General features: G+C 54.2%; 100 protein-coding genes and 3 pseudogenes (1 of these 103 running past the window's edge). 56 read left to right on the forward strand and 47 right to left on the reverse strand.

The window, feature by feature from the left end:
• A partial coding sequence (locus FD737_RS06110) for an IS3 family transposase (RefSeq protein WP_160832988.1) occupies window positions 1–109 on the forward strand: 109 nt, incomplete at its 5' end.
• Between the two features lie 107 nt (window positions 110–216).
• On the opposite strand, the pseudogene FD737_RS06115 reads toward FD737_RS06110, so the two are convergent.
• Both FD737_RS06115 and FD737_RS24110 read right to left on the reverse strand, forming a co-directional pair.
• Window positions 217–699, reverse strand: a pseudogene (locus FD737_RS06115) (Hcp family type VI secretion system effector); the annotation flags it as partial.
• A 250-nt stretch (window positions 700–949) separates the two neighbouring features.
• Window positions 950–1051, reverse strand: a pseudogene (locus tag FD737_RS24110) (DUF2778 domain-containing protein); the annotation flags it as partial.
• 554 nt (window positions 1052–1605) lie between these two features.
• Here FD737_RS24110 and FD737_RS06120 point away from each other — a divergent pair.
• The 3 genes from FD737_RS06120 to FD737_RS23820 all read left to right on the forward strand — a co-directional run bounded on the left by FD737_RS06120 (window position 1606) and on the right by FD737_RS23820 (window position 2500).
• On the forward strand, window positions 1606–1773 hold the full coding sequence (locus tag FD737_RS06120; protein WP_064511320.1) for a YhfL family protein: 168 nt from the start codon (window positions 1606–1608) through the stop codon (window positions 1771–1773).
• Between the two features lie 360 nt (window positions 1774–2133).
• Window positions 2134–2346: a cold shock domain-containing protein gene (locus FD737_RS06125; RefSeq protein ID WP_160832989.1), complete on the forward strand. Its 213-nt coding sequence runs from the start codon at window positions 2134–2136 to the stop codon at window positions 2344–2346.
• A 22-nt stretch (window positions 2347–2368) separates the two neighbouring features.
• Window positions 2369–2500 (forward strand): hypothetical protein, encoded by a 132-nt coding sequence (locus FD737_RS23820; protein WP_370523022.1) that lies wholly within the window; start codon window positions 2369–2371, stop codon window positions 2498–2500.
• Window positions 2501–2562: 62 nt separating this feature from the next.
• On the opposite strand, the gene FD737_RS06130 is transcribed toward FD737_RS23820, so the two are convergent.
• The 6 genes from FD737_RS06130 to FD737_RS06155 all read right to left on the reverse strand — a co-directional run bounded on the left by FD737_RS06130 (window position 2563) and on the right by FD737_RS06155 (window position 9020).
• A complete protein-coding gene (locus tag FD737_RS06130) occupies window positions 2563–4605 on the reverse strand; it encodes a pyridoxamine 5'-phosphate oxidase family protein (RefSeq protein ID WP_160832990.1) in 2043 nt (680 codons plus the stop codon).
• A 10-nt stretch (window positions 4606–4615) separates the two neighbouring features.
• Window positions 4616–5233: a glutathione S-transferase family protein gene (locus FD737_RS06135; protein WP_160833122.1), complete on the reverse strand. Its 618-nt coding sequence runs from the start codon at window positions 5231–5233 to the stop codon at window positions 4616–4618.
• 223 nt (window positions 5234–5456) lie between these two features.
• Window positions 5457–6809, reverse strand: a complete 1353-nt coding sequence (celB, locus tag FD737_RS06140; RefSeq protein WP_160832991.1) for a PTS cellobiose transporter subunit IIC — start codon at window positions 6807–6809, stop codon at window positions 5457–5459.
• Between the two features lie 193 nt (window positions 6810–7002).
• Complete coding sequence (locus FD737_RS06145) at window positions 7003–8319, reverse strand: 6-phospho-beta-glucosidase (protein ID WP_160832992.1); 1317 nt, start codon at window positions 8317–8319, stop codon at window positions 7003–7005.
• Window positions 8312–8653, reverse strand: a complete 342-nt coding sequence (locus FD737_RS06150; RefSeq protein WP_034823342.1) for a PTS lactose/cellobiose transporter subunit IIA — start codon at window positions 8651–8653, stop codon at window positions 8312–8314. The genes FD737_RS06145 and FD737_RS06150 overlap by 8 nt, the downstream gene beginning before the upstream one ends.
• A gap of 61 nt (window positions 8654–8714) precedes the next feature.
• Entirely contained in the window at window positions 8715–9020 is a 306-nt protein-coding gene (locus tag FD737_RS06155; protein WP_160832993.1) for a PTS sugar transporter subunit IIB, read from the reverse strand.
• Window positions 9021–9312: 292 nt separating this feature from the next.
• On the opposite strand from FD737_RS06155, the gene FD737_RS06160 reads away from it, so the two are divergent.
• Complete coding sequence (locus FD737_RS06160) at window positions 9313–10266, forward strand: MurR/RpiR family transcriptional regulator (RefSeq protein WP_160832994.1); 954 nt, start codon at window positions 9313–9315, stop codon at window positions 10264–10266.
• On the opposite strand, the gene FD737_RS06165 is transcribed toward FD737_RS06160, so the two are convergent.
• The 13 genes from FD737_RS06165 to FD737_RS06225 all read right to left on the reverse strand — a co-directional run bounded on the left by FD737_RS06165 (window position 10258) and on the right by FD737_RS06225 (window position 22997).
• Window positions 10258–10581: a gamma-glutamylcyclotransferase family protein gene (locus FD737_RS06165; RefSeq protein WP_160832995.1), complete on the reverse strand. Its 324-nt coding sequence runs from the start codon at window positions 10579–10581 to the stop codon at window positions 10258–10260. The genes FD737_RS06160 and FD737_RS06165 overlap by 9 nt on opposite strands.
• 118 nt (window positions 10582–10699) lie before the next feature.
• Window positions 10700–11239, reverse strand: a complete 540-nt coding sequence (locus FD737_RS06170; RefSeq protein ID WP_237448750.1) for a fimbrial protein — start codon at window positions 11237–11239, stop codon at window positions 10700–10702.
• Window positions 11240–11247: 8 nt separating this feature from the next.
• The gene (locus FD737_RS06175; protein ID WP_160832996.1) at window positions 11248–11733 is read right to left on the reverse strand and encodes a fimbrial protein; all 486 of its coding nucleotides are present in this window, start codon (window positions 11731–11733) and stop codon (window positions 11248–11250) included.
• 9 nt (window positions 11734–11742) lie between these two features.
• A complete protein-coding gene (locus FD737_RS06180; protein ID WP_160832997.1) occupies window positions 11743–12261 on the reverse strand; it encodes a fimbrial protein in 519 nt (172 codons plus the stop codon).
• On the reverse strand, window positions 12254–12874 hold the full coding sequence (locus FD737_RS06185) for a fimbrial protein (protein ID WP_160832998.1): 621 nt from the start codon (window positions 12872–12874) through the stop codon (window positions 12254–12256). The genes FD737_RS06180 and FD737_RS06185 overlap by 8 nt, the downstream gene beginning before the upstream one ends.
• Before the next feature lie 15 nt (window positions 12875–12889).
• Complete coding sequence (locus tag FD737_RS06190) at window positions 12890–13666, reverse strand: fimbria/pilus periplasmic chaperone (RefSeq protein ID WP_160832999.1); 777 nt, start codon at window positions 13664–13666, stop codon at window positions 12890–12892.
• 36 nt (window positions 13667–13702) lie between these two features.
• Window positions 13703–16225 carry an outer membrane usher protein gene (locus FD737_RS06195; protein WP_160833000.1) on the reverse strand — a complete coding sequence of 841 codons (2523 nt, stop codon included), beginning with the start codon at window positions 16223–16225 and terminating at the stop codon, window positions 13703–13705.
• 14 nt (window positions 16226–16239) lie between these two features.
• Window positions 16240–16791: a fimbrial protein gene (locus FD737_RS06200; protein WP_160833001.1), complete on the reverse strand. Its 552-nt coding sequence runs from the start codon at window positions 16789–16791 to the stop codon at window positions 16240–16242.
• Window positions 16792–16863: 72 nt separating this feature from the next.
• Window positions 16864–17403, reverse strand: coding sequence for a fimbrial protein (locus FD737_RS06205; protein ID WP_160833002.1), 540 nt, complete (start codon window positions 17401–17403; stop codon window positions 16864–16866).
• 538 nt (window positions 17404–17941) lie between these two features.
• On the reverse strand, window positions 17942–19336 hold the full coding sequence (locus tag FD737_RS06210) for an MFS transporter (RefSeq protein WP_160833003.1): 1395 nt from the start codon (window positions 19334–19336) through the stop codon (window positions 17942–17944).
• A 150-nt stretch (window positions 19337–19486) separates the two neighbouring features.
• Window positions 19487–20248: a spore coat protein U domain-containing protein gene (locus FD737_RS06215; protein WP_160833004.1), complete on the reverse strand. Its 762-nt coding sequence runs from the start codon at window positions 20246–20248 to the stop codon at window positions 19487–19489.
• A gap of 335 nt (window positions 20249–20583) precedes the next feature.
• Window positions 20584–21672 (reverse strand): tartrate dehydrogenase, encoded by a 1089-nt coding sequence (locus FD737_RS06220; protein WP_160833005.1) that lies wholly within the window; start codon window positions 21670–21672, stop codon window positions 20584–20586.
• A gap of 14 nt (window positions 21673–21686) precedes the next feature.
• The gene (locus FD737_RS06225; protein WP_160833006.1) at window positions 21687–22997 is read right to left on the reverse strand and encodes an MFS transporter; all 1311 of its coding nucleotides are present in this window, start codon (window positions 22995–22997) and stop codon (window positions 21687–21689) included.
• Between the two features lie 130 nt (window positions 22998–23127).
• On the opposite strand from FD737_RS06225, the gene FD737_RS06230 reads away from it, so the two are divergent.
• The gene (locus FD737_RS06230; RefSeq protein WP_160833007.1) at window positions 23128–24036 is read left to right on the forward strand and encodes a LysR family transcriptional regulator; all 909 of its coding nucleotides are present in this window, start codon (window positions 23128–23130) and stop codon (window positions 24034–24036) included.
• A gap of 7 nt (window positions 24037–24043) precedes the next feature.
• On the opposite strand, the gene FD737_RS06235 is transcribed toward FD737_RS06230, so the two are convergent.
• Window positions 24044–25087: a LacI family DNA-binding transcriptional regulator gene (locus FD737_RS06235; protein ID WP_160833008.1), complete on the reverse strand. Its 1044-nt coding sequence runs from the start codon at window positions 25085–25087 to the stop codon at window positions 24044–24046.
• Between the two features lie 240 nt (window positions 25088–25327).
• Between FD737_RS06235 and iolG the strand changes: the two genes are divergently transcribed.
• From iolG to fabF, 15 genes are all read left to right on the forward strand, one after another.
• Window positions 25328–26359, forward strand: coding sequence for an inositol 2-dehydrogenase (gene iolG, locus FD737_RS06240; protein ID WP_160833009.1), 1032 nt, complete (start codon window positions 25328–25330; stop codon window positions 26357–26359).
• Complete coding sequence (locus tag FD737_RS06245; protein ID WP_160833010.1) at window positions 26352–27146, forward strand: SDR family oxidoreductase; 795 nt, start codon at window positions 26352–26354, stop codon at window positions 27144–27146. Before iolG ends, FD737_RS06245 begins: the two co-directional genes overlap by 8 nt.
• 48 nt (window positions 27147–27194) lie before the next feature.
• The gene (locus FD737_RS06250) at window positions 27195–28124 is read left to right on the forward strand and encodes a sugar ABC transporter substrate-binding protein (RefSeq protein WP_160833011.1); all 930 of its coding nucleotides are present in this window, start codon (window positions 27195–27197) and stop codon (window positions 28122–28124) included.
• 300 nt (window positions 28125–28424) lie between these two features.
• Window positions 28425–29387, forward strand: a complete 963-nt coding sequence (locus tag FD737_RS06255; RefSeq protein WP_097118095.1) for a LysR family transcriptional regulator — start codon at window positions 28425–28427, stop codon at window positions 29385–29387.
• Between the two features lie 412 nt (window positions 29388–29799).
• Entirely contained in the window at window positions 29800–31254 is a 1455-nt protein-coding gene (locus FD737_RS06260; RefSeq protein WP_160833012.1) for an NAD(P)-binding domain-containing protein, read from the forward strand.
• Window positions 31251–31733 (forward strand): hypothetical protein, encoded by a 483-nt coding sequence (locus tag FD737_RS06265; RefSeq protein WP_160833013.1) that lies wholly within the window; start codon window positions 31251–31253, stop codon window positions 31731–31733. The genes FD737_RS06260 and FD737_RS06265 overlap by 4 nt, the downstream gene beginning before the upstream one ends.
• A complete protein-coding gene (locus FD737_RS06270; RefSeq protein WP_045814738.1) occupies window positions 31730–32296 on the forward strand; it encodes a peroxidase-related enzyme in 567 nt (188 codons plus the stop codon). The genes FD737_RS06265 and FD737_RS06270 overlap by 4 nt, the downstream gene beginning before the upstream one ends.
• A gap of 12 nt (window positions 32297–32308) precedes the next feature.
• Window positions 32309–33046, forward strand: coding sequence for an amino acid ABC transporter ATP-binding protein (locus FD737_RS06275; protein WP_160833014.1), 738 nt, complete (start codon window positions 32309–32311; stop codon window positions 33044–33046).
• 20 nt (window positions 33047–33066) lie between these two features.
• Window positions 33067–33882, forward strand: coding sequence for a transporter substrate-binding domain-containing protein (locus FD737_RS06280; protein ID WP_160833015.1), 816 nt, complete (start codon window positions 33067–33069; stop codon window positions 33880–33882).
• Window positions 33883–33961: 79 nt separating this feature from the next.
• Window positions 33962–34651, forward strand: a complete 690-nt coding sequence (locus FD737_RS06285; RefSeq protein WP_197080186.1) for an amino acid ABC transporter permease — start codon at window positions 33962–33964, stop codon at window positions 34649–34651.
• Between the two features lie 16 nt (window positions 34652–34667).
• Window positions 34668–35360, forward strand: a complete 693-nt coding sequence (locus FD737_RS06290; RefSeq protein ID WP_160833016.1) for an amino acid ABC transporter permease — start codon at window positions 34668–34670, stop codon at window positions 35358–35360.
• A 223-nt stretch (window positions 35361–35583) separates the two neighbouring features.
• Window positions 35584–36126, forward strand: coding sequence for a helix-turn-helix domain-containing protein (locus tag FD737_RS06295; protein WP_160833017.1), 543 nt, complete (start codon window positions 35584–35586; stop codon window positions 36124–36126).
• The gene (locus FD737_RS06300; protein ID WP_160833018.1) at window positions 36123–37163 is read left to right on the forward strand and encodes an HlyD family secretion protein; all 1041 of its coding nucleotides are present in this window, start codon (window positions 36123–36125) and stop codon (window positions 37161–37163) included. Before FD737_RS06295 ends, FD737_RS06300 begins: the two co-directional genes overlap by 4 nt.
• Window positions 37160–38716 (forward strand): DHA2 family efflux MFS transporter permease subunit, encoded by a 1557-nt coding sequence (locus tag FD737_RS06305; protein WP_237448751.1) that lies wholly within the window; start codon window positions 37160–37162, stop codon window positions 38714–38716. Before FD737_RS06300 ends, FD737_RS06305 begins: the two co-directional genes overlap by 4 nt.
• Window positions 38717–38726: 10 nt before the next feature.
• Entirely contained in the window at window positions 38727–40001 is a 1275-nt protein-coding gene (gene fabF / locus FD737_RS06310; protein ID WP_160833019.1) for a beta-ketoacyl-ACP synthase II, read from the forward strand.
• Window positions 40002–40067: 66 nt separating this feature from the next.
• Here fabF and uxuA read toward each other — a convergent pair whose 3' ends face one another.
• On the reverse strand, window positions 40068–41132 hold the full coding sequence (gene uxuA / locus FD737_RS06315; protein WP_160833020.1) for a mannonate dehydratase: 1065 nt from the start codon (window positions 41130–41132) through the stop codon (window positions 40068–40070).
• Window positions 41133–41526: 394 nt separating this feature from the next.
• Between uxuA and FD737_RS06320 the strand changes: the two genes are divergently transcribed.
• Window positions 41527–42474 carry a sensor domain-containing diguanylate cyclase gene (locus FD737_RS06320; RefSeq protein WP_097118088.1) on the forward strand — a complete coding sequence of 316 codons (948 nt, stop codon included), beginning with the start codon at window positions 41527–41529 and terminating at the stop codon, window positions 42472–42474.
• 102 nt (window positions 42475–42576) lie between these two features.
• Here FD737_RS06320 and FD737_RS06325 read toward each other — a convergent pair whose 3' ends face one another.
• Together FD737_RS06325 and FD737_RS06330 are read right to left on the reverse strand one after the other, a co-directional pair.
• Entirely contained in the window at window positions 42577–44445 is a 1869-nt protein-coding gene (locus FD737_RS06325) for an amidohydrolase (protein WP_370523023.1), read from the reverse strand.
• 19 nt (window positions 44446–44464) lie between these two features.
• Entirely contained in the window at window positions 44465–45025 is a 561-nt protein-coding gene (locus FD737_RS06330; protein ID WP_097118086.1) for an antibiotic biosynthesis monooxygenase, read from the reverse strand.
• A gap of 129 nt (window positions 45026–45154) precedes the next feature.
• On the opposite strand from FD737_RS06330, the gene FD737_RS06335 reads away from it, so the two are divergent.
• Window positions 45155–46063: a LysR family transcriptional regulator gene (locus tag FD737_RS06335; protein ID WP_160833022.1), complete on the forward strand. Its 909-nt coding sequence runs from the start codon at window positions 45155–45157 to the stop codon at window positions 46061–46063.
• A 6-nt stretch (window positions 46064–46069) separates the two neighbouring features.
• On the opposite strand, the pseudogene FD737_RS06340 reads toward FD737_RS06335, so the two are convergent.
• Window positions 46070–47659 (reverse strand): annotated as a pseudogene (locus FD737_RS06340) (MFS transporter).
• A 217-nt stretch (window positions 47660–47876) separates the two neighbouring features.
• On the opposite strand from FD737_RS06340, the gene FD737_RS06345 reads away from it, so the two are divergent.
• Entirely contained in the window at window positions 47877–48701 is an 825-nt protein-coding gene (locus FD737_RS06345; protein WP_160833023.1) for an alpha/beta fold hydrolase, read from the forward strand.
• A 127-nt stretch (window positions 48702–48828) separates the two neighbouring features.
• On the opposite strand, the gene treF is transcribed toward FD737_RS06345, so the two are convergent.
• Both treF and FD737_RS06355 read right to left on the reverse strand, forming a co-directional pair.
• The gene (gene treF, locus FD737_RS06350; protein ID WP_160833125.1) at window positions 48829–50484 is read right to left on the reverse strand and encodes an alpha,alpha-trehalase TreF; all 1656 of its coding nucleotides are present in this window, start codon (window positions 50482–50484) and stop codon (window positions 48829–48831) included.
• Between the two features lie 317 nt (window positions 50485–50801).
• Window positions 50802–51656 carry an SDR family oxidoreductase gene (locus FD737_RS06355; RefSeq protein ID WP_160833024.1) on the reverse strand — a complete coding sequence of 285 codons (855 nt, stop codon included), beginning with the start codon at window positions 51654–51656 and terminating at the stop codon, window positions 50802–50804.
• Window positions 51657–51757: 101 nt separating this feature from the next.
• Between FD737_RS06355 and FD737_RS06360 the strand changes: the two genes are divergently transcribed.
• The 5 genes from FD737_RS06360 to FD737_RS06380 all read left to right on the forward strand — a co-directional run bounded on the left by FD737_RS06360 (window position 51758) and on the right by FD737_RS06380 (window position 57349).
• Window positions 51758–52129: a helix-turn-helix domain-containing protein gene (locus FD737_RS06360; RefSeq protein ID WP_034823303.1), complete on the forward strand. Its 372-nt coding sequence runs from the start codon at window positions 51758–51760 to the stop codon at window positions 52127–52129.
• A gap of 258 nt (window positions 52130–52387) precedes the next feature.
• The gene (locus FD737_RS06365; RefSeq protein WP_160833025.1) at window positions 52388–53740 is read left to right on the forward strand and encodes an MFS transporter; all 1353 of its coding nucleotides are present in this window, start codon (window positions 52388–52390) and stop codon (window positions 53738–53740) included.
• Window positions 53740–54435 carry a GntR family transcriptional regulator gene (locus FD737_RS06370; RefSeq protein WP_058959309.1) on the forward strand — a complete coding sequence of 232 codons (696 nt, stop codon included), beginning with the start codon at window positions 53740–53742 and terminating at the stop codon, window positions 54433–54435. The genes FD737_RS06365 and FD737_RS06370 overlap by 1 nt, the downstream gene beginning before the upstream one ends.
• Before the next feature lie 11 nt (window positions 54436–54446).
• Complete coding sequence (locus tag FD737_RS06375) at window positions 54447–56222, forward strand: alkaline phosphatase family protein (RefSeq protein WP_160833026.1); 1776 nt, start codon at window positions 54447–54449, stop codon at window positions 56220–56222.
• Window positions 56219–57349, forward strand: a complete 1131-nt coding sequence (locus FD737_RS06380; protein ID WP_160833027.1) for a mandelate racemase/muconate lactonizing enzyme family protein — start codon at window positions 56219–56221, stop codon at window positions 57347–57349. The genes FD737_RS06375 and FD737_RS06380 overlap by 4 nt, the downstream gene beginning before the upstream one ends.
• A 62-nt stretch (window positions 57350–57411) precedes the next feature.
• On the opposite strand, the gene yghX is transcribed toward FD737_RS06380, so the two are convergent.
• Window positions 57412–58302 carry a YghX family hydrolase gene (gene yghX / locus FD737_RS06385; protein ID WP_160833028.1) on the reverse strand — a complete coding sequence of 297 codons (891 nt, stop codon included), beginning with the start codon at window positions 58300–58302 and terminating at the stop codon, window positions 57412–57414.
• Between the two features lie 568 nt (window positions 58303–58870).
• Between yghX and FD737_RS06390 the strand changes: the two genes are divergently transcribed.
• The 12 genes from FD737_RS06390 (at window position 58871) to FD737_RS06445 (ending at window position 69169) form a co-directional block, all read left to right on the forward strand.
• Window positions 58871–60286 (forward strand): cytochrome ubiquinol oxidase subunit I, encoded by a 1416-nt coding sequence (locus FD737_RS06390; RefSeq protein ID WP_160833029.1) that lies wholly within the window; start codon window positions 58871–58873, stop codon window positions 60284–60286.
• Window positions 60287–60288: 2 nt separating this feature from the next.
• Window positions 60289–61293: a cytochrome d ubiquinol oxidase subunit II gene (gene cydB / locus FD737_RS06395; protein ID WP_160833030.1), complete on the forward strand. Its 1005-nt coding sequence runs from the start codon at window positions 60289–60291 to the stop codon at window positions 61291–61293.
• A gap of 1 nt (window position 61294) precedes the next feature.
• Complete coding sequence (locus FD737_RS06400) at window positions 61295–61459, forward strand: DUF2474 domain-containing protein (RefSeq protein WP_064511324.1); 165 nt, start codon at window positions 61295–61297, stop codon at window positions 61457–61459.
• A 256-nt stretch (window positions 61460–61715) separates the two neighbouring features.
• Window positions 61716–62582, forward strand: a complete 867-nt coding sequence (locus FD737_RS06405) for a helix-turn-helix domain-containing protein (RefSeq protein WP_097118076.1) — start codon at window positions 61716–61718, stop codon at window positions 62580–62582.
• Window positions 62583–62766: 184 nt separating this feature from the next.
• On the forward strand, window positions 62767–62976 hold the full coding sequence (locus FD737_RS06410) for a hypothetical protein (protein ID WP_034823294.1): 210 nt from the start codon (window positions 62767–62769) through the stop codon (window positions 62974–62976).
• Between the two features lie 324 nt (window positions 62977–63300).
• Window positions 63301–63744, forward strand: a complete 444-nt coding sequence (locus FD737_RS06415) for a heme-binding protein (protein WP_160833031.1) — start codon at window positions 63301–63303, stop codon at window positions 63742–63744.
• A 52-nt stretch (window positions 63745–63796) separates the two neighbouring features.
• A complete protein-coding gene (locus FD737_RS06420) occupies window positions 63797–64579 on the forward strand; it encodes a siderophore-interacting protein (RefSeq protein ID WP_160833032.1) in 783 nt (260 codons plus the stop codon).
• Between the two features lie 90 nt (window positions 64580–64669).
• Complete coding sequence (locus FD737_RS06425; RefSeq protein ID WP_160833033.1) at window positions 64670–65209, forward strand: PadR family transcriptional regulator; 540 nt, start codon at window positions 64670–64672, stop codon at window positions 65207–65209.
• Window positions 65210–65417: 208 nt separating this feature from the next.
• A complete protein-coding gene (locus tag FD737_RS06430; protein WP_160833034.1) occupies window positions 65418–66899 on the forward strand; it encodes a UbiD family decarboxylase in 1482 nt (493 codons plus the stop codon).
• An 11-nt stretch (window positions 66900–66910) separates the two neighbouring features.
• Complete coding sequence (locus FD737_RS06435) at window positions 66911–67495, forward strand: UbiX family flavin prenyltransferase (RefSeq protein ID WP_034823290.1); 585 nt, start codon at window positions 66911–66913, stop codon at window positions 67493–67495.
• A gap of 3 nt (window positions 67496–67498) precedes the next feature.
• On the forward strand, window positions 67499–68221 hold the full coding sequence (locus tag FD737_RS06440; RefSeq protein WP_160833035.1) for a DUF554 domain-containing protein: 723 nt from the start codon (window positions 67499–67501) through the stop codon (window positions 68219–68221).
• Window positions 68222–68290: 69 nt separating this feature from the next.
• Window positions 68291–69169, forward strand: coding sequence for a LysR family transcriptional regulator (locus tag FD737_RS06445; RefSeq protein ID WP_160833036.1), 879 nt, complete (start codon window positions 68291–68293; stop codon window positions 69167–69169).
• Window positions 69170–69245: 76 nt separating this feature from the next.
• Here the strand turns inward: FD737_RS06445 and FD737_RS06450 are convergent, their stop codons facing one another.
• Window positions 69246–69536 (reverse strand): SelT/SelW/SelH family protein, encoded by a 291-nt coding sequence (locus FD737_RS06450; RefSeq protein WP_100703483.1) that lies wholly within the window; start codon window positions 69534–69536, stop codon window positions 69246–69248.
• A gap of 230 nt (window positions 69537–69766) precedes the next feature.
• On the opposite strand from FD737_RS06450, the gene FD737_RS06455 reads away from it, so the two are divergent.
• From FD737_RS06455 to FD737_RS06475, 5 genes are read left to right on the forward strand one after another with little or no spacing between them, the layout of a single operon-like run.
• Window positions 69767–72130, forward strand: a complete 2364-nt coding sequence (locus FD737_RS06455) for a TonB-dependent receptor domain-containing protein (RefSeq protein ID WP_034823286.1) — start codon at window positions 69767–69769, stop codon at window positions 72128–72130.
• A gap of 50 nt (window positions 72131–72180) precedes the next feature.
• Window positions 72181–73203, forward strand: a complete 1023-nt coding sequence (locus tag FD737_RS06460; protein WP_160833037.1) for a hemin-degrading factor — start codon at window positions 72181–72183, stop codon at window positions 73201–73203.
• Window positions 73200–74024: a hemin ABC transporter substrate-binding protein gene (locus FD737_RS06465; protein WP_160833038.1), complete on the forward strand. Its 825-nt coding sequence runs from the start codon at window positions 73200–73202 to the stop codon at window positions 74022–74024. The genes FD737_RS06460 and FD737_RS06465 overlap by 4 nt, the downstream gene beginning before the upstream one ends.
• On the forward strand, window positions 74017–75018 hold the full coding sequence (locus tag FD737_RS06470; RefSeq protein WP_160833039.1) for an iron ABC transporter permease: 1002 nt from the start codon (window positions 74017–74019) through the stop codon (window positions 75016–75018). The genes FD737_RS06465 and FD737_RS06470 overlap by 8 nt, the downstream gene beginning before the upstream one ends.
• The gene (locus FD737_RS06475; RefSeq protein ID WP_160833040.1) at window positions 75011–75790 is read left to right on the forward strand and encodes a heme ABC transporter ATP-binding protein; all 780 of its coding nucleotides are present in this window, start codon (window positions 75011–75013) and stop codon (window positions 75788–75790) included. Before FD737_RS06470 ends, FD737_RS06475 begins: the two co-directional genes overlap by 8 nt.
• 31 nt (window positions 75791–75821) lie before the next feature.
• On the opposite strand, the gene FD737_RS06480 is transcribed toward FD737_RS06475, so the two are convergent.
• Window positions 75822–76805, reverse strand: coding sequence for an MDR family oxidoreductase (locus FD737_RS06480; RefSeq protein ID WP_160833041.1), 984 nt, complete (start codon window positions 76803–76805; stop codon window positions 75822–75824).
• 548 nt (window positions 76806–77353) lie between these two features.
• Between FD737_RS06480 and FD737_RS06485 the strand changes: the two genes are divergently transcribed.
• Complete coding sequence (locus FD737_RS06485) at window positions 77354–79504, forward strand: ornithine decarboxylase (RefSeq protein WP_034823280.1); 2151 nt, start codon at window positions 77354–77356, stop codon at window positions 79502–79504.
• Between the two features lie 48 nt (window positions 79505–79552).
• Here FD737_RS06485 and FD737_RS06490 read toward each other — a convergent pair whose 3' ends face one another.
• The 4 genes from FD737_RS06490 to mutY form a co-directional block, all read right to left on the reverse strand.
• Entirely contained in the window at window positions 79553–80977 is a 1425-nt protein-coding gene (locus FD737_RS06490; protein ID WP_160833042.1) for an amino acid permease, read from the reverse strand.
• Between the two features lie 503 nt (window positions 80978–81480).
• A complete protein-coding gene (mltC, locus tag FD737_RS06495) occupies window positions 81481–82560 on the reverse strand; it encodes a membrane-bound lytic murein transglycosylase MltC (protein WP_034823279.1) in 1080 nt (359 codons plus the stop codon).
• A 53-nt stretch (window positions 82561–82613) separates the two neighbouring features.
• Window positions 82614–82886, reverse strand: coding sequence for an oxidative damage protection protein (locus FD737_RS06500; protein ID WP_034823278.1), 273 nt, complete (start codon window positions 82884–82886; stop codon window positions 82614–82616).
• Window positions 82886–83971, reverse strand: a complete 1086-nt coding sequence (gene mutY, locus FD737_RS06505) for an A/G-specific adenine glycosylase (protein ID WP_160833043.1) — start codon at window positions 83969–83971, stop codon at window positions 82886–82888. The genes FD737_RS06500 and mutY overlap by 1 nt, the downstream gene beginning before the upstream one ends.
• Window positions 83972–84123: 152 nt before the next feature.
• Here mutY and trmB point away from each other — a divergent pair, with 152 nt between their 5' ends.
• From trmB to FD737_RS06520, 3 genes are all read left to right on the forward strand, one after another.
• Window positions 84124–84843: a tRNA (guanosine(46)-N7)-methyltransferase TrmB gene (gene trmB / locus FD737_RS06510; RefSeq protein WP_058959332.1), complete on the forward strand. Its 720-nt coding sequence runs from the start codon at window positions 84124–84126 to the stop codon at window positions 84841–84843.
• The gene (locus FD737_RS06515; protein WP_034823275.1) at window positions 84843–85169 is read left to right on the forward strand and encodes a YggL family protein; all 327 of its coding nucleotides are present in this window, start codon (window positions 84843–84845) and stop codon (window positions 85167–85169) included. Before trmB ends, FD737_RS06515 begins: the two co-directional genes overlap by 1 nt.
• A gap of 257 nt (window positions 85170–85426) precedes the next feature.
• Complete coding sequence (locus FD737_RS06520) at window positions 85427–86146, forward strand: DUF2884 domain-containing protein (RefSeq protein WP_160833044.1); 720 nt, start codon at window positions 85427–85429, stop codon at window positions 86144–86146.
• Window positions 86147–86197: 51 nt separating this feature from the next.
• On the opposite strand, the gene hemW is transcribed toward FD737_RS06520, so the two are convergent.
• The 4 genes from hemW to FD737_RS06540 are packed head-to-tail and all read right to left on the reverse strand — an operon-like array spanning window position 86198 to window position 89209.
• Window positions 86198–87328, reverse strand: coding sequence for a radical SAM family heme chaperone HemW (gene hemW, locus FD737_RS06525; protein WP_034823273.1), 1131 nt, complete (start codon window positions 87326–87328; stop codon window positions 86198–86200).
• Complete coding sequence (locus tag FD737_RS06530; protein WP_160833045.1) at window positions 87321–87914, reverse strand: XTP/dITP diphosphatase; 594 nt, start codon at window positions 87912–87914, stop codon at window positions 87321–87323. Before FD737_RS06530 ends, hemW begins: the two co-directional genes overlap by 8 nt.
• A 20-nt stretch (window positions 87915–87934) precedes the next feature.
• Window positions 87935–88489, reverse strand: coding sequence for a YggT family protein (locus FD737_RS06535; protein WP_034823271.1), 555 nt, complete (start codon window positions 88487–88489; stop codon window positions 87935–87937).
• 12 nt (window positions 88490–88501) lie between these two features.
• Window positions 88502–89209 carry a YggS family pyridoxal phosphate-dependent enzyme gene (locus FD737_RS06540; RefSeq protein WP_160833046.1) on the reverse strand — a complete coding sequence of 236 codons (708 nt, stop codon included), beginning with the start codon at window positions 89207–89209 and terminating at the stop codon, window positions 88502–88504.
• Between the two features lie 16 nt (window positions 89210–89225).
• On the opposite strand from FD737_RS06540, the gene FD737_RS06545 reads away from it, so the two are divergent.
• Window positions 89226–90218: a type IV pilus twitching motility protein PilT gene (locus FD737_RS06545; RefSeq protein WP_160833047.1), complete on the forward strand. Its 993-nt coding sequence runs from the start codon at window positions 89226–89228 to the stop codon at window positions 90216–90218.
• Window positions 90219–90560: 342 nt separating this feature from the next.
• Here the strand turns inward: FD737_RS06545 and ruvX are convergent, their stop codons facing one another.
• The 8 genes from ruvX to metK form a co-directional block, all read right to left on the reverse strand.
• On the reverse strand, window positions 90561–90977 hold the full coding sequence (gene ruvX, locus FD737_RS06550; protein ID WP_160833048.1) for a Holliday junction resolvase RuvX: 417 nt from the start codon (window positions 90975–90977) through the stop codon (window positions 90561–90563).
• Window positions 90977–91540: a YqgE/AlgH family protein gene (locus tag FD737_RS06555; protein WP_160833049.1), complete on the reverse strand. Its 564-nt coding sequence runs from the start codon at window positions 91538–91540 to the stop codon at window positions 90977–90979. The genes ruvX and FD737_RS06555 overlap by 1 nt, the downstream gene beginning before the upstream one ends.
• A gap of 82 nt (window positions 91541–91622) precedes the next feature.
• Window positions 91623–92567, reverse strand: a complete 945-nt coding sequence (gene gshB, locus FD737_RS06560) for a glutathione synthase (RefSeq protein ID WP_034823266.1) — start codon at window positions 92565–92567, stop codon at window positions 91623–91625.
• A 92-nt stretch (window positions 92568–92659) separates the two neighbouring features.
• Window positions 92660–93391 carry a 16S rRNA (uracil(1498)-N(3))-methyltransferase gene (gene rsmE / locus FD737_RS06565; protein ID WP_038644914.1) on the reverse strand — a complete coding sequence of 244 codons (732 nt, stop codon included), beginning with the start codon at window positions 93389–93391 and terminating at the stop codon, window positions 92660–92662.
• Between the two features lie 74 nt (window positions 93392–93465).
• Window positions 93466–94173 (reverse strand): deoxyribonuclease I, encoded by a 708-nt coding sequence (gene endA, locus FD737_RS06570; protein WP_034823262.1) that lies wholly within the window; start codon window positions 94171–94173, stop codon window positions 93466–93468.
• A gap of 76 nt (window positions 94174–94249) precedes the next feature.
• Window positions 94250–94762, reverse strand: coding sequence for a SprT family zinc-dependent metalloprotease (locus FD737_RS06575; protein ID WP_160833050.1), 513 nt, complete (start codon window positions 94760–94762; stop codon window positions 94250–94252).
• 96 nt (window positions 94763–94858) lie between these two features.
• Window positions 94859–96253: a sugar porter family MFS transporter gene (locus tag FD737_RS06580; protein ID WP_045814697.1), complete on the reverse strand. Its 1395-nt coding sequence runs from the start codon at window positions 96251–96253 to the stop codon at window positions 94859–94861.
• Window positions 96254–96666: 413 nt separating this feature from the next.
• Complete coding sequence (metK, locus tag FD737_RS06585) at window positions 96667–97818, reverse strand: methionine adenosyltransferase (protein ID WP_058959339.1); 1152 nt, start codon at window positions 97816–97818, stop codon at window positions 96667–96669.
• A gap of 804 nt (window positions 97819–98622) precedes the next feature.
• Here metK and speA point away from each other — a divergent pair.
• The 5 genes from speA to FD737_RS06605 form a co-directional block, all read left to right on the forward strand.
• On the forward strand, window positions 98623–100602 hold the full coding sequence (speA, locus tag FD737_RS06590) for a biosynthetic arginine decarboxylase (protein ID WP_072016983.1): 1980 nt from the start codon (window positions 98623–98625) through the stop codon (window positions 100600–100602).
• Window positions 100603–101320: 718 nt separating this feature from the next.
• Window positions 101321–102016, forward strand: a complete 696-nt coding sequence (locus tag FD737_RS06595) for an EAL domain-containing protein (protein ID WP_160833051.1) — start codon at window positions 101321–101323, stop codon at window positions 102014–102016.
• 310 nt (window positions 102017–102326) lie between these two features.
• Complete coding sequence (locus FD737_RS06600) at window positions 102327–114275, forward strand: Ig-like domain-containing protein (protein ID WP_255491996.1); 11949 nt, start codon at window positions 102327–102329, stop codon at window positions 114273–114275.
• Between the two features lie 9 nt (window positions 114276–114284).
• A complete protein-coding gene (locus tag FD737_RS23830) occupies window positions 114285–114455 on the forward strand; it encodes a type I secretion C-terminal target domain-containing protein (protein WP_370523024.1) in 171 nt (56 codons plus the stop codon).
• 76 nt (window positions 114456–114531) lie between these two features.
• Window positions 114532–115343, forward strand: the 5' portion of a protein-coding gene (locus tag FD737_RS06605) for a TolC family outer membrane protein (RefSeq protein WP_160833052.1). Its footprint extends 643 nt past the window's final position; the window shows 812 of its 1455 coding nt (coding positions 1–812); the start codon lies at window positions 114532–114534; its stop codon lies beyond the right edge, outside the window.

Consider the following 115343-nt stretch of genomic DNA (forward strand, 5'->3'; position numbering starts at 1 on the left):
TGATTACATCGAAATGTTTTATAACAGTAAGCGTCGGCATGGTTCTAGCGATCAGATGTCACCGACAGAATATGAAACCCAGTATTATCAACGGCTCGGAAGTGTCTAGATTATCCGTGGCGATTCATTGCCTGCTGACAACGACGTACAAAATCGAAATTTTTACGTCGTTATCCTGCCTGTTTATAAACATGCAGCAAGCGGCAACAGTTAGTACTATGCTGTAGGACGTTCATTCCACGCATCGGCATATTGAATGTTGCCATCAACAATGCGCCAGATGATTTTCTCATACTGCAGACTTACGCTTTCCGTATGATTTAGTTTGTCATTACCCGCTAGTTTCACCTTGGCCACGCCGCAGTTAACACCTGTGACTTTTACATTTTCCATCAGTACCGTGTAATAACATACCTCTTGGCCCGCATCGCTAATATTATAGAAGCGAAGTTCAGCGCTTTTTAGCGTCTGTCCGGTTGCTGCAGCTTTATACAAATAAGGCGTGGAGCTATCCACTTCTTTCTCAATCATCATTGATGAATGCTGACGTGTGCCGGTGATTCTACCGTTTGATCCATCTACCGGCAGGTTAATGCCGTGGCTCATGCCGATAATTTCAATGCTGCCTTCACGATCCTGAACATCGACAGACCCTTTTATATCTGCTCCACCATCGTCTTTTAGCCATATATACGGAGGGTTAGCATTTTACTTGCTCCTTGTTTTTTTAATTAACTTCGCGATTGTTAAGTAAACAGCTGTAGTGATGGACATCACGATTGAAAAATCAATGTAGAAATAGGCGTCGTAGAGGGTTTCAATATTGGAATCACCGCTGATAAATACGGCGACCTTTTGGGCGAAATCTTGAGAGATATACGTTTCAGCGCTACCTATCGATCTGCCGACAACAAGCGATAATAGTATAAAGAAAACGCATTTTGCGATTCTACGGGCAAGTATTTGAGCCATTGGCCACGACCTCAATTAATCCTCGGGCCATAAGCGAAGGCTTGCTTGGTACGGATACCATTGCAGTGTTCATAAACGCTGGCGGGTACGTGCATAATCTGCACTGTTAAGAATCAACTTTCCCTGAAGTGCCATTACCTGTCCCGAATTAAAAATCATGTAATAACTGAGGGTTATGTTACATAGGGTGAATTTTTAGGGCCAGTAATAATAATGGTGTGTTTTCAATTTTGCGTAGTCGCCCACACTATATCTTCTTCTGAGGGCCAGATTCGATATGGATACCGATTAATCCTTAATAATGAAAAAAATCGATTAAAAATTTTCGTAGTCGTTTACCTAAAGTGGTAATTAATTCTTCAACTGATAACTCAGGTTGTCAATCTAAAGGGGAATCCTTACATTAACAAATTCCGTCAGGCTTTCCCTACAAGACTTTAATCTAAAAATGATAATAAACAGATAATTCGTAATGTTGTCTTTAGTTATGTGTTTAATTAATAATTTATCGCGTAAGCGCTGTAAGGTACTTATGTTCTGTTGCTTGCTATTCTCAGTAATTTCTTGATTTTCAAATGCATGAGAACAGTAATTCAATTTCTTAAAAACACTTTTAACAATGGACGCGTTATTATGAATAAGCTCATTAAGTTTTCAATTGCCGCTGCGGTAGTGGCTCTGCTGTCTGGATGTACTGGAAGCGTGTACAACAAAGAAAAGAACTGTGATTACGATTATCTGCTTCATCCGGCTGTTTCTATCTCGAAAATTATTGGCGGTTGTGGACCAGTAGATAAATAGTCTGCATTGATGATTAGCGGCCAGTCACGCAGTTAACTGGCCGCAACACCTCTAAAATCCCTGAAGAATCTGAAAGATTAAATTACATCGTGTTGTTTTAAATGGTTTTTATTTAATGTTGAGAGTGTTAATCATAAGGATGGAAAGTTTATTGTTCTTTTATCTTGCAATGTTGCATTAGACATGCGTAAATGAACTTCAGTCTGATATGCAGACAGTTTCAAAGTTAGTTCACAGTTTATCTCTCATCTACGTCAGTGCCGAAAACAAGCCCTTTCTCTTTGAGTTTTATCTCAGTCCTGATTTTTCTCTGCGATTCAGTTTACTCAGCCTCACGGCAAAAAAGAAAAGGTATTAATTATGTTTAATAAAATTCTCGGTACTGTAAAGTGGTTTAATTCTGAAAAAGGTTTCGGTTTTATTACCCCTGAAAATGGCAGCAAAGATGTCTTCGTACATTTCTCTGCTATCACCGGTAGTGATTTCCGCTCCCTTGAAGAGGGTCAGCATGTTGAATTCTCCGTACAAGATGGACCGAAAGGCCCTTCAGCAATCAATGTTACAGGTCTCTAATATTAATTTGTTCACCTATTTTATGAGATGTCCTCAGTGTCAGGGCTCTCAATACCGTAAGTCAGTATTTGATGTCAGCCCCAAAAATCCTCACGGTGCGACCTGCATTTTCTGCAAGTCCTCGATGATTGAGCTTAAAAATATTGCTGCATAAACGCAGGTTTGCACTCCTTTTCGTGTAACGTCCTCACGCTGTATCTGAACGACAACCCCGCGTTATAACTCGAGCTGAATCGGCTCGATATCGCCATTCTGCTGTGCCGGCTGCGCGCAGCAGATTAATACTTCCCCCTCTGCCACACTGGCACTCGGCGCCGTCGGGTAGGTTACCGATCCCTTTAGAATCCGCGTTTTACACGATCCGCAATGTCCTTCACGACAGCTGTATTCCGGGCTAAGACCGCGTGCTTCGGCCAGTTCCAGCAGCGATCCGCTATTTGGTGTCCAGCGCGCCTCTTTGGCTGAATTCATGAACATCACGGGTATGGATTGAGTCGAAATCGGAAGTAAGGTTTTTTCTGTTTGCTGCACATCCATGCGACGCTGCAGCGAGGACGGGCCAAAGGCTTCGGCGTGAATGCGTTTATCGGCGATATTGTAGCTGCGCAGCCCGTCATATAACGCCTGAGTAAATTGCGGCGGGCCACACAGATAAAAGTCGTAGTCGTTAAAGGGCAGCACCTGTGAAAGCAGCGCCATATCGATGCGTCCGGCGACATCGTAATCGAATCCCGGTTCTGCATCTTCTGGCAGGCTTAACACGCGCACCAGTTTGAATGCGCCCTGTGAGACCGCCAGCAACGCATCTAGTTCACGGACAAAAGGGCGTTCCGCTTTGTTGCGCGCGGACTGGAAAAAGTAGGTCGGGCGCATGCGCTGTTTGCGGCGTCCTTCATAAACCAGATGGCGCAGCATCGCCAGCATCGGGGTGATGCCGACGCCCGCCGCCATCAACACCGCTGGGCGTGTCTCTTGCGCATCGATAGTGAAATCACCGGCTGGCGCACGGGTATCAATTCGATCACCAACCCGAAGATGTTCGTGCAGATAGCACGAGACCACGCCATCGCGTTTGACGCTGATGCGATAAAAACCGTCCGACGGCGCAACCGACAGGGTGTAGTGACGAATCAGCGGTTTGTCTGTACCAGGCAACTGCACGCGAATCGGCAAGTGCTGCCCGGCCTGATGCGCCAGCAAACTGGCACCATCATCAGGCATCAGATGAAACGAGCGAATCGATGCGCTCTCATCGACAATCTTCGTCACCCTAAAAGGCCGCCAGCGTCGCGCCAGTTCGCTGGCACGCAGGCGTTCGGCAGCCGATTGCCAGTCACCCGTCATTTCTGATGCCGGTGAGATACCTTCCAGTTCCGTTTCCCAGCGCAAGGCGAGAGCGGCATGACGTCGCATGATGCGGCGCGGGCGGAATGTCCACAACCGTTCGGCGCCCTGGAATGCAGCGATCTCCGGCGAGTCGAGGATTACGCTGGCATCGCCGGTCATTTGCAGCGTATCGCCGCTGTGGTAATCGACAAACAGCAGACCGGCTTTCCCGTTCTGGTGGATGTTGCCGAGCGTGGAGAAGAAGAGGTTGCCGTTAAAATCGGGAATGGTCAGCAGGCCATCTTCATCGACTCTAACAAAGCCGGGTTTGCCGCCGCGATGCGAGGCATCAACCTGATGCTCGGCATAAGTCGCAACGTAAAACGTATCGGCGGTGGCGATGGTGGTGCGGGCTGCCTCATCGAGCTTGCTCAGCTCCTCAACCTCACCGGTAGCCGGCTCATTGGGCGAACGAGCAAAGCGGAAATCGCGCAGCTGAATATAGCGCGGACAGTTGCCGAAACTCTGCTCCACCTGTACCCGAAAGCCACCGCCAATCGCACTCAACATGCCATTCATGCGGTTACGGCGACGGGTGTGCAACTCAATGCCGAGCAGGCCAACCGGATCGCCATCGGTGAACCCGGCTGCAGCCGGATCGCGGGCATCCGGCTGGGCGGCAATATCCAGCGTGGTGGCATTGGGCGAGAAAATAAAACCGGGCTGGCCTTCCAGCAGCGTAACCCAGGCATCGCCTTGCGTATCCACGCTGCCCACCACAATAAACGGCAATTGCGCGTAGAAGTCGCGGTGCTGGTCGGGCATAAAATCGCGAATCACACGCTGACCGACCTCCGCCATGCGTTCGGCCACGCCCGCTTGCTGCTGCAGGGCTATTTCACCTGCATGCCATACCGGAAGTTTCTCGCCCATGATAGTTAACTCACGCGATGCTGCGCAGACCGGCAGCGGTTTGCGGGAAGGGAACAAAGCCCGGCAACGCTTCAATACGGCGTAACAGCGCATTGACCGCCGGATAGCCAGAGAGATCCACATTGCCTTCCGGCGCGCCGATCAGGTAGCTGTACTGAGCGATGTCCGCGATGGTTGGGCGATCGCCGACCAGCCATTCACGTCCTGTCAGATGTTGATCCATCAGCGCCAAAATGGTGTGCGCACGGGCGATCACTTCGTCAGGGTTGAACGGGCGGCCAAAAACGGTAATCAAGCGTGCCGCACAAGGGCCATAAGCCAGTTCGCCTGCCGCCACCGATAACCAGCGCTGTACCTGCGCCGCGCCCAGCGCATCTTCGGGCAGCCACTCACTGCGGCCTGATTTTTTCGCCAGATAAACCAGAATGGCGTTGGAGTCGGAGATATACACGCCGTCATCTTCCAGCACCGGCACCTGGCCGAATGGGTTGATGGCGAGAAACGCCGGGGATTTGTGTTCACCGTTAGCGAGATCAACATCAATCACCTCGTGTGGCAGGTCGAGCAGGGACAGGAACAGACGTGCACGGTGCGCATGACCAGAAAGCGGGAAGTGGTAGAGTTTCATCATCAGTGTCCTTTAGTGGTGGCCGGGATGATCCCGAACCCTGTCTAAAGGTTGGCACAGCCTGTGGCGCGGCAGAATAGCCGGGTTTGCGAAGTCATTATTGCGAAAAATGGAAGAATGGCGGGCAATGCGACTACATGGCGACCCTGCAGAATCGTTAAACCTATTTTGCAGGGCGCGCAGTCATGTGTATCGCTATTGCCGCGCAGGGGTTGGCCGGAAATTATGAAACTACCGCACTCCCTGCTACAGCCTGAGCCTGCTGTTCGCTTTGCTGTTCTTCGCGCTGTTTCAAACGATCCCATACGCGGAAGAACGGATAGTAGATCACCATCGAGATCGCCAGATTAATCACCTGTAACACGGTGCCTGAAATGTGCCCGCCGGTAGCCAGATAACCGCTGACAAATATCGGCGTGGTAAACGGCAGGGCGATGCCAGCTGGCGGGGCAACCAGTCCGGTGGTCATGGCAGCCCATGAGACAATCACCAGCACCACCGGGGTGAGAATAAACGGCAGGAACAGGTACGGGTTCATCACCAGCGGAATGCCAAATACCAATGGCTCGCTGATGTTGAACAGCGCGGCGGGTCCGGCAATCTTACCCAGCTGTTTCATCTGGCGGCTGCGAGAGCGGATCAGCATAAAGATCACCAGACTCAGCAACGCGCCAGTGCCGCCGGGCGCAATCCACAGATCATAAAACTGCTGCGTGAAGATGTGCGGAATCGGCTGGTTATGCTGGAACGCTTCGAGGTTTTCACTCATGTTGGAGAGCCAGACCGGCTGAATAAACACCAGCACAATGGCATCGCCGTGCAATCCCAGCGTCCAGAGAATACCGATCAGCAGCACCGAGAAGATCATGCCCGGCAGAGTGCCGCCAACGTGGTGCATCGGCAATCCAATCACGGTGGCGATCAGGTTGTTGATGTCGCCAAACGGCGAGGCTTCCACTGCCAGACGGATGATCAGCACCACCGCCAGCACGCAGAACCCCGGTACCAGCGCGAGGAAGGATTTTGCCACCGCAGGCGGCACGCCTTCCGGCATCTTAATCACCAGATTGCGGCTGTGGACGAAGCGATAAATCTCCGTCGACATCAGCGCAATCACAATGGCCACGAACAAGCCCTGGCTGCCAATCATCGAGATCGGCAGGACGCCGGTCACCAGCTGTGCGGGCGCATTTTCCACCGGGGCAAATAGCGTCTGCTGCGGAATGGTCATCACAAAAGCCACTAATGCCATGGCGCCGCTGGTGAGCGGATCCAGCGTGCGGTACTTCTCCGCCAGACGATAGGCGATGCCGAAGCTGGAAATCAGCGCCATGATGTCGTAGGTAGCACGAACCGGATAGAGCAGTTTGTTGCGCCAGGTATCGCCAAACAGATCCGCCATCAAATGGCCCCAGGCCGGAATCGGCAGGTAGGCGAAGATCAGAAAGAAACTGCCAATCAGCATAAACGGCATGTTGAGAATGATGCCGTCACGCACCGAGAGCACATGCTTTTGTCCGGCGACTTTCAGCGCTGCAGGCAACACATAACGTTCAATAAGAGTACGGTTGGACACAGGGCCTCCTCAGGCTCAATGGCACAACAAAATGATAATAAGCGGTCCATTTGCACCAACGCCAGCGGCGGATAATTCGCGCCACGAGCGTTGGTGCAGGTGACCTGACATTGCCAGATGCCCTCAATTGCGCAGCGGCACGTTTTATCGGGCATATCTGGAGCCGCATTCTCGCGATTGCACCGCTACGGCGCTATTGAGCCGATGAGAACTGCGGCAACCACGGCTTGTTCAGGGTTAACACTTCGTCCAGCAGGGCTTCTGCTGTCGCGACATCACCCACCAGTGGGCTGCCCAACAGTGCCAGCAAAGCCTGATTACGATCGCCATGTACCGCCGCTTCGATGGTTAAGCGTTCGAAAGCTTTAATCTGCTGTGTCAGGCCGTTCATCAACGGTGGCAACTCGCCAAACATTAACGGGTGCGCGCCCTGAGCATCTACCAGGCAGTTCACTTCCACCACCGCGTCATCGGGCAGGCCTTGAATCGCGCCGTTATTGCGGCAGTTCACCACCAGATTCTTGCCACTGTTGTTGTGAATCGCGCTGATGAGTTCAACCGCCACTTCAGAGTAATAAGCACCGCCGCGGAAACTCAGTTGCTCCGGTTTGTGCGCCAGATGCGGATCGGCATACAGCGCGAACAGCTCCGCTTCAACCTTCATCACTTGCTCAGCGCGGGTGCCTTCATGACCGTTTTTAGCTTTCTCCTGTTCTTCAGCCAGCATCTGCGGCGTCTGCCAGTAATAGCGATGATACGGGCAGGGAATGGCATTCAGCGCCCGCAGAAACTGCGGTGACCACGGCATATCTTTAATATTGTTCATGGTCAGCGACTGGCCATCACACAGTTGGTCAATCACCTGTTTGGTGACATCTTCGCCACGGCAAGTGACCTGATGCACCCACACCAGATGATTGAGCCCGGCAAAGCGCAACTGCACATCATCCCATGGCGCGTCGAGCATACCGGCAATCATATGATGCATATTCACCGGTACGTTACACAGGCCGATGATTTTGGCGTTGCTGTAACGCGATACCGCTTCAGTGACGATCCCGGCGGGATTGGTGAAGTTAATGATAAAGGCATCGGGCGCCAGCTCTTCCACTTTCCGCGCCACGTTCAGCATCACCGGAATGGTGCGCAGGGCTTTGGCAAAACCGCCCACGCCCGTGGTTTCCTGGCCGAGACGACCGTATTTCAGGCCAAGGCGTTCATCAGTTGCGCGCGCCGCCAGCTGGCCGACACGCAGCTGGGTTAGCACGAAACTGGCACCACGGATGGCATCATCCAGCTCAAAGTGCACGCTGACGTTGACCTGCTCTAATCCCTTCTTCTGCAGCATGCGGCGGGTGAGGTCGGCAATAATATTCACTTTCTCCCGACCCGATTCCACATCCACCAGCGCCAGTTCAGTCACCGGCAACTGCGCGTAACGGTTGATGATTCCTTCGACCAGTTCCGGTGAGTAGCTGCTGCCACCACCAATAATTGCCATCTTAAGCATCGGTTCCTCCTGCCGCAGTGCGGCGGTAGAGTTCAATGATTTCGCCCGCCAGATCCTGCACTAGCATGGCGTTCATCAGGTGATCCTGGGCATGTACCAAAATCAGGGTGACGGGCAGTTTGCCGCTGCCTTCATCGAGACTGATCAATGCCGTCTGCTGCTGATGCGCGCCATTGACGCTCTCTTTCGCCGCCATGAGCTGTTGCTCGGCAGCAGCAAACTGGCCCTCGCGCGCCAATCGCAGGGCGCTCAGTGCTGCACTGCGAGCGGCACCGGCCTGTACCAGCAGCAGCATGATCTGTTCTTCAAACTCGATAACCACTTCTTCGGACATGCAGAATCCCCCACAGCACAAGGCCGTGTTTATTTTGGTCAGTTTGGGTAAAACGGAGGTATTACGAGGTGTGCAACGCCAGGGCGGTATCCAGCACCTGTTCGCCACGCATCATGCCGTAATCCATCATGTCGATGACGGCGACCGCTTTGCCTTGTGGCTCGGCGATGGCAGTCAGTCGGGCGGCTTCAAACTTTACTTGCGGGCCGAGCAGCACCACGTCGGCATCCGGCAGGATGCGTTCGAATTCCGCCACCGGCACCGCTTTGATATCAATTGTCAGTCCGCGCCCCTGAGCGGCGCTCTGCATTTTGTTGACCAGCATGCTGGTGGACATCCCTGCAGCACAGCAAAGTACGATACGCATATGATTTCCTCCTGTGATTTGTCGGGGCCATTAAAGACCCGTGTTGAAGACGGTGTAAATACCCTCCGGACAGATGGTTTTCTGATGAATGAATAATTAACGATTTAAAATTAATGAGTTATGCTCTGATTGCTTGTGAAAATATTTTTCATGACTGTGATCGGTGCTGTAATTTATCGTTAACATAAGCGGTTTTTAACGCTGGTAGTGGTGGAATTGCTGAAAAAAAACTCACACTGAAAAATATTTTCATGCATGATGAGTGTTCGCAACGAGAGTATGTGGTGAGCGGATGGATATTGTCTGGCAACTGCGGCAGCAATCGGCACGCGCGGATGCGCCGGAATCTAAGCTGGCGCGTTTTATTCTGGAAAATTTGCACGTCAGCACGCAGGCGACAATGGAAAGTCTGGCAACGCAGGCAGGGGTGAGTCCTGAAGTCCTGCGCCGCTTTGCGGTATCGGCAGGCTGTCGCGATCTGGATGATTTCCTGCATCAGGTGCGCAAAGCAGGACAGCAGGAAGGGGCATTTCTCGATGTCATCCGGCAGCGCCAGTCATCGCTGAGCCAGCAGGAAAACCGTGTGGCGCTGGCAATTCTTAACGATATCGCGTTTGCCGCCTCGGCCACCATCGAGCAATTAGCCGGACGCGCCGAAGTCAGTGCGGCCACCATTACCCGCTTTGCCCGTTCTGTGGGTTGTGAAGATATTCGCGAATTGCGTATGCGATTGGCCAGGGCCAGTTCGGTGCCTTCAACCCCAACCGCCCAGGGTATTCCGCAGCTGGAGGCGATTCATCAGGCGCTAGCCCAGCAGTGGACACTGGCTGAAACCGAGACCTGGGAGCGGGCGGCGCGAATGCTAGTTAAAGCTCGCAGCGTGCTGTTAATTGGTGCGGCAGGGCAGACCACGCCACTGGTGGCTGAAGTACACCAACGATTAACGGCGACAGGTCTGGCGCTGGCATGGATTCAGGACGATAACCTGTTGCGTATGACGTTAAGCCGATTGCAGCCGGATGATTTACTGCTGATCCTCGCGCCGGATGCGGTGAACAGCAGCGTGCTCAGCGCTGTGCATCATGCGCATATCCAAAAAACGCCGGTGATTGCCATCTGCCCGACTAAGCTGGATCTGGCGAGTCAGGCTGATATTTGGTTACCGTTGCCGGATGAACAGCAGGCGCGCAGCTATGGCATTCTCTGCGCGCTGGATCGGCTGGAAATGGCGCTTAGGTCATTTTAGCGCGTAGATTTCTGATATCAGGGTGCTGCCATCTTGCAGTACCACTTCAACTGGCACACGCTGATAGCCTTCGCCCTCAAACTCATCAAGCATCGACCAGTGTGCGGAAAGGTTATCCGAACTGAAGACAAAGCCGTTAACCTGCGCGCCATCTGCAGAGAGTTCAATACCAGGAAAACCCATCGCTGCGCCCCAGCCCGCTTCACGTAGATTGCCCAGCACGTAACCTTGCTGCCAGCTTCCGCCAATATTTTCCATTATATGCGAATTAGGGCGGCCTGGACCGAGCGTGCCGTAAATGAAGAGACTATGCATTAACTACCTCAGCAATTAGGGAAAGGCATCAAATCTAGCGCGAGAGGTGAGGTTAGCCAATGGAGTGCAACGTCTGCCCGATTAGTGAAAAGTAAAGCAGACGTTACAGGTTTCTGATTTAGAGGTAATTCAACACGAATGTTGCCGTGGCAGTAAATTGTCCGTGTCCAATTCGTTTGTTAAGAATCGCATTAGGTTCCCCCTGCACATAGGCCTGAAATGCCAGCACCATATCGCCAGCCTGCAATTTTTTCGCAGGTGCTGCTATATTAATTCCTATCGTTGAACCGTCAATACTTTCAATTCCGATCGCAACTCCACTGGCAACACTTCCCGGATCGAGGCGCAAAAATCCCGGCAAAGAGGTATTTTCTGTGCCTTGAAAAGTCACTTCAACTTCGTTATAGACACTGATGTCACAGTCTTCTAGATGAATCTTTAATGGTCTGCTGGGTGTGCGAGTATAGCGATACAGAAATTTATCGATCACCTCCTCGAAATCTAGCTTAATTAATTCATCCCCCGGACGTATGAAGCAGGGTGTATCAACAAGCGTCCCACGCATAATAAGATTTTCTGCAGCGAAGGCTCGCGCAGGAAGCATCACTCCAAAGCCCGGTGTGCATAGGATAATTAACAATGTAATGATTCGCTTCATAACTTGCCCTATTGATAATCAGCGATGATGGTCGCCTGAGATGTAAAAGGGCCTGCGGTAGGTAAGGAGGCCGGATTAGCAACAGGGACGACAGTCAAAGTCGGCGGCCGTAACAAGTTGATTGAAATTAATTGATTAATACGTAATGGAGAGCCATTTTGCTCAACCCTGATGCCTAAACCACTTTTATTTGTGACAATAGCCGTATTATCAAAGCTTGCTGCAGTTCCCTGAACGGCTAAACGCACGCTTCCGGTTCCCGAACAAGTTACGGTATACGGTACAGTTTGACGATATTTGTTACCATCGATACCGCGAATAATTACAGTATCGAAGTCTATTTCAATGAGCCCGCCCCTGTTGATTTCACACGGAATAGACTCCACGAGAGTTCCCCTAAAGTTGACATTTATTGCTTTTGCCAATGAAGCAAACATCAATAAACATGTAAATAAAATTATCTGTTTCCTGTTGGGTTTTTTTATCTTATTCATTTATTATTCCTATTGATAATCAACCAGCAGTGTTGACGTTGCAGTGAAGGCGCCACCCGTGACGATACCACTTCTATTTTTAATCAAAACCGCACTCAATGACGGTCTGGCAGGATCGGTAAAATTGTGCCAGCTATTCACTGCCATCTTTGTCCCGTTACTTTTTAATTCAATAGCAAGATTGGCTTTGCTTGTACCCAGTACTGTCGTATCAAAAGAAGCACCGCCTCCTAAAATTTGCATCTTGAGTGCCTTCGAAGTACCCGCTGAACAGTCAAGTACATAGGGTATAGGACGTTCATAAATACGACTGTCAATGCGTGAGACAATAATATCGTTACCAAAATCAATTGGAATATCTCTATTTCCATTGACGATGCAAGGCGGCGCTAAGACTTTGACTTTGACCGTGGCAGTCGTCGAGAATGCCAGTGCGGAGTTAGACAATGTCAGTGGCCAAAAATAAACTGCCATAGCGCACCAGAGCCCCATTGCACGGACTTTATTTCCTGAGTGCAGACTAATCATAATTCAACCTGAAGTTCACATTGGCTGAATAAACGCCTGCGCGCAGTTCGTCACGAGTTCGCTCCGCTGCAATGTAATAGATTACAACGTTATTGGCCGGTGTTAATAACAAGGGTTTTCCTTTTTGCCCAAGGATAACGTTATTACGATGCGCATCTTTTAAGCGCAATCCCATCCCGTCGACGCCCTGTGCTTTGATCAATTGAGGATTCACTAAGTCTTCAACTGCGGTGAAGGTGAAGGAAACCGCGGGTTGACTGGCATTCCATGCAAGATTTCCCCTCGTATCGCGATTCGCAGAGGATGTGCGTAGGCAGTCATGTAAGTAGAGGGCAATAGGGACTAAATTGCCATTGTCACCGGGGCGCTGTAAGTCGGCTGTGGCGACATTGCCTAAAGATACAGATTGGTCGGCAGACCGCATATCCAACCGGCATGCACTTTCGGTCAAAGTACCGTGCGCGCGGATAACGCCGTAATTGCCATCGACCAGACCATCAGTAAATCCTGCCTGTGTGATAGAAGAAAATAACAGTGTGCCAGCCAGGAGCGCTGAGCCTTGCACGTTCCTGATAATCACTGCCGGGCGCGCGGTAAAGACGATTTTTTGCATGAGTTTCTTTCCTGATTATTTAGGTGTTGCGCGCTTACTGGTATCGACATTGCAAACATTGCCGCTGCATTTAAAGGTTAGTGCTGTCTGGCCGCCGTAATCATTGACGTAGACCAATACCGGAGTAGCACCCAATGCCGCTGCGCTGCCACCCAATACAGTCTGGTTTTTAGGCGAAATCATCAATGCATCAAACCCTTTAATGACATCACCCTCTTTTTTGGCGCTGGCACCAATTAGCGTGATGTAATAGGGCGTTGGATTGATCACGGTATATTTATCGCCACTTTTACTTAGGGTTATTTTTTCCTGAAAAGGCAACGCATGCTGTGCCGCTGCTGCCTCTGCTAATGAAGCCGGACGGTAAAATAGTTTGATGCGCGTTTGCAGAGCAATTTGCAAAACATTTGGTTTATCGCTTTTAGGAGGAATCTCTCTCAGATTAAAATAAAACAGTGACTCACGATCCTGAGGTAATTTTTTGAAAGATTCCGCTGAAGTCAGCGCCTGCACTTTTACCTGGCTTTCAGCTTTGGGTTCAATGCGCTGTACCGGTGGCACCACGGTGAGTGGACTGCTGGTATTGAGCTTTTCACCTTGTTCGTCTTCCAGCCAACCTTGCGCTAAATAAGGCAGTTCCGTGTTTTGGTTGCTGACCGTCAAACTGACTGATTTCTCTGAACCAGGAAATATGACCCGCGTTCGGTCGAGTGAAATAGCTGCTGATACCGAATGAGTGATCAGGCTTATAGTGGTTGCCGTAAAGATGAAAGCTATATTTTTTCTGTTCATTATTTTCCTGCAGAGTCAGTTGGTGGATGAATTCTTTTATAACTGCGATATGAGTTCGCATGGAAGTAATATGTTGCTCATCATGTTTGATGGCAGGTTTTTAGGTAGCGATATTTTGCATTGTTCTTCATTATTCCAGCGCACTACCATTGTTTCACCCGAATTAATTCCACTGAGATAGACGTTGCCATCGTCATTTACGATACCGGCTTCCTGATTTTTCATATTTAAAATGGTGGCGCCGAAAGGCGGAGCAGAACCATCGGCCAGGCGTATGACCGCCATCGCTTTCTCACCAGAAATAACGTTGAATGCACGATAGCCGATTGCCCCTTCTGTCAGCGTTCCCTGCACTATGGATTGCGGGGCTTCTACGTTATCTGCCAACTTATCAACATTGATGCGCACACTGTTGCGATAGTAACTGCTGATATCACTCACAACAGCTTTGCCAAATTGGTTGGTGTAAGCGGCATTGCCATAGGCTCCCACTGGCACACCTGCCACGCCACCGGTATCAACCAGCATACGTGTGCCTCCTAAAATATTGGTGCGATGCAATGCGCCGCCCTGCGCAGTGAGTGTGGCACCACCTTGTATGGAAGCGCTCAGAGCACTGTACTGACCCTCGCGATAGCTCGCCGAACTGTTAATCTGCGCGAGAGTGCCATTATGGGTGTAGTAGCCACTGAGATCGGCACCCTGACGTGCAACACCGGTGCTGACTTGATAAGAATCTGACGTGCCGATCCGGCTGTAATAACTCGCACTCTGGCGGTTATCGCCTTTGGAATGGGAGCCGTTGTAACTTACTGTGCCAGACTCACCCCACGGCAATGACAGCGACATATACATGCCGTCATCGTTGGTGTTATTAAATTTATTGCGATAGGCGGTCAGTGACAGGCTGAGATTTCGGAAGCGACCCAGATCGAAAAAGCGTGAGAGTGATAAGTCATAACGATCGTTCGCGGCCTGATTCCAGTAGGTCTGGTGGTTGTAATTCAAATACGCTGTCAGATTCAGCGATTCAAATTGCTGGTTGAGCGAGATGGTGTACATCTCTTTGCTGCGACCAGCACTGATGTCTCCGTCAAGGGAATCCAGATATTCGGCCATTGAGCGATAGCCGCTATCAGAGAAACGGTAACCGGCAAATGTGACCTGACTGCCCGTCTCCTCGAAGCGTTTGGCATAACTCAGGCGATAAGAACCACCACGTTGGACGTCCAGATTAGGCGCTTTGGCCTGCGACATCGTGACATCCGTTGATAGCGCGCCCAGTGACAAAAGGTCACGACCTAATCCCATTGATAGCGCGTTATATTCCTCGCCCCCAATGCCTCCGCCATAAAGCGACCAACCGTTACTGATACCCCAGGAAAACTCTCCGGCAGCGAACAGAGGGCCCTCTACGCGGTGCTTCCAGTCGCTGGGTTTTCCGATGGTTGTTTTGTAACGTATCTGGCCCGGACGGGTAAGATAGGGGATGGTTGCGGTACTCACCTGATATTGCGTGACGCTGCCATCCTGCTCTTCCACACGAACATCAAGATTGCCGGAAACAGCGCTATCAAGATCCTGAATGCGGTAGGGACCGGCCGCGACCTGCACCTCTTTAATGATGCGGCCTTGTTGGCTGATGATGACCTTCGCATTGCTTTTCGCCACACCACTCACTTCCGGGGCGTAGCCGCGCAGGTTCGGTGGCAACATATTGTCGTCGGTGATCAAGCTTAAGCCGGTATAACGGAAGCTGTCGAAAATGGAAGAGCTAAGATAACCTTCGCCCAGACTGAGTTTCGCGCCGATTTTACTCAGGGCGCGATAGGCATAGAAACGGCTCCAATCCCAGCTATGGGTGTCTGCCTCATGATTCTTGCCGCTGCGACGGTCGTAACGCGCCTGCCAATCTGCGCGCAAACGCCATTCCTCGAAATTCGCACCGCTGGTACCGTTGCCTGACAAATTGGTGCCACTTCCTCCACCCGCGCCGTTTTGTTGCAGGGATTGCAGGTTGAGATTGTAATCAAATAGCGCGCCGGAAATCCCCTCTTCCCAACGAGCGGGGGGATCCCAATACGGGCTGCTGTACTCTAAGTAAGCTTGCGGAATACTCACGAACAGCGTCGATTTGCCTAAATCGCCACGCGCCTCCATCCCTGGGATGCTCTCCAGCGCAAGGCATTGTCCATCCCGCCACCATGTGAGTTTGGCTAAAGAGGATTCCTTGATCCCAAATTGCGACAACATTTCGGGTGTCACACAGGCAACCGTTTCATTGGCATCCTGTTCGGAAGGATAGAAATGAATCTGTCTCTCAGAAAGGGGGATCGCATTCAGGTTTATAGAGAGAGAATAAGTTCCGGGTAGAATAAAACCTTTACGTGAAAACTGACTGAGATCGATATTGCTACGATCTTTAAGATCGAGAACATCCGTATTGAACTGCACTTCGTTAGCTGCAATCGATGATGTCAGTTTTCCGATGAATAAGAGTATCCCAATAGCGGTAAGACAAAAGATTGAAGCCACTTGACGCGGAAGGCATAACAGCATGATCGCGAGCCTCATTAATTATAATCTATTCTGAATCGAATCGTTAATTGGTGATCGCCAGCTTGTAATATTTCCTGGTTGCCGACTAAGTTCAGGGTGTATTTAAGGTGCATGTTATCTGCCATGAGATCTCTTTCTGGCAGATGTACGCCCGGTGATGCCACGTTGCCCAAATGGTCACTGATTCTTAAAGCGACACCGCTGGCCATACCTGAGGTTTTAAAATGGCCTTTATCCTCCTCACCATCGAACATGACTTTAAAATTTTTCCAGTCAGGTTTACTGGGGTCTAATCGAGTGAGGGTGCAACCAAATAAGCGAATAGAAAACTCTTTCTTTGGTCCTTGTCCTTCAAGAATGATTTTGCTGACAGGATGATTTCCCATAAAAAGGGTCTGGTCGCGATCGCCGACTTCAATTGCGCAAGGAGTTTCAACTATTGAACCAGTCATATTCACGCGGCCAAATCCTTCAGCGTTTGCAAATGATTTTTTTGTTATTAGCAAAACACCTAAAAGTAAAAAATAGACGGCCGAATATCGTGAGGATAATGACTTAAATAACATTTGCGCACTCCAGAATAGAGGAGAGAAAAAACCTGCGGCAGGCTCGCCGCAGGTTAGTAAGAGTGTTATTGATTAGTTGTAATTCAGTACAAAGTTGGCAGGAACCTGGAACGTACCCGGTACGATTGTGGCTGCTGCACCACCACCTTGAACGCGTGCAGCGAAGGTCAGGGTGTTATTGCCATTGATAACGGTCTGGCCAGTGGACGCGGTGTTCAGTTTAACTTTAACGCCATCACCATCAGTCAGTACGATAGAAGCACCACTGGCATCACCACCGACCAGAGCCAGGCTATCAGTGTCATGTGGAGAGGCTGCTCCGGTAAAGGTGACGCTGACTTTATCTTTCGTTCCTGGTGTAGTGATGACGCAATCTTCCAATTCAATGTGGAAAGGCTTAGGGCTGGAAGAACCGGTGTTGCCATTGGCCGCCAGTGCCACATTAGAAATGGCGCCTAGTGGGACAGTTTGGTCTAAAGAACCCGGTGCAATTGAGCAAGGCGCATCGATAATAGAACCGGTAAAGGTGACTTTACCGGTGCCACCTGCAGCGTAGACAGAGGAAGCGGTAAACAGGCTTAATACAGACAGAGCGATAATACACTTTTTCATTTAATATCTTCCATTTTGGTTTGTATCCATATTTTCTTGTTTTAAGAAATATGCTTTCACTGAGATTTCATCCGGCGTTTGAGCGATGAGTTACGCCTTTGATATGAAGAAATATCAGTATTTACACACTGCTATCAGGTGCTCCTTAAACATGCAAATTCAGATCTGCATGATTTATTTACCTGAGCTTTTGTTTTATTTTTCATTGCGTCGTTGGAAGGTATTATGGGCAGGTGGTCCTTTATTGAAAATAAGATTTATTTTCTGTTGGTGTAGTGAGCGAATGGGGTGTTTGTAAGGGGTGTATTACAAGCGAAGTGATAAGCATTAATGAGAAGAGGTTTCTCATCTTTCTAAATGTGAATGGCCTATTGGTCCAATTGATGAAAACTATAACATCGCGAGCGTGATATTAATGTGAGCAGAGTCGTAAATATTACGAGATCAGTTAAGTATGTTTACTAAAAGATAAAATATCTTCATCTTTAAAATGTTAATAAGACTGCCCACAGCAAACCCCGCGCGGGCAACTTTGTTGTTAACGGCTCAGCACCTGCGCACCAGCATTTTTCTCCAGCCGCCAGACATCAAACAGAGACATCAACACCAATAAAGCCACACCTGCAAATGCGATGTGAATATCATTCTGCTCAATGGTTGCATGATCATGCCACAGCATGGCTCCGCGTAAGAACAGGGCGGCTAGCGCAATGCCGGCGCTCATGCTGAACTGGAAGAAAATACTAAACACCACAGACGCATCACTCATTTTCGCTTGTGGCACATCAGCAAAACCCAAACTGTTGTAGCAGCTGAACTGCAGCGAGCGCGACAAGCCCCCGATAAACAGAATCCCAGCAATCGCAAAGTACCCATGTGAAGGGCTGAGCAGCAAGCAGCCCAGCATTGCGCCCAAGCTGATGACGCCGTTAACCATCAATACCCGCCGGAAGCCAAAGCGTTTCATCAGCCAGGTGGTCGCGGGTTTCATTGCCAGATTGCCGGCAAATACCCACAGCACCATGGCGCCTGCCTGCGCGGCGCTCCAGCCAAATCCAAGCTGAAACAGCAATGGCAACAGAAAAGGGACGGCATTAATGGATGCGCGGAACAGTGATCCCCCGACAACGGCATTTCTGAAAGTATCAATAGTCATGGCACTGAACGGCAACAGCGGTTGCGGATGGCTGAAGCTGTGGCGATAGGCCAGCACACTGCACAACATGCCAAGCAACAGCAATGGAATGCCAAGGCTGAGATGCATTTGTCCTAGCGCTTCCAGGGAGATAATCAGCGCCGTGCAGGCGGTAGCGGTCAGCACAAATCCGCGCACATCAAACGGACGCGGTTGTTCTGCTTTAAACTGGGGCACCAGATAAACGGTGGCAATAATGGCGATAATGCCGAGTGGGATATTGAGCCAGAAGATCCACGGCCAATGTCCGTAAGTCACTATTAAGCCACCGAGCGGTGGACCGAGCACCGGGGCAATCAATCCCGGCCAGGTAATAAAGGCGATGGTTTTCACCATGTCTTTTTTTTCGGTCACACGGAGCACTACCATACGACCGACTGGCACCATCATCGCGCCACCAATGCCCTGCAAAACGCGGCTTAACGTGAACATTGGCAGGGTATCGCTGAGTCCACACAGTATCGACGCAACAGTAAATACCAGAATCGCACAGGCAAACACCGTGCGTGCTCCGTAGCGTTCCGCTAACCAGCCACTCATCGGAATACCCACCGCTACTGCCAGTAAATAAGCACTCACACCCACGTTAAGCGCCACCGGGCTAGCAGCGAAATCGCGCGCCATTTGTGGAATAGCAGTGGTAATGACGGTGGCGTCGAGGTTTTCCATAAAAAAGGTGACTGCAACCAGCAGTGCGAGCAGCAACGTTCTGTTAGCTGGGATGCCATTCTGCGTCATAACGCCATTCCTTTCTCTTCCATGTGAATCAGGATTAGGGAGAGAATAGTTTCGGGCGCAATCGTTTTCTATGCAAGTGTAGCGATAAAAAACCCGGCTGTTGCCGGGCTGTGAGAATAGAGGATAAATGCAGCCTTCATAAAAGCGGCTTCAAGGTAGGTTGATCACGATGGCGCCGCTGCCACTCTTATCTCCGGGCGTAGGGTTAGTTGCACTCAGAGTAGAGGTTACGGTATGGGTTGATATGCCGTTGGGTAGATAAATGGATCCTAAGCCACGGCCATCAAAGGTCAGAGTAGAACTCACTCCGCCGCCCATATTAATTGCGCCCCCCAAACTGGCGATATTGGCTGAGGTTGCGCGGTTACAGTTCACATTGATTGAGACACTGTCTTGTTTTCCATTGACCTTGTCAGCCTGGAGCGTGCCGTGATCGATGTTGGGTGAGCTTGAAAAAGCACAGCTGGTGGGGACGGGAGGGAAAGATACGGGGCGGCAAGAAGTGCCTGGTTGGTTTCGATAAAGGTAACCGAGATTATTTTGGGCTCCACCAATGCATACAGAATAAGGACCTGGACCCAATGGTAATGGAGAAGAAATATTCGCACTGGAGGGATAGGTTCTTAAAAAAGCAGTGTTGGCATTTGACCAAGTGTCAGTGCCGATGCCAGAGGTGCTCAACAATATGCGTGCTGGCCTGGCTTCAGTGCTGTTCACGACCCAAATTCCGAAATCACAATATCGCGTTCCACATCCAATTGCCGCAGTCGAGTTACCGCCCGATGCACTGTAGCTTATGTTTACGGAAAAGGAACCATCAGGGACATTCGCATTGGAAATGGTGATAATTGATCTGGCTTGTAGAGGGATAATATAAATAATTATTGAAAGAAATAGATATGATATTTTCATTTTATCCCAGGTAATAAAGATGGTTGTTTCGATAAAGTAAAATTGAGATGTCTTTTAGTTAGAAGGGTAAGATGCATCCCAGTTGGCTGTTTTTTATTATGGTTAATGAGTGATGATGAGAACATCAGTAGGGGATTTTAAGCTTGTACTTCTTTTCCATTTATTTTGTAATGCAAATCTTACGAATGTTTTAAAGCTCAAGAATGATGTTCTAATCAAAGCATTCCATCTATCAACAATCTTGCCCCTCACCAGCCTTGTGGCCCATTGGCCGAGCGCGAGCGTTTAATGGCAAATGGAAAGAGATCCCGAAGGATCTCTCTGCATCCTCACCCTTACGCCGTCTCAGCCACTTTCGCTTTGGCTTCAATAAACTGCACCACAGCGCGGGTCACATCAGCGGTATTAGCCGTACCACCGATATCCGGCGTCAAAATGCCTTTCTCACACACATATTCGATCCCAGCCATGATCAACGCTGCCGCATTATGTTCGCCCAGATGTTCCAGCATCTGCACCGCTGTCCAGAAGGTCGCAATCGGGTTGGCGATGCCTTTGCCGGTAATATCAAATGCTGAGCCATGAATCGGTTCGAACATCGACGGGAAGCGGCGTTCCGGATCGATGTTAGCGGTCGGAGCCACGCCCAGACTGCCCGCCAGAGCACCGGCCAGATCGGAGAGGATATCGGCGTGCAGGTTGGTGGCAACGATGGTATCCAGCGTCTGCGGATGCAGCGTCATGCGGTGCGTCATCGCATCGACTAGCATCTTGTCCCACTGCACATCCGGGAATTCCAGCGCCACTTCAGCGGCAATCTCATCCCACATCACCATGCCGTGACGCTGGGCGTTGGATTTGGTCACCACGGTCAGCAGTTTGCGCGGACGCGACTGTGCCAGTTTAAAGGCATAACGCATGATGCGGGTGACACCAACGCGCGTGAAGATCGCCACTTCGGTGCCCACTTCTTCCGGCAAGCCACGGTGCGCACGACCGCCGTTGCCTGAGTATTCACCTTCCGAGTTCTCACGCACGATAACCCAATCGAGATCGCCCGGACCGCGATTGCGCAGCGGCGAGGTCACGCCCGGCAGGATCTTAGTTGGACGCACGTTGGCGTACTGGTCGAAGCCCTGGCAAATCGGCAGACGCAGGCCCCACAAGGTGATGTGGTCTGGCACATCCGGTGCACCTACCGCGCCGAAGTAAATCGCATCGAATTTTTTCAGCGTGTTCAGGCCATCTTCGGACATCATCACGCCATGCTGTTTGTAGTAATCCGAACCCCAGTCAAAAGTTTCAATCTCAAACTTCAGTTGTTCATCGTGGCGCGCTACAGCGTGCAACACTTCCACGCCTGCCGAAATCACTTCCGGACCGATACCGTCAGCGGGAATGGCAGCAATTTTGTAATTACGCATGGTTATTTCTCCAGTCAATGAGTATGAGGATGAGGAATCTCTGCCGTTTGCGGCTTATTCGCCCCGGCAGAAAGAATCAGGACCACGAGGGCGGAGAGCGCCAGTAATCCGGCGACAAAGTACAACCCCCAGGTGTAGCTACCGGTTTGCTGACGGATGACACCAATCATCATCGGGCCGACAAAACCGCCGAGGTTGCCTAGGGAGTTTATGGTGGCGATACCCGCTGCCGCTGCCGGGCCACTGAGGAACAGGGTTGGCATGCTCCACAGTGGCGGTTTTGAGGCGCTGATCCCCACGGTGACCAGCGTCAGGGCGATAATCACGGTAAACAGCGTGCTGACGTTACCGGCGTAAATCAGCCCGACTGCGGCCAGTAGACAGGCACCCATCACGTGCCAACTGCGCTCTTTGGTGCGGTCGGAATGACGTGCCCACAGGATCATGGCGATGACGCCGATCACGGCCGGGAAGGCGTTGAGGAAACCGATCTCCAGCGAGGAAGCGCCAAAGCTGCGAATGATTTGCGGTGACCAAATGCCGAGCGTATACAACCCGGCGGAGGTGCCGAAGTAGACCAGCGCCAGAGCCAGCACACGCTTATCGGCCAGCCCGCGCCATGCGCTGCTGTGACTCTGTTTAGTCGCCCGCGCTTGCTCTTCAGCCTGCATGGTGTTCTCCAGCCACGCGCGCTCTTCGTCAGTCAGCCATTTGGCTTTGGCCGGACGGTCGGTGAGGAAGAACAGCACCACCACGCCGAGCACCAGGGCGGGGATGGCTTCCAGCACAAACATCCACTGCCAGCCTGCGTAGCCCAGGAAGCCATGCATTTCCAGCAAGGCAGCGGAAATCGGCGATCCCAGCGCGGTCGAGAGTGGCGCCGCGGCCATGAAAATGGCCGTGACCTGCGCCCGTTTTGCTGCCGGGAACCAGTAGCTGAGATAGAGGATGATGCCGGGGAAGAAACCGGCTTCTGCCACACCGAGCAGGAATCGCAGGGTGTAGAAACTGGTGGTGCCTTGCACGAAGGCCATGCAGCCGGAGACCAATCCCCAGGTGATCATCACACGGGCAATCCAGATACGCGCACCCACTTTATGCAGAATTAAGTTCGAGGGGACTTCAAATAAAAAATAACCGAGGAAAAAGATCCCGGCGCCCAAACCAAATACCGTGGGCGAGAATCCTAAATCCTGATTCATGGTTAACGCGGCAAAACCAATGTTGACGCGATCGAGAAAAGCGATGAAATAGAGCAGCATGATGAAGGGCACAATGCGTAACGTCACTTTACGCATCACCCTTTTTTCGAGGTGAGAGTTCATATTAAAGTGCTCCAGATTGTGTAGGGTAGTGTTATTTTTTTGTCATCGAGTTCAGTATGCAGTTTTGACTTGGCGAATCATTAATCGTGGATTATATAAAGTATTTGAATAATCGAATGGCGAGGAAAATGTGGATATAAATCAACTGCGTTGTTTTGTCACAGTGGGTAAAGAACTCCATTTCGGCCGGGCGGCCCAAAGACTGGAAATGATGCCTGCGTCACTTTCTCGCTTTATCCGAATACTCGAAGAGGACCTGGGCGTGCGCTTATTGAACCGATCAACGCGCAATGTTTCATTAACAGCGGAAGGGGCGATATTTTTTGATGAAGCCAGTAAACTTATTGATCAATTTGATGCCCTGGCGCGTAGATTTAAATCAGGATTAAAAGATGAGCGTCGTACATTACGTATTGGCGCAATTGATAGTGCGGCGCGTGGATTAGTGCCCGCCTTGTTAAACTTATTTGTTCCCCTTTATCCCACCAGTGATATTCATATTATTGAAGATAAGACCATTAATCTGATTCCGAAGTTAAAATCAGGCTGGCTGGATATGATTATAATTCGTGCGCCGCAGGTGATGGATGCATCATTGGCCATCCGTTTTATCACGCGCGAAAGCTGCGTACTGGCAGTGCCGTTGAATCATCCACTGGCCAGCCGATCGCGCGTGGCCGTCGAGGATTTTCAGCATGAAGCGATGATTATTCCCGACCGACGTACCCGACCACACAGTCACGATCTCACCATGAGTTTGTTTAAACTGGCGGGATTAACGCCTCACATCGCGCAGTTTGCTGAAGAGAAGCAGACCATTTTGAGTCTGGTCAGCGCGGGATTGGGCCTGGCGGTGGTGCCAGCATCCTATCGCACCATGAACAGCGACAGCGTCAGCTATATCCCGCTGGAGCTGCCAGAGCAAATAAAGGGCCTGCCGCTGAGTATTGCCTGGCAAAAAGGCAATGAAGATGATTATTTACGTGAGATGCTGCGCCTGTTAAATGACAACAAGCGCGAACTTACGCAAAAACTTTAATTGTGAATTAACTAAACTCCGATTCCGGCGGGCAGTTCTCGCGAATATAAATATTAAACGGCGTATAGCTCCCAGGAGATTTATCGCTTTCCAGCCGATTAAAATGCACCGCAATAATCTCCAGCGCGCGTCGCGCTTCTTCGTGCGGATTCTGATCGATAATCACATCAATCACCCCTTCGCGCAGCATGCGGCGACGTTCAGTGGTGAGTTCATGGGTGATCAACACCATCTGCTGCTCCAGTCCGAGAGATCTTATTGCCTGGGTAATATTGGTGTTACCCGCTGAAACGTTATAAATGCCACGAATATTCGGATTGTTTTGCAATGCGCGGCGTACCACTTCGCCCGCCCGCGTTTGGTCCTCGCCGCTTTCCAGCGTCTCGCTGATGGCAAACTGCGGGAAGCGCTCTCGCAGCACCGAGCGGAATCCCATCTCTCGTTCCTCGTGCCCGATCATGTGCTGCATCCCCAATACCACCAGCACATCACCGCCCTGGCTGCCGCAAAATCGGCCCATTAATTCCCCGGCGGCGCGGCCCATCTGACGGTTGTCCGGCCCTACATAGGCAATGCGCCCGCTGGTTGGAATATCAGTGACCAGTGTCACCACCGGGGTTTTAGTGGATATCTGTCGTAGCGCTTCCGCGACATCAGGATCGTTCGGGCACACCACAATCATCGCGTCATTCACCGAAGCAATCTGATGAATCTGTTTGATGGTGCCCTGTGGTTTAGTCAGGTCGAGATAGTGAATAAAGCAGTTGAGGCGCATATCCGACAGGGTGGCGCCAATATCGGCGAACGCATTGCGCAGCCCGCGATAAAACGGATTATTCGGTGATTGCATCAATACCGCCACGCGCAGCATCGGCAAATAGCCGCGAAACAGTACGCGATCGACATTGAGCTTGTTGGCCCACTCCAGCACTTTGGCTTCCCTGGCGGGCGAGACGCCGCCACGTCGATTCATCACCCTGTCCACGGTACTCAAACTGACGCCCGCTGCTGCAGCGATCTGATCCAACGTGGTTTTCTTGATATCGCTCACATTAACCGTCCATTTTGATGGGAACCCCTCATTGAGTGAATGTTTACCGCCAATTCAGCATTTGATCAAGATTTCAGCACCAATTAATTTCAAAGGGTGATGTGCGTAGAGTTTATTTAAAGATTCAGTGAATTTTTAAGGCTAATAATCAGCGCAGCAACCTGTCTTTATTTAAAGAGTAAAGATAAAAGCGCGTTAATTATTCAGCCAATGCCACCCTTTTTATTTCAGGAGTTAAACATGACGCAATTAACAGGTATTGCGCTGCTCGGTGCTGGCCGCATGGCGAAAGTCCATGCCAGCGCCATTCGCCAGGCGGGCGGGCAAATTGTGGCAGTGTACGATCCGGTTAGCGCAGCCGCTGACGCGATGGCGGCAGAAACCGGTGCCGCGGTGGCATCCAGTGCTGCTGCGGCTATCAACCATCCTCAGGTGGATGCGGTCGTCATCGCCACTTCATCGGATACCCACGTGGAGCTGATCATCGCAGCCTCCCATGCCGGTAAACCGGTGCTGTGTGAAAAGCCGTTAGCCAGCAGCCTGGCGGATGCGCGGCGTTGCATTGAGATCATTGGCAGTGAGGCGGCTCAGCGGGTGTTTCTCGGTTTCAATCGCCGCTTTGACCGTGGGCATGCCTCGGTGCGCCATGCGGTACAGGCCGGTGAGATTGGTCGCCTTGAGCAACTGACCATCACCAGTCGCGATCCCTTCCCGCCACCGCTGGAATACATTCCACGCTCCGGCGGCCTGTTCCGCGACATGATGATCCACGATTTCGATATGGCGCGCGGAATCGTCGGCGAAGAGTTTGTCAGTATCACCGCGCACGGATCGTCGATTATCGATCCCGAAATCGGTCGATTGGGGGATGTGGACACGGCCAGCGTGACGCTACTGGCGGAAGACGGCACGCTCGTCACTATCCTCAACTCCCGCCGCTGCAGCTACGGCTTCGACCAACGCATTGAAGCCTTTGGATCCTCAGGGATGGTGATGTCCGACAACCCGCGCCAGTCAGGCTTTACGCGCTATTCACCCAACGCGCCGGGCTGCTCCGCACCAATTCTGGAATTCTTTATGGAGCGCTACGGGCCCAGCTATGTGGAAGAGATGCGGCTGTTCCTCGAGTGTGCACAGAGCGGCAAACCGATGCCGGTCAATGCATTGGACGGACTGAAAGCCGCACTGCTGGCGGAAGCCGCCACTGAGTCACTCAGACTCGGCAAAACCCTGCACCTCACTGGATTAGATCAGGAGTTCCATCATGCATAACACTGCGGGCCGACATACGAATACCATTGCCATCGTGACTGGTGGCGCACAGGGCGTGGGTTTTGCCATCGCACGTCAACTGGTGTGGGAGGGCTGCACACGATTGATCCTTGCCGGGCGTGATGCAGAGAAGGGCGTGCGTGCCAGTGCCGAACTGGCTGAACTGGGCGCTACCGCGCAGTTTATCGCGCTGGATTTGCAGGATGTGGATGCGTGCCTGGCATTAACCGAGCGGGCGGTCGCAGCCTTTGGCGACGTGAACGTGCTGGTCAATGCTGCTGCACTGGGCGCTCGCGGTACGCTGGTGGATACACCCGTTGAACTCTGGGATCAGATGTTCAATACCAACGCGCGTGCGCCTTTCTTTCTGATGCAGGGCTTTGTGCGCCATCGGCTGGCTCAGGGCGGCGGCGGGGCGATCGTCAATATCCTGTCTCAATGCGCGCACTGTGGACAATCTTATCTGGCACCTTATTCCGCCTCCAAAGGTGCACTCGGCACGCTGACTAAAAACGTGGCCAATGCCTATCGCGGCAACCGTATTCGCTGCAATGCCATTTTGCCCGGCTGGATGGACACGCCTGGCGAGGATCTCACCCAACGAAAATATCACGGCGCGACGGATGGCTGGCTGGAACGTGCCGAGGCGTCACAGCCGATGGGACAGCTTTGTAAGCCGCAGCAGTTGGCAGGCCTTGCCAGTTATCTGCTCAGTCAGGAAGCCGGTGTGATGACCGGTGCATTAATCGATTACGACCAGAATGTTGCCGGTGCCTATCCCGAGTAAGGATGCGCCGATTCTGCCCCCTACAGATCAATACAATAAGGTCAGATTATGCAATTGAAAAAACACCTTACCGCGCTGGCACTGCTGTGCGCGCTACCCGTGAGCGTGATGGCGAAAGACCTCAGCATTGGCGTCAGCATGGATCATTTCGATGATAATTTTCAGACCATCCTGCGCCAGGCGATGGCGAGCAAAATGAAACAACTCGGCGATGTAAAAGGGCAGTTTGAGGATGCAAAAGGGGATTCCGCACAGCAGTTGCAGCAGGTGGAATCCTTTATTGGTCAAGGGGTTGACGCCATCATTGTCACGCCCACCGATACCCAGGCAATGAAACCGATTATCGCACTGGCACAGCGATCTAACGTGCCGCTGGTGTTCGTTAACCGTCGGCCAGAAACACCGTTGAGTGATCGCATGGCCTATGTTGGATCGGATCCACGTCTGGCCGGAAAAATGCAGATGGAAGCACTGGCGAAGAAGATGGGGGATAAAGGCAATGTGATGATCCTGATGGGCAATCTGTCGGGCGAAGATACCCGCGAACGCACCAAAGGGGTCGAAGAGGTCATTGCGCAGCATCCGGGCATGAAGGTGCTGGATAAGCAATCCGCGCTGTTCTTCCGCAAAGAAGCCAATGATGTCACCACCAACTGGCTGCTTACTGGCCAGGATATCAACGCTATCGTTGCTAACAATGATGAGATGGCGATCGGTGCCATTCTGGCGCTGAAGCAGGCGGGGGCGAAAAATGTGCAGGTGGCGGGCATTGATGGCACGCCAGATGCGCTGCAGTTCATCAAGAGCGGAGAGATGAGCCTGACGGTGTTTCAGGACGCCAAAGGGCAGGGCGATGGCGCAGTGCAATCGGCGGTTGCGCTGGTGAAAGGCGAGAAAGTGGCGAAGGATACCTTTATTCCTTATCAACTGATAACCCGGGAAAATTACAGTGAGTTTGCGCAGAATAAGGTGCGCTGAATATTAAGGTGCTGCTTCCGGTGCGCATTAATGCGCACCTTACAATGATTGGTCGCTACCAGTGCGCATCCTACAATCACTGGGCGCTATCAATACGTACTCTACAATGATCGAGCGCAATCAATGCGCATCCTGAAATTATGAGCGCTATTGATGTGCCCCCTTCACTGTAGAGTCGCCTTTAATGGCGACCAACACGCAGTTTTCCCGCAGTGGCTAATTCGCGTAACTCTCTCTATGATGGATTTTTTCCCGGATGATTGTCGGGAACGATCAATGACTTAGGGAAGTAACCACGCGATGACTCCATTAAACGACCTCGATCTGCGTCAGCTGGAAGCCTTCTCGGCGGTAATTTCAGCCGGCAGCGTGACGGCGGCCGCCAAAGCACTAAACCGCTCGCAGCCCGCCGTTTCCCGCCTGATTCAGGAGCTGGAGCAGTCGCTGGGTTATCCGCTGTTTATCCGCAACGGCCCGCGTATTCATCCCTCGGAAGAGGCGCTGCAGCTGCATCAGTATGTGCAGAAAGCACTGCTGTCGCTGCAACAGATCCGACTCCGCGCACAAGAGATCGCCCATCAGCAGCATCGCCCACTCAGTATTGCTGCCACGCCCGCGCTGGCCGCCGGGTTATTGCCGCAGGCACTGGCCGCACTCAATTTACAGAACAAAGTGCAAATCATCAGTGAGTCTGCCGTACAGACGGCACATGCGGTAATTACCGCTGAAGCAGACATCGGTTTGTGCAGCTTGCCGCTGGAGCATCATGCGGTGGAGTTGCACTGGATTGGGCAATCACAGTGCGTAATTGCGCTACCGGAAGAGGATGAACTGGCGGCACACAGTGCGCTTTCGCTGAGCCAGCTTGCTGGCCGCCGTTTGATTGCACCGTGGAGTCCGCAACGCCTGCGTAGTCGTTACGAAAAGGCGCTGAAGAAAGTCAAAGCGCCGCTGCTGGAAACTATCGAAACCAACTCATCGGCAAATATTCTGGGCTGCGTGCGTGCCGGATTGGGCGTGGCGATCCTCGAACCGGTCACCGGCTGGGGCATGCCGCTGGCCGGAGTGGCGATCCGTCCGATTCAGGAAGACATCCCTTACTTCTTTGGCGTGATCACGCCGCAAGGCCGCCAGATTTCCAGCGCTGCGCAGGCACTGGTGGAAGCGCTGGCAGACGCCGCTACTCAGCTGCTGCCAGGGTTTGAACGTCTGCCTGCCAGTGAACATCCGCGCATCATGCGAGTGATAAACCAGGAGTCATAGCGGGGCAATTGAGTTCATCCAACAGCATTAGCGCTTCAATTAGAGATGAAGCGCATCGCTACGCATCTGAACCGAATGCATTAGGCACGCAATAGCCCTATTACGCTACAGCGGCAGGATAAAGTACCGCGGCTTCCTGACTTATCAGGCGCGATGAATCCCTTCATTTTCAACGCTTATAACTTTCTCGGCATAAGATATAAGAAATCCATTGGTCAAATCCTGAGCGAAAATCTTGACTCACATTTAGGGCAAGAGGATTATGCGAAAACTTAGCTCCTATTATGCGTATTGATGATTGTTAGTTACCTATTATGCATTTTATAGATAATTAAAAAGGTAGGATCATCGGCGTGTTTTCATCGTTTTCGCTCGCTCTCAACGCGATCGCTGACACCGGGGAAATCTCTCTATGACGTATGCCGCCAAAGGTCTTGCTGCATTAGAAGCTCAGCTTCAGCAGGATCTGGAATTTCTGGAACTGCCCGCCAAATCCTGGGTACCGGAACGCACCTTCCAGAGTGCGCCGGTCCGTGATGTGGTGGTGATCGGTGCGGGCATGTGCGGTCTGGCGGCACTCGCCAAATTACAGTTCACCGGCATCAGCAATGTGGTGGCTTATGACGCCGCACCCGCTGGGCTGGAGGGACCGTGGATCACTTTTGCGCGTATGGAAACCCTGCGCTCACCAAAAACGCTGCACGGCCCGGCTCTCGGCCTCGCGCAACTGACCTTCCGCGCCTGGTTCACGGCGCAGTGGGGCAAAGAGGCGTGGCAGGCGCTGGACAAAATCCCTAAAGCGCAGTGGATGGATTACCTGATTTGGTACCGCAAGGTGCTGAATCTGCCTGTACAGAACAACGTGCGTGTCACCAGCATTGCACAGGCCGGGGATTTGATTGCGCTGGATCTGGAGGGTGCCGAAACCGAGCGTGTTTACACGCGCCGTTTGGTGCTGGCCACCGGACGTTCAGGCCTCGGTGGCTTCGCCGTGCCGGATTTCCTGCAGGGCATTGATCGCCAGTTCTGGGCACACTCCGCTGATGACATCGATTTCACTGCCTTAAAAGGCAAGCGCATTGCGGTGATTGGTGCAGGAGCCTCGTCGATGGATAACGCGGCCACCGCGCTGGAACAGGGCGCTGCTGCCGTCGATCTGCTGATTCGCCGCAAAGAAATGCCGCGTATCAACAAGATGACCGGCATTGGCAGTCAGGGCGTGGTGCACGGCATGCATCAGTTGCCGGATGCGTGGAAATGGAAATTTGTCGATTACACCGCCGCGACGCAAACGCCACCGCCGCGCTCTTCCACTCTGCGCGTATCACGTCATGAGAACGCGCGCTTCTTCCTCGATTGCGGCATTAACGCCGTTAAACAGGAAGAAAACGGCCTGCTGATTGAAACCACCCAGGGCGCACTGCACTACGACTTTTTGATCGCCGCCACCGGCTTCACCAACGATTTCCACGGCCGCCCGGAGTTTGCTGCCATTGCGCCGCATATTCGCAGCTGGTCTGACGGTCGCTATCAACCTGAGATGGGCAATCCGCGCCACAGCCTGCTGGAAGCGCCGGATCTCGGCGCTTCATTCGAGTTCCGCGAACTGACGCCTGATGCCTGCCCGATGCTGGCACACATCCACTGCTTCAACGATGCCGCCATGCTGACGCACGGCAAAGTCTCCGGCGACATTCCTGCGGTAAGCGCCGGTGCCGATCGCCTGGTGCGCGGTATTACCGCCTCGCTGTTTGCCGAGGACGTCGAGCAGCACTACGCCAACTTACAAGCTTTTGACACCCCTGAATTACAGGGCGATGAATGGGTGGATTCAACCCCGTTACTAAAACAGGAGAACGCGTTGTGAGCGACGCTATTGATCAAGCAGCCGGATTAACACCAGATGAGGCGTTGTATCAGACGCGCCGCCTGCGTCCCGAATTTGTTGAGGGCGCGGAAGCGTGCCGTGTGTCAGTACTCGCGCCGGAAGAGGGTCAGGGTTTACCTGCGGATCTGCGTCTGGCACTGGCGCAGCGTATGGCGGTGTTGAACTACGATGCGCCGCTGCAAAGTGATTACCAGGCGCAGCTGGCGGCGTTAAATCCGTCTGAAGCCTTGCTGGCGCTGGCCTCAGGTTGCGCCGTAGCGGAAGAGCCGCTGGCCACGATTGCGCGCCATGCTGACATGGTCACGCAGCAGCCCATTCAGGCTACCGAACAGCATATTCGCTTGCTGGAGCAGGCCGGTTTGAGCAACCCGCAAATTGTTGCGCTCTCTGAGCTGATCGCCTTTGTTAACTTCCAGACGCGCGTGGCGGCTGGCTTACGTTTGATGAGGTCCGCATGATTCCGTCGGTAAATCTCAAGCCGCTGCACTGGCATCCTTACATCACGCCAGTCGATGTAGAACAGGCGACACCGGCGCAGCTCGATGCGATGAAAGTCACGCCGTCCAACAAGAAGATCTCCGAGTACGTGCGCACGCTGGTGCACGATCCCGAGAGCTACACCGCACGTACCGGGCTGTTCAACGCCATTATGTATGTCGAAGGTGGCCTCGATCGTGCGGATCGTGAGCTGGGCGCATTAGGTGCTTCGATCGTCAACGGTTGCCGCTACTGTGCGGTAGTGCACGCGCGGCGTCATGCGCAGCTGGCCGACAGTGACGCCGTGGTCAGTGCCATCTATTTTGATAGAGCGGATGTATTAGGTGAACGCGATGCGGCGATCTACCGCTTTGCCCGCCGTTTATCGGTTACGCCTTCTGAGGCCACGCCGGAAGATGTGGCGGCACTGCGTGCCGTCGGCATGAACGATCAGGAGATTATCGATCTGATCCACGCCATCGCCATTTTCGGCTGGGCCAACCGTCTGATGCATGTGCTCGGCCATGCTGACCTGAACAAATAAGGGCTGCACCGGATGTTAGAACTCAACAATATTACGCTCTCTTACGGCAGCAATCCGATCCTGAAAGGGGTTGATCTGTCGGTAAAACGCGGCGATGTGGTGTCGATCATCGGGCCAAGCGGCACCGGGAAAACCACGCTGCTGCGCTGCATTAACTATCTGGCGAAGCCGTCAGCCGGGACCATTCAGCTGGATCAGATCCGCATGGATTATCAGTCACCGGATAAAGCGGCGATCCAGGCGATCCGTCTGCGCACCGCCATGGTGTTCCAGCAATTTAACGTGTTCAAAAACATGACAGTGCTGGAAAACGTGATGGATCCGCTGATCGTCATCCAGCGTAAAACCAAACAGCAAGCGCGCGACATCGCCGTGCAGGAGCTGGAGCGTGTGGGTCTGGGTGCCAAGCTCGATCACTATCCGTCGCAGCTGTCTGGCGGCCAGTTACAGCGTACCGGTATCGCCCGTGCTTTGGCGGTGCGTCCTGATGTGATGCTGTTTGATGAACCGACCTCATCGCTCGATCCTGAGCTGGTGGGTGAAGTGCTGAAAGTGATTAAAGACGTGGCGTCATCCGGCATTACCTCGCTGCTGGTGACGCATGAGATGCAGTTCGCGAAAAGCATTTCGAATCGCATCGTGTTTATGGATCAGGGTGTCGTGGCCGCGCAGGGCAGTCCGACAGAGATGTTTGATAATCCAACCCTGCCGCGCCTTGCACAGTTCCTCAGTTCAGAACGAGCATTCTAATAATTAAAGGAATCAAAGACATGCCTGCAATCAAAACCACATTACGTCGCCTGGCCGCGCCTGGCATCATCGCCCTGGCTCTGATCAGCGGTAACAGCTTTGCTGACGCGGTACGCACCATCAAAATCGCCACCGCTGCGGAATCCAAACCGCTGTCATGGGGCGCCATCGGCCACGAACCTGAGGGTTACGAGCCGGACGTGCTGAAAGCCATCAACGCCAAACTGCCACAGTACAAGTTTGTGATGGAAGGCGCGGCGGATATCGCACAGGAAACGGGCCTGGTGACCGGCAAGTACGACATGGCGACCGGCGGTTACTACAAAGCGCCTGCGCGCAGCAAACAGTTCCTGATTCCGGATGCACCGATCGGTGCCAGCCTGATGAAGATTTACAGCCGCAGCGATAGCAATATCAACGGCATGAAAGATCTGGTCGGCAAGAACATCGTGCCAGTGACCGCAGGCGGCGGCGTGTATAAGTTCGTCACCCAGTGGCAGCAGGATAACCCGGACGACAAAATCACCATCAAAGCGTCCAGCGCCGGTGTGCCTTACCCGGATCGCCTCAAAGAAGTGCAGAACGGGAAATACGATGCGCTGATCCTGCCTTCAAACCTCGGTGAGCAGACGGTGATCGACAACCAGAAGCTGGCGATCAAAGCCAGTGAGCCGGTGGTGATCAACAACACCTATGTGCTGATCCACCGCTCTGCCGAAAACCAGGCGCTGAACGATGACGTGAACAAAGCGCTGAAAGAACTGAAAGACGACGGCACGCTGGATAAGCTGGCGCAGAAGTGGTTTGGCGAAGAAGTCACTAAGTACATGAAGTAACAGATTCACTGCGCCCGGTGCTGAGCCGGGCGCATGCTGTCCTTTTTAGCAGGAGTGTTTCACCGTGAATCTATCCTCCATGATTCCAGAACTGCTGTCGGCGCTGCCACTGACGCTCGGCATCATGTTTGTGGCGATGATTGCCGGGTTCTTTCTGGCGCTGATCGCCACCGTTTTTCGCGTGCGCCGTATTCCCGTGATCAGCCAGCTGGCCGATCTCTATGTTTCTTACGCGCGTAGCGTGCCGGTGGTGCTGCAGCTGTTTGTGGCCTTCTACGGCATGCCGCTGATCACCGATAATTTCGGCTTTGGTGACTTTTTTACCGCCAATGTGGCGGCGATGATCGGCCTGAGCCTGTATCACGGCGGTTATCTGTCGGAAGTGATGCGCCCGGCATACCTTGCGGTGGAACGGGGTCAGCACGATGCCACCGACAGCCTTGGCTACAGCTTCCGCCAGAAAATGCTGCGGGTGATTGGCCCGCAGGCGGTGCACTTTGCGCTGCCGGGTTACGGCAATGCGATTATCTATCTGATTCACAACGTGGCGCTGGTGATGTACATCGGTGCGGCAGATGTGATGGCGACCGCGCACCTGATTATGGAACGCGATTACAACCAGTATCAGTTCGGCACCTATCTGGTGTTGGCCGTACTCTATTCACTGCTGTGCGGTGTGGCGTGGCTGGTTATCCGCTTCTTTGAACAACGTCATGCGAAGTACAGCTCTAAGTCTGCACCGCGCGTGAAGTTCACCACCAGCGTCTGAGTCGGGGAGACAAACCATGTTTGATGCTGAGGTTTTGCTGCCGGACTTCTGGAGCATTCTCGATGCGGTACCGGTGACGCTGCTGATGGCGGTCACGGTATTTATCTGTTCGACGCTGTTGGGCGGGTTGTTTGCCTTTATCGAGCATCGCCGCATTCCAGTGCTGCGCCAGCTGGTGATCACTTACAAAATCGCCTTCAAAGGCGTGCCGATGGTGGTGGTGATTTTCCTCGCCTATTACGGCTTGCCACCGGCGCTGCACTTTGTTGCCACGCTGTTTGGCGTCGAGGTGAATGCCCATTCACTGCCAAACTGGGTGATCATCATTGTGGCACTGAGTGCCTGTGTCGCGGCATTCCAGGCCGAAGTGTGGAAAGGCGCGCTGAACTCGTTCGACAGTGGACAATCCGATGCCGCTTTGTCGCTCGGCTACAGCGGTGGACAGCTGTTCCGTCGGGTGATGTTCCCGCAGATTATCGTGGCGGCGATCCCCGATCTGGCGAATGCCTTTATGGTGATTATGAAAGCGCTTTCGCTGGCGTTTGCGATTGAAGTGGTGGATATCTTTGCCCAGGCGCAGTTGACGGCGGCGCTGAATTTCTACTACCTCGAAGCCTTCCTGATTGCGGTGGTGTTCTACATGGTGATTGCGTATCTGGTCACTAAGATCGCCGACAAGATCGAGGCGGCGCTGCGCGTGCGCACCTAGAGATGGCTAAGTTGTGATGAAACGGTAGCCCAGTGTGGCTGCCGTTTTTTTTGGCAAATTTGCGCGATAAATCGTGCTGCTACAGGGCCTGCACGGGTTGGGTAGCGGCGCAATTCATTGCGCTTCATAATGAACACTCCTTGCTATCATTATGCAAGTAACTTGCAAAATGATAGTCACTCTGCAACAGTATGCCGCATAAGATCCTCTGCGGAATACCACCATGAAAAACGAACCGCTTTATCAAATGGCCTGCCCGATTGCGCGCAGCCTTGGCCGTATCGGCGATGGCTGGAGCATGCTGATCATGCGCGATGCGCTGGCCGGTTTTACCCGTTTTGACGAATTCCAGAAAAACAGCGGCGTGGCACCGAACATCCTCTCGCGTCGCCTGAAAGAGCTGGTGGAAGATGGTTTGATGGAAAAGGTGTGTTACAGCACCACGCCGATGCGCTTCGAATATCACCTTACGCCCGCCGGACGTGATTTGCGTGGCGTTATCCTGGCGCTGGCCGAGTGGGGCAGCACCCACTTCTCACCGGAAGGAAGGCAGATGCAGCTGGTGGAAACCGCCACCCAGCGTCCAGTGAAACCGCAGCTGGTCGATAGCGAAAACGGCCAACCGCTCACCAGCGATAAATACCAAATGGTGCCCGGCCCGGCAGCGGCGCCGATCATGCACTATCGCCATGATTATTTGCAGAAAAAACGCGCGGGTGACAGCACGCTGAAATTCTCTCCGCCTGTTACAGAGAAACAGCCATGACCCGCACGCGTAAAAAATCCGCTCTGCTGCTGGCAGTGGCGATCGGCGGTTTAACGGCGGCAGGTTATGGCTACTATTGGTGGCACACCGCGCGCTTTATGCCTTCCACCGACGATGCCTATGTTGGCGCAGATATCAGTGCCATCTCCGCCAAAGTGTCCGGTTACATTCACACGCTGGCGGTGCAGGACAACGCACAGGTGAAAAAGGGCGATCTGCTGGTGCAGTTGGATAACCGTGATTATCTGGCGGCGGTGGATCAGGCAACGGGTGAAGTGGCCGCACAGCAGGCCGCGTTAAGCGATATCGCCGCCACGCGCCAGCTGCAACTCGCCACTATTGCGGGCACGCACGCTTCTCTGCTGGCGGCGCAGGCGGTGACGCTGAAAACCACCTCCGATCAGCGCCGCTACAGTGCGCTGGCCAGCAGCTCCGCGGTCTCACAGCAGATCCGCGATCATGCTCAGGCCGATTACCATCAGGCGATGGCGGAAGAGAGCAAAACCCGTGCCGACAAAACCGTTGCCGAGCGCCAGTTGCAGGTGCTGGATGCCCGTGAGCAGCAGGCCAAAGCCGCCTTAACTCAGGCTCAAGCGGGGCTGGCGATGGCTAAGCTCAATCTTGAATACACTGAAATCCGCGCCCCCTTTGATGGTGTGGTGGGCAACCGTCGCGCCTGGTCAGGTTCTTATGTCAGCAGCGGCACGCAGCTACTGTCGCTGGTGCCGGCGCAAGGGCTGTGGATCGATGCCAACTTCAAAGAGAGCCAGCTGGCCAATATGAAGCCGGGGCAGGTGGCTCGCATCGTCGCGGACGTGTTACCCGGTCGCACCTTTAATGGCCACGTTGGCAGCCTGTCGCCAGCCACCGGTTCACGCTTCAGCATTCTTCCGGCAGAAAATGCCACTGGCAACTTCACCAAAATCGTCCAGCGCGTGCCGGTGCGCATTGTGCTGGACGGCGACGCGGCGGTGCTGGGTCTGTTACGCCCTGGTCTTTCCGTCACGGTGACGGTGGATGAGAGAAGCGCGCGATGAGCAGCGTGGCTGCACCGCTGATGGCACCGGCGGAGATGCCGGTCAGCAAGAAGGTGTTCGCCTTTGCCACCATGTGCATCGGCATGTTTATCGCCTTGCTGGATATCCAGATTGTCTCCGCCTCATTGCGGGATATCGGCGGAGGGCTCTCGGCGGGTGACGACGAAACCGTGTGGGTGCAAACCAGCTACCTGATCGCGGAAATCATCATTATCCCGCTTTCCGGCTGGCTGGCGAGCGTGATGTCTACACGCTGGCTGTTTGCCGTCTCCGCCTGCGGCTTCACGGTAATGAGCTTGCTGTGCGCCTGGGCGTGGAATATTCAGAGCATGATCGCCTTTCGCGCCTTGCAGGGATTGGCGGGCGGCTCGATGATTCCGCTGGTGTTCACTACCGCCTTTGCCTTTTTCCAGGGCAAGCAGCGGGTGATTGCGGCCGCCACCGTGGGTGCGCTGGCCTCATTAGCGCCGACGCTAGGGCCCACGGTCGGCGGTTGGATTACCGATAACTTCAGCTGGCACTGGCTGTTTTACATCAACATCATTCCCGGTATTTACATCGCCATCGCGGTGCCGCTGTTGGTCAGGATCGATTCGCCGAATCCCGAGTTACTGCGCGGTGCGGATTACTTCAGCATTGTTTTGCTGGCGCTATCATTGGGCTGTCTGGAGTACACCCTGGAAGAGGGGCCGCGCTGGGGTTGGTTTGACGATAGCACCATCACCACCACGGGCTGGATCGCATTGCTGTGTGGCGTGCTGTTTATCTTCCGCACGTTAAACCACGCGAAGCCGATCATGGATCTGCGCGCGTTAAAAGATCCAGGGTTTAGCCTCGGCTGTTATTTCTCGTTTATGGCTGGCGTGGGGATCTTCGCCACCATCTATCTCACGCCGCTGTTTCTCAGCCAGGTACGCGGCTTTAGTGCGCTGGAGATCGGGTTAGCGATCTTCTCCACCGGCATCTTTCAGATCCTGTCGATCCCGCTTTATGCCTGGCTGGCGAATCGCGTTGATCTGCGCATTTTGCTGGCGTTTGGCCTGATGAGTTTTGGTGTATCGATGTTTTTCTTTGTGCCGATTACCCATGACTGGGGCGCAAAAGAGCTGCTGTTTCCGCAGGCGTTCCGCGGCATGGCGCAGCAGTTTGCGGTGGCACCCACCGTGACGCTGACGCTCGGCAGCTTGCCACCCGCGCGACTAAAATTAGCCTCAGGACTGTTTAATCTGATGCGTAATCTCGGTGGTGCCATCGGCATTGCGCTGTGCGGCACCGTGCTCAATGACCGCACCAATCTGCACTTCAGCCGCCTGGCCGATCACCTCAACAGCGCCAGTTTGTCGCTCGGCGACTATCTGCAATCGCGCACCGCAGCCCTGATTTTCAACGGATTAAGCCCGGATGCGGCGCACACGGCGGCGCTGCAATCGCTGGCTTCACTCACCCTGCGCGAGGCGCGCACGCAGGCTTTTTCGGACGCATTCTGGCTGATCATGGTCGGATTTTGTATCGCTGCGCTGCTGGTTCCTTTGATGAAAAAGCCCGCAGCTTAAGGAGTTATCGATGAAACGTATTGTGATTACAGGTATGGGGATGGTTTCCCCGCTCGGCTGCGGTACAGAAGCGGTGTGGCAATCACTGCTGGCAGGGAAATCCGGCATCAGCGCCTTACCGGACGAGATGGTGCAGGACATTAGCTGCAAAGTGGCGGGTCAAGTGCCCACGCTGGAACAAGATCCACAGCATGGCTTCGATCCCGAGCGCGTGATCGCGCCAAAAGATCGCAAGAAAATGGATCGCTTTATTGAGTTTGCGCTGGTGGCGGCGCATGAAGCGCTGACGCAAGCCAACTGGTTCCCGCAGGATGAGGCAGATCGCCAGCGCACCGCGACGGTGATTGCTACTGGCATTGGTGGTTTCAACGAGATCGCCAACGCGGTAGAAACCACCGCCAATCGCGGCCCGCGTCGTTTATCGCCGTTTACCATTCCCTCTTTCCTCGCCAATCTGGCGGCAGGGCATGTGTCGATTGCCCACGGTTTTCGCGGCCCGATTGGCGCCCCTGTCACGGCGTGCGCGGCGGGTGCGCAGGCGATTGGCGATGCGGCACGATTGATCCGCAGCGGCGAGGCAGACATCGCGCTGTGCGGCGGCACCGAGGCGGCGATCCATCGCGTCAGTCTGGCGGGCTTTGCGGCTGCGAAAGCGATGTCAGGCGGATTTAACGATCATCCTGAACAGGCATCTCGTCCGTTTGATCGTGACCGCGATGGCTTTGTAATGGGTGAGGGCGCGGGTCTGCTGGTGATTGAATCTCTGGAACATGCACAGGCACGCGGTGCGACACCGCTGGCGGAACTGGTCGGCTATGGCACCAGTGCCGATGCCTACCATCTCACCGCCGGACCGGAAACCGGTGAGGGCGCTCGCCGTGCGATGGAGACTGCGCTGGCGCAGGCGGGCATCACCCCAGCCGAGGTGCAGCATATCAACGCTCATGCCACCTCCACGCCGGTGGGTGACAAAGGCGAGCTGGCGGCCATTCGCACGCTGTTTGCGGACAGCAATGTGGCGATCACCTCGACGAAATCCGCCACCGGGCATCTACTGGGTGCCGCGGGCGGCGTGGAGGCGATCTTCTCGATCCTGGCACTGCGCGATCAAATCGCACCGCCCACGCTCAATCTGCTGCACCCCGATGAAGCTGCCACCGGACTGAACCTGGTGGCGCTGAAACCACAGCCGATGGCGATGCAGTATGTGCTGTCGAACGGGTTTGGTTTTGGAGGCGTGAATGCCAGCCTGCTGTTTAAGGGTTGGGATGAGGTTTTCCGTTAACGTGCTGGGAAGACTGACGGCAATAAAAAAGGCCGCTGTTTACAGCGGCCTGGAGGGCGGGGTGAATTAGCGCTTTTCCAGCGCTTCCCACAGACCCATCAGGTAAGTGGTGCCGAGTGCGCGGTCATACAGACCGTAGCCCGGACGTCCGGTTTCGCCCCAGATAAAGCGGCCATGATCGGAACGAATGTAGCCATCGAAGCCGTTGTCGTGCATCGATTGCAGCACTTTGTACATATCCAGCGAGCCATACTCAGAAGGATGTGCGCACTCGTAGAAATCTTTGTCCTGAATAATCTTGATGTTACGTACGTGCGCAAATGGAATACGTTTGCGGCGTGAGAACTCGGCCAGAATACCGTACACATCATTCTGCGGATCTTCCGCAATCGATCCGGTACACAGCGTGATGCCGTTAGCCTCCGAATCCACCACGTTACAGATCCAGTCGAGGTCTTCGCGATTCTTCACAATGCGTGGCAGACCGAAGATCGAGTACGGTGGATCGTCAGGATGGATCGCCATCTTCACGCCCACTTCTTCACATACCGGGATCACCGCTTTCAGGAAGTAAGCGAGGTTTTCACGCAGCTTGTTGTCGTCAACGTCTTTGTATTGCGCAAACAGATCCTGCACTTTCGCCAGACGCTCTGGCTCCCAGCCTGGCAACGCGAAACCGTTTGAGTTACCCAACACTTCCTGCACCACTTCGTCGAGGCTCTTATCGATGCCTTTCTTCTCGAACGCCATGGTGAGTGAGCCGTCTGGCAGCACGTAGTTCATGTCGGTCTTCATCCAGTCAAATACCGGCATGAAGTTGTAGCAGATCACTTTCACGCCGACTTCAGCGAGGTGACGAATGCTCTGCTTGTAGTTCTCAATATATTGATCGCGGCTCGGCAGGCCGATCTTGATGTCGTCATGAATGTTGACGCTCTCGATCACTTCCACCGTCAGACCGGCGGCATGTACCTGATCAACCAGTGCTTTAATCTTATCTTTCGGCCAGGTTTCCCCGACCGGCACGTCATACAGCGCGCCGACTACGCCACGTACACCCGGCACCTGGCGTATATATTCCAGCGAAACTTTATCTTCTTTGGGACCAAACCAACGCATTGTCAGTTGCATAATCTCATCCACCGTCATCGTGTTGCTGCGATAACTGTTAAACTACCATTCTAGTAAACATGATCACAGCATCGACTAACGAATATCTCTTGATCCGCGTCACAGAACACAATTTCTTCGGAAAAGCAGGCGGTGTGGCGGATTTACGCGGCCTAAATTTAGTTCGGGTGCTAACGCAACGAGAACGGAAAGAAGAGGTACGCCTTTTCCCAGGCGCGTTTTCTACTGCCTTGCAGGAATAAAGAAAGTTTTGTTAGCTGAAATAACCTCAATGCTTCGCCGTTCCCTCTGAGCTTGATGCAATTTTCCGCTACTGATCGGCTTTTCAATTGTTTTATTTATCAGAAACTTCCTGGCAGGCAGAATAACCCTTATTTCCTCTCCGTCAGCCATCATGTCCGAAGAAGCGCTGCGTCAGCAGATTCAGAACCTGAAAAAGCATAATGCGCGCTTAAAGCGCATAGCGCATGACGCGCGAAACAAGCTGAGTGCGGCGCTGGACGGAACCGGTTTATGTTTGTGGCAGCTGGATATTCCCAGCGGCAAGCTGGTGATTTTCAATCGACGCTGGGGTTCGATGCTGGGTTTCCAGCCGAAAGAGACCAAAGCGCAGTTTGAAGTCTGGCGCGAACGCCTGCACCCCGATGACGCCGATGAAGTGCTCAAGGCGTTTTACGATCACATCGAAGGGCGCGCGCCTTACTATGAGGCGCTGCATCGCATGCTGGGTAAGAACGATAAAATTACCTGGGTGCTGGATCGTGGGCGTGTGACCGAGTGGGACGAAGAAGGCAATCCGCTTAAAGTCACCGGCACGCACATCGATATGACCAAAGAGAAGCAGTATGAAGCGCAGCTCTCTTCATTGGCGCATCACGATCCGCTAACCGGTCTGACCAACCGCCACGCGCTGCAAACGCATTTCGCTAAAATGAAAGCGCAGGGGCCGCTGTGCGTGGCATTTATCGATCTCGATAACTTTAAGCATGTTAACGACACGCTCGGCCATCGCAGTGGCGATGAAGTGTTGATTCAGCTCAGCCAGCGCATTCTTGACCAGGTGCCACCGAACGTGGTGGTGGGCCGTTTAGGTGGTGATGAGTTTGTGCTGCTGATGCCGTTCCTGATCGATTTCCCCAAAGTGCGCATCATGATGCAGGCGGTGCTGGATGCCGCGTTGACGCCGTTCGATGTCGATAACGGCCATGCGCAGATTGGTGCTTCGATTGGCGTGGCGACGGTGCAGCCGCACTTTAGTTTTGATGAGGCGCTGACGCGTGCCGATGAAGCGATGTACCAGATTAAGAAGAACGGCAAGCAAGGGTTTGGCCTGGCGGGGTAATCCTTTGCGGTTGCGTAAAAAGACCCGCGCCACCGCCAAAGTCTGTTTCCCCATTTGTAGCAAAGCCCTCTCACCAGGAGAGGGCCATAAACCGCCTTTAACTCAAAACGCGAAGCACGAACAGCCCAGCGCACCCCAGAAGGCATGGTTATCCGACACCGGCACCGAAGACTGGCGTGCCACATCGTGTGAGTGGCTGTGTACCCCACAAGGGCCGCTACACTGGTGCACTTTCGGCATCATCGCCGCACGACCACTGGCTTGCGGTGGCGCGCTACGGTAGTGGCCCGGCACGGTGACCACCGGAGACCACTCTGGCAACACTGGCACCGGTGGCGGTGACAGCGGCGTGAAGCCGCCTGCGGCATACACCACTTCGCCATCGACCAGCGTTAATACCGATTCAATCCCTTTAATCTCCTCTTCCGGCACGCTGAAGAAATCTTTCGACAGCAGCACCAGATCCGCTAACTGACCGACTTTGATTTCCCCTTTTGCATTCTGCTCGCTGGAGAACCAGGCGCTGCCTTTGGTCCACAGCATCAGCGCGGTTTCGCGGTCAATACGGGCATTGTCATCGTACAACTGCATGCCGCCGACGGTGCGGCCAGAAACCAGCCAGTAGAGCGCGGTCCATGGGTTATAGCTGGCGACGCGCGTGGCATCGGTGCCCAAACCGACAGGCACCTCCGCATCCAGCATGCGCGCCACCGGCGGCGTCTGTTTGGCGGCTTCTTTACCGTAGCGATCGACGAAGTACTCCCCCTGGAACGCCATACGATGCTGCACGGCCAGCCCGCCACCCAGCGCTTTAACGCGCTCAATGTTGGCTTCGGTGATGGTCTCGGCGTGGTCAAAGAACCAGTGCAGGCCGTTAAACGGAATATCGCGGTTTACTTTTTCAAACACGTCCAGCATGCGGCAGATCGATTCGTTGTAGGTGGCATGCAGACGGAACGGCCAGCGATGCTCAACCAGATGGCGCACCACGCGCTCCAGCTCATCTTCCATGCCGGGGGCCAGGTCGGGGCGCGGTTCGAGGAAGTCTTCGAAATCGGCCGCCGAGAACACCAGCATCTCGCCCGCTCCATTATGACGCAGGAAATTGGTGCCCTGGCCCGGCTTCAGCATGTCGGTCCACTTCTCGAAATCTTCCAGTTCATGGCCGGGACGCTGGGTAAACAGGTTGTAGGCAATGCGCACCGTCAGCTGCTTTTTGGCGTGCAGTTCCGAAATCACATCGTAATCATCGGGATAGTTCTGGAAGCCGCCGCCCGCATCAATGGCGCTGGTCAGGCCGAGGCGGTTCAGCTCACGCATAAACTGACGTGTGGAGTTAACCTGCTGTTCCAGCGGCAGCTTCGGTCCTTTCGCCAGCGTGGCGTACAGCAGCATGGCGTTAGGGCGCGCAATTAGCATGCCGGTCGGGTTACCGTTGCTGTCACGCTGGATTTCACCGCCCGGTGGGTTCGGCGTGTCTTTGGTGTAACCGACCACGCGCAGCGCAGCGCGGTTCAGCAGGGCACGGTCATACAGGTGCAGGATGAACACTGGCGTATCCGGCGCGGCGGCATTGATCTCATCCAGCGTCGGCATGCGGCGTTCAGCAAACTGGAATTCACTCCAGCCGCCGACGACGCGCACCCACTGCGGTGAAGGGGTGCGCAGCGCCTGTTCACGCAGCATACGCAGCGCATCGGCCAGTGACGGTACGCCTTCCCAGCGCAGTTCAAGGTTGTAGTTAAGGCCACCGCGAATCAGGTGCAGGTGTGAGTCGTTAAGGCCAGGAATACCGGTGTGGCCTTTGGCATCAATAATCTGCGTGTCGCTGCCAGCAAAGCGCATCACTTCCGCTTCGCTGCCTACCGCGAGAAACTTGCCGTCTTTGATCGCCACCGCAGTGGCGAGCGGGTTGGCGCGATCCACGGTATGGAATTTGCCGTTGGTAAAAATCAGTGAGGCCGTTGTCATCATCTCTTCTCCAGTTAGATTACGCGTTGCGGCCAATAAGCCACTGTTTTAAAACACGGGTAACGATCGGCATCCACAAGAACACCACCAGTGCCACCACGCTGGCATCATTCAGTAAGTGGCCCCACAGCGTGCCGTGCGCGGCGGGCAACACCTGATTCCAGAACCACGGCACCAGGTTGGTAGAGGGAAAAATCACCCCCAGCGTCAGTAAGTATTGTTTCCATTTCGCCGGTTTGACCTGGCCTTTTTGCGTCGGGGTAAACCAGAACGCGGCGCCGGGGCGCACTTCAATGTGTTCCGGCAGTGCCAGCATCGCTGGCAGGTTCTGGATTAACGTTTTGCGCTGATCCGATTTCAGCCAGGCGTACAGCTCATCCAATCCGGTAAAACGAATCAGCACGGTGTAAGCATTGTCGCCGTGCACCGGGCGCAGCACGTTGACGCCAAGATGGCCAGGAAAGCTCGCAGCCTGCGGCATGATGGTGTCGAGCCACTGCTCATAATGGGCCTGCTGTTCTGGCAGGATGCTGTGGGTAATCACCAGCGTCACATGGTTGGCTTGTTGTGAGTAATTCATCGTAAGTTCCTGAGTTTCCGCTGGTGAAAGTGCTTGCGTCGTTGAGTAAAAAAATACGAAATGAGAGCGTTTATTGATAACGGATAGATTTTGGGTTGTTGTTCAACAATTTTTGGGGAGGCATGGGGTATGCGTTTAAACCTTGAGGCGCTGCTGATTTTGGACGCGTTGGATCGCCACGGCACCTTTGCCGCTGCGGCTGCGCGCTTGTTTAAAACCGCGTCGGCGTTGAGCTACACCGTGCAGAAGATGGAGAGCGATCTCAAGATCACGCTGTTGGATCGCTCTGGCCATCGCGCCACCTTCACCCCGACCGGGCGTTTGATGCTGGAAAAAGGACGCACCCTGCTGCGCGCGGTGAATGAGTTAGAACAGCAGGCGCGCTACGTCGAAAGCGGCTGGGAAAGCCAGTTGGTGATCAGCGTCGATGCCTCACTGCCGTTTCGCATTCTCACGCCGCTGATTGATCAGTTTTATCAGGAGCACCCGCATACTCAGCTGCAATTCCGTCAGGACGTGCTGGCTGGCTGCTGGGAAGCGCTCAACTATGGCGAAGCGGACATTGTCTTTGGCGCGGTGCAGGAACCCGCCACGCGCAAAGAGATTGTCTGCCAGCCGCTCGGCTGGCTGGATTATGTGTTTGCTGTCGCACCGGAGCATCCTCTCGCTTCCGCACCTGAACCACTGCTGCGCGAGCAGATTCGTCAGTACCGCGCGGTGACAGTGCACGACTCGTCTCGTCACGGTGCAGGTATTGATTTACGCGTGCTGGATGAGCAGAAGACGCTGAGCGTGCATGACTTCCCTGCGAAACTGCAGGCGCAACTGGATGGCTTGGGCTGTGGTTACCTGCCGTTATACCTGGCGAGGCCGCATCTGGAGAGTGGCGCGCTGTTGGCGCGCCAGCTGGATAGCGAATGCCGCCGCGATATGGCGTATCTGGCGTGGAATGAAACCGCGACCGGCAATGCGGCAACCTGGTGGCGTGAGCACCTGCTCACGCTTCCTGGATTGCAGGAGATTTATTCTCCCGCGTAAAGGCTGTTATATCGCAATGTGGTGACTGACCTGCGGGGCTTCTTCACCCTGATGATATTGCAAAACTGCCTGCTGAAGTTCGGCATCGGCGTGCGACACACGCTGGTGCTGACGCATATGCTCCTGCCAGGACTCCACCATAAACCACTCCAGCAATGCTGTCGGATCGTCGGTTTGCTCCATGAGTCCCCACGAATAGGCGCCATCACGGCGGCGAGACTGTGCCAATTTGTGAATCGCCTTTTTGAACGCGGCGCGATCTTCCTGCGGCACGCGGTAGCGAATCTGAATCAACACCGGACCATGACGCACATCGACATCATCGTGCACCACCGGCATGGCCCAATGCTCCGCGGGTTGCAGATCCGCTTCACCCGCAGGCAGTGTCAGACGTTTCAGCAGCACGCCAGTGATCACCAGACCGGCCCCGGCAATCAGCAAAGTGGTGGCCAGCCCCAGTTGCTGCGCGATTAGACCCCACGCCAGACTGCCACCGGCCAATGTGCCGTTAAACACCATCAGATACACCGCCAGACCGCGACCGCGCACCCAATCCGGCAGCACCGCCTGCGCTACGCCGTTCAAGGTGGTCAGTGCAATAATCCAGCCAACGCCCAGCACCAGCATCAACAGCAGCGCCAGCCACTGCGGCGGGCTCATCGCTAATGCCAGCATGACCAGCGCACTCAGCACCGCAGAGAGCAGCAGCAAACCATCGTTACTGAGTTTGCTACGCAGACGCGGCAACAGCAGCGCACCGGCAATCGCACCGCCGCCCACTGCGCCCAGCAGCAAGCCGTAAAAGCCTGCGGTACCGTGCAGCATGGTGCGTGCTACCAGCGGCAGTAGCGCCCAGATGGCACTGGCAAAGGCGAAATACATCGCAGCGCGGAACAGCACGCGGTGCAGTTCACGGCTGGCTTTGACATAACGCAGGCCCGCGCGGAAGGCACCAAAGAAGTGTTCGTTGAGTTCGGTTTTGGCTTTCGCCGGACGTTTCCAGTACACCAGAGCAGCAATAACGAAAAAATAACTCGCCACATCGGCACCGTAGGCCGCCATGGCGCCTAAACTTGCCAGCAGTAAACCGCCAGTGGCAGGCCCGATGGCGCGGGCAATATTGATGCCGAGCGAGTTAAGCGCTACGGCGTTTTTTAGCTCATGACGCGGCACCAGTTCAGGGACAATCGCCTGCCAGGCCGGGCCAAACAGCGCAGCACCAATGCCACCGACAAAGGTCAGGCCGATTAGCCATTCCACGGTGAGCCAGTGATTGTGCGACAGCACCAGCAGAGTGCCGCTGACGCTGGCCATCAGAATCTGCACCACGATCAGCAGACGACGGCGATCGACGATATCAGAGAGCACGCCCGCGGGCAGTGCCAACAGGAACACCGGCAGGGTGGCGGCGGTTTGCATCAACGCCACGGCGGTCGGATTATCGGATAAGCCGGTGACTAACTAGGCGCTGGCGACGTCGCGAATAAAGCTGCCGGTATTACCGAGTACCGAGGCGGTCCAGATCAGGGCGAACAGCCCGTAGGCGAAGGGAGAAAAAGCACCGCCGCGTGGCGGCGTTGGGTTTTGCTGGCTCATCATCGTGTTCCTGTAAATGTGCGATGTATGCACCTTACGAATCCCGCCAGACGCTTGATAGCGGAAAAAATCGGCCAACTTGTTCAGGCTTTTTTGACAGCTTTGCAGGGCAAAAATCTTTGAACAAGTTGTCAAAATCTCTGCTTTAGGTTTTTACAGCAACCGAATGTAGTTTGATTGGCAGACACAACATCACTCACTAAACGGAGCAAAAAACATGAGCACATTCAAAGCAAAAGACGGCGTTAACCTGTATTACAAAGATTGGGGCAAAGGACAGCCCGTGCTGTTCAGCCACGGCTGGCCGCTGGATGCGGATATGTGGGATAGCCAACTGAATTTCCTCGCCGAACGCGGCTATCGTGCGATTGCGTTTGACCGTCGCGGTTTTGGTCGCTCTGAGCAGCCGTGGGAAGGCTACGATTACGATACTTTCGCCGATGATATTCATGCGCTGATTGAGCATCTGCAACTGGATGACATCACGCTGGTGGGCTTCTCAATGGGCGGTGGTGATGTCTCACGTTATATCGGTCGCTACGGTACGGCGAAAGTGAAAGGGCTGGTACTACTGGGCGCGGTGACGCCAATCTTCGGCAAAACCGATGACCATCCGGAAGGTGTTGAAAAAGCAGTATTTGATGGTATCAAAGACGGCTTGCGTAAAGATCGTGCGCAGTTTATCAAAGACTTCGCCACGCCGTTTTATGGTGCCAATGCCGGCCAGACTATTTCAGATGGCGTAATGACGCAGACGCTGAATATCGCGCTGTTGGCCTCACTGAAAGGAACGATCGATTGTGTCACGGCTTTTGCCGAGACCGATTTCCGCGCCGATATCGCCAAAGTGGATGTGCCGACGCTGGTGATCCACGGCAGCAACGACCAGATTGTACCCTTTGAAGCCACCGGTAAGCTGGTACACGAGATGATCGAAGGATCGGAGCTGAAAGTGTATGAAAACGGCCCGCACGGTTTTGCGGTGACGCATCAGGATCAGTTGAACGACGACTTACTGGCGTTCTTGCAGGGAAATAAATAAGCGCAGGTTGCGTAGCGGCGCAATTTATCGCGCGAATCCAGGGCTGCATCGCCGCTTACAGATGCGCAATAAGCCGCTGCGATAATGACCACCAAACAGAAAGGGCGCCTGATGCGCCCTTTCTGTTTTAATCCGCCAGCAGATGCCCGTACATCGACATTAGCCTGCGGGTCACACCGTTGGTCCAGCCAAATCCATCCTGCAGTGGATATTCACCGCCGCCACCCGGACGGGCGCGATCGCCGCTGATGTCATACTTCTCCACCAGCTTGTGATGCAGCGAATAGAAGTTCTTCACCGTGGTCAGCCAGTTAACGGCAATCTCTGTCGCCAGCGTCTCTTCGCCGTAATGATTCAGACCCACTACCGCCATCCATTGTAATGGTGCCCAGCCGTTGGGTTTATCCCACTGTTCACCGCTCTCTACCATCGATGTCACCAGACCGCCCTGCGTCAGCAGCAACTGGCGCAGCGCCACCGCCTGCAGATGCGCTTGCTCCGGCGTGGCCAGGCCGAGGAACAGCGGCACCACAGCCGCTGCCGTGAAGGCACCGAAGCGCTCATCGCGCCAGTTGTAATCACGGTATACGCCTGCGGTGTCATCCCACAGATAACGATGAATCGCCTGCTTACGCGTGTCGGCTTTCTTCTGCCACGCCAGCGCCGTTAGCTCTTCACCTTTGGCGTGTGACAGGGTGGAGATCATCAGCTCCAGTTTGTAGAGAAACGCGTTCAAATCCACTGGAATAAACTGGGTAGTGCGAATACTGGCCAGACGCTGCGGATCGCGCAACCAGCGTGAGGAGTAATCCCAACCCGATGCGGCACCGGCACGCAAATCACGATAGACCTCATTAGCCGGTCGGCTGGATTTGCTGGCAGTTTCCACGTCTTCCATCCACGACTCATCACGCGGGGTGTCGCGGTCATCCCAGTAGCGGTTGAGCAGCGAGCCATCGGGCATGCGCACCACGTGGCGATAAGCCTGATGTGGCATCAGCTCGCCCGCGCCATCCATCCAGAACTGGTACTCTTTCATCAGCTGGTCGAGATAACGTTTGGCACCGCGAATCCCATCCTCTTCAAACAGCTCCACCATCAGGGCAAACACCGGCGGCTGTGAGCGGCTGAGATAATAGGTGCGATTGCCATTGGGCACGTGACCGTAGTTATCGATTAGCCATGCGAAGTTGTCTGCCATATCGCGCAGCAGATCGTCACGCCCGGCATCTGCGAGGCCAAGCATGCTGAAATAGGAGTCCCAGTAATAGGTCTCACCAAAACGCCCGCCTGGCACCACATAAGGTTTTGGCAGCGGCAGCAGCGATGAGTGCGGTAAATGCTGTTGCGGCATTTTGGTTAACACCGGCCACAACTCGTCAATATGTTCCGTCAGCGATTTATCAGGATTGGAAACATAAAAGCTTTCATTCACCTGGGGTAAATAAAAATGGTCGTGCACGAATTTTTCGAGATCGAATTCGGCCGAGCGACGAGTGCGACGATAGCGGATTAATATATCCAGCGGATCATATTTTGGCGCGCAGTCCGGGAATGTTTTTCCATCCGGAAATATGCGCGACATCTGCACGTGCTTGAACAGTTCAAGGTAGCGATCGGCAGGGGTGAGCGCATCTGGTGCGGGCAGACCCTGGATCAGCTCCGGTTCCGGCTCGGAATCCTCCATGCCTTCGCGGATAAATTCGTGAGGATCGTATTGATACCCCAGATCAGCATGGGCTTCGTGTTCCCCGAAAGCTTGATGTTGCTGATTAGTATTAATAGCGGCCTCCTGAAATTGCCTGGTTGCTCAAAGGACAAATTATAGAGCTTTGAATAGCCGAGACAACAATGCGAAATATCTATGAACGTAATAAATCTTGTCGATTGATCCGGCTTTTTAGTGAATTTACAGCGATTACAACAAGCTATATTTCAGGAAATGAAAGCAGTGTTTTAAATGCTGGTTCAAATCAGTGCACAGAATTATCTGTAAATAAGAAAATCGCCATTATTTGGCTTAAATACCGCGTTTGGCTTTGATCATTTGGTGGCATACGAGACGGGAATCAGGCCAGATCGCGCTGGCCTGAACAGGCATTATTTCGCCAGTGTGGCTTTAATCACATCAGCATACGGCGTGGTCGGGCGACCAATCAATTTGCTCAGTGAACGGCTGTCATCGAACAATCCGCCTTGCGCGGCACCGGCATCGGAGTCCGCCAGCAGTTCTGCCAATCCATCCGGCAAACCGGCGCCTTTCAATGCTGCCTCAAACTCAGCAGGCGGCAGGTTGATGTAATCGACTTGCTCGCCAGACTGTTTCGCAATCTCGGCGCTGAACTCGGCCAGCGTGTAGCTCTCATCGCCGGCTAATTCGTACACTTTGCCTGCCTGATCGTCACGGCTGATGACTTCAGCTGCTGCGGCGGCATAGTCCACGCGAGCGGCCGATGAGATGCGGCCTTCACCGACCGCGCCAATAAAGGCGTGATGCGCCAGCGCTGGGGCAATGCTGGCGGCATAGTTTTCGGTGTACCAGCCATTACGCAGCAGGGCATAGGGCACGCCTGAGGCCTTAAGCATCGCTTCTGTGGCGCGATGCTCGACGCCCAGACCTAGCGTGGTGGTGTCCGCATGCAACAGGCTGGTGTAAGCGATAAACTTCACGCCCGCCGCTTTTGCCGCATCAATCACCGCCTGGTGCTGCGCTTCACGCTGGCCGACTTCGCTGGAAGAGATCAGCAGCAGTTTGTCGACGCCGCTGAACGCGCTTTTCAGCGTGTCTGGCTTGCTGTAATCCGCCGCGCGCAACGTCACGCCCAGCGCTTTCAAATCGTCTGCTTTCTCAGGTGACCGCACTGCCGCAATCACTTCGCTGGCAGGCACTTTTTTCAGTAACTCGTTAATCACCAAACGGCCCAGTTGGCCTGTGGCACCGGTAATCGCAATCATGATGTTCTCCTTCAGTTTGAGCTGGAATGAAATCAGCCTAAGGGATAAACTAACTTTTAGTAAGTACTTACAGATTTGTTAGTTTGGAAGAGGCAGCATAAATGTCTGAAAAATTGAGTAATAAATTTATCCGCGGTGAGCTGCTTAACGTCAATTGCCCTTCACGCGACGTGCTCAAGCGCATCACCAGCCGCTGGAGCGTATTGGTATTATTAGCGCTGCGCGAAGAAACGCTGCGTTTTAGCGAGCTGCGCCGGAAGATTGGTGGCGTCAGTGAACGCATGCTGGCGCAAACGCTGCGCTATATGGAAGAAGATGGTTTTATCGAGCGCATTGCCTATGAAGTGGTGCCGCCACATGTGGAGTATCGACTAACGCCGCTCGGACGTGAAGTCGAAGGGCACGTGATTGGCCTGGCCGACTGGCTGGAAAGCAATGTGCATCGCATTGTGAAGGATGCGCAATCCGCCTGAATCGCGAGGTCGGCGCAGAGTGCCGACCCACTCGTTTTTTACCCTGATCACCTTCACATTTTTTCCTGATCTCCCCCTGAATCTCTCGATCCTTCTCACACTTTATGACCAAAAAACAGCGGTTACCCGTAACCCTGCTGGCGCGCTCTCCAGCCTGTATCTACGTTGTATACAATCCGCATCCAACTTGAATTTGATGCGTTACGGGGCCAAAAACACCACGGCCAAAAGGTTAATGCTGTCGTCATGAGGTACGTCATGCCACAGGGACAATCTAAATCGATAACGCTGGATAAGGCGATCAGTGCACGCAGAACGAACGTGCGCTGGCTGGTGGTCGCCGTGCTGTTTTTTGTCACGCTGATTAACTATGCCGACCGCGCCTCGATCTCGCTGGCGGGGCCGGGGATGGCAAAAGATCTCGGACTCAACGCCGTAGACATGGGCGTGATCTTTTCGGCATTCGGCTGGGCCTATGTGCTGTTCCAGTTGCCGGGTGGTTGGCTGCTGGATCGCTATGGCTCGAAACTGATCTACAGCCTGAGCATCTTTTTCTGGTCGCTGTTCACCCTGATGACGGGTCTCGCGGGTTTTGTCACTGGCGCGGCGGCGGTCGTGGTGGTGTTCTGTCTGCGATTTTTAGTCGGTGCGGCGGAGTCACCGTCATTTCCGGCGAACAGTCGCCTGGTGGCGGCCTGGTTCCCGGCTTCTGAGCGCGGCACGGCGGCGGCGATCTTTGCCTCCGCGCAATACGGTGCCACCGTATTTTTTGCCCCGCTGATGGGCTGGTTGGCACATACCTACGGCTGGCACTCGGTGTTTACCGTGCTGGGTCTGATCGGCATCGCCTTCCTGCCGCTATTCCGCAAACTGGTGCACGATCCCTTGTCCCATCCGATGACGAACCAGGCTGAGCTGGATCATATGCAGCAGGGTGGGGCGCTGGTGAATATGGATGGCGATAAGCACAAGCCGCGCCTTAGCTGGCTGAAACAACTACTCAGCAGCCGCATGATGCTGGGCATCTACCTTGCGCAATATTGCTTAAACGCGATTGGCTTCTTTTTCATCACCTGGTTTCCGGTTTACCTGGTGCAGGAAAAGCACATGACCATCATGAAAGCGGGGTTTGTCGCTGCCATTCCGGCAGTATGCGGATTCCTTGGCGGCATTATGGGCGGCTTCCTGTCAGATGTGCTGATTCGTCGCGGGATGTCGCTGTCACTGGCGCGCAAACTGCCGATTGTCTGCGGCATGCTGCTGTGTTGCGTCATGGTGCTGTGTAATTACACCGACTCAGAAACTGCCGTTATCGCGATTATGGCGGCCTCTTTCCTCGGCAAAGGCATCGGCGGCATGGGTTGGACGGTCAACGCTGACAGCGCGCCAAAAGAGATCGCAGGTTTATCCGGCAGCGTGCTTAACACCTTCAGCAATGCGTCGAGCATCACCACGCCGATCATCATCGGCTTCATCCTGCAACTCACCGGATCTTTCAACGGCGTGTTGTGGTTCGTGATCGCGCATGCGGTGGCAGTGATCCTTTTCTATCTGTTCATGGTCGGCAAGATCAAACGTTTTGAACTGCGCGATGTTGGGGAGGAAGCGTAATGGAGAGTCCTGGCTACAAGCCTTCGCTCAGCGAAATAGCGTATCGGCGTATCAAAGAGATGATTTTGTCACTGACGCTGGCACCGGGTAGCTCATTGACAGAGATGGGATTGATTGACCAGTTGGGCATGAGTCGCACGCCAATACGTGAAGCGCTGTATCGCCTGCAGCAGGAACGCTTTGTGGAGTTGACGCCACGCAAAGGCTGGTTCGTCAGCGAAATCAAATTGCAGGATATTCAACAGCTGTTTGTCATTCGTGAGGCACTGGAAGGGATTGCCACGCGGCAGGCGACGCAGCGAACGCCTGATCATGAGCTGGCGGTGATGGCGGATAAGCTGGCCGCGCTGGAGCAAGGTCTGCGTGACGATGAACTGAATGCCACCGATGCCGGTGATGAGATCCATACGCTGATCTTTGCGCACGCCGACAATCCTTATATCAGCAGCATCATGACGCTTTATCTGGATCGTCTTCAGCTGTTTCACGTTATCGCGATGAATCTGCCAGGCCGTAAATGGCAATCCTGGCTCGAGCATTGTCAGATTTTAGCGGCCATGCAATCGCGCGATGCCGATGCGGCCGAACAGGCGATGCGACTACACATCCGCAGTAGCCTGCAAAGTATTCTGGAAGGGCTGATGCAGCAGCCCGGCTTCCCCTCTCCCGGCGTGCGACTCACGCCCTCTCTTTGACAGGAGTTACGATGCGCAAGGCGATTATTTTTGGCGTTGACGGCCTGACCATGCCGCTGCTGCAACGCTATGTGGCACAGGGCGCGCTGCCCCACATTGCCCGCATGTTACAGCAGGGTTCTGCAGCGGAGTTGCTGCCCTTTATCTCGGCATGGGGCGATGTGAACTGGGTGACCTTTCTGACCGGGCAGAGTCCCGGCACCAGCTGGATTGGCCAGGGATTGCCGCCCGACAATCAGCAAAGCCACAACTTGCTGGCAACCCTGCAAGAGGCTGGACAGCGTGCGGCACTGGTGCATTTTCCGGAAAGCGTTAAAGCCGATGGCGACCACTTCAGCTTTGCGCCCTATTGGGGACGTGCTCAGCCGTGGCCGGGCGAGATATTCCGGCCAATGGGACACACCACGCGCCTCAGCGAGCGTTTAGGCCAGGGCGGTGCAAAGCAACAAACGCTGGGCTGGCCACCGAAAAGTGCGCTGGCGTATCACAATAAAGGCGCGTGGCAGGCGCTTGAGGTGAGCGAAGAGGGTTATGTCCTGTGGTTACGCGGCGGGCAGGGTGATGAGCTGGCGTTAACGCTGCAGGTTGAGCAGGGACAGCCCTCCCTGCTGCTCGGTGAACAGCGAGTTGTCCTGCCGATCGGAGAGTGGTCTGCCTGGCTGTCGCTTGCCGCTTATGACATTCCTGGCTGCGTGCGTTTTTACTGCGGTGAATGCGATACGCAGGGCAATATCGAAATTTTGCAAAGCCAGGTAACGCGTGCCGATGCCCTAAGCAGTGATACGCGTTATTTACAGCAACAAACGCCTTTCTTCAGCAAATGGGTGGCAAAAGCGGCACCGCATACCCCTTATCTGGCGGCAACCTGGCAAGAGGGTGATGAGCAGTCACAGTGGCTGGTGGATAGCGCGCTGGAATTAACGCAACGCCAGGGGTTTGCATTGTGGGCCACGGTGCACCGACTGGTGGATGAATCGCACCACAACTGCCTTGGGCAGACCGATCCGGACTCCCCGTTCTTTGATGCACAACAGGCAGAGCAACACGACGCGGTGATGCGGCGCAGTTACCAAATCCTTGATCACAGCATTGGCCGCTTACTGGATGAAACGGACGAGGAAACGCTGGTAATGCTCGCCTCCGATCACGGCGCTGTGCCCAACAGCTATATGTGTGACATCTATCGTTATCTGCAAAAGCAGGCGCTGGCCGTACTGGACGCGCAAGGCTTGCCGGATATGGCCCGTTCGCCGCTCTATCTCAAAGCAGAGCGTGGCGGCCTGGAAATCTTTGTGAATCATGACGTCGTCGCGCCACAGCAGGTTGACGATCTCTGCGCGCGCACCCTGCAGGCATTGAGCGGCTGGCAGGTGCAGGAGGGCGATGGCGTGCGTAACGCGGTGAGTATCGCGCTGCGACGTGACGATGCAGTGGCTCTGGGATTCTGGGGCGACTGCGCAGGCGACATTGTCTTTGCCTACAACACCGGTTTCGTCTGGGGCGTTAGCCAGACGGGTGAAGATATTTGTGCTGTGGAGGAGCCTGGCGCAAATCATGGCCCGCAGAAACCCACCGCAGAAACCGCGCTTGGCTCCAACTATGGCGTGATGCTGGCGTGGGGCAAAGGTATTCGACAAGGCTACTATCATCCGCGCCAGCAGCGTGGGCCTTACCGCATGACCGATCCGGCGGCAACGCTGGCGCACTGGCTTGGCCTTGACACACGCGATCTCGATGGACGCATCATGAGTGAAATTTTTGACACCCCGCAGGAGCCACAATCATGAAAATCACCGCGGTTAATACGCATCTGCTGAGTGCCAAACTTAGCCAACCGTTCGCCTATTCACGTGCCCGTTATGATACCCGCACCGCGATGCTGGTGGAGATCGTGACCGATCAGGGGCTGGTTGGCTGGGGAGAGTGCTACGGTCCGGCGCGCATCACCAAAGCGGTGGTGGAGGAACTCGGGCAGATGTTGATTGGCGAAGATGCATTGCGCAGCGAGTTTCTCTGGCAGGAACTTTACGCCAGACTGCGCGACCACGGCCAAAAAGGCGTGGTGATTCAGGGATTGAGCGGCATTGATATCGCGCTGTGGGATCTGCGCGGCAAATATTTTGGCGTCCCGACTTATCAACTGCTGGGTGGCGCCACGCGAACCGAAGTGCAGGCTTACGCCACCGGATTGTATCGGCGTGACAGTGGGGATCCGCTGCACTATTTGTGCGAAGAAGCGGCGGGTTACATAGAGCAGGGATTCCAGGCAATGAAGCTCAAAGTGGGATTTGGCGTGAGTGAGGATGCGGCCGTGACGCGGGCCATTCGCGACACCATTGGCGAAGACGCGGCGCTAATGATCGATGCCAATCATGCCTATGATGCGATAGCCGCCATTCGGCTTGGCCGGGAAGTGGAAGAGCTGGATATTGGCTGGTTTGAAGAGCCAGTGCCGCCGGAAGATTTAGCCGGCTACCGTGCAGTGAAAGCCGCGATTGATATCCCGGTAGCCGGTGGCGAGTGCGAATTCACCCGCTATGGTTTCCGCGAAGTGCTGACACAGCAGGCGATGGATATTATCCAACCCGATATTTGTGCGGCCGGTGGTTTATCAGAGTGCAAGAAGATTGCTGATATGGCGCAGGCGTTTGGTGTGCGCGTCAATCCGCATGTCTGGGGCAGCGGCATTGGTATTGCAGCTTCGTTACAATGGATGGCGACAGTGCCCACGCATACGCCCACGTCGTTACAACCGGTTCAGCCGCTGCTTGAATTCGATCAAACCGAGCATCCGATTCGACAGGCCATCATTGCTGAGCCCATTGTGCAGCAAAAAGGGTGGGTGCAAATCCCGAACGGGCCGGGATTAGGCATTGAAATCAATCGTGATGCATTGCGACATTTCGCACTGTAGCCGTGAGAAGAGGACGGCCCCAGGGCCGTCCTCGTTGCGCGTCCCGCCGCCGGGTGCTGGCATTATCCGTGCAAATATTTCTCAAACCACCCCAATGTCCGGCTCCACGCTAACTCTGCTGCCGCTTTGTCATAACGCGGGGTCGAGTCGTTGTGGAAGCCATGATTTACGCCGGGATAGATATAGGCTTCATAGGTTTTATGGTTAGCTTTCAGCGCCTCTTCATACGCTGGCCAGCCTTCGTTGATGCCTTTGTCTAGCGCGGCATAGTGCAGCAGCAGCGGGGCGTTGATGCGCGGCACGTCTTCCGCTTTGGGCTGGCGACCATAAAACGGCACTGCACAAGCCAGTTCGGGGAAGGCCACTGCAGCAGCATTCGCCACACCGCCGCCATAACAGAAGCCAGTGATCCCCACTTTGCCAGTGCCTTCCTCGTGGTGCATCAGGAAATCGACGGCAGCAAAAAAGTCGTTCATCAACTTAGTGGGATCGACTTTGGCCTGCATTGCACGACCCTCTTCATCATTACCCGGATAACCGCCCAGTGAGCTCAGGCCATCCGGTGCCAGCGCGATATATCCGGCTTTGGCCACGCGACGTGCGACATCTTCAATGTATGGATTCAGTCCGCGATTCTCATGCACCACCACCACCGCGCCCACTTTGCCGTTTGCCTTGGCTGGACGCACCAGATAGCCGCGCACCTCGCCATGGCCTTGCGGAGAGGGATAGTGGATGTATTCGGGTTTGATCTCGGGGTCGGTGAATTCAACTTGCTGCGCCAGTGCATAGTTGGGGCTCATGGCGGTAAGCAGGGTGGCACCGGTCATACCGGCGATGGTGAATTTGGCGGCCAGGGTGATGAACTCACGTTTACTGATCCTGCCGTGCGCGTAATAGTCATATAACTCAAGCAGTTCCTGGGGAAAATCCTGTGCGGTAAGACGGGTCATAACCTCTCCTTCGCTGATTAACCGATGGCTTTGCTGCTCTAAAAAAGCACAGCGGGTTAATGCTTGCAAACGCTATGCCGCAAAGCGTTAAGAGTGAAGAGAGCGCGATGCGCTGAGTGCAGGTCTGGAAAAATATATCGTTTGATATTAAAAACAGGCCATTTTAATTAACAATCGGGATAACACCATATTGTCTGGAATTATTGACACGCCATTTAGCGAGAAAGTTAATTAATCTTTATGTTGTCTGCATTTAATAATAATCAAATGAAGTGCTTACTTGCTAACGCTGAAGTTCTGACTCATGGATTAATAACAATATCGTCAAAATAAATGATGATTGTTAACCTTGTGGCTATCATATCAATCAATTAATCTCTGATCGAGACAATGATCGCCATCAAAAAACACTGTTATAGTTTTACAGACTTCCTCTGTTTATTTTCGTTCTGGCGTCTTCCCTTTACATTAGTGCGACCTTTCATTCGATAAGACGAAATAACTCCCCGCACGCTGTTATTCATTATAAGTAAAAATTCCAGTGCACTTTGTGGCAATGAGGTAAGCAATGTTTGGATTAGATGCCTTTCACCTGGCAAGGATACAGTTCGCTTTTACTGTCTCCTTCCATATTATTTTTCCAGCCATCACCATCGGCCTCGCCAGTTTCCTGGCGGTGCTCGAAGGGATGTGGCTGAAAACCCGCAACGAGACCTATCGCGATCTCTATCATTTTTGGTCCAAAGCCTTTGCCGTTAACTTCGGTATGGGCGTAGTCTCCGGGCTGGTAATGGCCTATCAGTTCGGCACTAACTGGAGTGGTTTCTCGCAGTTTGCCGGCAGTATCACCGGTCCACTGCTCACCTATGAAGTGTTAACCGCCTTCTTCCTGGAAGCGGGTTTCCTCGGTGTGATGCTGTTTGGCTGGAACCGCGTCGGTCCTGGTCTGCACTTCTTCGCCACCTGCATGGTGGCGTTAGGCACCATTTTCTCGACCTTCTGGATTCTGGCCAGTAACAGCTGGATGCATACCCCACAGGGTTACATCATCGAAAACGGCGTTGTGGTGCCGCAGGACTGGCTCAAGATCATTTTTAACCCCTCATTCCCGTTCCGATTGCTACATATGTCCACCGCGGCTTTCCTCGCCAGTGCCTTCTTTGTCGGCGCTTCAGCGGCCTGGCATCTGCTGCGCGGCAATGACAACCCAGCCGTACGCAAGATGTTTTCGATGGCGCTGTGGATGGCACTGATCGTCTCACCGATTCAGGCGTTTCTCGGCGATGCGCATGGCCTGAACACGCTGGAATATCAGCCAGCCAAAATCGCGGCGATAGAAGGGCACTGGGAAAACAAGCCAGGTGAAGCCACGCCACTGATTCTGTTCGGTGTGCCGGATATGGAGCAGGAGCGCACCAAATATGCGCTGGAGATTCCCTATCTCGGTAGCCTGATTCTGACGCACAGCCTTCAGAAGCAGATCCCGGCACTGAAAACCTTCCCGAAAGAGGATCGCCCAAACTCCACCGTGATTTTCTGGTCGTTCCGCGTGATGGTAGCGCTCGGTTTGTTGATGATCGGTATGGGAGTGATCAGCCTGTGGCTGCGGGTGAAGAAGCGCCTGTATCAGTCGCGGCCGTTTTTGTGGTTCTGCTTGCTGATGGGGCCATCGGGACTGATCGCCATTCTGGCGGGATGGATCACCACCGAAATGGGTCGCCAGCCGTGGGTGGTGTATGGCGTGCAGCGCACCATTGATGCGGTCTCCGCCCATGGCAATCTGCATATGAGCATCAGCCTGATGGCGTTCATCGTGGTTTACTGCTCGGTGTTTGGTGTCGGCTATCACTACATGATGCGCCTGATTAAACAAGGTCCAGTGACCGGTGAAGGTAGAGAAGTGGCGCACGGTGGCCCGGGCGAGCAACACACTCCGGCCCGTCCGCTGTCAGCGGCCAATACCCATAAACGTGGGGAGCAATAATTATGATCGACTTTTCTATCATCTGGTTCGCCATCATCGTGTTTGGCACCCTGATGTATATCGTGATGGATGGCTTCGATTTGGGTATTGGGCTGTTGCTGCCGTTCAACAAAGATCCGATCGAGCGCGACATGATGGTCAACACTGTGGCGCCAGTGTGGGATGGTAATGAAACCTGGCTAGTGCTAGGGGGCGCAGCGCTGTATGGCGCATTCCCGCTTGCCTATTCGGTGCTGCTGGATGCGCTATCGATCCCGTTAACCGCGATGCTCATCGGTTTGATTTTTCGCGGCGTGGCGTTTGAGTTCCGCTTTAAAGCTACCGAAGAGCATCGTCCGTTTTGGGATAAATCGTTCATCGCCGGATCGCTGCTGGCGACTTTCAGTCAGGGCGTGGCCGTGGGCGCCATTCTTAATGGGTTCCCGGTGTCTGGCCGTGAATATGTCGGTTCAGCAATGAGTTGGCTGGCGCCGTTCCCGCTGTTCTGCGGTGTTGGCTTAGTGATTGCTTATGCACTGTTGGGCTGCACCTGGCTGATTATGAAAACTGAGCACGACCTGCACCGCAAAATGTCAGCGCTGGCCACACCGCTCACCCTGACGCTGCTGTTGGTGGTTGGCATTATCAGTGTCTGGACGCCGCTCACCCACGCGGATATCGCGCAACGCTGGTTCTCACGTCCCAACCTGTTCTGGTTCCTGCCGGTTCCGCTACTGGTGGTGCTGTGCTCGTGGGGGATTGTGCGCGCCATCAAGCGTGAGGCGCATTACTCACCGTTTCTTTTGACGCTGGCGCTGATTTTCCTCGGTTTTTCCGGTCTGGGTATCAGTATCTGGCCAAACATCGTACCGCCGTCGATCACTATCTGGCAGGCCGCATCTCCGGCCAGTAGCCAGGCGTTTATGTTGGTGGGCGCTTTACTGATTATTCCGGTGATTCTGGGTTACACCTTCTGGAGTTACTACGTGTTCCGCGGAAAAATCAAAGCCGATGAGGGGTACCATTGATATGCCAATCCAGGTCAGCAAGATGAAAGACAGGGTAACGCCGTCGCCATGGTGGAAGCGGGTGATGTGGCTGGTCATTATTTATGGCGCAAGCGTGCTGGCACTGGGTGTGGTGGCATCACTGTTTCGTATGATGATGAACGCGGCAGGTATGCATACGCACTGAGTCTTCACAGAGACCGGTTTCGCAACAGTGTGCACCCCGTTACAAATATTGCGTGAAGGTCGCTGGTAATAGCGACCTTATTCACATTATCGCAGTACAAAAATTGATCCTAAAACGTTAGTAACCTAAGCAATTAATGCTTTTCCCGCCTCGCTGCCTTTACTCTTCCTTACGTAAGTAATACGTTTTTGTTATATTTATGTGACTAATCGCGCAAATTCATTACCTTCACACTTATCACTCGATTGAAAAAATCATGCTCAGCCTGAATCTTAAAAAACAGTACATCAACGATCTGGTGGACTGGATAGAGGCGAATCTGACCGATGAGCTCAATATCGATCTGATTACCCTGAAATCTGGTTACTCCAAGTGGCACATGCAGCGCATGTTCAAAGAGATGACCGGCCAAACGCTGGCCTCGTATACGCGCAAGCGTCGCCTGACCATGTCAGCGATGGCGCTGCGTTTGACCAGCATGCCGCTAATCGATATTGCCGTGCGCTTTGGCTTTGATAATCAGCAGAATTTCACGAGGGTATTCAAAAGCCACTTCTCCATGACGCCCGGCGCCTATCGTCGTATCCCGGACATGCTGATGAAGGATTTCCACAGTCGTATTTCCACGCAGCGTTCGTGGGTCAACGCGCGTCTGGCCGAGAAGCCGGAGTTGCAGCTGTGTGGCGAAGTGATTGAGTGGGAGTGCCGCTTTGGCGAATACATCGATCATCATAATCAGGTGGTCGCGCAGTATACCCGCGATTTTGTCCGTTTTGCCGGTAAGCATGTCAGTCGTGGCTGGCTGGGATTCCAGTTCAGTCCGGGAGTGAATTCAGCCGATCAGCAGCACATTAGTCTGTTCCAGGCGCTGGAAAGTCAGTATGCCGATGTGCTGCCGCGCAACGTGCAGAACTGGACCGGCGAGAGTGGTTTATATGCGGAAATTGACTGGCACGGTACGCCGGAAGAGATCAACGCGTTTACCGCCGAAATTTACTATAACCATTTGCCTGCACTGGGTGTGGCGCGCCGGGCCGGTAAAGACCTGCTCAAGCTGGATCTGAAATACAGCACGCCCGATTTGCTGCAGGGCACTTTCTACATTCCGGTCTCCACCTGCTAATGCATAAATCGTGCGGTTATCTGTGACTAACCGCACGATTTTATAAAATATTCGCCGTAACTGGCGTAAAATCCTTCATTGAAACCTGATTGGCCGCGTAAAACACCAGCCGCCACACATCAGGCTGGATAATCACCTGCATTCCTGGTCCGCTCTGGACCGTCAAAGTGAAAAAGAAAAAAATATGCGACTTTTACCGTTGTTCCTCATGACAGCGCTTGTGGCGTTTTCCTCGCTGGCAAGTGCACAGATGGCTGAGCCTTTCTCTCCGCCGGGCGGCCTGCATCCTCATCAGACTCACTGCCAGCAGCATGAAATTGTGGGTGATAACCCGCTGCCGCAGCATAGCCAGGATGACAATAGCTTCGTCAACTGCAGTAACCATCAGGCTTGATTTCACCTCCGTTTTACCGCGCTTTACTCCGTTAATATCGATGACACGCCGCACGTTTGTTGCGGCGCGATCGTTGCTTGCTGTTGTTCGCTAGTCGAACTTAATTCCCTGTGCGGGAGAACTCGCTGCGGTGCTCTCCTGAAACCCCTTCGGCGTTAATACCTACCTAAGCCACATCGAAAATTCTGCAACTTTTCCCAATAGCATTTTTCGGCATTGCATCGAAGATATATCATAGCTATTCTGCCTGACGTCAGATGAGAATGATTTTCGATAACGTTTGATTCATGCGCGGACTTCTGACGTCCGGTACGGGGCAAAATTATGGATAAACAATCAGCATCGGCCGGCAGTGCGCTGGCAAACCCTTGTCACACCATCTCTTTGGCAGCTGCGCGCGTGGTGATTAACGCCGCATTTGAGGCCGCAGCAGAATTCGGCTGGCATATCAGTGTGGCCGTGGTGGATCGTGCGGGCGAGTTAGTGAGCCTGGATCGCAGCGACAAGGCGATTGGCATCAGCCCGACGGTGGCGCTGGGCAAAGCGCGCACGGCAGCACTGCTGCGTGCACCGTCAAAAGAATTTGAGACCTTCATCAACGCTGGCAGCCCGAGTTTTCTGGCCACGCCCGGCGTCACCCCGCTGGAAGGCGGTATTCCTTTATGGCTCAACGGCGAAGTGATTGGCGCGGTTGGCGTGAGCGGGGCGCACGGCGCTAACGACTCACAGGTCGCGGAAATGGCCGCCGAAGCACTGGCAATCCTTTAAATACACCGATTGGCAGGGACGTCAGCATGATGCATCTGCCTGGAGAGAACACTTGCAAAAAAACACTAACGATCGCGCACCGAAGCGCGTACGCAACGAATTACGTTTCCGTCATATTACCGTGGCGAGCAAAACCTTAATCGCCGGTGAATTCTGGCGCATCGAGTTTACCGGCAGCGATCTGGCGGGCTTCAATTCGCCATCGTTCGACGATCACATCAAAGTGTTCTTCCCGGACAACGCTGGCAGTGCTTTGGCCTTGCCGCAAATGACCGAAGAAGGGATCGTCTGGCCTGGTGGCGTACGTCCGGCTGCGCGTGACTACACGCCGCTGGCGTTTAACGGTACGGCTTCCCTGACGCTCGATTTCTATATTCACGATGGCGGCGTGGCCAGCAGCTGGGCGAATGAGGCAAAGCCAGGTGATCAAATCGCCATGGGCGGCCCGCGTGGCTCCTGTGTGGTGCCCGTGGATTATGCCTGCCAGATTTACGTGTGCGATGAGACCGGTCTGCCAGCCTTCAAGCGTCGCTACGCTGAGATGCAGGCGCAGCAGATCCATCTGCTGGCCTACGCCGATGAAACCACCGGACGCGATTATCTCGGCGATCTGCCAAATGTGCAGGTGACCTGGCTCGGCAGTGGCAGCATGCAGGTAGATAACCTCGGCCCGCTGATTGCGCAGCTGGATCAGATCTCACTGCCCACAGAAGAGTATTTCATCTGGCTGACCGGTGAAGGTGAAGCGGTAAAACTGCTGAGCGACTACTTCACGCAACGCCGTGGTGCGCACACTGATTTCGTACGCGCGGTGGCTTACTGGCATCAGAAATAACTGACTTCGCCGCGCCCGCTGCCGCCTGTGTTGAATTTTGCCAGGCGGCAGACTACTATCAACCTCCCTTAATTGACCTCAGGGAAGGCAATGAAACAGCAGCGGGATTTTCCATGGCAGTCCGATAATGCACAACGTGCAATCTGTGCAGGTGCGCGTAAAAAGCGCCGGGAAAGGATGCTGGATGCCAGTGATATCCGCCTGTTGATGATGCATTTCCTCGCCAACGGTTCTGCGCATGGCTATGAGCTCATCAAGTCAGTGGAAGAGCTGTCCAAAGGGGAATACTCCCCCAGCCCTGGCATCATCTATCCTAACCTCACTTTGCTCGAAGAGATGGATGCGATCCGCGTGGTGGATGCACATGCATCGCGTAAAGCCTACGCACTCAATGATGGCGGTCGCGCTTTATTAGCCGAGAACGGCGAGAATATTGCCAATATTATTGAGCGACTGACTTCGCTGGCGATTCTGGTGAATAACCGCAGTATTCCGGAAGTCGAGCAGGCTATTCATCACATTCGCCACACGCTGAATCATCGTTTATCCCAGGAAGATATTTCGCCTGAATCGCTCGAAATTGTGATTAATGCACTGAACGAAGCGACGGAAAAAATTTCGAACAGTTAACAGGTTAAAGGCGCGTACAATCGCGCCTTTTTTATTGTCTGTGGTATTAACCTTTCTGCTACGAAATTAATTAAATTAAAACATCACTACATATTTTATTACTGGCATACCAAAAAGGTTTAGCCTGTGAATATAAACGGTAGTTTTTAACTTTTTTATTTGGCGCTACTTTTTCTCCATCGCAGTTAACGCGTTTATGGAGAGAAGTATGTCTGAAAATAAAACCCCAGCCGTGCACGATCTGCGCTCGGCCATCGCGCTACTCACCAGCCTGAAAGGCGAGTTTGTCAGCACCGATACTGAAGTCGATCCACACGCTGAACTGTCTGGTGTTTATCGCTATGTCGGCGCAGGTGGCACCTGTGAACGTCCAACCCGCAAAGGTCCGGCGATGATGTTCAATAAGGTTAAAGGCTTCCCTGATGTGCGCGTGGTCACCGGTTTGATGTCGACTCGTGAGCGCGTCGGCCATCTGCTCAACTGCCCGCCTGAAAAGCTAGGCTTCCTGCTGAAAGATTCCGTCCACCACGCGATTGCTCCGGTGGTGACCAGCACCAAACCGCTGTGCCAGGAAGTGGTGCACTATGCGGAAGATCCGGCTTTCGATCTACGCACGCTGTTGCCTGCACCTACCAACACTGAAGAAGATGCTGGTCCCTATTTCACCATGGGCATGTGCTACGCCTCGGATCCGGAAACCCACGAGTCGGATATCACTATCCATCGCCTGTGCATTCAGAGCCGTGATGAGCTTTCGATGTGGCTGACGCCGGGTCGTCACATCGACGCCTTCCGTGAAAAAGCCGAAAAGGCCGGACAGCCGCTGCCGATCTCGATCAGTATTGGTGTCGATCCGGCGATTGAGATCGCCGCCTGCTTTGAACCACCGACCACGCCGCTGGGCTACAACGAACTCAGCATTGCCGGTGCGCTGCGCGGCTATCCGGTGCAGTTAACGCCGTGCGTGAGCATCAATGAAAAAGCCATCGCCCATGCTGAAATCGTGATTGAAGGCGAACTGCTGCCTAACGTGCGCGTGCGTGAAGATCAGAACACCAATACGGGTAAAGCGATGCCAGAGTTTCCGGGATACACCGGCGAAGCCAAGGATGCGCTGCCGGTGATCAAGGTGAAAGCCGTCACCCATCGTAAACACCCGATTCTGCAAACCACTTTAGGCCCGAGTGGCGAGCACGTCAGCATGGCGGGTATTCCCACTGAAGCCAGCATTCTGGATATGCTGGATCGTGCGATGCCGGGTCGCGTGTTGAACGTCAATGCGCACACCTCTGGCGGCGGAAAATTACTGGCCGTCATCCAGTTCAAAAAAGCCTCCGCAGTGGATGAAGGACGCCAGCGCCAGGCGGCACTGATCGCCTTCGCCGCCTTCTCTGAACTTAAACACGTGATCCTGGTGGATGACGATGTCGATGTGTTCGATACCGACGACATTTTGTGGGCGATGCAAACCCGCTATCAGGGCGATGTCGATCATCTCACCATTCCCGGTGTGCGCTGCCATCCGCTCGATCCTTCACAGGTGCCGGAATACAGCGCCAGCATTAGCCAACAGGGCGTGACCTGCAAAACCATCTTTGATTGCACCGTGCCGTGGCACATGAAGGCGCACTTTGAACGCTCGAAGTTCAAAGAGGTGGATGTGAAACGTTTTCTTCCTGATTTTGAGTAAGTGAGGTAGCAGTGAGCAGAAGGCGCATTATCGTCGGCATTAGCGGCGCGTCGGGTTTTCAGTACGGCATGAAGGCGCTGCAGTTGCTGCGCGATCAGGATGTGGAAGTGCATCTGGTGGTGACCAAAGGCGCAGAAGTGACGCGTTCGATGGAAACCCAATGGCAACGACAGGATGTGGTGGATCTGGCCGATGAGGTGCACAGCATCAGCAATCTCGGCGCGTCGATTTCCAGCGGATCGTTTAAAACCCTCGGCATGCTGGTGGCGCCCTGCTCAATGAACTCACTGGCATCGATTGCCCATGGGCTGACCAGCAATCTGCTGACGCGAGCAGCGGATGTGATCCTGAAAGAGCGGCGTCGGCTGGTGCTGATGGTACGAGAAACGCCGCTCAATCTGGCGCACATCCGCAATATGCAATCAGTCACGGAAATGGGAGGGATTATTTATCCTCCGGTTCCGGCTTTTTATCAGCAGCCGCAGTCCGTGGATGAGATGGTCCATCACAGCGTGGCGCGCGCCCTCGATCTGTTCGATCTCGATGTGGGCAACCTCAAACGCTGGGGTGAAAACATAACGATAAGTAAGGAGTAAATTATGGTAGTGGGACCCTTTGTCAACGGCAGCGCGGTGCTGATTGGCGGGCTGGTGGGCGCCTTTCTTGGCACCAGAGTGCCAGAGAGGCTGCGCATCGCGTTGCCCATGACGTTCGGCCTGTCGTCGATGGGCCTCGGCATTGTTTTGATCGGCAAGATCCACAGTTTGCCGGCGGTGATTCTGGCGCTGATCCTCGGTGCGGCGCTGGGTGAATATGCCTATCTGGAGCAGAAGATAGGTCGACTGGGAAATCTGGCGAAAGGGCTGGTGAGCCGTTTTCAAAGCCAGCCCGCAGAAGGTGGATTGAGTGGTGAAGCGTTCACTGAAAAGTATGTGGCGATCATGGTGCTGTTCTGCGCCAGCGGCACCGGCATTATTGGTGCCATGACCGAAGGCATGACCCACGATGCCAATATCCTGCTGGTGAAATCCATCATGGATATCTTCACGGCGGCGATATTTGCCACGCTGCTCGGTTATGCGGTGGCGGTAATTGCCATTCCACAGTTGATCGTGCAATTGGTGCTGGCCTCGGCGGCGGTACTGATTATGCCGCACACCACGGCACCGATGATGAGTGATTTCACTGCAGCCGGTGGGTTTGTGATGCTGGCGGCGGGCTTTCGTATCGCCGGGATCAAATCCTTCCCGGTGGCGAATATGTTACCGGCGCTGGTGCTGGTGATGCCGATCAGCCACCTATGGAGTAGCTATATCCACTAAGCTTGCGCTCAGCGCGGTTGGATCGATTTCGGCCATGGTAAAATAGCGCGAACAGGGCGCGGAGGGATTATGGATCTGAAACGATTGCATTATTTTTGCACGATAGCGGAACAGGGCTCGATCAGTAAAGCCGCGAAGCTATTGAACATCGCACAACCGCCGTTGGGAAAACGTCTGCAAGAGTTAGAACAGGAGATTGGCTCACCGCTTTTTACGCGCACGCCACGTGCCATGGTGTTAACCGAAGCGGGCAGTTTTCTCTATCGTCGTGCCTGCGATATTCTCAGCCAGGTGAACAGTTTAAAGCGGCAGACGGTCACCATTGCTACCCACAAACAGCGCCGCGTCACCATCGGTATTTCCTACCTGTATCTGCGTTATTTCACCCCGATCCTGATGGATTATTATCAGAACCGGCCCGACTGGGATATCAACGTGGTGGTGTCCGATTCCAGCCATCTGGAAGCGATGCTGGTCGATCAGCGTGTCGATATCGCGCTAATGCAAGTGCCGCACGATCGCCAGGCGTGGTTTGTGCGTGAACTGGAACCGATTGATACTATTGCCGTGGTTTCCATGCATTACAGCGCAATTCTGGCGGGAAAAACCCTCAACTTTGCCGATCTCAACGGTATTCCGCTAATTTTGCTGCACCGCATTGGCGGTGAAGGCACTTATGAGATGCTGCGCAACACCCTGTTTAGCAACCTGAGCCATATTAATATCAGCATCAAAGTGTCAGAACCGCGTCTGGTGCTGGAGATGATGGAGCAGGGCTTTGAGGGCGCGGCTTTTCTACCGCGCTCTGAGTTCGTGCCGAGTCAGCACGGCAAATATCTGGCGTGCCCGCTGGCCGAACCATTTGCCATTTATCATCCTGCCATCGTCACGCTAAGCACCGCGCAGGATCGCCTGCTGTGGCCGTTAGATCAAGAGGCTGAGGGTTGAGCAGTCGGGCACTATGTCTGGCGATTCTGTCATGTTCGATGCGACTTAAGGGCATGCGCATCGCTCCGCTCGAAGATTAACCCGGCTTCTTCTTATCCACGTGCCCTAACTCGCGATCCGGCCAGCAGAAATCACGCACGCGCTGTTTCAGCGCGGCCGCATCCGGGAATCCGCCTTCCTGTTTACGCTCCCAAATCACCGTGCCATCAATCGAGATTTCAAACACGCCACCCGTGCCAGGCTTCAGCGTCACCGCGCTCAAATCTTCGGCAAAAGTGTGCAGCAGTTCCTGCGCCATCCACGCCGAACGCAGCAGCCAGTTGCATTGAGTGCAGTAGTAAATCGTCACAGCCGGTTTTTGCGACATCAGGCGCCTCTTCTTAATTATTGATTATAAACAAGTTAACAAAATGTGCGGTCTAAGATACATCTTAGTGTAAAGTTTATTGATAATGATTACCAATTGCATTACATTCCTGACGAAATTATTTATTACATAAAATAAGTCCACACATTTTACGGTTTATTAACGCATATCGCGTTTTTTTGGCGGCAATCCAGTGAGCGAATACTAACAATTAACCAGGTATTTCGCGCATGTCTTCACTCTTTCAGGGAATGACCCAGCAACGTCTGTTTAAAGTTGCGATTTTGTCTTCCGCTATTCACGCCGCTTGCAGCTACGCGGCAAGCGACAACACGACACTTGCTGTTTCTTCAGATAAAGCGACACGCAATGAAGCCACGCTGACCGTCACTGCACCTAAGCAGCAGGCGGGCAATAAAACCACCATTACCGCCAGTGAACTGCAAAAACGCGGCGCGAACGATTTTGGTTCGATCATGCGTTATGAGCCGTTGATCAGTGCGACAGGTTCCAGCGGCGGCTCATCCTCCGGCAAAAGCGGTTTCGACCGTGCGGGCTATACCGGCTATAACATTCGTGGTCTGGAAAGCAACCGCGTGGGGATGGATATCGATGGTATTCCCATTCCTGATGCCACAGGCCGTCCGTACGTCAGCCGTACCGGTAACAATACGTTTGGTATTGGCCGTGACTACATTGATCCGTACATGTTCGGTAGTGTCGATATCGAGAAGGGAGCGACAGCGGTCGATCAACCCAACACCTCGATTGGCGGTAACGTTTCATTCCACAACAAGACCGCAGACGACTATCTCAGCAGCGAAAAGAATACTTACTTTGGTTATGAGAGCGGCTACAACTCTTCAGACCGCAGTTGGCACAACGGCATCACTGCTGCAGCCGGTGATGACGAACTGCGTGGCCTGTTTGTTTACAGCCGACGCGATGGTCAGGAAACCGAAAACAACAGCGGCGTGATTGATGCCTATCCGTCCAACTGGCACTCCGATGCTTTCATGACTTCAGGCATCTGGCAGCCAAACGATCAGCATAAATTTACTGCGACCTTTGACTACTACCACAAAACCAATCACAGCCATTACGACACCTGGGACACCAGCGGTAACACCGTTTGGGGTACTGCGCAGCAGCAGAGTGATACTCGCCGTTGGGGCATCAACCTGGCCGATGAGTGGACGCCGTACAATGATTTCATTGATACGCTGACCACCCGTGTTTACTGGCAGCAGACCCAGGCACATGACAACACTTACTATCCAACCAGTGCTACTGCATATGGCACGGTTTACTCGGATTACAACGTCGATACCTATGGGTTCGATACTCGTGCCACCAAAAACGTTGGCCGACATGAGTTGAGTGCGGGCTTCAATGCGCGTTTGGATGATAGTGAACGTCCATTCCGCCAATACCCAACGCCTGGCACATATACTGCGATCACTAAGCCGCAATCTGATAGCCGCACTTATGCTGTCGCCGGTTACCTACAAGATAAGATCAATTTCGATCTTGATAGCCACAACTTTGCCGTTATTCCCGGCGTGCGCGTTATGTATCAGAGCACGAAGCCAAAAAATCTCGACAGTTTGACGGCTAACAGTGCCGTACTGACCGAAGATCAGGTTCAGGCGCTGTATGGTAAAACCAATTCCGATACCCAAGTGCTGCCATCGCTGACCTTCCAGTATGATCTGACGCCAGCGCTGACGACCTATCTGCAGTACAAGCGTGGTGTTGAGTTCCCAACCACCAGCCAGTTGTATGGCTCGTGGAACTTGGGCGCCAACTATATTCCTGGCGCACAGTATGCCTTGATTGGTAATCAGGACCTGAAAACCGAAACCAGTAACAACTTCGAGTGGGGTCTGAAAGGACAACCTACTGAAGGCATTACTATCAATACCTCAGCGTTCTATAACACCTATAAAAACTTCATTGCATATACGCGTTATCGCCGTGCAGCGAATCCAGAGAAATTCGTCAATGTGCCAAGCAACATCGCGACGACTTATCAGGCTGAGAACCGTGATAAGGCCTACATTTATGGTGCTGAGATTTCGACAAAAGTTAACTACGGCACTTGGTTCCCGGAAGTGGACGGTCTGAGCAGTACCTTTGCCCTGGGTTACAACCAAGGCAAATCCAAATCGAGTTATCTCGGAGACCGTTACATCGATCTGGAGAGCGTAGCGCCAATGAAGGCGATTGTGGGCGTGGCATGGGATGACAAAGCCCGTGGTTATGGAGCAGCGCTGACGGCCACCTTCGTCAAAGGCAAGAAGGCGACCGCCACTAACCGTGAATCCTATACCAACACCGGCACCGCGATTACGGATTCAACCGATGATTACATGCGCGTACCGGGTTACGGCATGGTGGATGCTACGGCTTACTGGCAGGTCACTAAAAACGTCAAGCTGAGCGGCGGCATCTATAACATCACTGACCGTAAGTATTGGGATTACCTGAGTAGCCGCGAACTGAGCAGCGATACCGCTCAAGATCGCAATGACATAAACCTGGCTGTGATGCCAGGCCGCACCTTCCAACTCGGTGTGAACGTCGACTTCTAATCATTTTTTCGCCCTGCGTTCGCGCAGGGCCTTTTCATGGAGCAAGAGCAATGAACCCACGTTACGATCACTATCTGGCGCTGAAGGGCGAACATCCTAAGAAGTATGCCCGCGATCTGGCCGCTCTGATGGGCATTGGCGAAGCACAGCTGTGTGAAGCGCGCGTCGGCCAGGATGTGCAAGCGTTAAAAGCAGATTTCCCGGCGTTGCTAAAGGCACTGGAAGCCGTTGGCGAAACCAAAAGCATCACCCGCAACGAATATGCGGTGCATGAGCAGGTCGGCAAATATGAAAACCTGCACCTCGGCGAACATGCCGGGCTGATCCTTAACCCACGTGCGCTCGATCAGCGTCTGTTCCCGGCACAGTGGCACAGCGCCTTCTTCCTGCGTGAGCAGACAGCGCGCGGCGAACGTCAAAGTATTCAGATTTTTGATCGCCACGCGGATGCGGTACTGAAAATCTACACCACCGACAATACCGAGATGGCGGCATGGGATGCGCTGATCGCTGAGTTCACGATCGAAGCCGCTGCGGCACTCGATCCACAACCTGCCACCGCGCCAGAACACAGCCGCGCCATTGATGCCGATAAAGTGGAAGCTGAATGGCGCGCCATCACTGATGTGCATCAGTTCTTTGGCTTACTGAAGCGCCACAATATTTCACGCCAGCAGGCGTTTCACGCAGTGCCGGACGATCTGGCACGCCAGGTCAGCAACGATTCACTGGCTCAACTGCTGGCGCAGGCGCAGCAGGATGGCAACGAAATCATGATCTTTATTGGCAACCGTGGCTGCACGCAAATCTTCACCGGTGCGGTGGAGAAGCTGATGCCGATGGACAACTGGGTCAACATCTTCAACCCAACCTTCACGCTGCACCTGATGGCGGACCACATTGCCGAGAGCTGGGTGACGCGCAAACCGAGTGGCGATGGCTTTGTCACCAGCCTCGAACTCTTTGCTGCCGATGGCACGCAGATCGCGCAGCTGTATGGTCAGCGTAGTGAAGGTACACCAGAGCAGGCGCGCTGGCGTGAGCAGGTCACTGCATTGGGAGCGACAGCATGAAACGTCTGACGCTGTTATTGCTGGGCGCGCTGGCACTGCCGGCATTTGCCGCTGAACGGGTGATCTCGATCGGCGGTGACGTGACGCAAATCATCTATGCCTTAGATGCACAGGCCAATCTGGTGGCGCGCGACAGCACCAGCCAGCACCCGGCGCAGGCTAACAAGCTGCCGGATATCGGTTATATGCGCCAGCTCAATGCTGAAGGCATTCTGGCGATGAAGCCCACGCTGGTGCTGACCAGCGAGTTGGCGAAACCGTCGCTGGTGTTGCAGCAGGTGGAGAGCGCTGGCGTGAAAGTGGTGGATGTCACCGGCAAAACCAGCCTCGACGCCATCCCGGAAAAGATCGCCACCATCGGTAAAGCATTGCACCGTGATGCAGAAGCGAAGGCGCTGATTGAGAAAGTGAACAAGCAGCGCGCGCAGATTCCCCAGCAGCCGCTGCCAGTCAAAGTGCTGTTTGTGATGTCGCACGGTGGCATGCGCACTCAGGCGGCAGGTAACCAAACCGGCGCTGATGCTGCAATCCGCAGTGCCGGTCTGGTCAACGCCATGGCGGCTATCCCGCATTACCAACAGCTGTCACAGGAAGGTGTGGTTGCTGCCGCGCCGGATCTGGTGGTGGTGGGTGAAGATGGCCTGCGCACGCTGGGCGGCGATGAGAAAATCTGGTCGCTGCCCGGGCTGGCGTTGACGCCAGCGGGCCAGCATCACGCCTTGCTGGTGGTCGATGAGATGGCCATGTTGGGCTTTGGTCTTGATACGCCGGAGACCATCGTTAAGCTGCGTAAAGCCGCCGAAGCGGTAAAACATGACTAACACCGCCGTGATGCGCTGGCTGCTATTGATGGGCATCAGCATGGTGATTTGCATGCTGATGGCTGCCAATTTTGGTGCCATGCCGCTGTCGATGCGCACGCTGTTCCATGCGCCGCTCAGCGATATGGCGTGGCAAATCTGGCTGAACATCCGCCTGCCGCGCGTATTGCTGGCGGTGCTGCTCGGTATGGCATTGGCGGTGTCGGGCGCGGTGATGCAGGGCCTGTTTCGCAATCCGCTGGCCGATCCGGGGTTGCTCGGCATCAGCAGCGGGGCCGGGCTGGCCGTAGCGTTTTCAATTATCGTTCCGCTCAGCTTGCCGCCTTTGCTGGCGCTTTGGCTGCCGTCGATTGCTGCGTTTATCGGCAGCCTGATCGTCACACTGCTTATTTTTAGTTTTAGTCGGCTGGCGCTGGGGAATCTGTCACGTTTGCTGCTGATCGGTATTGCCATCAACGCCTTGTGCGGTGCGGCGGTGGGTGTGCTCTCCTGGCTCAGTAATGATCAGCAGTTACGCCAGCTGGCGCTGTGGGGGATGGGCAGTTTGAGCGCGGCACAATGGCCGAGTCTGGTGGTGTGTGCTGTACTGATTCTTCCTGCGTTGATTGCCATCCAGACCCGTGCGCGCCGTCTTAACCTGCTGCAACTCGGTGAAGAAGACGCGCATTACATGGGGATTGATGTGAAGCGCACCCAGCGTGAACTGTTGGTGCTGAGTGCGCTGCTGGTGGGCACGGCGGTGTCGGTGAGCGGGATTATCGGCTTTGTCGGATTGGTGGTGCCGCACGTGATGCGTTTCTGTGTTGGTAGCGATCATCGCTGGATGCTGCCGGGTTCAGCACTGGCGGGAGCCATCCTGTTATTGCTGGCGGATACACTGGCGCGCACGGTGGTGATCCCAGCGGAAATGCCGGTGGGATTGATCACCAGCCTGATCGGTGGACCATGGTTTCTCTGGCTGATTCTGCGCCAGAAAAGGGGGATGAATGAGTGATTCAATGCAGGCTCGCGGCCTGCGCTTTAGTCATGGCACGCGTGCGCTGATTGATGATGTCTCTATCACCTTGCAGCCTGGTGAGATGATTTCCTTAATCGGCCCCAACGGCGCAGGCAAGTCCACGCTGTTGCGCCTGTTGACCGGGTTTCTGGCGCCTGAAGCGGGGGAGTGCTGGCTCGGCGATCGCCCGTTAAACGATTGGCCGCGTGAACCGCTGGCGCAACGTCGTGCGGTGATGCGCCAGCAAAACAGCGTGACTTTTCCGCTGCCTGCTGAAGAGGTGGTGGCGATGGGCCGTGCGCCCTGGCCTGCCAGCAAATCCAAAGCGGTGATTGAAGAGGTGATGCACATCACTGGCAGTCTGGAACTGGCGAAGCGTGATTATCGTTCGCTCTCCGGTGGGGAACAGCAGCGTGTGCAGCTGGCGCGAGTGCTGGCACAGTTATGGCACGACGATGGCCCGCGTGGCTGGCTGTTTCTTGATGAACCGACTTCCGCACTCGACCTGTATTGGCAGCAGTACAGTTTGCGATTGCTGCATAAGCTGACGCGCAACGGTCGCTTTAGCGTTTGCACCGTGCTGCACGATCTCAATCTGGCATCGCTGTGGTCCGATCGTATTCTGCTGTTGCATCAGGGAAAATTGGTGGCGCAGGGCTCGCCCGCAGAGGTGATGACGGAAACCACGCTGACGCGCTGGTATCAGGCGGAGCTGCACGTGGTGATGCCGCCAGAGCAGGGCAGGCCGCAAATTCAGCTGCGGGCGTAGAAGTGGAGCGCCATTGATGGCGCCCAGAACGTTAGCGGCAATCCACGATCAAACGCCCACGGACCTCACCCGCCAGCAATGCCTCGGCACCTTCACGCGCTTCACTCAGCGGAATGACTTTGGTCAACTGCTCCAGCAGTGCGCCATCCACCAGTTCAGCCAGACGCTGCCACGCTTGCTCACGCAACGGCTTAGCGCACATCACGCTATCCACTCCGGCTAACACTACGCCGCGCAGGATAAACGGTGCCACGCTGGTAGGCAGATCCAGGCCTTGCGCCATGCCGCACGCAGCCACCACGCCATCGCGCTTGATGCCCGCCAGCACGTTGGCCAGCGTATGGCTGCCGACGCTATCAATCGCCGCAGCCCAGCGATCTTTCGCCAGGGGTTTGCCGGGCGCACTCAGTTCAGCGCGATCGATAATCGAGGAGGCGCCGAGGGTGTTGATCAGGTAATCGCTGTCACTGGCGCGTCCGCTGGAGGCCACCACGTCATACCCTAAACGGGCCAGCAAACTGACGCTGAAACTGCCGACGCCGCCGCTGGCACCCGTCACCAGCACCGGACCCTGCTGCGGCGTGATGCCCTGTTTTTCCAGTGCCAGCACGCACAGCATCGCAGTGAAACCGGCGGTACCAATCGCCATGGTCTGCAACGGGCTTAAAGCCGCAGGCACTTTCACCAGCCAGTCACCAGAAACGCTGGCCTTCTGCGCCAGTCCGCCCCAATGCTTTTCACCCACACCCCAACCGGTGAGCAGTGCCACATCGTCCTGCTGCCACTCTGGATGGCGGCTGCTGATCACCCGACCGACAAAATCGATACCCGGCACCATCGGGAACTGACGCACAATCGGCCCTTTATTGCAGATGGCGAGCGCGTCTTTGTAGTTGAGGGTGGAGTAGCTGACTTCGAGGGTGACATCCTGATCGGGCAACTGTTGTTCTGACAGATCCTGCAGGGAAGTGCGGTATCCCTGCTCATCATTTTCAATGACTAATGCCTTAAACATGCAGCCTCCGGCTGATTGAGGAAAGTGCGGGCCATATTACTCCTCTGGAAACAGGGAGCAACACGAAGGCGGACACACCTTGCATAAATTCGCATAACATAAAGATATTTAAGCGTTTTTATCATGGGTTGATTTGATATTCACTTATTAATCAGATGGTTGCTGAATGTTGCTTATGCGTATCAATCTCGTTGCAACGGGTTGTTCCAGTAAAAAAAAGATGCCATCATTGCGCCGCAGTTTTCCACTGATTCCATCCACCCTGAGGACGCCGCCATGCTCGGTACAATGCGCTTTTGCACTTGTCTCCGTTCGCTTTACGATAAGCGGCCCTCCGTCATCTGTTGTTCGCAATTCTCGCTCACCATGCGGTGAGGCCAGCTTAACGCGCTATGCTGTTGGACATGACTAAAGACAGACGCGATCTGACTTTACTGATGTCTATCGGTTGCGGCGGTTGATCCGCCCGAAGACGTTATTCGCCGGGGAATTTTCCTCATTGCTGTGCCACTGGCACCCACTCATCCTTCATTACGGGGATTTGTGTTATGAATCCATTGAAAATCGCTGCCAGCGTTGCGGTAGCGCCAAGCCTGAGCCTGAACACCGCGCGTGATGTGGTGACGCTCGACAATACTGATTTTACCGATGTGGCGGCGGTGGTCGTCTCACTGGCGGATACACGCAGTGGCGTGTTAACGCTGTTGCGCCAGACCGGCTTTAATCTGCCGGTGTTTGTCGCCAACGCGTTCGATGAAGAAGTGCTGAAGCTGCCGGGCGTGACCGGGGAAATCAACGGTGCACCGGAAGAGTGGGAAGCGCTGGAAGAAGCCGCGCAGGCGTATGAGTCTGACCTGCTGCCGCCGTTCTTCGATACCCTGACGCGCTATGTTGATATGCAGAACAGCACCTTTGCCTGTCCGGGCCATCAGGGCGGGGCGTTTTTCCGTAAGCATCCGGCCGGGCGTCAGTTCTATGAATTCTATGGGGAGAACGTGTTTCGTTCCGACATGTGCAACGCCGACGTCAAGTTGGGCGACCTGCTGATCCATGAAGGTTCGGCCAAGCATGCACAGAAGTACGCAGCGAAAGTGTTTAACGCCGATAAAACCTATTTCGTGCTGAACGGCACCTCCAGCGCCAACAAAGTGGTGACCAACGCCATGCTGACGCGCGGCGATCTGGTGCTGTTTGACCGCAACAACCATAAATCCAACCATCACGGTGCGCTGATTCAGGCGGGCGCTACGCCGGTGTATCTGGAAGCGGCACGTAATCCGTTCGGCTTTATCGGCGGCATTGATGCGCACTGCTTTGATGAAGCCTACCTGCGCGAACAGGTGCAGAAAGTCGCGCCACATCGCGCCAAAGATCAGCGTCCGTTCCGTCTGGCGATCATCCAACTTGGCACCTATGACGGCACCGTCTACAACGCGCGTCAGGTGGTGGATCGCATCGGCCATCTGTGCGACTACATCCTGTTTGATTCTGCGTGGCTGGGCTACGAGCAATTTATCCCGCTGATGGAAGGCTGCTCGCCGCTGACGCTGGAGCTGAACGAGAACGATCCCGGCATTTTCGTTACTCAGTCGGTGCATAAGCAGCTGGCGGGCTTCTCGCAAACCTCGCAGATTCACAAGAAAGACAACCACATCCGTGGTCAGAAGCGCTTCTGTCCACATAAGCGTCTCAACAACGCTTTTATGCTGCACGCCTCAACCAGCCCGTTCTATCCGCTGTTTGCCGCGCTGGATATCAATGCGCGCATGCACAAAGGCGAAGCCGGGCGCAGCATGTGGCACGAATGCGTCACCATCGGCATTGATGCACGTAAAGCGATTCTGGAACGCTGCGAGATGATTCAGCCGTTCCTGCCGGAGAAGGTGCACGGCAAGCTGTGGCAGTCGGCGGAAACCGAGGTTATCGCCGCCGATCCAGCTTACTTCAGCCTGGCGCCAGGCGAGAAATGGCACGGCTTTGAGGGTTACGCCAGCGAGCAGTATCTGGTCGATCCCTGCAAGCTGCTGCTGACCACGCCAGGCATTGATGCCGCCAGCGGTGAATACACCAGCTTCGGTATTCCGGCGACTATTCTGGCGAACTACCTGCGCGAGAACGGCATTGTGCCGGAGAAGTGCGATCTCAACTCCATCCTGTTCCTGCTGACGCCAGCGGAGAACCCGGAGAAGATGGCGCATCTGGTGGCGATGCTGGAGCAGTTTGAACACCATGTGAAAGAGGATGCGCTGCTGGCTGAAGTGCTGCCGAGCGTCTATCGCAAAAACATCGAGCGCTATAAAGGCTACACGCTGCGCCGCCTGTGTCAGGAGATGCACGATCTCTACGTCAGCTACGATGTGAAAGATCTGCAGAAAGCGATGTTCCGCGAGGCCTGCTTCCCGAAAGTCGAAGTGAATCCACAGGATGCGCATCAGGCTTACATCCGTGGTGAAGTAGAGCTGGTGGCAATTGCACAAGCTGAAGGGCGCATTGCTGCCGAAGGCGCATTGCCTTATCCACCAGGCGTGCTGTGCGTGGTGCCAGGCGAAGTGTGGGGTGGCGCGGTGCAGCGTTACTTCCTCGCGCTGGAAGAGGGCATCAACTTGTTGCCGGGCTTCTCACCGGAGCTGCAAGGGGTTTACACCGAGGAAGATGACAGCGGACGTAAACACTTAGTGGCGAATATGATGGTGCGCTAACCTGCCCGACGGCGTGCGGTGCAATCACCGCACGCCGTCAGCACCTTATCAGTGACGAACCACCTGAATTTTCTCTTTAGCCAGCCTTCCTGTGCGGTATGTCGCCTGCTTGCGGCGTTTACCGGTAATGTAAACACCGACGCACAGCACCATAAACGTCACCATCAGCGTCATCAGACTCTCGTAGCGATACTGTGGCAGATAGAACATATAGCCCAGCACACTGACAATCATCAAAATGCTCAGCCAGGTCAGCCACGGGAACAACCACATTTTAAAATCAGGCGTGATGCCCTGTTTTTCCATCGCCGTACGCATTCTTAGCTGTGAAACGGCAATCACCAGATAGACAATTAACGCGATCGCACCAGTGGTGGAGATCAGAAAGGCAAACACCTCGCCCGGAAAAGCGTAGTTGGCAATACAGGCGACAAAGCCCGCCAGCGTGGAACCCAATACCGCCACACGTGGCACGCCGCCGTTGGATACCGTGGCACAAGAGGCCGGGGCATTACCGCGTTTACCCAGAGAATAGAGCATGCGTGAAGCGGTATATAACCCGGAGTTCATGCAGCTGCACACAGCAATCAGCACCACCAAATCCACCACCAGTTTGGCACCGGGGAAGTTCAGGGTGGACAACACATACTGGAATGTTCCCTGGGCTAACAGCTGCGGATCATTCCATGCCACCAGCGACACCACGAGGAAAATAGACAGCAAATAAAATAATGCGATGCGGTAAACCACCAGATTAATCGCACGGCTGATTTTTTTACCAGGGTCTTTAGATTCCACGGCGGCAATGGTGACCACCTCCGCGCCAAAGAATGAAAAAATGGTCAGTAAAATACCGGTTAATACTGCGCCAAAACCGTGCGGCATAAAGCCAATACTGTTATATAAATGTGCCACACCACTGACATTTGCCAGCGGCCAGTATCCGGAAATCGCCACAATCCCGATGCCAATAAATCCAATAATCGCTACCACTTTGATGATGGCGAACCAGAACTCAAAGGCGCCAAAGTTTTTAACGCTAAAAAGATTAGTGACAGTGAGCAACAGGATAATCGCAGTGGTAAATTGCCACGAGGCAATGGAAGGGAAATAAGCATGCAGAATATCGGCTCCGGCAATCGCTTCAACCGGAATCAGTAACACCCAAAACCACCAATATAGCCAGCCGATAGTGAAACCGGCCCATGGACCAATGGCTTTCGCCGCGTAGGTGGAAAAGGATCCCGAATCAGGTTGCAGCACGGCCATTTCCCCCAGCATGCGCATCACCAGCAGTACCAGCACACCGGTCATCGCGTAGGAGAGCAACACGGCCGGGCCCGCCGTGGCGATGGCATTCGCGGAGCCGACAAATAACCCGGCACCAATAATGCCAGCAATGGAGATCATACCAACCTGTCGATCTGAAAGGCCGTCGCCTAACGAGTCCTGTTTTGCGGGTGAATGGCTCATACATTTCCTCTTAGCAATTCAGGCATGACATTGGATATCCCACGGGATGCAAGCATCCGTGTTGATGAAATAATGTTGATATGCCCGATACGATGTTATTTTCCGCGATGAAGTGTGATCTTCATCGATTTTTTAATTATTTAAATCAATGCCAGGAATTATTTATAGAGCGATATAGGCCGTTGTTAATTTATCTGTGGAGACGTGAAATAATCATTGCACCTTATTGAAAAAAGGGTCAATCAGGGCGGGAATGTGAGATGGGAAGAAAACGAAAGAATATAGAATATAAATGTTAGGCAGGTCGTGCGTGTGGTTGTAAAAACAACACGTTGCGATGGGCGAAGTTTCACCATATTGATTTCTTATTTTTGTGAGGTCAGGCGAAATTTATCGACGAGGTTTATATCGGCAAGGGTAATTAAAAAAGAGGCAGTCAGAGTCAATGTTTTTCTCTCTGTCTGCCCCTAAAATAACTAATGCATTAACTCATCAGTTGATGATTAATACCGATGATAACTACGCTGTGCCTGATTCACCTTGTACAGATAGCGACGTGATTCGCCCGATGGGTGGCTGGTGGTCAGCGTTTGATACACATCATTTGGCGACATGTCGTTAATCTTGGCGAAGGCACGGTCTTTATCGCTGGAGAACACGCGCAGTACGCTACCCGCGCCGCCGTTGTAGGCGGTAATTACCGCATAACGGCGTGACACTGGATCCTGAATCCCGCCTAAATAACTCTTCTGCAACAGCGACAGATAGGCCGTTCCCGCATCAATGTTATTGGCCGGATCGAGCAGATAGCTGCGGCTCGGTTTACCCCATTTGCCCTTCATGCGGAACACGTCCACGCCAGCGGTGTGCTGAACCACCTGCATCAAGCCCAGCGCATCGGAGTTGCTGACCGCATAGGGGTTGAAGCTCGATTCGGTCTGCATAATCGCCAGAATCAGTGATGCATCCACGCCGTACTCTTCAGCGGCTTTACGCACCAGCGGCAGATATTTGTGCGCACGTTTGTCGAGGTGGTTTGGCACCATCGGAATGGTGACTGACCAGATGACGTGCAGGCCAGAGGTACGTTTTTGCAGTTTGTTCTGAATCAGATAATCGGCAAAGCTGGCGGCGCGGCCCTGCCAGCGAATCGGCTGACCGGTGTTATCCAGCACCTGGCCGTAAAGCAGCGGCTCTTTACTGATCTGAATATCGTTGGCATCGGAGTAGAGATCGACATTACCCGGATCGTCACCAATCAACAGCGTGGTGATGATCGCCTGGCGCAGGCTGGCCATCGGATCGGTACCGGCAATGGTCTCAATGGTGATGCTACCGCTGTCGAAGTTGATGTGACTGCGGGTGTAATAGCTGTCGCTATATTTGACGTAATCCTTCGGTCCGGCGATCAGAACCTCATTGATACCCCAAATATTTTCAATGTTGGCGGCAAACTGCCCCATCAGGATGTCGAAACCGTTGGTGTCCTTAACCCACTCTTCGTGATACTGCGATTTTTTTTGTCCGGAGCAGGAAACCAAAAGTGGAGCAATCACTAACAGCGCTATCAGTTTTTTATTCATTGTAAATGCGTGCCTGATTCAAAAAGAGGGCCTCAAAGGGAGGCCCTGAACGATTATTTTTCTGGCGGGGTGAAACCTTCGATGTGCACATCTTTGCCTTCGAACAGGAAATTGATCATCTCCTTTTCCAGCACTTTGCGATCTTCCGGGTTCATCATGTTGAGCTTTTTCTCGTTGATCAACATGGTCTGCTTGGACATCCACTGCTGCCAGGCTTCTTTGGAAATCTCATTGTAGATGCGCTTACCGATCTCGCCTGGATAGAGCTGGAAATCCTGCCCTTCAGCGTCGCGTTGCAGAAACGTACAAAAAATGGTGCGGCTCATTACTCTTCCTCTTGGATCACGCGCGTGTGCAGTGCCAGTTGCTGGGGATGGCGCAATTCGTGCAGTAAACGCTCTACGGGCGCTGCCAAACCCACTGACGGTGGTTGCGCTAAGTTATACCAGAGACCGCTCGCTTCATCCATCAGCGACCCGGCAGAAGGCCACGCCAGCCACATAGGCACAATGTCTAAGTGGAAATGACTAAAGGTATGACGAAAAGCCGTCAGCTGCTGTGGTTTGGCGTGAATGCCGCGTTCGGCCAGCCAGTCAGTTAGCGCTTGCTCACTGGTGAACTGTGGGAAGCAGAACAAACCGCCCCATAATCCCACCGGCGGACGTTGCTCCAGGAATACGTCGTCGCCGTGCTGAATCATCAGGAACCAGCCGGTGCGCTCTGGAATCGTCACTTTGGGTTTCTTACCCGGATATTCGGCCCAACTATTGTTGGCATACGCGATACAACCGTTGCTGACCGGGCAAATCTCACACTTAGGACGTGAGCGAGTACACACTAATGCGCCGAGATCCATCATTGCCTGATTAAACTGGCTTACGCCTTCGGCAGGTGTCACTTCTTCGCTAATCTGCCATAAACGTTTCTCAACGTCTTTTTTGCCCGGCCAACCACCGACAGCATAACACCGGGCCAGCACGCGCTTGACGTTGCCATCCAGAATCGGGAAATGCAGGCCCAGTGACAGGGATAGCACAGCACCCGCCGTCGAACGCCCAACGCCGGGCAGCGCGGCCACATCATCGAAATTGCGCGGGAACTCGCCACCGTGCTTATCCACCACCTGCTTCGCCGCTTTATGCAGGTTGCGCGCACGGGCGTAGTAGCCGAGTCCGGTCCACAGATGCAGTACTTCGTCCAGCGGTGCAGCGGCCAGATCGGCAATCGTCGGGAAGCGCGCCATAAAGCGTTCAAAGTAAGGGATAACGGTGGCAACTTGCGTCTGCTGCAGCATCACTTCGGAGAGCCACACTTTATAAGGTGTCTTCTCCTGCTGCCACGGCAGGGTTTTGCGGCCGAAGCGCTGATACCACTCCAGCACCTGTTGCGCGAACTGCGGCGCTTGCATCATTTGAGGAAATATTCCGTGTTTGCTCTACAATCAGGCAGGAATTCCAGCACAGAGACATCGGGGTGTAAACCGGAAGATTGCAAAGGCTTGCTTCTGCTATCTAACTTTGCATAATGCCCGTTTCCCAGAAAGGCTAACCAGCAGGCTTCAACATGATTAATGACGTCATCACCCCGGAATTTGATGAGAACGGGCGGCCATTACGCCGTATCCGCAGTTTTGTGCGCCGCCAGGGGCGCTTAACGAAAGGACAGCAGCTCGCGCTCGATAATTACTGGCCGGAGATGGGCGTCGAGTTCCAGCAGGAACCGCTGGATTTGGCAGCACTGTTTGGCCGTGAAGCGCCAGTGGTGCTGGAAATCGGTTTTGGCATGGGCGCCTCACTGGTGACCATGGCGCAAAATAATCCTCACCAGAACTTCCTCGGTCTTGAAGTGCATGCGCCGGGCGTGGGAGCCTGTCTGGCTTCTGCCAAAGAGGCAGGCGTGGAAAACCTGCGTGTGATGTGTCACGACGCAGTAGAAGTGTTGCAGCAGATGATTCCGGATAACTCACTGCGCATGGTTCAGCTGTTCTTCCCGGACCCATGGCATAAAGCGCGCCACAATAAACGTCGCATTGTGCAGGTACCTTTTGCCGAGCTGGTGATGCGTAAGCTGAAGCTGGGCGGTGTGTTCCATATGGCCACCGACTGGGAAGATTACGCGACACACATGCTGGAAATCATGAACAGCGTGGATGGGTATAAGAACCTGTCAGAAGCTAATGATTACGTGCCGCGTCCGGAAACGCGTCCGTTAACGAAATTTGAGCAGCGCGGGCAGCGACTGGGCCATGGCGTTTGGGATCTGATGTTTGAGAGGATTAAATAATGGCCGTACAGCGTAGCCGTCGTTTACGTAAAAAACTGCATATCGATGAGTTTCAGGAGTTAGGTTTCTCTGTTGCCTGGCGTTTTGCCGAAGGCACCACCGAGGAGCAGATTGATGCCACGCTGGATCAGTTTATTACTGAAGTGATTGATCCCAATGGCCTGGCGTATGACGGCAGCGGTTATCTGGTGTGGGAAGGTCTGGTTTGCCTGCAGGAAACCGGTAAGTGCACCGATGAGCACCGTGAGCTGGTGCGTAAATGGCTGGAGAAACGCGAGCTGTCAGATGTTCAGGTGACTGAACTCTTTGACGTCTGGTGGGACTAAGTACTCTACTGGCCTGAGATATCGCTTCAGGCTAGCTCACTTGCGCTTTTGGCGCCGGGCAGTGCGCTCACAAGTTGCGAAAGCGACTTGTACGCCCAAAGGGCGGCTCCGAAAGGGGCGAGCAACGTGAGTCATCTTATGTACTCAGGCGCGCTCCGATTATTGTGCGCTGACCGCCACCAAATTCGCTGCGCCGCTTACGCCTGACTTGTACTAACTGCAAAGGCGTGGGCGGCTTTTCATTTTAGGGAGATTTCATGGTTCGTAAGGCGCTTCTTACCGCACTGCTGCTGGCCGCAGCGACACAGGCGCAGGCTGATTATCAGTGCAGCGTTAATCCTCAGGATGATGTGATCATCAAACCGCAGAGCGTGCAGGTGGTCGGCACCAACGGTAATCTTGAAATCTCACCGCAGGGCGATGTGACCTTTAACGGGCAGAAAGCCAACGTGGATAACGCCACGCGACAGAAAGCCATCGACTATCAGAATGCGTTACGTCGGGACTTGCCGTGGGTGGATAACGGGGCCTCGACGCGTCTGGAACGCAGCCGTGTGGCGCTGGATAAAGTGATTGTGGAAAAGCTCGGTGCCAACAGCAACGTGCGCAATCGCCTGACCAGGCTGGATGGTCAGCTGAAGCAGCAGATGAACCGTATCATTGAGCATCGTCCGGATGGTTTGACCTTCCACCATCAGGCGATTGACCAGGTGCGCGCTGAAGGCGAAAAGCTGGTGCAGAGCACGCTGGGCGGTATTATGCAGGATAGTCTGAACGAGATGGGCAGCAGCCAGGCCGCCAGCGGCAGTAATCCACTGCAGGCGATCATGGGCAACCTCGGCGGTCTGCAGCAGGCGGTTCAGGCGGAATGGAATAAGCAGGAAAAGGACTTTCAGAACTTCGGTCATGAGGTGTGTAATCGCGTGACGGATCTGGAAGGGCAGCGCAAAGCGTTAGTGCAGGGCGTTAAAGGTTAAAAAAACCAGCGGGACGAAATAGCGTGCCGCTGGGTTATATGACTGTTTGGACTACATAAACAGTTCAAGCAGCGAATTCAGGAACAACTTCCCTTTTTCGGTTATCTGCCACTGCTCTGCGGTTTCCACCACGTAACCTGCCTCGATCGCTGCATCCATCTGTGCACGAATTACTTGTTCATCCAGCCCGGTATAGCGGCTGAAATCTGCACGCGGTGCGGCTTCCAGCAGACGGAAGCGGTTCATAAAGAACTCAAACGGCTTGTCTTCGTTCTCCACATCGTGCTGCTTGTCGAGGTAATTACCTTGCATAAAGCCGCGCGGATGACGGGTTTTCACCGTACGCACAATTCTGCCATCCGGCTGCGTCAGCTTGCCGTGGGCACCACAGCCGATACCGAGGTAATCACCGAAGCGCCAGTAGTTGAGGTTGTGCTCACAGCGATAACCCGGCTTAGCATAGGCCGAGGTTTCATACTGCTGATAACCGGCGGCACTCAGCAACTCATGACCTTGCTCGTAGATGTCCCACAGCGCATCGTCATCCGGCAATACCGGCGGACGCGAGCTGAACATCGTGTTCGGCTCGATGGTCAGCTGATACCACGACAGGTGCGGCGGATTCAGCGCAATCGCCTGACGCAAATCGTCCAGTGCCTCTTCCAGTGACTGATCGGGCAAGCCGTGCATCAGATCGAGGTTAAAGCTGCGCAGACCAAGACCGGCGGCGAGATGGGCGGCACGTACCGCTTCATCAGGGCCGTGAATGCGCCCTAAGCGCTCCAGCTTCTGCGGGCTAAAACTCTGCACGCCAATCGAAATACGGTTAATACCGGCTTTCTGGTAGCCGCTGAAGCGATCCGCTTCCACGGTGCCCGGATTGGCTTCCATGGTGACCTCTGCATCGGCCGCCAGCGGCAGGCGCGCACGCACGCCATCCATCAACATTTGCATGGCGTTGCTGCTGAGCAGGCTCGGTGTGCCGCCGCCAATGAAGATGGTTCGTACTTCACGGCCAGCGGTTAGCGGCAGGTCCTGTTCAAGATCGCTGAGCAGGTGCTGCACATACTCGATGTGCGGCACCTCGCCTTTTAACGCGTGGGAGTTGAAATCACAGTACGGACACTTCTGCACACACCACGGAATGTGGATGTACAGGCTTAACGGAGGTAACTCAGGCATTGCGCATCGCATCCAGTAACAGCGTCAATGCTTTGCCACGGTGAGAAACAGCACGCTTTTCATCTTTACTCAGCTCTGCTGCGGTTTTGCCCAGTTCAGGAACATAGAAAATCGGGTCGTAACCAAAGCCGCCTTCACCTGCGGCTGCACGGGTGATTTCACCCGCCCAGCTGCCGTGGAACACCAGCGGTGTCGGATCTTCAGCATGACGCACATAAACCAGCACACAGTGGAACTGCGCCTGACGCTCGCCCTCCGGCACGTTTTCCAGCGCCACCAGCAGCTTATCGAGATTTTGCTGATCGCTGGCGTCTTCACCGGCATAGCGCGCAGAGTAGATGCCTGGCGCGCCGCCGAGCGCATCCACCGCCAGACCAGAGTCATCGGCAATCGCTGGCAGACCGGTGATCTGCGCAGCATGACGCGCCTTAAGAATGGCATTTTCAATAAAGGTCAGACCGGTTTCTTCCGCTGACTCAACGCCCAGCTCGGTTTGTGCCACGATATCGAGGCCGAAGGCCGCTAACAGATCGGCCAGTTCACGAACTTTGCCCGGATTACCGGTGGCGAGTACGACTTTTTGCATAACAGTTCCAGATTAACGAATTACAGCAAATACCAGAGACCCGGGAACAGGTCCATGCCGAGGAAATTCAGCGCGTACAGCACCAGAATCACAATCATGGCAGAGAAATCGATGCCGCCCATCGCAGGCAGAATACGGCGAATCGGTGCCATCAGCGGTTCAGTCAGCTGAATCAACACGTAATCAATCGGGCCACGTCCCTGGCTGATCCAGCTCATCAGCGAACGAATGATGATCACCCAGAACACCAGATAACCGGCGGATTTCACCAGTGACAACAGGCCGACTAACAGATTGGTGGGATCCACGGAGAACACGCCAACCTGAATTAACAGTAGCACCGGATATTTCAGGGTGGTCAGCACAAAGGCCAGCACCAGCGAGGCTGTGTCAATCGGGCCTATCGCTGGCAGCACGCGGCGCAGCGGCTTGATAATCGGCTGTGTAATCTTCACCACAAACTGTGACAGCGGGTTGTAGAAATCACAGCGTGACCACTGCATCCAGATGCGCAGCAGCAATACCATCACGTATAGGTCGATCAGCGTTTTGACTAAAAACGTCATTGTTAACATGAGGTTCCTCAATTATTGTTGTGAAGGTCGCGCATAATCCCGCGCGCCAAATACGGCGGTGCCAATGCGCACCATGGTGCTGCCTGCGGCGATTGCCGCATCCATGTCGTCGCTCATTCCCAGAGAAAGCGTATCGACGTCAGGGTAATCCTGTTTTAGAGCGTTAAACGCGTCAGCCATCTGCTGACATACCGCGAACTGCCGATCGTAATCTGGCTCCGGCGCCGGGATTGCCATTAATCCGCGCAAACGCAGACGTGGCAATGCGGCTATCTGCGCCGCCAGCGCCGGAATCGCCTCCAGCATGATGCCAGATTTGCTGTTCTCGTCACTGATATTTACCTGAATTAACACGTTAAGCGGCGGTAACGCTTCCGGACGCTGATCGTTGAGGCGTTGTGCAATGCGTTCACGATCCACGGTGTGACACCAGGCAAAATTCTCCGCCACCAGGCGGCTTTTATTGGATTGCAGCGGCCCGATAAAGTGCCACTGCAGATCAGGATGTGCGGCCAGCTCAGCCACCTTTTCAACCCCTTCCTGTACGTAATTTTCACCGAATGCCTGCTGACCCGCAGCAATCGCTTCTGCGACTGCGCTCGCAGGTTTAGTTTTGCTCACTGCAAGCAGGGTAATTTCTTCTGGCGCGCGGCCGCAGCGTGCAGCGGCAGCGGCGATACGCTCACGCACTTGCTGTAGGTTGTGCTCAATGGAAGTCATAGTCAGGAGAAGTTAAATGGATTTGGATGAAGTTGTGGCCCTTAGTGTAAAGCATAACGCCGCCGATCTGCACCTTTGCAGCGGACATTTACCGCACTGGCGCCGACAGGGCGTGCTGGAGCCGATCCCACAGCAAACCGCACTGGATGGCGACTGGCTGGAAACCTTTTTGCAACAGTGGCTCAGCGGCGTGCAGCAGGATGAGCTGGAAGCGAGCGGGCACGTTGATTTTGCCATCACCCTGGAAAGCGGCGTGCGTTTGCGTGCCAACCTGTTTATGCAGCGCCACGGTTTATCGCTGGCGCTGCGCTTGATTGCCAGCCAGGCACCCGATATCAACCAATTGCAGCTGCCCGACGCAGTACAGCAGTTGTTGCAGCTGGAGGAGGGGCTGATCTTAATCACGGGTGCCACCGGCAGCGGTAAATCCACCACGCTGGCCGCGCTGGTGGACAGCCTCAATCGCGAACAGGCGCGCCATATTATTACGCTGGAAGATCCGATTGAGTTTGTGCATCACAGCCAGCGCTCGTTGATTCAGCAGCGGGAAGTGGGAACGCACGCGGCATCATTCCAGCATGGATTGAAAGCGGCTCTGCGCGAAGACCCGGATGTGATTCTTTTGGGCGAGCTACGTGACAGCGAAACCATTCGACTGGCGCTGACGGCGGCAGAGACCGGGCATCTTGTACTGGCAACGTTGCACACGCGAGGTGCCACGCAAGCGGTGGATCGTCTGGTGGATGTGTTTCCCGCCGAGGAGAAAAATCTGGTGCGCACCCAGTTGGCGGGCAGTTTGAAAGCGGTGCTGGCGCAGCGTTTAGTGCCGGCGAAAAACGGCGGACGGATTGGCTTGTTCGAGGTGTTGGTGGCCACGCCTGCGGTGACCAATTTAATCCGCGAGGGCAAGATGCATCAACTGCCTGGCGTGCTGCAAACCGGCGCGCAGTCAGGGATGCAGACGTTCGCGCAGAGCGAACAGGCGCGACAACAGGCGGGATTGATTTGAGAATTTGCGAGTCGATTCAAAAGGGCGGGCATGATTTGCGTGCCTGCGAGTTGCTACTAAAGGGCGGGGCATGATTTGAATGCTTGCAAGTCGATACAAGGGAGTGGGCATGATTTGAGTGCCTGCGAGTCGTTACAAAGAGGTGGGGATGATTTTAATGCCTGCGAGTCGTTACAAAAGGGCGGGGCATGATTTGCACGCCTGTGAGTTAATACAAGTGGCAGAATTGATTGGCGTGTTTGCAGGTTGCCGTAAATGGCGAGAGCACAATAGCCTAGCGAATAACACGCAAGCTGTTGCCGCAATTTGTCAGGTGCGCATTCACGCGCACCTGGATTTCAATCAGTGCGTATCGAACCAATCTTCCAGAATGATCACCGCCGATTGCGAATCGACCTGACCTTTCTGCAATGCACGGAAGCCACCGCGTTCGAACAGGTCGGCGCGCGCTTTCACGGTACTTAACCGCTCGTCTTGCAGCTCAACACGCACACCGAAACGGCCATGAATACGATTGGCGAACTTACGGGCGCGATCGGTTAACGGCTGCTCGGTGCCGTCCATGTTCAACGGCAAGCCCACCACCACGTAATCAGGCTGCCACTCTTTCAGTAGCTTCTCGATCAGCTTCCAGTCTGGCGTGCCGTCCTGTGCTTTGAGCGCGGTCAGAGCGCGTGCGGTGCCGGTCAACTGTTGACCGACCGCCACACCGATGCTTTTGGTGCCGAAATCGAAGCCCAGCAAAGTTTCACTGGCCATCAGGCGTGCCCTGCATCGCTGGTCATATTATGAATATCGATGCCCATGCTGCGTGCAGCTTCGCGCCAGCGCTCGGCTATCGGCGTCTGGAACAGAATATTGCTATTGGCGGGCGTGGTCAGCCAGGCATTTTCCAGCAGCTCATTCTCCAGCTGATCTTTCTCCCAGGCGCAATAACCTAACGCCACCAGCACGTTATCAGGCTGTTCTGAGGTGCCGATCGCTTCCAGCACATCCCGCGAAGTGGTGATCACGGTATTGTCAGAAATTCGAATGCTGGAAGAGTAAATTTTCTGGGCAGAGTGCAGGATAAAGCCGCGATCTTCCGCCAGCGGGCCGCCAGCGAATACCGGCTTATCCAACTTAATGGCAGGATCACGTTCTGATGGGCTGATTTTAAGTTTCTTCAGAATGCCTTCGACCGTGAGGTTATCCATCGGCTTATTCACGATCAAGCCCATGGCGCCATCTTCATTGTGCTCGCAGATATACACCACCGAGCGTTTGAACAGCGGGTCCTGCAGCGACGGCATCGCAATCAAAAAATGGTGCTGTAAATTCATTCTCACTCGTATACCAAAAATAACCGGCGCGGCCGCAGCCACGTCGGTTTTGGGTTCTCACGGCGCTTACACGCCGTTGACATCAGCCCAGGCGTTTCTCAATGGCATCCATCAGCATGCCGGTGATCGAGATCGGGAATGCAGCCTCGATTTCACGCACGCAGGTTGGGCTGGTTACGTTAACTTCGGTGAGTTTATCACCAATGATGTCCAGACCGACAAAAATCAGCCCTTTAGCTTTCAGCGTTGGACCCACGCGACGGGCGATTTCCCAATCGCTGTCACTCAACGGGCGTGCTTCACCGCGGCCACCAGCTGCCAGGTTTCCACGGGTTTCGCCACCCTGTGGGATACGCGCCAGGCAGTAAGGCACCGGCTCGCCATCCACCACCAGCACGCGTTTATCGCCCTCTTTGATCGCTGGCAGATAGTTTTGCGCCATGCAGAAGTTCTGGCCGTGGTTGGTCAGGGTTTCGGTGATGACGCCAAAGTTCGGGTCGTCCTGCTTCACGCGGAAGATCGAGGCACCGCCCATGCCGTCCAGCGGCTTGAGGATCACATCACCGTGCTCCTGCCAGAAGGCTCGCAACTGCTCTTTGTTGCGGGTCACCAGCGTATCTGGCGTCAGGTCGGCGAACCAGGCGGTGTACAGCTTCTCGTTGCAGTCACGCAGGCTCTGCGGTTTGTTGACGATCAGCGTGCCTTGCTCTTCCGCGCGTTCCAGCAGGTAGGTCGCGTAAATGAATTCAGTATCAAACGGCGGATCTTTACGCATCAGCACGACGTTGAGATCGGCCAGTGGAATCACCTGCTCGCTACCGAACTCGTACCATTTGTCGTAGTTCTGCTCCACGCTTAACAGACGCGTGCGGGCGTAAGTGACGCCGCCGCGCAGGGAGAGATCGCCCATCTCCATGTAATGAATTTCGTAACCACGGCGCTGTGCTTCCAGCAACATGGCGAAGCTGGTGTCTTTTTTAATGTTGATGGACGAAATTGGGTCCATAACGATGCCAAGCTTAATCATTATTCTCTCCTCAAAGGGGGAATTTATTGCCCCATTCCGTGACAGCGCTGTGGCTTTTCACGTGCGTAGTTTTAAAACCCTAAAAGTATCCCTTAACCCAGGTCACCAAACCTCACCTGAAGTGCCGTAATGGCCGTCAGTGCGGTAGTTTCTGTACGCAACACGCGTGGGCCCAACAAAATATCGGTGAAACCTTGCTGCGCGGTCATGGCAATTTCGTCTGCGGATAAGCCGCCTTCCGGACCAATCAGCAGGCGTACACGCTCAACCGGCTGCGGCAGAGTGTTAATACTGTGGCTGGCGCGCGGGTGCAAATTGAGCTTTAAACCGCTTTCCTGCTCGGCACACCAGGCTTCCAGCGTCATCGCTTCACGGATTTCCGGCACACGATTACGGCCGCACTGTTCACAGGCGGCAATCGCAATTTTTTGCCATTGCTGAATCTTCTTCGCCAGTCGTTCAGCATCCAGCTTTACGCCGCAGCGCTCCGAAAACAAGGGTGTAATTACGTTCACGCCGAGTTCGATCGATTTCTGGATGGTGAATTCCATCTTTTCGCCGCGCGACATCACCTGCCCAAGATGGAGATGGAGCGGAGATTCACGGTCATCAGGCTGACTGGCAAGGACCCTTACTTTTACACGCTTTTTATCAGCCTGGGTGATTTCGGCGTTAAAAGTCAGATTACTGCCATCAAACAGCTCAATTTGTTGACCGGCGGTCATGCGCAGCACGCGCCCGACGTGGTTAGCGGCATCTTCGTCGAGGAAGACTTCACTGTTAACTTCAAGAGGTTCGGGATGATAAATGCGAGGTATGCGCATGCGGTTCCTGCCAGCGTTATGCCGTGTCTTCGGACACGGCCCAATCGGAAAAAAGCTAGTGTAGGGTAGCGCTTTTAGCGCTGGCAAGCCTGTTGTACATAGGGATTGTGATTTCCCTGCACCTGCGCGATACGGTTGTCGCGTTCACACTCCCATTGGCTTACCGGATATTGCTTGTTCCAGGCGGTGAACAGCTGGGTCTGCTGGCGTGACAGACGCAACTGATACTGGTCACGCATGTAGAAGTAAGTGCGGGCGATGGCACCGCGCGCACGCTCGGGTGGCTGCGCCAGCTTCTGCTTGAAATCGACTTTCATTGCGCATTGACCATATTGCGCGTCGCCGCCGTTCCACTGACTGTACTGGAAGTTATTGCGATCGCCATTCACTTCACCAATCGCCGGCTGCAGATTGTGCAGGTCGCTTTCAATGCGGCGGTAATCGGCATCTTTACTGCAGTTTTTACGGCCGCCATTTTGCCAGCACTGGCGCTGATGGCCGAACTCCCATGCGGGCATCACATGTTCCCACTCAATACGTTCAGCGCGGTTGGCATTTTTACGCACGCTGTAGCCGCAGCTACTGAGATCGGGCACGCCTTTCTTGCCGTGCCAGCTGATTTTACAGCCGCAGTAAAATTCTGCCGGGGCATCGGCATTGATCTGCGCGGCGACCACTTTGGCCTGCTGGAAGTTGTTTTGATTGTAGTGGGTGATGCTGAGGCTGAAGGCGCTAATGGGGGCAACTAATAAGGAGAGTAACAACAGCGTTTTGCGAGACATATTCCAAAAATTACCTGATGCGTAAAAAGGCGGCAGGGTAACAGAATGGCGCAGGGTGGGAAATCAGATAAACGGATTAACCTGCTGAAAATTCACCAGGTTGCAGCAAAGTACCGCATTGCACGCAGCGGTATTCACTTTCCCCCCGTAACACGCGATTGTGGCGGCGTACGGTGAGCTGATGTTGCTGACAGCGGCAGCGATAGGGGAAGGTATTACTGCGCACCGAAGCGATTTCGAACTGATGGGTACGACGCGCGGGAACGCCGAGCACGCTCTCCATCATCCACTTCCACTCTTTGCCGTGCGGCGGCACGCGGCCAAAGGTTTTCCATACCAGCAGGTGCGCCAGTTCGTGCGGCACCACCTCATCCACAAATGCCTGCTGATTCTCCAGCAATAGCACCGGGTTGATGCGAATCTCCCATTTCTCCAGCCAGGCCGTACCGGCAGCGGTGCCGCGCTGCTGATACACCAGCTTCGGCTCGTCATAGTGACGCTCCAGCTTTTGATTGGCGAGCTGCAAATGGTGACGCAACGAGCGCATCACGGCTTGTTGTAGGGCGATGGGAAGGCGAGGTGTTTTCATGCCGGGCAGGATAACCTGGTACGCACAAATGCGCACCTGACGAAACACACAAAAAAAGGGCCGCCAATCGGCAGCCCTTCGTATCGCTTATCGACCTTATTGCTGGCCGATATCGCGCAGTTTTTTACCTTTCATCAGGTTGCGCTCGATGTGTTCCAGCGAGACGTTTTTGGTCTCAGGAATCAGCGCCACGGTCAGCAGGATAAAGAACACGTTCAGACCTGCGTACACCCAGAAGGTCGGCGCGTTACCCAGCGTATTCAACATGGTCAGGAAGGTAGCACCGACAATCATGTTGGCAATCCAGTTGGTTGCGGTCGACACGGTGATACCGAAGTCGCGGCCTTTCAGCGGCTGAATTTCTGAACACAGTACCCAGATCAACGGGCCGGCAGACATCGCAAAACCAACAATGAACATCAGCAGCATGGCGACAGCGAAGTACTGTGCGGAAGCAGAGTTGATGCCAATGTGCAGCATGGTGCCGAGGATGCCCATACCGGCAGCCATCACGATGAAGCCCAGCACCAGTGTAGGTTTACGGCCCCAGCGATCCACCAGACCGATAGCAATAAAGGTCGCCAGTACGTTGACCAGACCAACAATTACTGTGCCCCACATCTGCTGAGTAGTATTGGCGAAGCCCGCAATCTCAAAGATTTTTGGCGCGTAATACATGATGACGTTCATACCGGTGAACTGCTGCATTACCTGCAACAGCACGCCCAGGAACACCGCGCGACGGAAGTTGCTGTTGCTCTGGAACAACTGCCAGCCAGACTGTTTGATCTTCAGGCTTTCACGAATCTCATCCAGTTCACGTTTAGCTTGTTCGCTGGTATCACGCAGACGAGCCAGCACGCGTTCTGCACTGCGGAAATCGCCTTTCGCCGCCAGCCAGCGTGGACTGTTTGGCAGGAAGAATACGCCTACCAGCAGCAGCACGGCCGGAATGGTGATGATACCCAGCATCCAGCGCCATGCGCCTGCGTCACTAAATGCAGTGTCAGACAGATACGCGCCCAGGATACCGATGGTGATCATCAGCTGATACAGAGAAATCATGCTGCCACGAATCTTTTCCGGTGCGATTTCAGAAAGATACAGAGGAGCAGTGTAAGACGCGACACCTACTGCCAGGCCGAGTACTACACGTGCAGCAATCAGCATATCCGGGCTAACCGCCATGGCTGACCACAGTGAACCGATCACGAACAGAATGGCACCCGCCATCAGGCTCTTTTTACGGCCGAGATGTGAAGACATCCAGCCGCTACCAATCGCACCCACAGCCGCACCGAACATCATTGAGCTGACAATCCACTCTTGCTCATGTGCAGTCACGTTGAAATCTTTGGCGATGAAGGGCAGGGCACCAGCGATAACGCCGATATCCAGACCAAACAGCAGGCCGGCCAGAGCCGCTAAGAAGCAGACAAACAAGGTCATCATCTTGTTCGACGTTCTGCTCTTATGAGTATTACCAGGCATAATGCCTCCGAAGTTTATCTATCATTGTTTTTATCAATGTTATGAAACCTGCCGACGGAAAAAAGTGAGGACGATCACATCAGTGTAATCGGTTACACACGCTGAAACCCTGCAATCCAGCATTTTCCGCCTGAAATAGTTACGTAACCAGTAAGGTATAGCACCCTTTAAGTTTCTGACATCTCTCTAAATATCGGCTATCAGACGACGCTGAAAATAACGCATTTTCATACGAATAACTACGCTGAAAATTCTCTAAATGACAGATTACAAAAGGTTTTCAAAATGTAATCGTTAACACTTTGTTGTAAACATCGAAAATGAAGTGTAGACGGCGGGAAAAAATGTGCAGGCTGGTTAGCGGGCATAAAAAAGCCCGCAATAAGCGGGCTCGTTTTTGCAGGACGGTAAGATTACAGGCCCGCAGCCTCGCGCAGTTGAGCAGCTTTATCAGTCTGCTCCCACGGGAAGTGTTCGCGACCAAAGTGACCGTAAGCAGCGGTCTCTTTGTAGATAGGTTTCAGCAGATCCATCATCTGAATCAGGCCGTAAGGACGCAGGTCGAAGAACTCGCGCACCAGCAGGGTCAACTGCTCGGTAGGGACTTTCTCAGTACCGAAAGTTTCCACCATGATGGAGGTTGGCTCAGCCACGCCAATCGCGTAAGAAACCTGGATTTCGCAACGGTCAGCCAGACCAGCCGCGACGATATTTTTCGCGACATAGCGTGCAGCGTAAGCAGCAGAACGGTCAACTTTAGACGGGTCTTTACCAGAGAACGCACCGCCACCGTGACGCGCCATACCGCCGTAAGTATCAACGATGATTTTACGACCAGTCAGACCGCAGTCGCCCATTGGGCCGCCGATCACGAAGCGACCGGTTGGGTTGATATGGTATTTGGTGCTGGCATTCACCCACTCTGCAGGCAGTACCGGCTTGATGATCTCTTCCATCACCGCTTCACGCAGATCGGCTGTCGAAATTTCTTCAGCGTGCTGAGTCGACAGGACAACCGCATCGATACCGACAATTTTGCCGCCATCGTACTGGAAAGTGATCTGGCTTTTCGCATCCGGACGCAACCACGGCAGTGAGCCGCTTTTACGCACTTCAGCCTGACGCTGCACCAGACGGTGGGCGTAGGTTACCGGAGCAGGCATCAGCACGTCGGTTTCGTTGGTGGCGTAGCCGAACATCAGGCCCTGGTCGCCCGCGCCCTGTTCCAGCGGATCGGTACGGTCAACACCCTGGTTGATGTCAGGAGACTGCTTACCAATCGCGCTCAGTACGGCGCAAGAGTTCGCATCAAAGCCCATATCGGAATGGACATAGCCGATTTCACGTACGGTATTACGGGTGATCTCTTCGATATCCACCCATGCGCTGGTGGTGATTTCACCGCCAACCAGCACCATACCGGTCTTAACGTAAGTTTCGCAGGCCACGCGTGCTTTTGGATCCTGTTCAAGGATCGCATCTAACACGGCATCGGAAATTTGGTCAGCGATTTTATCAGGATGTCCTTCTGATACGGACTCAGATGTAAATAGGTGTTTAGCCATTCTGTTCTTTACCTTACAAATGGTTTGAATTCGACTGCATAGCGTAAGTGGACCAGGCCGACTCGACGCCCCTTCAGGCAAAGCCGCGAGCAGTAGGGAGTATTGGCGTAATCGCCGACACCGCCTGGATGTTAACCAGTTTAGATGGAAAACCATCTGGACGGCTATTCTAGGTTACACAGTGAGCACTTTTCCAGTGCTTTTTCTGATTCCGCACGTTTACGCAAGTGAGCAGATGGAAGAAATTCCTGACACCTTCCACAGATCCCAGACAAAGATTTTGCTTTTTCACCCTGCAAACTGTATAAAACGCCGCTGCTGTCGACCACAGTACAAAAGGATGACGCCACCGCGCGTCGCGCCGTCAGAGCTATTCTCTGATTTTCACCCAGGCCGTTTCTCGTTTGCTGTTTGCAGGCGTTGGAGGTGATAAAAGTAATGAACCACACTTCTCTTCTTTTCGGTTCACTGCGCTCAACGGGCGCACTGGCAATCCTTTCCCAATCCAGTCTTATTCTTTTCTCTCGTCGAAGTTTTGCACGTTGCGGTAATTATCCCGACACGAGCGCCGGCTAAGCTATTCCCTCATTTCTGTCGCTGTGTTTCACTCGTCTTAGGCGGTGAAAAGCGTTGGCTTTTGGCCCGTTTTTTACTGACTACAGCGTGGTGTTTTACACTTAGAGTCAGCAACGTGCACGGCAACCCGATAATCGGAGCTCAGCAGGATGGGGAAATGTTTACCCGGACTCACAACAGCAAGACCCGGCAACTGTTTCATATTTCAACGGAAAATTGAGGTTCGCGATGTCTGACGACATGAAGAATATCAAGGGTTCGTCAGCTGGCGAACAGGGTGTACTCCGCTCCATGCAGGAGGTGGCGATGAACGACCAGGAAGCGAGCAGAATGCTGCGTACCTACAATATTGCCTGGTGGGGTAATAACTATTATGACGTCAACGAGCTGGGGCACATCAGCGTGTGTCCGGATCCGGATCAGCCGGAAGTGCGCGTTGACCTGGCGAAACTGGTCAAAGAGCGTGAAGCCGATGGCCAGCGTCTGCCTGCGCTGTTCTGCTTCCCGCAGATTTTACAGCATCGCCTGCGTTCAATTAACGCCGCCTTTAAACGTGCGCGCGAATCCTACGGCTACAAGGGTGACTACTTTCTGGTTTACCCAATTAAGGTTAACCAGCATAAGCGCGTGATTGAATCACTGGTCAACTCCGGTGAACCGCTGGGCCTGGAAGCCGGTTCGAAAGCCGAGCTGATGGCGGTGATCGCGCACGCGGGTAAAACCCGTTCAGTGATTGTCTGCAATGGCTATAAAGACCGCGAGTACATTCGTCTGGCGCTGATTGGCGAGAAACTCGGTCACAAGGTTTACCTGGTGATCGAGAAAATGACCGAAGTGCGCCTGGTGCTGGAAGAGGCGGAGCGCCTGAACGTGATCCCGCGTCTGGGTATCCGCGCACGTCTGGCTTCACAGGGCTCGGGTAAATGGCAGTCGAGCGGTGGCGAGAAATCTAAGTTCGGTCTGGCGGCATCACAGGTGTTGCAGCTGGTGGATATCATGCGCAAAGCCGGTCGTCTCGACAGCCTGCAACTGCTGCATTTCCATCTTGGTTCGCAGATGTCCAACATTCGCGACATCGCCACCGGTGTACGTGAGTCGGCGCGCTTCTATGTTGAGCTGGCGAAGCTCGGCGTGAACATCAAATGCTTCGATGTCGGCGGCGGTTTGGGCGTGGATTATGAAGGTACGCGTTCGCAGTCTGACTGCTCGGTGAACTACGGCCTGAACGAATATGCCAACAACGTGATTTGGGCGATTGGTGATGCTTGTGAAGAGCACGGCCTGGAGCATCCAACCGTCATCACCGAATCCGGTCGTGCGGTTACCGCACACCACACCGTGCTGGTCTCCAACATCATCGGTGTAGAGCGCAACGAATTCAGTACGCCAGTGGCGCCAGATGTCGATTCACCACGTCCGATTCAGAGCCTGTGGGATACCTGGCAGGAGATGCATGAGCCGAATGTCCGTCGTTCGCTGCGTGAATGGCTGCACGATAGCCAGATGGATCTGTTCGATATCCATACCGGTTACTCTTCCGGCACCTACGATCTCGGCCAGCGCGCCTGGGCAGAGCAGCTTTATTTAAGCATCTGTCACTATATCCAGCAGCATCTGGATCCAAGCAACCGTGCGCACCGTCCTATCATTGATGAGCTGCAGGAGCGCATGGCGGATAAGATTTACGTCAACTTCTCGCTGTTCCAGTCAATGCCGGATGCGTGGGGTATCGATCAGCTGTTCCCGGTGCTGCCGCTGGAAGGATTGAACAAGATCCCTCAGCGTCGTGCGGTGTTACTCGACATTACCTGTGACTCCGATGGCACCATCGATCATTACGTAGATGGCGACGGTATTGCCACCACCATGCCGATGCCAGAGTACGACATTGATAATCCGCCAATGCTGGGCTTCTTTATGGTTGGCGCGTATCAGGAAATCCTCGGCAACATGCACAACCTGTTTGGCGATACCGAAGCGGTTGACGTATTCGCTTTCCCGGATGGCAGCGTTGAAGTGCAATTGTCAGATGAAGGCGATACCGTGGCAGACATGCTGGAGTATGTGCAGCTGAACCCTAACGATTTGATGACGCTGTTCCGCGATCAGGTGACACAGCAGAAAGACATCGACGAAGAGCTGCGTGCACAGTTCCTTGAAGAGTTTGAAAGTGGCTTATATGGTTACACCTATCTTGAAGATGAGTAACGGTTAATACGCATAGCGGGCCCTGTACAGGGCCCGTTTTTATTTACCTGCCATTCTATTTTCTTATTCCTCTATTCTTTTATTAGAAGTGTGATGAAGATCACTCTCAATAAATGTTAATCATCCATTTATAACTCGCGCCTAAAATACGTGTTTTCTATCCCCTTCATTTTTATTCACAAAGCTAAAGAACCGCTTCGCTTCAATCCCGAATATCCCTGCATTAGTTACTGATCTTGTAAGGATTGGATAGGTAATCTGTTATGTTTTCTTATCGATGTATAATAAAAATTTAAACATTAAGGATTGAATAGTTCCATCAAGAAACTACATTTTTTGACGTCTTTTGGAACCATGTATTCCAGAACGAAAAAAATGAATTTTGCGATGTAATTATCTTTATCAGACAAATTAAGAATAATTTATACAATAAATTCAATGTGTTAGTTGTTTTGGTATCTGTCAAGGATGGTATTAACTTAAATTTTTCCAGGAATTATCCGATAATTTTGTGAAAGTAAATTAAGTTTACTACGCAAATTGATAGATTTAAACGATTGAAGTGTGGTTGAGTCTTTACTGAAATCTATTTTGCAAACTGTAAGCTGTACGTTAGGCTTCAGTTAACGTGTTAAGAGTTATCGATGTTTCCCTTACATCTCACATGAGTAATCCTGATAGTTCAGGAGTATCAGTAAGTTGCGGAAGGGACTGTGAAATGAGCAATCAACCTGAATACATTTTCTTGCTGGAATCCGTTCATGGTAAAGCCGGCGAGTTGATTGCATGGGAATTGTTAACCCGATTCTCAGATGATGCAGATATTAATAATAAACGTAACCCTTGCAGGGATGAGGGGTTCTTCAGTCGGCTTCCTGCTGACGAGAAATGGCAGTTATTCCTCCACCAGATCGGAAAACTTATTCAGCTATACCAGAAAGGGTCTGATCAGGTAGTCAGTGTAAATGTGGATAGAGATATCGTCGCCGGTATTTTTGAAGATGCTGAAATACAACAAAAACTGGCGAGTTTAACGTTGTTGCGTTTAGAGATATCCGCCTTCTTTACCGCGCGTTTTAACAGCGCAGACCTGCTGATATTAAAAGGTGTCGCGAAAGTGACACACGCCCCTTTATGGCTTGATGACTTTGGTCCGGGTTATTCCAACCTGACCATGCTTAATAGCGGAATATTTGAAATCGTCAAGATTGACAAAGATTTTTTTTGGCAATTTGGCGACGGTCACATTTTTGACACGCTGCTTAGCCACCTCAACCAATTATGCAAAGGCGTGATTGTTGAAGGCGTTGAAAACCCATCACACCTCGATTTGCTGGCGCATAAAGCGATCTACGGTATGCAGGGCTATCACTGGCAGAGTGTCTATCTAAATGATTTTCTTAAGCAATCCTGAGTTTGTGCGGGTTCGGCCACTACAATCGGGGTAGAAAAAAAGTCTAAAAATGGGTTCATTGCATTCAATTTGATTTGTGCTCGCCCAATGGAAAATAAAGGCATTTCCCCCTTTGTTCCGCTGAAAAATAAACCCAGCCCATTCCCAGGATGGAGGCTTAACTCGGCTCAGCGCGATTTCATCATGAGTTTGTATGAAATCGACCAAGAGAAGAAGTGAATAGTCATCTGGATTATTCGCCATTGAAGCCGGTATCTGCGGATACCGGGCGTTTTTATGGAATTTAATAACTGCGCGGGATTTCGATAAAATGAATAATATCTCTATCACTCCTAAAGGTGGGACAGTAGCCTCTGAAGTTAGCGGCTCTCAAGTCAATTTAACTGCGCCAAGCGTAGTTAAACTTCACCTTAATCAATCAGATATTAAGTCTTTCACACGCAATGGTAATGATTTGGTCGTCACCACAAAGTCTGGTGAAGTCGTTGTTATTCATAACTTTTACACCGCAGCTGGCGATAGCGATTTGGTGCTGCAGGACGACAAAGGCGCGCTGTGGTGGGTCGAAGATCCGGGCACTGATGGCTTCCAGTACGTCAACATCGACAGTACCGAAGGGCTGTTAGCTGAGAACACCACCAATGACGGCACGATTGCCGCCTTCGGTATCGGTGGTGCGGCGCTGGCGGGCTTGGGTGCGATGTTTGCTGGTTCATCGGGCGGCGGCGGTGGTAATGCAGCGGTCGATGATGGAAATACCGGCGGCGGCGACAATGGCGGCGGGAATAACGGCGGCGGCAACAACGGTGGGGGTAATAACGGCGGTGGCAACAATGGTGGTGGTGACACTACTGCACCGACTGCTGCGACCAACTTAACGCTTACCGACAATGTTGGCGCGATTCAGGGCGCGATTGTTAACGGCGTCACCACTGACGACAATACTCCGACGCTGACCGGCACCGCAGAAGCGGGTGCTACAGTCAGTATTTACGATGGCAGCACACTGCTTGGAACCGTCGTGGTGGGAGCTGATGGCAACTGGAGCTTCACTTCGCCTGCGTTGGCTGAAGGCCAGCATAGCTTTACCACCACGGTGACGGATGCGGCCGGCAATACCAGCGGCTCCAGCGATCCGATCACGTTTATCGTGGATACCGTTGCACCAGTTGCGGCTGCTGGTCTGGTGGTCAGTGATGATGTTGGCGGTACGCAAGGCCCATTAACCGCTGGCTCGACTACCGATGACAATACCCCGACTATCAGCGGTACTGCTGAACCGGGCACCTACGTTAGCGTGTATGACGGCACTACACTGCTCGGCACTGCAACCGTTGGGGCGGACGGCACCTGGAGTTTCACCACGCCAGCCTTGAGTAATGGCGCGCACAGCCTGACTGTGACGGTTACCGATACGGCGGGCAATGTGAGTGCAGCCACAGATCCGTTTAACTTCAGCGTGACGGCGGATCTGCCTCCAGCAACCTCCACGTTGGAAATCAACGATGATAACGGTCCTGCGCTGGTTCCGCTGACCAATGGTGCTTACAGCAATGACAACACTCCGGTGCTAAGTGGGCTTACCACCGCGGGAGCCGTGGTTACCCTGTATGACGGTGCAGTCGTGCTGGGCAGCGTGGTAGCGGGTACGGATGGGCAATGGGTCTTCACGCCCGCCGCACTGGCTGACGGTTCACACGCCATTCATGTCACTATTACCGATGCCACAGGGAATAGTACTTCTTCTGTCACTATCACCATCAACATTGATACCGTTGTCCCTGATACCGCAACAAATTTGGCATTGGATAATAATGACGGAAGCACCCTTGTGCCGATTGTTCCCGGCGACGCGACCAACGATAGCACCCCATCCCTTAGCGGGACCGCAGAGCCCGGTAGCGTGGTCACCGTGCGTGATGGCGATACCGTACTCGGTTCAGTCACCGTCGGCGGCAATGGCAGTTGGACTTTCACCAGCCCAACGCTGACGGATGGCGCGCACAGTCTGACTGCCACCGTGACTGACCGTGCGGGTAACGTCAGCCCTGCTTCAGAGCCACTGACCTTCACCGTGGATACGGTGGCACCCGCGGCAGCCAGTGAGTTAGTGGTCACAGATAATGTCGGTGAGGCGACGGGCCCCCTGGCTTCCGGAGAGACCACCGATGACAATACACTGGATCTCTCAGGCCAGGCAGAGGAGGGTTCTGTCGTTCGCATTTACGATGGCTTAACTCTGCTAGGTTCTGTTACCACAGGCGTAGGAGGTTCATGGAATTTCACTACTGCGCCGTTGACCAATGGTAGTCATAGCCTGACCGTCACCGTTACCGACGCAGCAGGTAATGTCAGCCAAGCTACCCCGCCATTTGAAGTCAATGTTGAAGCGGATTTACCTCCAGCAACCCTTACGCTGGAGGTGACCGATGATAGTGGAAACACCCTGGTGGCTTTGGCTGATGGCGCCAGTACGCAAGATACCACTCCGGTATTGAGTGGTTTGGCCGTTGCCGGGGCGGTAGTGACCTTAATCGACGGGAGCACCGTACTGGGTTCCGTGATAGCCGATAGTGATGGGCAATGGACCTTTACGCCGGATGCTTTGCCTGATGGTCCGCATGCCTTCCAGTCCAGCTATGTCAATGCCACGGGTAACACCATTGAATCTGATGTCATTACTGTCACCATTGATACCGTTGCGCCTTTACCCGCATCGGGCATCGAGCTTCGCAATGATGCCGACGTTCCGATCGCAGACGGTGGCTCAACCAACGACACCACACCACAACTTAATGGCAATGCCGAACCGGGCAGTACCGTTACTGTCTCAGACGGCACAACGGTATTAGGCACCACAACGGTCGGTGAGGATGGCACATGGACTTACACCCTGCCTCCTTTGACCGATGGTCCACATAACATTACCACCACCGTGACTGATCCGGCAGGTAATACCAGCCCGGCATCCGATCCTATTGCCGTTGTTATTGATACGCTGCCCCCTGCGGCCGCGGAGAATGTCCAACTGAGTAGCGATCTAAGCGGTACGCTTGTTCCTGTCACGACAGGGGCAACTAACGACACCACACCGGTGTTGAGCGGTACTGCTGAAGCGGGTAGTACGGTGACCATTTCTGACAACGGCACGCTGCTGGGTACCGTCACGGTCGATACGAATGGGAACTGGAGCTATACCCCAACGCTGACACCGGGCGATCATAGCCTGACCACGGTCGTGACCGATCCCGCGGGGAATACCAGTTCTGCTTCAGCGCCGATCAACGTCAATGTTGATACCACTGCACCTGAGGCGGCCTTTGATATCCAACTGAGTAATGATCAGTCAGGAACTGCCGTACTGATTACGGGTGAGACTACCAACGACAGTACCCCGGTAATAAGTGGTCGGGCTGAACCGGGCAGCACCGTGACGATATCGGATGGCAACACCGTATTGGGTTCAGTCAGTGTCCGTCCCGATGGGAGCTGGAGTTACACCACCTCTGCGCTGGCGGAAGGGACCCACTCCCTGACCACAACGGTGACAGACCTGGCCGGTAATACCAGTCCGGCCTCCGCGCCTGTCGCCATTATCATTGACGTGACAGCGCCTCTGGCCGCAACGGATGTCTCATTGGCAAATGACGATGGCGATGCCATTGTCGTCGGCGGTGCGACCAACGACACCACGCCGGTGTTGAGTGGTAGCGCTGAGCCAGGCAGTACGGTGAATGTATTGGATGGCACCACGATAATCGGCACAGCGACGGTTGGAGAAGATGGCAACTGGACCTTCAGCTTTGAGCCAGCATTGGCGGCAGGCGAACACAGTCTGAGCGTCACCGTGACCGATCCCGCAGGCAACACCGGTCCAGCCTCCTCGGCAATCAACTTCACCATTGATATTACGGCTCCGGATGCGGCGATCAATCTTCAACTCAGCAACAATGAGGGCGGTGCATCAGTTGCTATTGTCAATGGTGGTGCGACCAATGACACCACGCCAGTGTTGAGCGGTGCAGCGGGCAGCGCCGAACCGGGCAGCATTGTCACGGTTTATGATAATGATGCTGTGACGCCTCTGGGCACCACGACAGTCGCAGCAGATGGAAGCTGGAGCTTCACTTTGCCAGCGCTGGATGCGGGTGAGCACAGTCTAACCGTCACCTTAACCGATCCGGCAGGTAACGTTAGTGATCCGTCTGAATCCTTTGCTTTCTCTGTCGACCTGACTGCGCCAGACGCGGCGACAGCGATTACCCTGGCGAACGATGGGGGCACGGCGATTCCTGCAGGGGGCGCAACGAACGACAGCTCACCGGTATTGAACGGTGCTGCGGGTAGCGCGGAAGCAAACAGTGTCATCACGGTATCGGACGGTCTGAACGTGTTAGGTACCGCAGTTGTGGGTGCCGATGGTAGCTGGAGTTTTACGCTTCCAACGTTAAGCGACGGTGCCCATAGCCTGACCACTACCGTCACAGACCCTGCTGGCAACGTCAGTGAACCCTCTGTAGCAATTGGCTTTATCGTGGATACAGTTTTACCTGACGCCGCGTCGGATTTGGTATTGAGCAGCGATCAGAGCGGTGCGCCGGTGGCGATAACGAATGGCACCACTAACGACACTACGCCAGTATTAAGCGGCACCGCTGAGGCAGGTGCGACGGTGACCGTTTACGCTGATGGCGTAGAACAGGGCAGTACCATTGTGGGTGATAACGGTACCTGGACCTTTACTTCAGATACGCCACTGGAAACGGGAGAACATCGTTTCACCACGACCGTCACCGATCTTGCCGGAAATATTGGTCCGGAATCCGCTCCTGTTACCCTTATCATAGATACCACGGCGCCAGACACGGCCATCAATCTTCAGCTTACGAATGATCAGGGCACCACGCCGGTAACGATCACTAACGGCGGCGCGACCAATGACACTACGCCTGTATTGAGTGGGAGTGCATTGGCAGGCAGTGTGGTGACCATATCGGATGGGAGCAACGTGTTGGGTTCAGTGGCGGTGGGCGCGAATGGCAACTGGAGTTATACCCTGCCAGCGCTGGATTCTGGCACCGATCATAGCCTGACGACCGTGGTCACCGATCCCTCAGGTAACCGCAGTGAGCCCTCTGCACCGATAACGTTTAGTGTCGATACAGAGGTGCCGGATGCGGCTCTTAATCTCGCTCTGGCAAACGATTCCAGCGGCACTGCCATCCCAGTTGCTGCGGGTGGCGTAACGAACGACAATACCCCGCTGCTGACCGGAACCGCTGAGGCGAACAGCACGATCACGGTCTCAGACGGCGATACCCTTCTCGGCACGACGACCGCTGATGCAAATGGTGACTGGAGCTTCACGCCTGCACTCACTGATGGGGCTCACAGCTTGTCTGTCACAGTGACGGATGCGGCGGGCAATACCAGCGTGGCAAGTGCACCGGTCACGGTCACTATTGACACCGTGGCGCCGTCCATCACTAACCTGGCGTTAAGCAATGATCAGGGCGATACGCCTGTGGCTATCCCCAGCGGCGGACTGACCAATGACAGCACGCCCGTGGTCAGCGGGTCCGCTGAGGAAGGCACGGTCATTACCCTCACCGAAGGCACGACGGTATTGGGCCAGATCACGGTGGACGCGACGGGCAACTGGAGTATTGCTGTCACCAGCGCACTATCAGAGGGTCCGCACACGATAAATATCACGGCACGGGATCCTGCCGGTAATACCAGCGACCCTTATACGCTCAGTGTCGAAGTAGATACCACACCTTTGCCTGCGGCTACAGGCATCATCCTGAGCACCGATAACGGCACAGCGCCTGTCACCAATGCTGAGGGCACATTCACCAGCGATAGCACACCGCTGCTATCAGGCTCTGCGACAGCAGGTAGTATTATCAACGTTTATAACGGTGACACGTTACTGGGCACCACGACGGTAGGCAGTGATGGGGCATGGACCTTCACTCTGCCGAATTTGACGGATGATACTTATACGCTTTCCGTGCGCGTTGTGGACGCTGCGGGTAACCTCAGCCCTGCAACTGAGATCACTTTCACCGTGGATACCGACGTTCCCCCAGTCGCCACTTTGCAGGTTTTCAATAATGACGGTACGACCAATGTTGAAGTGCAGGCAGGCGGCTCCACCAATGACAATACCCCACTGCTGAGCGGTACGGCAGAAGCAGGCAGCCTTGTCATCATTTATGATGCCAATCAGTTGGCCCTGGGTTCAACGATTGCTCTGGATGACGGCACATGGAGCTTCCAGTCGCCAATTTTGTCAGAGGGAGCGCATACCCTGACGGCAACGGTGACCGATGAAATTGGTAATGTCAGCAGCCCTTCAACCAGCTTTACAATCAGTGTGGATATCACGGCGCCAGAGCCTGTTAGCGCTCTGCTGGTACAAAATGATGCCGATCCTGATGCCCCTGTAACCCTGACTAACGGTGGTGCGACAAACGATACGACCCCTGCGATCAGTGGCAATGCAGAACCGGGTAGCACTGTATCCATTATTAACACCGCAACGGGTGAAATATTGGGCACGGCAGTGGCTGATGCGGTGACAGGGGCCTGGGTTTACACCACCACCACCGCCTGGGCTGAGGGAACTTACAATCTGGGGATTGTGGCCACCGATAATGCGGGCAATGCAAGTGCTTCCACCAACTTTACGCTCACCATTGATAATACCGCACCGGATGTCGGGACGTTCACCGTCAGCAACAACAACGGTGCCAATCCTGTCGGCATCCCCGTGAACACGACCACAAATGACAGCACGCCCGAACTGCGCGGAACCGGAAGTGAAGCCGGTGCCATCATCGCCGTTTATTCCGGTGATATCTTGGTAGGATCAGCGGTGGTCGCTGAAGACGGTACGTGGAGTGTAGTGACCAGTGTACTGAGTGAAGGTCCACAAACGCTTTCCGTAACGGCCACTGATGCCGCCGGGAACAACTCTGCAGCATCCACCTATACACTGAGCGTGGACACCCTCGCCCCAGAGGCGCCTGCGGGTCTTACCGTGACAGATAATGTCGGCGATACAACCGGCGATCTTCTGAGCGGCGCGACCACCGATGACAATTCGCCTGCGTTCGGCGGAACCGCGGAACCGGGCAGCATTGTTTCGGTTTATGACGGCACCGCCTTATTAGGCACCGTCATTGCTGACGCAACAACAGGGGCATGGACGTTCTCGCCCGATGCATTAAGTAACGGCCTGCACAACTTCACCGCCACGGCAACCGATGCGGCGGGCAACGTCAGCCCTGCGGCTCCACAGCCTGCTTTTGAGTTAAACATTCAGGCAGATTTGCCTCCGGCGACCAGCACGCTGCAAATCACCGATGACAGTGGTTCAACATTGGTGGCGCTGACTGACGGCGATTACACCAGGGACACCAGCCCGGTACTGACAGGGTTAACAACAGCCAATGCCGTGGTCACTATCCTGGATGGTTCAGACGTATTGGGTTCAGTCACTGCATCCGCTGACGGTCAGTGGACCTTCACCCCTGCGTTAGACCAGGGTGAGCATGTTCTTTCAGTGACCGTTGTGGATGCGCAAGGCAATGATGGGACAGGAGCAGGTCCTGTTACGATCAACGTGGACAGTATTGCACCCGATGCGGTGGTTAATCTTGTTGTCAATAACAACAATGGTTCAACGCCAGTCGTCATTGGTGAAGGAACGTCAACGAATGACAGCACGCCGCAACTGACAGGCACAGCGGAAGCAGGCGCAATTATCACCGTTTACGATGGTGCGAACATCATTGGCACTACTACCGTAGATACGGAAGGCTTGTGGAGTTTCACCACGTCAACGTTGACCAACGGAGCGCATGCCCTGAGTGTTACGGTGACTGACCTGGCTGGCAACATCAGTCCGGCGTCAACCTCAGTGAATTTCATCGTGGATACCCTCGCACCAGCGGCGGCGACCAATCTCGTGGTCACCAACAATGACGCCACGCCGAATACGGTCATACCAAACGGTGGCTCAACCAATGACAGCACCCCGTTACTCAGCGGTCTTGCGGAAGCCAACAGCACCGTTACGATTTATGATGGTACCACCGTGTTAGGCACGGTCATTGCTAATGGCAGCGGTAATTGGTCTTACAGCCCAGAGCTTGGGGAGGGGACACATGTGCTTAGTGTCCGTGTCACGGATGCCGCAGGTAACGTCAGTGGTGCATCTGCTACCGCTACCGTGATTGTTGATACCCTTCCTCCGGCTCTGACCCTTGCTCTAAGCAATAATAATGGTCCTACCGCCATCCCGATCGCCAACAATGGCATCACGAATGATGCCACCCCAGCACTGAGCGGCACCACCGATCCTGGTAGCCTGGTGATTATTCGTGAGAATAACGTCGTGGTGGGTTCAGTTAGCGCCAGTAGCACCGGGTCATGGAGTTATATCAGTGCTGCTCTCGCTGAAGGGCAACATACCTTTAGTGTGACCGCAACGGATCTGGCAGGAAACGTGAGTACAGCGGCGACCGTGACAGTCAACGTCTCCCTGACGGGACCTGCGCCAGTGACGGACCTGATTGTGACAGATGACGTGGCGCCGGTGACGGGGCAGTTGACCAGTGGTGCGACCACCAATGACAGCACGCCAACCTTGTCAGGTACTGCCGGTGTAGCCGGTAATGTCGTCACTGTTTACGATAGCACCACAGTGTTGGGTACCGTGATTGCCGGGGCCGATGGCGCCTGGACATTTACCACCGCAACCCTCACTAACGGCGCGCATTCATTGAGTGTCACCGTGACGGATGCCGCAGGGAATACCAGCAGCGCAACCAACTTCCCTCTTATCGTCGATACCGTCGCACCGACCGCTACAACGCTGGTGGTCACCAATGACACCACGGGGATGGTTGTGCCAGCGGGCGGGGCAACCAATGACACCACGCCAACCTTAAGCGGGGTGGCGGAAGCGGGCAGCCGTATCAGCATTTATGACAACGGGGTCTTGCTGGGAACCGCCACTGCGGGCACCAACGGTGCATGGAGTTTCACGACTGCGGCACTCGGCGCAGGCAGCCATCCGCTCACAGCGACCGTGACCGATGCGGCAGGTAACGTCAGCGGCTCAACGGCGGCGACGGTCACCATTGATACCACCGCACCGGGCGCCGTCACGGTTGCAGCCAGCAACAACAATGGCTCAACACCGATTGCCATCGCCAACGGCGGCAGCACCAATGACAACACGCCAGCGCTGAGCGGCACTGCAGAGGCGGGTAGTATCGTTATCGTACGTGAAGGCAACACGGTGCTAGGATCAACGACGGCGAGCAGCAGTGGAGCATGGAGCCTCACCAGCGCCACACTGACTGACGGCACGCATAACCTGAGCGTCACGGCAACGGATGCGGCGGGCAATGTCAGTACGCCAACCCCTATCACATTGACCATTGATACAGGCGTGCCGGTCGCGGCCTCCAACCTGACAGTGACCAACGACAGCGTGACGCCTAATGTTACCGTGTCCAGTGGCGGGTCAACCAACGATAGTACGCCAGTGCTCAGCGGCACCTCGGAAGCGGATGCGATTGTGACGGTGTATGACGGCAACACGGTACTGGGTTCGACTACTGCCAATGGATCCGGTGCCTGGAGTTTCACACCGGCTACTGCCCTGACCAACGGTAGCCATGCTCTAAGCGTGACGGTGAAAGATGCCGCGGGCAACGTCAGCCCAGCCTCTGGCATCTACACGGTGATTGTGGACACCATCGCACCAACCGCCACCACGCTGGTGATTACCAATGATATTACCGGTGTGGTAGTACCGACAGGCGGTTTAACCAATGACACCACACCAACCCTGAGCGGTGTGGCAGAGGCGGGCAGTCGTGTCAGCATTTATGATAACGGGGTTCTTCTTGGTACCACGACGGCGGGTACCAACGGTGCCTGGACCTTCACCACAGCAGTGCTCGGTACGGGCAGCCATCCGTTGACCGCAACCGTGACGGATGCAGCAGGGAATGTCAGTGGCACCACCAGTGCCACAGTCATCGTGGACACCACGGCACCCTCTGCTGTGAGCCTGATTGCCAGTAACAACAATGGCAATACACCCGTCACGATTCCAAACAATGGTGTCACCAACGACAGTACACCACTGTTGAGCGGAACCGGTGAGGCGGGTGCGCGCATCAGCGTCTATGAAGGCACTACGCTGCTGGGTACTGCGACGGTTGCCAGCAACGGAAGCTGGAGCTTTGTCACTGGCACCTTAAGCAACGGTACGCATACGTTGAGCGTGACTCAGACCGATGCAGCGGGCAACGTGAGTCCGGCAGCCTCAACCACGCTGCTTGTTGACACTGTGGCCCCATCAGCCAGTACGCTCACGATTATTGATGATGCCGGTACAACGCCGGTCACCCTGGCTAATGGCGCGTATACCCGTGATACCACGCCAGTACTGAGTGGCACAGCAGAAGTCGGTGCAGTTGTGACTATCTTTGATGGCGCAACGGCGCTGGGTTCGGTCACGGTAGGGGCAGGGGGCACCTGGACATTCACCCCCGCGGCACTAAGTAATGGTGCTCATACCCTGAGCACCACGGTGACCGACACTGCAGGGAACGTCAGTACAGGGAATACCACGGCAACGGTCAATGTTGATACCGTCGCCCCTGCGGCCGTATCGGGTCTGGCGATTAACACCGCGGGTACGGTGGTGACGGGTAGCGGTGAAGTGGGCGCTACCGTCACCGTCCGTGATGCAGGCGGTGCAGCTATAGGAACAGCGACCGTAGGTACGGGCGGCACATGGTCAGTCTCACTCACTACTGCGCAAATCACCGGAGCTACCCTGTCAGTGACTCAGACGGATCGGGCAGGTAACGTTTCAACCAGCACACCGTTGGTCGGTGCCATTCGTGTAGTTGCCACAAACGACACCAATGAGGTGGATTACAGTACCACACAAGGCACCATCAATAATGGCACGACCAGTGTTTCGCATGTGGCGCTCGCCAATGTCGGTTTAGGAAGCGTGTTGAATGCGACTGTCTTGTCGAACGGTAACGCCTATGTGTTCACGGTAGGGCCGGAAGATACCCGCACCATCACGTTGAACGGTTCTGTGGGCGGCATCAGTCTGATTTCAACTTACTCTCTGTATCTGTACGAGCAGCAGACGGATGGGACCTGGTTGTTGATCCAAACTAACGGCAGTTATCTGTCAACGGGATTGATTTCACTGGGTACACAAACCGGTGCCAACATCACCTACAGCAATTTGGGCACGGGCAACTATGCAGTAGTTATCGGTTCAAACGTGAGTGTGGGCGTGTTGCCGACCACCACTATCAGCACAGTATCGGATATCACTACGCTGGCGGTGACGGTTGCGGCGACGGTCACCGGGAACCTGTTAACGAATGACACCAGTTCGATTGCAGGAACGATACCCACTGGCACCACGGTAACCGCCGTCTCAGGTAGCGCAGTTTCCTCAAGTGGAAACACTGTTATTAATACCACCTACGGTACCTTAACTATTGATTATCATGGTGATTATACCTATACCCTGAAGGCGGGTCTGAACATTGATACCTTGCCAACAGCCGATACCTTCACTTACTCGGTGAGGGATGCGAGTGGTGCAGTCACCTCTGCCACCTTGACCGTGACTCTGCATAACGGTGCGGCAACGTCGATCACCGTGAGCACTCTGGTTGCTGAAACCACCTCTGCAGAGCATGACGCCAGCGGCAGTATTTATGGTGATTCCTCTGCCACGCATACCGGAACCTTGAGTATCACTAATGAAAACGGCGATCTTACTACCGTGAGCAGTACGGGTACCACCTCGGTTGCGGGCGAGTACGGTGTGCTCACTATTGCCGCCAATGGTAGCTACACCTATAACCTGAATGCGAATGTCGAGGGGCAAAACATTCTGCATAAAGAGGTATTCACTTACACGCTGGCAGCAACCGATGGCACCATCACCACCCACTCGTTCACCATCGATCTACACCCGACCATCACGGGTACGACAGGCGCTGACACCATCACCGGCGGTGCCTACGACGACACCATCACCACCGGTGCCGGCGCAGACACGCTGGTATACCACCTGCTGGCGACTGCGGATGCCACTGGTGGTAACGGGCACGATACCTGGACCGACTTTAATGTTGCGCAAGGCGACAAAGTTGACATCAGTAACTTGCTCATTGGCTGGAATGATTAAACAAGTAATATTAATGATTTCGTCAAAGTAGATCATACTTCTGATGGCAATACCGTGCTCTCAATTGACCGTGATGGTACAGGTACGGCGTACAGCAGTACTCAACTGGTCACGCTGGAAGGCGTCAACGTATCTCTGGAGGAACTGCTGCAACAACCGCACCAAAACACCACGGCTTAACGGTGTAAATCAAGCAGGGAAGCAGTATGGGCACAGGGATGTGCCCCTTTCTTTGTTACTGACTGGTGGATTATCGATGGATTTGATGCAATCAGGCGCTCCAACTCGCCGTTATTCTAAGCTCAGCGTCTTCTGTGCGGGCATCGCTTTATTTCATTGTTCTCAACTTATGGCTGCCAGTGATGCGCTCACCTCGGCCAGCCGAATCACCTCCGCAGGCCTGGCGCAACAGCAGCAGGATCTGCCGTCATTAACCGGTGAAGTGGCCGAACCCGCATTGGCTCACGTCCCGGATTCACTCACGATTAACCAGGCCGTACAGCGTGCCATTCAGTGGCATCCGGATATCGCGCAGGCGGTGGGGAAAATGCTGGAACAGGCCAATCAGGTGGATGTGGCGAAAGCCAAATATTATCCGCAGATCAGCGGCGGGATGAACAACGGCTACAGCAATGCTTATACCGAGAAGGGCTTTAGCCCATCGTTCGTATTGTCGGTTTCGCAGATGCTGTATGACTTTGGCAAAGTCAGCAGTTCGGTGCGATCCGCTGAAGCTGGCGTGGCGATGGAACAAGCCAACGTGCTGGTGAGTATTGATACGGTGGCACATGACACGGCTTCCGCGCTGGTGGAAGTGCAGGGCTATCAGCAACTGGTGAAAATTGCCCAGCAGCAGCTCGATGCACTGAGCAAAATTGGCGATCTGGCCCGTCAGCGAAATGATGAAGGCGCGGCTTCGCTCTCCGATGCCACGCAAACTGATGCGCGTATTGAAGGGGCGCGCACCACGCTGATTCAGTATCAGGCCAACCTCGATCGCTGGCGTGCCACGTTGGCGACCTATCTCGGTTGGCCGCTGGTGAAGAAAGTGAATGAGGACTTTCCGGT

This window comes from Pantoea sp. Seng (genome assembly GCF_009829935.1).
GTDB classification, from domain to species: domain Bacteria; phylum Pseudomonadota; class Gammaproteobacteria; order Enterobacterales; family Enterobacteriaceae; genus Pantoea; species Pantoea communis.

What these genes read in the sequence shown, in the direction of transcription:
- FD737_RS06135 (WP_160833122.1), bottom strand. Translation starts at nt 5,233, where the DNA reads ATGAAACTCTACCACTTCCCGCTTTCTGGTCATGCGCACCGTGCACGT.
- gshB (WP_034823266.1), bottom strand. Translation starts at nt 92,567, where the DNA reads ATGATTAAGCTTGGCATCGTTATGGACCCAATTTCGTCCATCAACATT.
- FD737_RS06305 (WP_237448751.1), top strand. Translation starts at nt 37,160, where the DNA reads ATGAGCAGCGTGGCTGCACCGCTGATGGCACCGGCGGAGATGCCGGTC.
- FD737_RS06300 (WP_160833018.1), top strand. Translation starts at nt 36,123, where the DNA reads ATGACCCGCACGCGTAAAAAATCCGCTCTGCTGCTGGCAGTGGCGATC.
- FD737_RS06285 (WP_197080186.1), top strand. Translation starts at nt 33,962, where the DNA reads ATGATTCCAGAACTGCTGTCGGCGCTGCCACTGACGCTCGGCATCATG.
- FD737_RS06120 (WP_064511320.1), top strand. Translation starts at nt 1,606, where the DNA reads ATGAATAAGCTCATTAAGTTTTCAATTGCCGCTGCGGTAGTGGCTCTG.
- FD737_RS06190 (WP_160832999.1), bottom strand. Translation starts at nt 13,666, where the DNA reads ATGAACAGAAAAAATATAGCTTTCATCTTTACGGCAACCACTATAAGC.
- FD737_RS06125 (WP_160832989.1), top strand. Translation starts at nt 2,134, where the DNA reads ATGTTTAATAAAATTCTCGGTACTGTAAAGTGGTTTAATTCTGAAAAA.
- FD737_RS06460 (WP_160833037.1), top strand. Translation starts at nt 72,181, where the DNA reads ATGAACCCACGTTACGATCACTATCTGGCGCTGAAGGGCGAACATCCT.
- FD737_RS06515 (WP_034823275.1), top strand. Translation starts at nt 84,843, where the DNA reads ATGGCCGTACAGCGTAGCCGTCGTTTACGTAAAAAACTGCATATCGAT.
- FD737_RS06600 (WP_255491996.1), top strand. Translation starts at nt 102,327, where the DNA reads ATGAATAATATCTCTATCACTCCTAAAGGTGGGACAGTAGCCTCTGAA.
- FD737_RS06535 (WP_034823271.1), bottom strand. Translation starts at nt 88,489, where the DNA reads ATGTTAACAATGACGTTTTTAGTCAAAACGCTGATCGACCTATACGTG.
- rsmE (WP_038644914.1), bottom strand. Translation starts at nt 93,391, where the DNA reads ATGCGCATACCTCGCATTTATCATCCCGAACCTCTTGAAGTTAACAGT.
- FD737_RS06520 (WP_160833044.1), top strand. Translation starts at nt 85,427, where the DNA reads ATGGTTCGTAAGGCGCTTCTTACCGCACTGCTGCTGGCCGCAGCGACA.
- FD737_RS06320 (WP_097118088.1), top strand. Translation starts at nt 41,527, where the DNA reads ATGTCCGAAGAAGCGCTGCGTCAGCAGATTCAGAACCTGAAAAAGCAT.
- FD737_RS06450 (WP_100703483.1), bottom strand. Translation starts at nt 69,536, where the DNA reads ATGTCGCAAAAACCGGCTGTGACGATTTACTACTGCACTCAATGCAAC.
- fabF (WP_160833019.1), top strand. Translation starts at nt 38,727, where the DNA reads ATGAAACGTATTGTGATTACAGGTATGGGGATGGTTTCCCCGCTCGGC.
- FD737_RS06415 (WP_160833031.1), top strand. Translation starts at nt 63,301, where the DNA reads ATGGATAAACAATCAGCATCGGCCGGCAGTGCGCTGGCAAACCCTTGT.
- FD737_RS06290 (WP_160833016.1), top strand. Translation starts at nt 34,668, where the DNA reads ATGTTTGATGCTGAGGTTTTGCTGCCGGACTTCTGGAGCATTCTCGAT.
- FD737_RS06485 (WP_034823280.1), top strand. Translation starts at nt 77,354, where the DNA reads ATGAATCCATTGAAAATCGCTGCCAGCGTTGCGGTAGCGCCAAGCCTG.
- FD737_RS06440 (WP_160833035.1), top strand. Translation starts at nt 67,499, where the DNA reads ATGGTAGTGGGACCCTTTGTCAACGGCAGCGCGGTGCTGATTGGCGGG.
- FD737_RS06155 (WP_160832993.1), bottom strand. Translation starts at nt 9,020, where the DNA reads ATGCGTATCGTACTTTGCTGTGCTGCAGGGATGTCCACCAGCATGCTG.
- FD737_RS06455 (WP_034823286.1), top strand. Translation starts at nt 69,767, where the DNA reads ATGTCTTCACTCTTTCAGGGAATGACCCAGCAACGTCTGTTTAAAGTT.
- FD737_RS06470 (WP_160833039.1), top strand. Translation starts at nt 74,017, where the DNA reads ATGACTAACACCGCCGTGATGCGCTGGCTGCTATTGATGGGCATCAGC.
- FD737_RS06575 (WP_160833050.1), bottom strand. Translation starts at nt 94,762, where the DNA reads ATGAAAACACCTCGCCTTCCCATCGCCCTACAACAAGCCGTGATGCGC.
- FD737_RS06250 (WP_160833011.1), top strand. Translation starts at nt 27,195, where the DNA reads ATGCAATTGAAAAAACACCTTACCGCGCTGGCACTGCTGTGCGCGCTA.
- FD737_RS06445 (WP_160833036.1), top strand. Translation starts at nt 68,291, where the DNA reads ATGGATCTGAAACGATTGCATTATTTTTGCACGATAGCGGAACAGGGC.
- FD737_RS06270 (WP_045814738.1), top strand. Translation starts at nt 31,730, where the DNA reads ATGATTCCGTCGGTAAATCTCAAGCCGCTGCACTGGCATCCTTACATC.
- FD737_RS06555 (WP_160833049.1), bottom strand. Translation starts at nt 91,540, where the DNA reads ATGAATTTACAGCACCATTTTTTGATTGCGATGCCGTCGCTGCAGGAC.
- speA (WP_072016983.1), top strand. Translation starts at nt 98,623, where the DNA reads ATGTCTGACGACATGAAGAATATCAAGGGTTCGTCAGCTGGCGAACAG.
- FD737_RS06530 (WP_160833045.1), bottom strand. Translation starts at nt 87,914, where the DNA reads ATGCAAAAAGTCGTACTCGCCACCGGTAATCCGGGCAAAGTTCGTGAA.
- mltC (WP_034823279.1), bottom strand. Translation starts at nt 82,560, where the DNA reads ATGAATAAAAAACTGATAGCGCTGTTAGTGATTGCTCCACTTTTGGTT.
- FD737_RS06500 (WP_034823278.1), bottom strand. Translation starts at nt 82,886, where the DNA reads ATGAGCCGCACCATTTTTTGTACGTTTCTGCAACGCGACGCTGAAGGG.
- FD737_RS06330 (WP_097118086.1), bottom strand. Translation starts at nt 45,025, where the DNA reads ATGAATTACTCACAACAAGCCAACCATGTGACGCTGGTGATTACCCAC.
- mutY (WP_160833043.1), bottom strand. Translation starts at nt 83,971, where the DNA reads ATGATGCAAGCGCCGCAGTTCGCGCAACAGGTGCTGGAGTGGTATCAG.
- FD737_RS06195 (WP_160833000.1), bottom strand. Translation starts at nt 16,225, where the DNA reads ATGCTGTTATGCCTTCCGCGTCAAGTGGCTTCAATCTTTTGTCTTACC.
- FD737_RS06365 (WP_160833025.1), top strand. Translation starts at nt 52,388, where the DNA reads ATGCCACAGGGACAATCTAAATCGATAACGCTGGATAAGGCGATCAGT.
- metK (WP_058959339.1), bottom strand. Translation starts at nt 97,818, where the DNA reads ATGGCTAAACACCTATTTACATCTGAGTCCGTATCAGAAGGACATCCT.
- endA (WP_034823262.1), bottom strand. Translation starts at nt 94,173, where the DNA reads ATGTCTCGCAAAACGCTGTTGTTACTCTCCTTATTAGTTGCCCCCATT.
- FD737_RS06490 (WP_160833042.1), bottom strand. Translation starts at nt 80,977, where the DNA reads ATGAGCCATTCACCCGCAAAACAGGACTCGTTAGGCGACGGCCTTTCA.
- yghX (WP_160833028.1), bottom strand. Translation starts at nt 58,302, where the DNA reads ATGACCCGTCTTACCGCACAGGATTTTCCCCAGGAACTGCTTGAGTTA.
- FD737_RS06160 (WP_160832994.1), top strand. Translation starts at nt 9,313, where the DNA reads ATGGATATTGTCTGGCAACTGCGGCAGCAATCGGCACGCGCGGATGCG.
- FD737_RS06255 (WP_097118095.1), top strand. Translation starts at nt 28,425, where the DNA reads ATGACTCCATTAAACGACCTCGATCTGCGTCAGCTGGAAGCCTTCTCG.
- FD737_RS06325 (WP_370523023.1), bottom strand. Translation starts at nt 44,445, where the DNA reads ATGACAACGGCCTCACTGATTTTTACCAACGGCAAATTCCATACCGTG.
- cydB (WP_160833030.1), top strand. Translation starts at nt 60,289, where the DNA reads ATGATCGACTTTTCTATCATCTGGTTCGCCATCATCGTGTTTGGCACC.
- FD737_RS06175 (WP_160832996.1), bottom strand. Translation starts at nt 11,733, where the DNA reads ATGAATAAGATAAAAAAACCCAACAGGAAACAGATAATTTTATTTACA.
- ruvX (WP_160833048.1), bottom strand. Translation starts at nt 90,977, where the DNA reads ATGGCCAGTGAAACTTTGCTGGGCTTCGATTTCGGCACCAAAAGCATC.
- FD737_RS06200 (WP_160833001.1), bottom strand. Translation starts at nt 16,791, where the DNA reads ATGTTATTTAAGTCATTATCCTCACGATATTCGGCCGTCTATTTTTTA.
- FD737_RS06400 (WP_064511324.1), top strand. Translation starts at nt 61,295, where the DNA reads ATGCCAATCCAGGTCAGCAAGATGAAAGACAGGGTAACGCCGTCGCCA.
- FD737_RS23820 (WP_370523022.1), top strand. Translation starts at nt 2,369, where the DNA reads ATGAGATGTCCTCAGTGTCAGGGCTCTCAATACCGTAAGTCAGTATTT.
- FD737_RS06345 (WP_160833023.1), top strand. Translation starts at nt 47,877, where the DNA reads ATGAGCACATTCAAAGCAAAAGACGGCGTTAACCTGTATTACAAAGAT.
- FD737_RS06375 (WP_160833026.1), top strand. Translation starts at nt 54,447, where the DNA reads ATGCGCAAGGCGATTATTTTTGGCGTTGACGGCCTGACCATGCCGCTG.
- FD737_RS06595 (WP_160833051.1), top strand. Translation starts at nt 101,321, where the DNA reads ATGAGCAATCAACCTGAATACATTTTCTTGCTGGAATCCGTTCATGGT.
- FD737_RS06245 (WP_160833010.1), top strand. Translation starts at nt 26,352, where the DNA reads ATGCATAACACTGCGGGCCGACATACGAATACCATTGCCATCGTGACT.
- FD737_RS06280 (WP_160833015.1), top strand. Translation starts at nt 33,067, where the DNA reads ATGCCTGCAATCAAAACCACATTACGTCGCCTGGCCGCGCCTGGCATC.
- FD737_RS06410 (WP_034823294.1), top strand. Translation starts at nt 62,767, where the DNA reads ATGCGACTTTTACCGTTGTTCCTCATGACAGCGCTTGTGGCGTTTTCC.
- FD737_RS06215 (WP_160833004.1), bottom strand. Translation starts at nt 20,248, where the DNA reads ATGAAAATATCATATCTATTTCTTTCAATAATTATTTATATTATCCCT.
- FD737_RS06335 (WP_160833022.1), top strand. Translation starts at nt 45,155, where the DNA reads ATGCGTTTAAACCTTGAGGCGCTGCTGATTTTGGACGCGTTGGATCGC.
- FD737_RS06130 (WP_160832990.1), bottom strand. Translation starts at nt 4,605, where the DNA reads ATGGGCGAGAAACTTCCGGTATGGCATGCAGGTGAAATAGCCCTGCAG.
- FD737_RS06225 (WP_160833006.1), bottom strand. Translation starts at nt 22,997, where the DNA reads ATGAACTCTCACCTCGAAAAAAGGGTGATGCGTAAAGTGACGTTACGC.
- FD737_RS06475 (WP_160833040.1), top strand. Translation starts at nt 75,011, where the DNA reads ATGAGTGATTCAATGCAGGCTCGCGGCCTGCGCTTTAGTCATGGCACG.
- FD737_RS06275 (WP_160833014.1), top strand. Translation starts at nt 32,309, where the DNA reads ATGTTAGAACTCAACAATATTACGCTCTCTTACGGCAGCAATCCGATC.
- FD737_RS06295 (WP_160833017.1), top strand. Translation starts at nt 35,584, where the DNA reads ATGAAAAACGAACCGCTTTATCAAATGGCCTGCCCGATTGCGCGCAGC.
- FD737_RS06355 (WP_160833024.1), bottom strand. Translation starts at nt 51,656, where the DNA reads ATGATTGCGATTACCGGTGCCACAGGCCAACTGGGCCGTTTGGTGATT.
- FD737_RS06370 (WP_058959309.1), top strand. Translation starts at nt 53,740, where the DNA reads ATGGAGAGTCCTGGCTACAAGCCTTCGCTCAGCGAAATAGCGTATCGG.
- FD737_RS06185 (WP_160832998.1), bottom strand. Translation starts at nt 12,874, where the DNA reads ATGCAAAAAATCGTCTTTACCGCGCGCCCGGCAGTGATTATCAGGAAC.
- FD737_RS06380 (WP_160833027.1), top strand. Translation starts at nt 56,219, where the DNA reads ATGAAAATCACCGCGGTTAATACGCATCTGCTGAGTGCCAAACTTAGC.
- FD737_RS06150 (WP_034823342.1), bottom strand. Translation starts at nt 8,653, where the DNA reads ATGTCCGAAGAAGTGGTTATCGAGTTTGAAGAACAGATCATGCTGCTG.
- FD737_RS06430 (WP_160833034.1), top strand. Translation starts at nt 65,418, where the DNA reads ATGTCTGAAAATAAAACCCCAGCCGTGCACGATCTGCGCTCGGCCATC.
- FD737_RS06580 (WP_045814697.1), bottom strand. Translation starts at nt 96,253, where the DNA reads ATGCCTGGTAATACTCATAAGAGCAGAACGTCGAACAAGATGATGACC.
- hemW (WP_034823273.1), bottom strand. Translation starts at nt 87,328, where the DNA reads ATGCCTGAGTTACCTCCGTTAAGCCTGTACATCCACATTCCGTGGTGT.
- FD737_RS06170 (WP_237448750.1), bottom strand. Translation starts at nt 11,239, where the DNA reads ATGAAGCGAATCATTACATTGTTAATTATCCTATGCACACCGGGCTTT.
- FD737_RS06165 (WP_160832995.1), bottom strand. Translation starts at nt 10,581, where the DNA reads ATGCATAGTCTCTTCATTTACGGCACGCTCGGTCCAGGCCGCCCTAAT.
- FD737_RS06540 (WP_160833046.1), bottom strand. Translation starts at nt 89,209, where the DNA reads ATGACTTCCATTGAGCACAACCTACAGCAAGTGCGTGAGCGTATCGCC.
- FD737_RS06390 (WP_160833029.1), top strand. Translation starts at nt 58,871, where the DNA reads ATGTTTGGATTAGATGCCTTTCACCTGGCAAGGATACAGTTCGCTTTT.
- FD737_RS06480 (WP_160833041.1), bottom strand. Translation starts at nt 76,805, where the DNA reads ATGTTTAAGGCATTAGTCATTGAAAATGATGAGCAGGGATACCGCACT.
- FD737_RS06360 (WP_034823303.1), top strand. Translation starts at nt 51,758, where the DNA reads ATGTCTGAAAAATTGAGTAATAAATTTATCCGCGGTGAGCTGCTTAAC.
- FD737_RS06145 (WP_160832992.1), bottom strand. Translation starts at nt 8,319, where the DNA reads ATGCTTAAGATGGCAATTATTGGTGGTGGCAGCAGCTACTCACCGGAA.
- uxuA (WP_160833020.1), bottom strand. Translation starts at nt 41,132, where the DNA reads ATGCAACTGACAATGCGTTGGTTTGGTCCCAAAGAAGATAAAGTTTCG.
- FD737_RS06210 (WP_160833003.1), bottom strand. Translation starts at nt 19,336, where the DNA reads ATGACGCAGAATGGCATCCCAGCTAACAGAACGTTGCTGCTCGCACTG.
- FD737_RS06205 (WP_160833002.1), bottom strand. Translation starts at nt 17,403, where the DNA reads ATGAAAAAGTGTATTATCGCTCTGTCTGTATTAAGCCTGTTTACCGCT.
- iolG (WP_160833009.1), top strand. Translation starts at nt 25,328, where the DNA reads ATGACGCAATTAACAGGTATTGCGCTGCTCGGTGCTGGCCGCATGGCG.
- FD737_RS06465 (WP_160833038.1), top strand. Translation starts at nt 73,200, where the DNA reads ATGAAACGTCTGACGCTGTTATTGCTGGGCGCGCTGGCACTGCCGGCA.
- FD737_RS06405 (WP_097118076.1), top strand. Translation starts at nt 61,716, where the DNA reads ATGCTCAGCCTGAATCTTAAAAAACAGTACATCAACGATCTGGTGGAC.
- FD737_RS06260 (WP_160833012.1), top strand. Translation starts at nt 29,800, where the DNA reads ATGACGTATGCCGCCAAAGGTCTTGCTGCATTAGAAGCTCAGCTTCAG.
- trmB (WP_058959332.1), top strand. Translation starts at nt 84,124, where the DNA reads ATGATTAATGACGTCATCACCCCGGAATTTGATGAGAACGGGCGGCCA.
- FD737_RS06545 (WP_160833047.1), top strand. Translation starts at nt 89,226, where the DNA reads ATGGATTTGGATGAAGTTGTGGCCCTTAGTGTAAAGCATAACGCCGCC.
- FD737_RS06220 (WP_160833005.1), bottom strand. Translation starts at nt 21,672, where the DNA reads ATGCGTAATTACAAAATTGCTGCCATTCCCGCTGACGGTATCGGTCCG.
- FD737_RS06425 (WP_160833033.1), top strand. Translation starts at nt 64,670, where the DNA reads ATGAAACAGCAGCGGGATTTTCCATGGCAGTCCGATAATGCACAACGT.
- FD737_RS06180 (WP_160832997.1), bottom strand. Translation starts at nt 12,261, where the DNA reads ATGATTAGTCTGCACTCAGGAAATAAAGTCCGTGCAATGGGGCTCTGG.